Source organism: Solidesulfovibrio sp., assembly GCF_029978005.1.
In the GTDB taxonomy this organism is placed as follows: Bacteria; Desulfobacterota; Desulfovibrionia; order Desulfovibrionales; family Desulfovibrionaceae; genus Solidesulfovibrio.
The window spans coordinates 1-86,465 of the sequence record NZ_JARKOZ010000153.1 but is presented as its reverse complement, the minus strand read 5'-3'; the positions used below and the strand labels follow the sequence as shown (position 1 = coordinate 86,465).

The window sequence follows — 86,465 nt, the reverse complement described above, 5'->3', positions numbered from 1 at the left end:
ATTGCCTGCCGGGATACGATCGATGCCCTGCACGAGCAGGGGTACGACTACAAAAAAATCCATGCCTCCCTGGTCCAGAAGGGCAAAGTCACCATGTCCTATGCGACGTTTTGTTATCACATGACCCGTTTTCTCAAGGCGGTCAGAGAGCGGCATGAACACGAAGACACCCAGCCGACTTCGGTCTATGCCCCGACTTCTTGCAGACAGAACGCTTCCCGGCAGCAGAGCTTTTCCGTCAACAAGACCCCCTCCAGCGGCGAAATGATCTAGGAGGCGCAACCCATGGCCACGATTCACTTCATCCTCCAGGGCAAGGGCGGCGTCGGGAAATCCCTGATCGCTTCGCTGCTTGCGCAATACCTGCAAGGCAGAAACCTTGAGGTGCACTGCTTCGACACCGACCCAATCAATGCCACCCTCGCCGGGTATGAGGCGCTGGACGCCGTAGCGCTGGACATCATGAGCGGCGACGACATCGATCCCCGCCGTTTCGACCAACTTATGGACGCGGTCATCGAGTTGCCTGCCGAAGCCCATGTGGTGGTGGACAACGGGGCGTCCTCCTTCGTGCCCCTTGGGTCCTATCTGCTGGAAAACCAGGCCCTCGAAGTCCTTGAAGAGCACGGCCATTCCGTCATGCTTCATACCGTGGTGACTGGCGGACAAGCCATCCTGGACACTTTGTCTGGCCTCAAATCCCTGGTCGCCCATTTTCCGATCACGGCCATCGTGGTCTGGCTCAACCGTTATTTCGGCGACATCACCCTCGACGGGAAGCGTTTCGAGGAATTCAAGATTTACGCGGAATGCGCCTCCAGCTTCCATGCCGTCATTTCCCTGCCGCACCGTAAGCAGATGACCTTCGGCCGGGATTTGGAAGAGCTTTTCGCCAGACGCCAGACCTTCACCGAGGCCGTGAACTCCGAGCTTTCGATCATGGTCAGGCAGCGCCTCTCCAGCTTCTGGCGGGATGCCGTGGCCGAAATGGACCAGGCCCGGCTTTGCTGAGGATCGGCCATGAGCGAGCAGCACCCGCACGACGCCGACACTCAGCCCGCCATCCCTGACGGCATCGGCCTGGACCTGGAAAGCGTCCGGACGCTGCTCGCCCAAAAGCACGCGACCGTGGTCGATCCGGATGATCCGGTGCTCATGCTGGTCACGCTGCAAAACGCCTTTTTGGCCGAATACGAAAAGCTCCTCGACCGCCACAACAAGGCCCTGACCGCCATGCTGGCCGAGAAGACGGACGGCTACGTGTCCGGCGTTCTTTCGGCCACCAAGGGGCTGGCCAAGGATCTCTCCGCCGCTTCGGTGGAAAACATCCGGACTATCCTCCAGGGGCACATCGCAGCCCTGACGACTTTTCGCCAAAATCTCACTTGGCTTGCGGCCATTGTGGCTGTCTCCGCCCTCGTCAACGTAGCCGTGTTCGTCCTGCGGGCGCGAGGGTAGCCATGGACAGGTTGCAGGCAAGCCTCACACACAATCTCGGGCCGACCATCATGGCGGCGCTTCATGATCCTGACGTGATCGAAATCATGGTCAATCCGGACCAGACGCTGTGGATCGAAAAGCTCGGCCAGGACATGGCCTTGTGCGGGAAGCTGCCCCCGGCCCAAAGCCGGCTCATCATCTCCCTGGTAGCCAGCGCCCTGGAAACCACGGTCACGGCGGATCGCCCCATCGTGGAAGGGGAGCTGCCCCTTGACGGCAGTCGCTTCGAGGGGCTCATGCCGCCCATCGTCTCGGGACCGTCCTTTACCATCCGCAAGCGGGCCAGCCGGGTCTTCACCCTGGATGACTATGTGGCTTCCGGCATCCTGCCGTCGCCAGCCGCGAGCATCCTCGCCCAGACCATCGAAACCCGGCGCAACATCCTGGTGGTCGGCGGCACGGGCTCGGGCAAGACGACCTTCGTCAACGCCCTCATCGACGGAATTTCCCAACTTTGTCCGACGGACCGGCTGATCGTCATCGAGGATACGGCCGAACTCCAGTCGGCCAGCGAGAATACCGTGTTCATGCGCAGCTCGGACGGTGTGCCCATCCAGCGTCTGGTCAAGGTGTCCATGCGCTACCGGCCGACACGCATCCTGGTCGGCGAGGTGCGCGACGGTTCCGCCCTGGATCTCCTCAAGGCCTGGAACACCGGACACCCAGGGGGCGTGGCCACGGTCCATGCCGGCAGCGCCGCCGCCGGGCTCCTTCGCCTGGAGCAGCTCATTGCCGAGGCAACCCCGGTCCCCATGCCGGCGCTCATCGCCGAGGCCGTGGACATGATCTGCTTCATCGAGCGCGCCCCGGGCGGTCGCCGCGTCTCCGACATCGTAACGGTCAAAGGCTTTGATCCCCTAACCCGCAGCTACGATCTGGAGCACCTATGCTGAAACCTGCCTTGCGGTATCTCCTCCTGGTGGCGCTTGTTCTGGTTCTGCCGGAACTGGCCCAGGCCTCGGGCGGCATTTCCGAATTCTCCAGCCCCCTTGAAAAGGTGGTCCAGACCGTCACCGGCCCGGCCGGTCGCTGGGTGTCCATCGTGGCCATGGCCCTTTGCGGCGTCCTCTACATCTTCAACCGCGACGACCTGACCGGCGGCTTCAAGCTGCTTCTCGGCGTGGTCTTCGGCATCTCGTTTATCGCCTTCGCCACCAGCATCGTGGACAGCGTGTTCTCGTTCTCTGGCGCGGTGATCTGAGGACGCGAGCCGCCATGCGCACCCTGACCATCCACCAATCCCTGCACCGGCACAGCCATGTCATGGGGGCCGAGCGGGAACTGGTGCTGACCTGCGGGCTCATTGCCCTGCTAGTCGGCATCGGGGGCTTGAGTCTTCTGTCCGTGGTGACCGGGTTTGCCTTCTGGGTCACGGCCGTCTTTGTCCTGCGGCGCATGGCCAAGGCCGATCCGATCATGAGCAAGGTCTGGCTCAAACACATCAAGCAGCAGCTTTTCTACACGGCCCGGGCCGGCGCCTGGAGAACCTGATGCTGCGGCTGCGGGACTATCGATCCAGGGCCAAGGGGTTGCCCGACCTTTTGCCGTATGCGGCCTTGATCGCCCCCGGGGTGGTGCTGTGCAAGGACGGGAGCCTGCTTGCCGCCTGGGAATTCCGGGGGCAGGACACGGCCTCCAGCACACCGGAAGAACTGGCCTTCGTGTCCGCCCAAGTGAGTGGCGCGGTCAAACTGCTCGGCACCGGTTGGATGTTCCACGTGGACGCTTTGCGAAGCCGGGAGCGCACCTACGCCCGCCCCGAGGACAGCCACTTTCCCGATCCGGTGACCCGGCTCATCGACGAGGAACGCCGCCAGTTTTTCAGCGGCGATGCCTGCTACAGCACCAGGACCGTGCTCACGGTCAGCTACAAGCCGAACCTGCAAGCGGCCAAGTTGGCCGGAGCCGCCGAACACGGGGCCGGGCGACGCAATCTTCTGATGAAAAGCCTGCGGTTTTTCGAGCAGGCCTTGCTGGAGTTGGAAGATGCCCTGTCGGCGGTGTTGCGCCTGGAGCGGCTGGTGGAGTTCGACGACACCGAAGAGGATGGACAGCCCGTCCGGTATTCACCGCTCCTTTCGCATCTCCAGCAATGCCTGACCGGCGAGGAACACCCCATCCGGGTACCGCGAACGCCCATGTACCTGGATGCGCTCCTTGGTGGGGAAGATCTGGTCGGCGGCCTGGCCCCGCGCATCGGGACAAAGCACATCGCCGTTCTCAGTATCGACGGGCTGCCCCAGGAAAGCTGGCCGGCCATGTTGGCCAGCCTCGACGGCCTGCAACTGCCGTATCGCTTTTCCACGCGCTTCATCTGCCTAGACCAGCTCGACGCGGCCAAAGAGATCACGGTCTACCGCAAGACGTGGCAGCAGCAGGTGTTCCGGTTCTTCGACCAGTTCTTCAACAACCCGAGCGCCAGAGCCAACCGTGACGCCCAGCTCATGGCCGAAGACGCCGAGGAAGCCCTGGTGGAGGTGCAATCCGGGTACGTCGGCGCGGGCTACCTCACTTCCTGCATCGTGCTTCTGCACGAATCCCCGGAGCCGCTGCACGACTGGGCACGTGAGCTGCGCCGGGTCATCCAGACCCTGGGCTTTGGCTGTCGCATCGAATCCATCAACGCCTTAGAGGCCTGGCTCGGCACCCACCCCGGCAACGGGTTTGCCAACCTGCGGCGTCCCCTGGTCAACACGCTCAATCTCGCCGATCTGCTTCCCCTGGCCAGCATCTGGTCGGGGCGGGGCTACTGCCCCTGTCCGTTCTACCCGCCGGACTCACCGCCGCTTATGGTCTGCACCACCGACGGATCGACGCCTTTTCGGTTCAATCTTCATGAAGGCGACCTCGGCCATACCCTCATTTTCGGTCCCACGGGTTCGGGCAAATCCACGCTCCTGGCGCTCATTGCCGCCCAGTTTCGCCGCTACCCGGATGCCCGGATTTTCGCCTTTGACAAGGGCATGAGTCTTTTCCCGCTGTGCCAGGCCGCCGGCGGCAGCCATTTCGAGATCGGCCGCGCCGCACTCGCTTTTGCCCCTCTCCAGCGCATCGACATTTCCGAAACGGAACAAAGCTGGGCCGAAGGCTGGGTGGCCGATCTGGCGGAGCTGCAGGGCCTTCGCGTTTTGCCGGTTCATCGTAACGCCATCCACACGGCCATGAACGCCTTGCGGGAAAACCCGCCGACCATGCGTTCGCTGACCGACTTCTGGCTCGTGGTCCAGAATCAGGAGCTGAAAGAGGCGTTGACCCACTACACCAAGGCCGGGGCCATGGGGCATCTGCTGGATGCTTCTTCGGATTCCTTGGACATCGCCTCTTTCATGGTCTTCGAGATCGAGGAGCTGATGCAGCTCGGAGACAAGAACCTCATCCCGGTGCTCCTCTATCTCTTCCACCGCATCGAGACGGCGCTGGCTGGGCAGTCGGCGCTGCTCATTCTCGATGAAGCCTGGATCATGCTCGGACATCCGGTCTTTCGGGAAAAGGTGCGTGAGTGGCTGAAGGTCATGCGCAAGGCCAACTGTGCCGTGGTCCTGGCCACCCAAAGTCTATCCGACGCGGTGCGCTCGGGCATCATGGACGTGCTCGTCGAATCCTGCCCCACCAAGATCCTCCTACCCAATCTCACGGCCAGGCAGGACGGGCAGCGGGAACTCTACACCGGCATGGGCTGCAATGCCCGTCAGATCGAAATCGTGGCCACGGCCACGCCCAAGCGGGACTACTACGTGATGGCCCCTTCGGGGCGTCGGCTCATCCAGCTTGCCTTGCAGAAAAAGGGGCTCGCCTTCGTCGGTGCCTCGGACAGGGACAGCATCTCCCGGATCAAGGAACTTTGCGGTCTCCACGGCCAGGACTGGCCTCGGTTCTGGCTGCAGGAAAAAGGAGCGGCTTGACCATGAAAAGAACTCTCATGTCGTGCGGCCTTGCCCTGTTGCTCGTGTTCGCCACCGTTTCTCCCGGAAATACCCTGGTCGTCTACTGCACCAATTGCAGTGAGATGTTCACCCAGGCCCTGGAGCGGGTCACCAATCTGTCGCAACTGGAAACCCTGGTTTCCCAGTACCAGGAGGCGGTCACCCAGACCATCGAACAAATCGAGATGGTCGCCAATCAGGTCAAACAGTACCAGAACATGGTGCAAAATACCGTCAAGCTTCCGGCCCAGCTCATCAACAAGGTCACCGGCACCTTCAAGCAGCTGGCTAGCCTGACCAAGAGTCTCCAGACCCAGGCCGGCGACATAGCGGCCATGGGCAGCATCTTCACGGAAATCTATGGGGATTCGGATTTTCTCAAAGGCATCGCCAAGGCCGGCACCGGCACGACGCGGACCGTCAACGCCCAGTATCAGTCCAAGCTGGAGGAGTGGTCTTCGGAGACGCAACGGGCGTCCAAGGCCGCGTTTCAGGTCACCGGCGAACAGCTCGATGACCTTATGAACAATGCCGACGACTTCGACAGCCACATTGGCGATCTCCTCAGCACCCCCGACGGCCAGATGCAGGCCCTGGAGTCGGCCAACGAGTTGGCGGCCCTGCAGCTCAAGGAGGCCCGGGAGCTGCGCACCCTGCTTGTCACGTCCACCCAGGCGGACATCCAAGATCGGATGAAGGCGGAAAAGCAGGACGAGCTGCGCTCCACCTGGTGGCAGGAGATGACCAAGACCGACAAGCTCCAAGGGATCAGCGGCAAAAGTCCCAAGGCCGATCCGTTCTGAGGCACCGAGGCACGGTCATGGCCAATACGTCCCATCACCACTTGAGCTTCTTTGCCATGGTCACCCTGGCGTTGCTTGTTCTGGCCCTGCCGGCAAGTGCGCTGGCCGCCGGGCCATCGCCGGACGCCATCTCGCAGATTGCCCAGGAGTTCTACACCAAGACCTCCGCCTGGTCGGGCACGCTCAAGTCTTTCGCCTTCGCCTTGTTCCGCTGGACCGTGATGCTCGAAATCGCGCTCTTCGGCATCCGCATGGCCCTGCAGCGCTCCCAGCTCCCGGACATCCTGAGCCAGTTCGTCATGACGCTTTTATTTGCCGGGTTCATCGCCGCTGTGATCAACAACTATGCGGAATGGTCCTGGAACCTCATCCGGGGGTTGGCCTCCACGGCCGATTCCCTGGGCACGGCCCAAACCTCGTCGGACGCGCCGCTGCGCACGGGCCTCACCCTCGTGCAGGTCATCCTGGACAAGGTTTCCATCACCTCGCCGGCCGAATCCATTGGCTACATCGTGGCCGCACTGGTGGTCCTCATCTGCTTTGCGCTTATGACCGCCCAGATACTGCTGATCAAATGCGAGGCCATGGTGGCCATGAATGCCAGCGTCATCCTGCTTGGCCTTGGTGGCTCCTCACTCTTCAAGGAATACGCCGTCAACGTCATGCGCTACGCCCTGGCCGTCGCCTTCAAGCTCTTTGTCCTGCAACTGCTGCTCGGCCTGGGCATGACGTTTATCACCGACATGGAGCTTTCCGAAGCCACCCTCCAGGACATCTTCGTGGTCATCGGCGTTTCCGTGGTGCTCTTGGCTCTGGTCAAGACCATCCCGGATGTCTGCGCCGGCATCATTAACGGTTCCCACGTCACGGGCGGCCATGCCCTGGCCGCCACGGCCGGGGCGGTGCTCGGCGGCGCGGTCGGCTTTGCCGCCGGCTCGGTGGCGACCGCTGCCGGGGCTTCCATGGGACTCAAAAGCGTTCGGGCGGCCTCGCAACTGGCCACGGAAAGCGGGGCCACGGGCTTGGGCAAGGTCGGCCACATGGCCCAAAGCCTGTACAGCGCCCACCAGCAAACCCGGGCCGAACACCCCCGGGCCAGCCATGCGCTGCGCCTGCGCAGCAAGATGGAATCCCGGCTTCAGGCCAAGAAGATGGAAAACGCCATGCGGGAGGAAGGTGCCGATGCCAAGGGGGAATAACACCCAGGCCGTTACCACCACTCCAGGCCAGAATCCCTACCTGAGCGGGCGGGAAGAATGGCTGGAGCGCTACGGCAACTACATCAAGCGGGCGGCCCAGTGGCGTCTCATGGCCGTCTTCTGCCTGCTACTTGCCGCCGGCTCCGTCGCCGCCAATGTGATCATGGCCGCCCAGTACAAAGTGGTGCCCTACATCGTTGAGGTGGACCGGATCGGCCAGGCCGCTGCCGTCTCTCGGGCCGATCTTGCTTCGCCGGCCCCCAAGCGCCTGATCCAGGCGGAACTGGCCAACGTGATCATGAACTGGCGCACCGTGACCGCTGACCTGGACCTACAAAAAAAGATGGTCGAGCGCCTGTCCTACTTCATGGCCGGTTCGGCCAAGGGCCAGATGCGGCAGTGGTACGCGACCAACAATCCCTTTGATCGGGCCAAGGAAGGCAAGCTGGTCCAGGTTTCCATCAAAGGCTTGCCGCTGCCGGTCAGCCAGGACTCCTGGCGGGTGGAATGGACCGAAACCGTGCGCGGCCACACCGGGGCCGTGCTTGTCGATCCCCAGACCTTCGAGGCCACCTTGACCGTGCAGCTCCAGCCGCCGGCCACAGATGCCCAGGTGATGCAAAACCCCGGCGGCATCGCCATCACCGGTCTGTCGTTTTCCAGGGTGCTCAGTGGCGGTTCGGACAAATAACCGCAGGAGAAGGAGGTAAAACGGATGCGCGGGAAGATATTGCTTTTGGCCCTGTTGCTGTGCCTTCACGGGCAATCGGCCTTGGCCCAGGACGGGAAGGACAAGATCACCTTGGATGCGGCGCGAAAGACCATGGACGCGCCCCTTGAACGCCAGGTGCCGGAAAACGCTGCGGAAGGCGTTGAGACGCCCGGACCGCTACCGCCGATGCCCGATTACATCAGCGACAAGCCGGTCAAGCTCACGGCCAAGGAACGCAAGGCCCTGGAGTTGGCCCAGGATTGTGCGGCCAAATCCGTGACCCCAAGCCGCGACGGCAACGGCCGGGTGCTCTACGTGCACGGCGCGAGCCTGCCGACGGTCATCGCCTCGCCGTTTCAGGTCTGCGATGTGGAATTGCAGCCGGGCGAGACGCTTAACGAGGTCGTGGTCGGCGACTCGGCCCGCTGGCTGGTGGATGTGAGCAAGTCCGGTTCGGGTGAAAGCGAAACCGTGCATCTGCTCATCAAGCCGGTGGATGCTGGCCTGGAAACCTCCGCCGTGGTCACCACCAACCGCCGCGTCTATCACCTGCGTCTGGTTTCCCAGCGCACGGGGCATACCCCGTATGTCGGCTTCACCTACCAAGAAGACCATGTCCGCCACTTCAAGGAACAGGCCGCCAAGGACGCCAGGGAAAAACTGTGGCGCACGGCCTCGGTCGGCGGCCGGGACATGGATTTGAGCAGGCTGAACTTCGGCTACGCCCTCAAGGGCCGGGCATCCTGGAAACCCACCCAAGTCTACGACGACGGCAAGCAAACCTTCATCCGTCTTCCCGAGTCCACGGCTACCGGGGAGATGCCGATCCTGCTCGTGCGCAAAGCCTCGGGCAACGTGCTGGTCAACTACCGGGTGAAGGAGCGGACCATGGTCATGGACGGCCTCTTCGACCGGGTCCTGCTCATTGTCGGCGTGGGCAGCGACCAGGAGAAAATCGAAATCACACGGGAGAAAAGCTGATGCGCTTCTACATCATATCTCTCTGGTTGGGCCTTTTGCTGGCTAGTTGCGCGCCCCGGCATGTCGGGTCGTTTAGCGCCGAGGGGGTCACACCGAAGCAGGAAACGGTCATTGCCGAGGACGCGGCGGGCAAGCTCGCGGATGCATACCCTCCGGGCAGGACAGCCTTGCACCTGGAGCTCTCCAAGAGCGGGCATTTCAATGCGGCTCTGGAAAGTCGGTTGCGGGAACGCGGGTTCCGCTTGGAAGCGGCCGGCGGCTCGGGCGTCCTGGCCGTGGCCTACACCCTCGACGCCATCAAGGACGAGCCCGGCGTCTGGTACCTCAACGTCAAAGCATCCGACGGCTTTTCCTTCTCCAGGGTCTACTTCCTTGGTCCCGAGACCAAACCCGATGGCGGTATGGTGCAGACCACTTCGCCTGAGAAGGGGGAAGCATCGGACTCCGGGAATCCCCCGGAGGGTAAGGCGCTCCCGCAATAGTCTCCCGCAAGGCTCGGAAATATCATGTCCGACAACAGCCCCAACGAATTCACGCCGCCGGGAGCCTCCGGTCTGGCCGTGGCCAGGATGAGCAAGAAGCCGCTCCTCCTGGTCCTCCTTGTCGGCCTCATCCTGGCGGCGGTTCTGATCTATTCGGTCAATTTCTCCGAACGCCGTAAAAAGGACGATGCGAGGTTGACGGCGGATGCGGCCGCCGACAAGCCATTGCTGCCAATAGACGCTGGCCCGGGACTGGCCACCTCGCCTTCCAAGGAAAAAAGCCCGGCGATTCTTGAACCCCAAAAGCCAATTGTGGTCGTCGCCCCGAAGAAAAACGACCAGGCCGAAGCCTGGCGGCGGGAACAGGAGCAACTTCGCCGCTACAAGCTGCAGGCCCAGCTCAGTGCCCTGTCTTCTCCGCTGAGTGCCAAGAAAGGGGAGCAGACACGGCAGACGGTCGCACAAGCGAATCCAAGAACGGGCGTCCCGGAGGGCCGGCAGCAGGAGACAGGGGACGGGGCAAAGGGTTTGGCGGCAAGCCTCGCCGGACTCGCTCCCGGCGACTACAATCCGGCGGCCGACAAGGACAAGGAAGCGTTTTTCTCTCGTGCCAGGCAGCAAGGGGGAGCGGACAAGGAATGGACGCTGCCCGACACGCGCACGCCCGGCCAGCCCTTTGAAGTCAAAACCGGCACGGTCATCCCCGGCGTCATGATCACGGGCATCAATTCCGACCTGCCGGGCTCGATCATCGCCCAGGTCAGCCAGAACGTCTTCGACACGGCCACGGGCCGCTACCTGATCGTCCCCCAGGGATCCAAGTTGTTCGGGGTCTACGACTCCCGGGTCATCTACGGCCAGTCGCGGGTGCTCGTGGCCTGGAACCGCATCATCTTCCCGGACGGCTCGGCGATCACCCTGGGAGCCATGCCCGGCGCGGACATGAGCGGGTATGCCGGGTTCAACGACGAGGTGAACAACCACTATTGGCGCATTTTCGGTTCCGCCGTGCTCATGTCGCTCATTTCCGGCGGCAACGCCTTCGCCATGGACTCCCTCAACGTGAAGGGGAACACCTCAAGTGGCGTGCCCTCGATGCAGGACGAGATGGCCTCGGCCCTGGCCAGCCAGCTCGGCCAGACCACCACCAAGCTCCTGGAGAAAAACCTCAACATCAAGCCGACTCTCGAAATCCGGCCCGGCTATCAGTTCAACATCATCGTGACCAAGGACATGGTCATGAAGGCCCCGTATGTGCCGCTTCGGTAAGCTGCGCAAGCAGTCAGCAGGCGTCGGTGTTCCCGGCCTGTGGAGGCGCTTCAGGCGTTCTGCCCTTCAGGGCGCAGAACTCCAGATAGTCCTCGACGGAATCCGCCAAGGCCGCTTCAAGCTCATCGTGGGAACGTCCCTGGAAGGTGATGACATCCGCCAGATGCATGACCTCGCCGTGAAATATGCCTGCGTCGTGGTCATACTCGCACCGGCCCTGATAGCCCTTATAGGTCAACATTTTCATCGCATTGCTTCCTCGGAAACAAGTATAGAACGGCTCCATGCGGTCGCGTCAAGGAGGAGAATCGGGCCGGCAATAAAGCCCAAAGGGAGTGGCGGTGCCTGTTGACCGACCATACGGCCTCGGGAAGGCCAGACGGCAACGTCGTTCCCGTTGGCCGTATCTTGTCTTCGTGGCCGTCCTGGCCGTGCTCGCCATGTCCATCGCCACCCAGCGCGTGGCCTCCCTGTATGGTTTCCAGCCCGCCCTGGGAACTCCTCTGGCAAAGGCCTTCGGAATTTCTTGGTATGCTCCCTGGAAGATTTTCGACTGGCAGGTGCGGATTGCGGACCGGGAGGGTCACGTCCAGAAGTCACTGGCCATTGCTCAGGCCATTTTCATCCTGCCCCAGCTCCTGGTTCTCGGGTTGTGGCTCGGCCGAATGCGCTTAAGCGATGGCCGCGACGACCTGCACGGTTCGGCCCGCTGGGCCGAGGAGGCCGATATCCAGGCCATGGGACTTCTCGGTGGCCAGGGCGTCTATGTCGGGGGCTGGATCAAGACCTTTCGCGGTCTGCCTGCCCTAGGCCGTTCCCTTCGCGACAAGCCGGTATCCGTGCAGCGTTACCTGCGCCACAGCGGGCCGGAGCACATTCTGTGTTTCGCGCCGACCAGGTCCGGCAAGGGCGTGGGCCTCATCCTGCCCACGCTGCTTTCCTGGCCTGATTCCGCCGTCATCTTCGACATCAAGGGCGAGAACTGGAGCCTCACCGCCGGGTACCGAAAGTCCATCGGCCACACGGTGCTCAAGTTCGATCCTTCCGATGCCACGGGCGCTTCGGCCTGTTTCAATCCCCTGGAGGAAATCCGCTTGGAGACCATCCACGCCATCCCCGACGCCCAAAATCTCGTCGGCATGATCCTGGACCCCCAGGGCAAGGGGCTGGCCGACTACTGGAACAAGGCGGCCTTTGCCTTTCTCGGCGGGACGCTGCTGCACTGCATGGTCATGGTCAGACACAAGGAGCAGCGCACAGCAACGCTTTTTGACCTCTCCCGCACGCTGGCCGACGCCCAACGAGGCGTCCGGGAGCTGTTCCAGGAAATGCTGGACACGGATCATGCCGCCTTGCTGGGTAAGGTCTTCCCCGACGGGCATCAGGGCCAAGACCTGCACGCCTTCATCGCCTCGGCCGCCCGGGAGATTTTAAACAAGGCCGACAACGAGCTGTCCGGCGTGGTCTCCACGGCCGTGGCCAATCTGGCGCTGTACCGGGACCCGGTAGTCGCCCGAAACATCGGCCGCTCGGATTTCCGGCTGGCCGATCTCATGCACCATGAAAAGCCCGTCAGCCTCTATCTGGTCATCAGCCCGGCGGACATCGACCGCCTGCGTCCGCTCATCCGCATCGTCGTGAACCTGCTCTTGAGCCGAGCCACGGCCCGCCTGGAGTTTGGCGGGAAGTCCGAAGGCGCGATCCCGAAGCATCGGCTCTTGTTGCTCCTGGATGAGTTCACCGCCCTGGGCCGCCTCGACAGCATTGAACGGGCCATCGCCTACATGGCCGGCTACGGCATCAAGGGCTATTTCATCGTCCAGGATATCGTGCAGTTAAGCGCCGTGTACGGCAAGGACAATGGCCTTATGGCCAACGGCCACATCCGCGTGGCCTATGCCCCCAACACCATCGCAACCGCCCAGGTGCTTTCCGCCATGACCGGCAAGACCACGGTGGTGGAAAAGAAAACCTCGCTTTCGGGGTCGCGTAGCGGCTCGCTCAAGAACGCCTCGGTGAGCGTCTCGGAAACCGCCCGGCCGCTTTTGACCGAAGACGAGTGCATGCGCCTGCCCGGCCCCCAGAAGGATGCCACGGGCAAGGTGGTCGCCCCGGGCGACATGCTGATTTTTTGCGCCGGCCGGCCGCCCATCTACGGCCGCCAGATTCTCTATTTCCTGGACCCGGTCTTTTCGCGTCGGGCGCGCCTCGAAGCGCCTCTGGTCTCGGACTCACTCTACCGCGAAATCGCCGTTCCCTCGGTTGATGAACCCGAGCACGACCCCGCCGCAGAACAGCTGGACAAGAGCAAGGGGTATGAAAGTTATCTTGAGCGTGTGTAGCCTGACGTTGGCTGCCTTGGGCTTCTTTTGGGTCTTCGGCCTGCGAGTCAACGCCACGGCCTCGATGCCAAGGGGCATCTACCGCCTTGCTCCTGACGCACCGGAGCGCGGCGATCTGGTCAGTGTCTGCCTGGAGCAAGGGTATTTTGCCATCCTGGCTTTGGATCGGGGTTACCTACGGCCCGGTTCCTGCCCCAATGGCCTAGAGCCCCTGCTCAAGCGCGTCGCCGGCATGCCGGGTGACCATATCGAGGTTGGCCAGGACGGCATCGCCATCAATGGCCGGTTGTGGCCCCAAAGCCGGGCTGTGTCCTGGGACAGCCATGGTCGTCCCATGCCCGAGGCCGGAAGCATCGGATCGAGGACGATCCCGGAGAGCCTGGCTCTGGTGCTCTCCGACTGGCATCCCGGCGGCTTCGACAGCCGCTATTTCGGCTTGGTCCCCATGGCCAGCCTGCGCAAGGTCGAGCCCGTCTTCCTTATCACCCCCGAAGGAGAATGACATGAACAAGAACCGTCTCATGGCTGCGGCCACTGTGGTGGACGCCCAGGCTACGGGGCTCCCTGACCTCGGCATCCCGGTCGATCCCGACGTGGCGGACTTCATGGGTGCTTTCGAAGAAACCGCCGTTGGCCTTGATGACCTGGACGATCCCGAGGGGGACGCTGTGGAGGCCGGCCATGGCCGATGACAAAAAAACCCGCAAACCCTTCCATGAGGAGTTTGCCGAGAAGATCATCGAGGACCTGAAGCGCGGCGTAGCCCCCTGGCAAAAGCCCTGGCGGCCCGGCGAAGTGCTTCCGCCCCTGAATCCGGTTTCCGGCACGGTCTACAGCGGCATCAACCGGGTGATGCTCTCTCGCTACGGGTTCGCTGACCCGCGTTGGATGACGCTACGCCAAGCCAACACCCAGGATTGCCGAGTCAGGAAGGGGGAGAAAGCCGAGACCATCGTCTACTGGCAATTCTCCAAGGAGGAACCGACCCGGGACGACGACGGGAAGCCGATTCTGGACGATGAGGGCAACCAGGTCATGCAGAAGGTCGAGTTGACGCGGCCCCTCGTGCGCTTCTCCTCGGTCTTCCATGTCAGCCAGCTTGCCGGCGAGATTCCGCCCCTGGATAAATCGTCTCTGGTACCGCCCTGGGACCCGAACGAAAAAGCCGAGACCATCCTCCAAAACTCTGGCGCTGTCATCAAGCACAACCAGCGAAACCGAGCCTTTTACAGCCTGAGCACGGATGAGATTTGCCTGCCGCCCAAAGACCACTTCCTTGCGCAGGATGCCTACTATGCCACGGCCCTGCACGAGCTCGGTCACTGGACCGGGCATGTCTCACGTTTGGCCCGGGAGTTCGGGCCATTCGGCTCCGAAGTCTATGCCCGGGAGGAACTGCGGGCGGAAATCGCCTCCTGGATGCTCGGCCAGGACCTGGGCATCGGGCACGATCCCGGCCAGCACTTGGCGTATGTGGGGTCCTGGATCAAGGCCCTGGAGAAGGATCCCTTCGAGATCGTCCGGGCCTGTCGGGATGCCGAAAGGATCAAACACTACGTCATCACCATGGAACAGAAGCAGGAACAGCATCAGGAGTTGGTTGGAGGGCGTGAAGAGGAGATTGCCGCAGCCCGCGTGCCGCTGGCTGCCCCTGATTCCAAACAAGAGACCGTTAAGGAGCCCACCGACCAGAAAGTCTTCCTGGCTGTGCCCTATCGGGAGAGGGGGCGGGCCAAGTCTGTCGGGGCCAGATGGGACCCTGAGGCCAAGCTCTGGTACGCCCCCGAGGGTGCGGACATGGCCAAACTCAAAGCCTGGTTGCCGGAGAAGACACCGGAGGCCGCCCCCGCCATGCCGCCACAAGCCGAATTTGCTCTGGCGCTGAAGGCTGCTGGCCTGGACCTTGGCGGCCAAGAACCGGTCATGGATGGGAAGATTCACCGGACGCCGCTCCTAGACGGGGCGGAGGGCAAGCTCGACGGTGCTTATGTGGGCTACCTAGATGGCATTCCGGCCGGCTTCATCCAGAACCACAGGACCGGCGAAAAGACCAACTGGAAAGCGACCGGGCACGTGCTCTCTGACGAGCAGAAGGCGGCCCTCAGGGCTGAGGCGGAAAAACGCCGTGCCCAGCAGGAATTAGAGCGCCGGGCGCAACAGGAAAAGGCCTCCAAACGGGCGTACGCCAAGTTCATCAATGCCAAGGAAGCCAGTCCGGAGCAAGCGTATCTGGCGAAGAAAGGCGTGCCGGGCATCGGCGTGCGGGAGGATGAGAACGGGAATTTGCTGGTGCCGGGATATGACACCGCCGGTTTCATCCATACGCTCCAGACGATTTCTCAGGATGGGAAGCAGTTCGAAGCTGGAAGCCGTAAGAAGGGAACATTCTTTCCCATCGACCCCGAGGGCAGCCTCGGCCAGGACGTGATCCTCATCGCCGAGGGCTACGCCACGGCCGCCAGCGTGCATCTGGCCACGGGCAAGCCGGTGGTGGCCGCTTTCGACGCCGGGAATTTGGAACCGGTGGCCGTGGCGTTACGCGAGAAGTTCCCGAATGCCCCCATTGTCATCCTGGCGGACAACGACCATGGCCTTTCGGTGAACGTCGGGGTGGAGAAGGCCAGCTTGGCGGCCAAGACCGCCAAAGGAGTGATGATCGTGCCCTCCTTTTTCGAAGCGGAGAAGACGCGGGGAATGACGGATTTCAATGACTTGCATGCCGCACGGGGTCTGGAGCACGTGCGGTGCCAATTGGAACGGTCGATCGAAAGATGCTTTCGGGTGATGAGAGAGGAAGGACATTTTCGAAGCCTGAACGGGGAAAGAGCCGAGAAGTATCTGCCCGCTTGAGCGTAGTCTTCCTGATCCGTCGGCAAGCGGATTCCGGTCCAAACTCGGCTAAGGGAACGAAAATTGAAGGAGAACCTTGTCCTTTGATTTAAGTTAACAGGGTGTCACACGGCCCTCCCAAAACGGCAAGAGGGGACTGTCAAGGAGGTAGCGCTTTTCATCGAGAATTATTGGAATGGCTCTGTACACACAACATGGGGCATAGCGAAAAAATGCTCTAAAAACGGATAGCAGGCGTAGTTGCTTCTATGATTCACTATTATTTTTTAAAATTATCATAAAAATCTTTTTGAGACATATTGAAACGATCTTCAACCGGTTTTCTTAGACAACAATAGTCCATATAGGCCTTTGCAATGTCTTTGCTTATTGAGTTTAGGTCGTATCGATAACCCAAAGCTGCCAACAAAATGTACCATAAGGTAACCAAGTCACTCCATATTCTAGCTGTATGAGCACACATCAGAATTAGTAATTCCTGATCATTCCGCAATTTCCTGTCGAGCATAAGATCCAAAGCAAAATCATCAGCATGAATCAAACTGCTGGCCACTCCATACCCATGCAAGAGACTCGAAACATGCTTCATTGGAAAATCAGGCGGATGGCTCAATTCAAGATAGGAAATTATTTCAGAAAACGACCATTTTTGCTCTATCAATTTTCTCTCTTTTTTGTTTAGATCGTCATGGGGGAAAAGGCTTTTGTCTTCAAAAGCAGAAAATACATCTGAAGATTCTTTCTCTTTTACAGATAAAAACAATGATTTTGAGAAGTGTGCCTTTTTTAATCTCTTCCTATTGTGTATTTTGCTATATATGTTCCAATATTCATTAACAACTATCTCTCTATTTGCTGATGTTTGTAGGCATATGAACCATATTTTTGCACATGTTTCAAAGGCTGATCTTAGAACAATTTCGGCATCCCAAGTATATTCAAAGCTAACAAGATGAACTATGGCCTGGCTTCTCTCAGAAAAATAGCTGACAAGCTTCTTCAATGTAGTGTCAACTAAAGAATCAGGCTCTTCATTGTCAGCAAATGTTTTTATTATACCGTCCCTGAATAGGGATGTGGCACTGAGCATGGCCTCCTGCAACTGATTCATGTCGTATTCATAATCCATAAACAGCTGCTCCTTTTTAGCCGACTTTGTTAAATTTCATTATTTTGTTATAAGATGTAACGTTCTCAGCAAGATGGGTTTGCTCGCATGACCCTGCCGAAAAAACCACCTCGGGATATTGTTGACGAGATAGGAAGCAAGCTTAGTTGGGAATGTTTACCAAGTTTCCTTTTGATCCCAGCCAGTTCTGTACAAGAACTGCAATCTCTCCGGGATCGGCAGTCTTACCCTTGAGTGCACACTCCCAGACTACGGCTACCCGCCACCCTATATTTTGAAGGGCGTCAATGTTCCGTCGGTCTCTTGCAATATTATCGTTGAACTTCTTGTGCCAGAAATCTATGTTGGTTCTAGGTGTCGTGGTCGCCTTGCAACCGTGCCTGTGCCAAAAACAACCATGGACGAATAGGACCGCTTTGAACCGAGGGAAAACGATGTCTGGCGAACCTGGTAGTTTTTTGTCGTGGAGCCGATATCGTAAGCCGATCCGGTGTAGCGAGCGTCGAAGCTTCATCTCCGGGCCGGTGTTCTTTTGGCGAACCTTGGACATGATTCTTGAACGAGTCGTTTTGTCCACGGTATCCACTTCCGATCACCCTTGATTGCCGGATACAATGTTACTGTAAGGATTGATGTCATGATGATTCAAAATATTTATATTGCAATTTTTAACTATATTAGTATTTATCGTTCATAATATGGAGTTTTATTTTCTCGTATTTTATTCTTCGTCAACGGTTTTGATGATTTTTGTGGAAATCAGCGCTTCCAGATGCCGATGGAGTTCAAATGGTAGATCACCGCCCCTTACGAGAACGCCGATCTCCATGTTGCGCTCCATCGCGGCGGAGGTCAGATTCGCACTGGTGATGAATGCCAGTTCGCCGTCGGCGACGGCACATTTGGCATGAACGGCTCCTGACAAATGTCCGGGTAGCGACTTCTTTTCCGACGACCAAACGTAAACGTCGATTGAAGGGAGAATGCTTTTCATGGCCTTGATCGAATCGTATGTTACCCGCCCGCCATGCTTGTCGGACGATTCAAGCAACACGTCGATCTGAACTTGGCGTCCAATCGCTCCACGGAGCGCCCGGATTATCGAATCGACCTCGTAGGCGACGAAGCTGACGAGAAACAACCGTCTCTTTGCTGTTTCGATGACTTCACAGAGCACCTGCTCGGTGTGCCTGACCGGCACCTGACCCGTCGAAGGGCCTGTCCAGACTAATTCCACGGCCCCACGGTTCTCTCTCAGAACCGCCGCCGCAGACGCTCCCCGGAGAGCGGATGCCACGTCACGTGGAGAGGTGTCCTTGTTTTCACGCCACGCCCGATCCAGACGTCCCACCAATTCCTTGTCCGCGTTGGGGCCGAAACTCGAACGGGTCAAGGCGAACTGCTCGACGGAGCCCAAAGTCTCGATCTTAGATGCGATGGTGGAAATACGATCGGGATGCAACTCCAAGCCGAGTTCGGCGATCACTGCCAAGAGTTCATCCATTCGAACCTCGGCATCCGGTGAAGAAAGCGGTGTCGGTGGCCTCGAAGGTTCTAACGAGCAGCGCTCTGTCGAGATAGCGGTTTCCTCGCTCACAGGACGTTTCGGCGACGAAGGTGCAGGCATGACAGGCGGCAGAATGCAACGAACGATCGACACCTGGATTGTGTTCGGAGCAAAGGGGATCGGAGGAGCAGACAGTTGCGCGATCCAGCGCCTGCTCAACCAAGCGTCCCAGATTCTCGGGTTTTCCGAGCTCAACGAGTCCACCGAGTGTCCCGTCGGAATCGGCGGCCGCCGTGTAGAGCAACACCCCCGCCATGGGTGATTCGCTGTCACTCTTCGCGTAGATGCGCTCCCGGATGCTCGCCGCGTTGTAGCCACATTCGAGAGCCAGCTCTCGGATGAGAAGATGGGCGAACGTGTGCAGCATGGCATACCTGATTCCAGGGTATCCCTCGTCGGGGTCCAGCCCACGTGCGTTCCTCCAGCCCCGATGACCAGCTTCCAGCTTTTGGCTTCTGGCTTGAACGGCTTTCCCCTTTTCCCACTCGGCCACGGCTTTCTCGTCGAACCTGATGAATATCCCTTCGCCATGTACCTCACTGGCGGGTATCCAATCGGGCTTGTTCCGACAGAGATCGGCCATCGGCGGTCGCTCGTCCGGATCGGTCGTTTCCTCGGGAGCCTCCACCCGGGTGTAGCCGATCAGGGCGTTCACTTCGCGGAGCCGTTCCAGTAGCAACACGCTGGCCAGACGGTCTCGATAACCTTCCGGCGTTTCGGTCTTGCTGCTCAGGAAATGCGGCCAGTCCGTCGGAGGATCGTCCGAGGTCAGGACGTCCCACTCGGGGTCCTTGATGTCGCCCTCGGAGATGACCGTCGTGCCCGATCTACCTTCCTTTCGGTCTTCGACGGCCTTCCAGATGTCCCTATGATCCCATTTGTCGATTCCCGGCAGGCTGCCGCTCTTGACCAGGGTCTTCACGATCACTTTGATCTCGTCGGCCGATTCCGCATCCGAGAAATAATCCCAGCCATCCAGGATCAATTGACCGAGCTGGTCGCGTTCAAGGGGAATCGCGAGAACTGATAGCGTGATCGGGAACCATCCGTTGGTCGCACCGAGAAGGATAGTTCTGGGGGGCTCGGTACACTCCTCGAATTTGTTGAGGTGTGGATGCCGACCTCGACAAGCGGGGAGATTGTCCTGCGCCTCCCGCCCAAAGGCATGAACCAGCGAGCGCGCCGCGCCGCATGCATCACATTTGACCCAGAGATTCTCGGTCTGCAGGGATGCGCCTCGCTCGAAGAAACGCAGCGTACCCTTGCAGTCTGTGGGGCCGCCATGTACGAACCAATGCCATGGAAAATCATCGAGATGGCCGTTTCGACACGCGAGTAGAAAACGGGCAGGGACCGCATCGGCATTCCTACCTTTCTCGCAGTTTGCATGAACGAAATGTGTTTGCTCAGGGCGGTACGGGTTAGCTTTGATGTCGAACAAGCCCGAATCATATTCGGCCAGCAAGCCACATTTGACGCATCTCAGCCAACGCGGGAAAGGTCGAACCGGTACCCCGACTTTTCCTTCGGCGGACAAGGGATCGGCACCGTCCTCTCTCAGAAATGGGGGCATCCGCAAACGTTCCACTTGAGGGCCGAGCACCCGGCGCACGGCGGCGAGAAGGCGAGCCTCCTCAATCGGTGGACATCTGTCCGGATTCCAGCGATCCAATCCCATGGTCAACACCGAAAGATTGGGAAGGTCGATCAAGGCTCCGGGGCCGTAAGTCCAGAGCAATTGACTGGGTCGAACTTCTCCGACGAGATAAGAACTCACGCGTCTCCTCCGTTCGCTTTCTTGACCTTAGCCTTCCAGGAGGGAGGTTCGGAAGAATCCTTCGCGGCATCCATGACCAATTGAACACCGGGTTCCACCTCGCGCATCGACATGGGTACCGTGAATTCGTCCCACGCCAATGCTCCGGGCTTTTTCAAGAGAGCGGCAAGGTCTCCTTGCCCACGCTCCGTTTCGTAACCCAGTCTGCGCCCGCCTTTCACCGCTTCCTTGACCCACCGGTCGATCCGATCGGCGGTCATATTGTCGGCAATTGTCCTCGCAGCTTTGTCTTTGACCTTCCAGGCTCGCTCGGACAGCACCTTTCGAGCTCTCAGGGCTTCCGCCTTACCGGAACTGTCGAGGGATTGCGCCCCGGGATTTGGGGTCATGGAATCGTTTTCGAGCCGGAGTAAGCTCACCATCGCACCGGTCAGTCCACGATCGAGCGCCCTAGCAGCGAACGGCGTCACGGACTGGGCCTCGACATGCTTGTAGAACGTGGCGTGGTAATGCTCGAACGTTTCGTAATGGGACAGATCGCGAGGCCGCGACCAGGTGAGCACGGTGCAGACGAGCCCAGGGAACGAACGACCGACGCGGCTCGTGGCCTGAATGTATTCGGCCGTGTTCTTTGGCTGGCCATTGACGACCATCAATCCGATGCGGTGTACATCGACCCCCACAGACAGCATGTTGGTGGCCAGCACGATGTCGATGGCTCTGGTTTCGCCCTTTTCCCAACTGGGTTTGAACTTGACCTCCAGTTGGTCGAGTTTTTTGGGAATATCCTTGTTCGAAACCCGTGAAGTGAGTTCATCCACGATGCGCACCGAACGCTGACTCAGCCCCGGGCGAGTCACGTCACTCATTTTGACGCGATAGGCACGGGTCTGCACGTCGTCTTCGGCCAGCCGCCGCATCCCTCCCAACTCGCGCAGGGAATTGAAGTACCCGACTACGGTCATATACGGGTCAGCTGCGGCACCGAAGCGCTGGAACAACGATTGAGCGGCGGTCAGCAGGGCGACGTAGACACGGATCAAAACTGCCGGACGGGAACTGCCAGGCGAACAGATCCCCATGTAGAGTCGGCCAGGCTTGTCTTTCACCGAGCGCTGCACCGAGAAAAAATTATCCTCGACATTGAGGCCATGGGGCGGGAACACCGAAACCCTGCGGAGAAAGACGTTGTTCACCTGTTCTTCGGCCTTGCGTACCGTCGCCGTGGAGGCGATGATCTTGGGCCGTATCGTCTTGCCGTCGATCGCCCAGGTCGAAAGCTCGTCCACGGCGGTTTCGTACAGGCCTACCATGGTTCCCAACGGTCCGCTGATGAGATGGAATTCGTCCTGGATGATCAGATCCGGTGGCCGGATGGGGGTGATCTCCCTGACCTTGACCGCTTTCAGAGCCCCTTTCTTGGTGTGATTGCCCTTGCAGTCCGCCTCGGGCCAAAGCAATCCGTGGCGCGGACATTCGCGATTAGCCTTGCCGAAGAGTGTGCGCACCTGCCCGCGCCAAGCCATCATGGCGAATTTGTCCACGGTAGCGATCAGCATCGAAGGCGGGTGGCGATAGATTTCATCGTCCACCACCAGGACCGGGAGTCCTAGCTCCTTCGACTTCGCCTGGCTGAACTCGCAGCGGCCGTACTTGTCGCCGCAGTAAACGAAGGTTCGACCGAGATCCCTGTCGACTCGAATATCACGGCCGGGAGTGATCTCCGAGCCGCACCACGGACAAGCGGTCAACTGGGCCGGGGTCGACCCCGTGCCGTATTTGCCGTCCCGTTCCTTTTCGATCGCCGCATGACTCTCTTCGGTAGTGTTCGGGGTGACCCTCTGGCCCACCCAGAGGCCGATGGTGAACGGTGCGTCGCCCCAGACTGCCGGTTCGGCTCGACGCAGCACTTCCATAGCGCAGATCAGGGCCGTTGCCCGTTGAAACTGTTGTAAGGTCAGCAACCGTAAGGTGTAGCGCATGATCACGGCCAAGCCACGTCCGCCATCGAGACCTCCCATATTGCCCTGGAGGCGACGGATGCCCATGGTGAAAGCCGCGACACCGAGATATGCCTCGGTCTTGCCGCCGCCGGTGGGGAACCAGAGCAAGTCGGCGAATGCCTCCAAAGGCTGGGTGCGATCCCGGTGAGTCGGGTTGGCAAGTGCGGGAATCGAAAGCAGCACGAACGCCAACTGGAAAGGCCGCCAAGAGCGGTTCTTGCGAACGTTCAACGCCTCGACGGTGACGTCATCTCCACGGCGTTTGGCGAGCGCATAAATGCTGTGAATGCGCTGCGAGGCCATGGCCCGGTTGGCGAATCGGAAGGCGGCCAGCGCCCGCTCGTCCGCCGCGAGGACTCCAATGCCTTCCTTCAGCCTTTCCAGTATCAGATTGCAACGCTCCATCGCCTCGGTAGCCGGAATGTCGTAGCCAACAACCTCACTGCCTATGATTTTCCGATTTTCGTCGATCCACTCCGCGTAGTCGTCCGTCAGCACTTTCAGACCGGCGACCATGTCGTCGCGCTTTTCTGCTGTGGCGAGTTCGGCGAGCCGTTCCATGTCGAGCAGGCCGTCCTTGATCATTCGGCGCATGGCCGGGCGGTCTTCCGGTTCGAGACCGGGCGTTTCGGTTACCTGGATCTCGTATTCGGGCAGCACGGCGGTTCTGACCTCCGTGGCTCGCTCGCGATCCTCTTCCGAGACGCTCGCGTGGACCGAAATGCCATGTCCGACGGCGAATTCGACCCGATCCCGATAGATCATTTCGAGTGCTTCACGCTCCTCGTCGAATTCGTCGGCCCGGAGGATCGGGCGACGACGGAATACAGCTCGCCCCTCTTTGTCTCTCACAATCAGTTCGGGCTGGAAGATCCAGGCCTGATCCTGGTTCTGCTTCGGCATGGTCTGGGTGTTGACCAGAAAGAGCGTCACCAGCCTGTCGCCATTTTCCAAAGGGGCGCTGACCGAGCCCTGCACTACAACCGAAGGACAGTCGGCGTCGATCCGGATCGGTTCGATGATGCGTTTATTGAGGGAGACCGCGGTTGAGCCGCCAGAGGGTATGCGCTTCCAGCAACGCGGGGATTTGCCCGTCTCCTCGTTCTCCCGCTCGCTCTGCGTCCGTTCGTAGCGCCCCCAGTTGGCGAACAGTTGGACTTTGTCCAGGTCCCCGTCGACGCAGAAGGTGAACCCCATGGACGAAGGAACGAGAGACTGATTGGTGGAGGCATCGACCTCCTTTTCTTCTTCGTCATCAATTTGGCCGGGAGGTATCTTCTCGCGGGCGATATGGTCAGGGTTTACATAGGGGGTGAGATCGGACGGCACCTCTCCGTCGGGAACATCCTCCTCGGCGGAGGGGGGCTCGGTAGATTGACCGCCACCTGGAGACGTCGGTGCCAGTTTCCCCACCAGGTAGCGATCGCGGACGCTCATGCCCACGATTTCCTCGTACGGACCGTCGGCTGGACCGAGCAAGTCGTCGATGACGGCCATCTGGAGCAGTTCCCGCACATAAGCCTGTTCCTCGGCGGAACCGCTGCCCAATATGGGCAGGGCATCGAATGTTATACCACAAGCCGCCTTCAGTGCCGTTTCGAATACTGGCCACTCCAGTCGCACCATTGCGGCCTTGGATTCGGGCGCGGTCACACCAAGATCGGTCAACGTCTTTGCGCCATCCACGGGAATGACGCCATCGAAGAAGAATGTCGTTTCGTCGAGCTTGGTGCGGATGCGGTATATCCGGGCGAACGAAACGGCGGCCAACGGATCGCCACCGGCGATCAGCACGCCGTCGCCTTCCTCGACACCCCGGAAGAGCGAAGGGCCGTGCTCAAGGGTCACCGAAAAGCTTCGGGTGTGGGCTTCGCTACCGAGACTGATGAACCAGGCGTTTGCGTGGCTTTTCATTGGCGCACCGGGTATGGAATAATCATGTGCATCAAACCTTGTTCTCCGCTTGTGATGGAATTCTCGAAATGGATCCGATGAGAAGGTAGCCCGCCAAGAAAGTCGTGGGTTTCAGTCTGATAAAAATTGCGTAAGATGAATTCTACAAACCAACGCGGAGTAAGTGGAGCGGTGACGGGGATACGACAGCCTTTTGCGTCACCAAGGGTGAGATGGCTTTTGGGATGACTAATGTCGACATGAATGTCGTTACAATCATCGAAATCGAAACGCAGAGGAAAGGGCACTATATGCCTACGAATTATCTCAATAAACAGTGCATCACGCATATACGCTTCGGGATCGTCTTGAAAGGGCAATAAAGTCGCCGAAGGGTAGAACGCAAGCCTGTGCTGAAGCAATCGATTTCCGTCGAGCCGATACATCAACTGCAGCAAGGCTCCGTCGACGAGCTTCATGTTGTAAGAACGTTTTTCTGCCAGTTCGCGGTGGATGTCCGAATATTCAATATTCCCCATCGCGATCGAAACATGCTCTGCGCCTTTGAATGTAATCTCGTACTGGTCCCCACTGGAACGGATCGCTGAAAAATTTGAGTCGTCACAAATTCCAATGCGAATCAACTCTGCGATTGAGTCATCAAGGTCTTTTTTGATGCGTTGTGGCAATCCGATCCTCATGATTTCTCCCCGAGAAATTTTTTAAGTTTCTCACGGGTCTCTGTATCCAGGTCTTCAGGATGAAGTTCGCCTTCTTCCATGTCACGTAAAAGACAGGCAAGCTGACTTTTCTTCTTTTCTAGGCGTTGCTTTTCGTGCGGGGAAAGATCCCTATGCACGATACGCAGCTTGCTAAGGAGGTCATCGTTCGGATAGTCGAAGTCCAAAACGAAATTCTTCGCTTTTAAAAGAATGAATTCGTTGATTATCCCTTGCATCTTAGGACCGTAGCCTATTACACGAACCCATGCCTTGCTCCGCGTAATCGCAGTGAAGAGACGGTTACGCAAGCTTGCGAGACCAGTTCCCGATCCATTGCAGTCTTGGGCGTTGATGATATAGACCATGCCCGCCTCATTTCCTTTAGCACGATAAATTCCAGTGAACGTCACCGAGGGCGTGTCGGTTCGGAAGAAGACGTCTGCATCCGTGTCGACCCCGGCCAGATGAGTTTGAACACCCACCTCGAAGAGCTGTTTTCGGATAGGGCCGATGTTCACTCGAGCCGTCAGAGGGTCGGGATGTATGACTATTATGTCGTCATGACGTAACTCGTCAATTTCGATATTGTGGCGAATCTGCTGCACGAGCCAATCGTTTTGTTCGGCCTCACTGTCGAATTTGATGAACTGGACGAGGTCGTCAATTGGCGAGTGGGATTCCAAAAATTTTGGACTTGTTTCTTCGGTGCGCTCCAACACAACATGTTGAGCTTTCGTCAATTGCCCATCACGAACGCGGTAACCAATTTCATCCCACAAATATGGATAGTCGAACATTTGGACCAATCCTGTAACCGCACCTTGTGGTGTATTTCTATAAATGCCGAATCCTAGTCCATGCGCAGTAACAAGAACAGGTCTTGAGTTACGATAACACTTTTGTAAAATAACATCTCGCCTGCGATCATCGCCAAACGTGACCAGGGGCTGCCCGCGATCGTCATTCCCAAACATCTCTTCGGGCGGAGGTAGGGATGTGCCGGAAAGATTTTGAAGCTCGTCGTAGGCGTAAACCAACCGTTTAGGTGCTCGCAGCATAGCGTAACAAAGCCGCAGGAAGCTCGGGGCGAAGTCTTGTGCCTCGTCAGCAAGTATCACGTCGTATAGTTGTATAGAATCTGAGGCGGTCGCCAACGCAGCCTGGCAGGCACCGTCGAATGCTCGATCATTTCCCCCGAATTTGAAAGATGCACTTTTGAAATCGAAAAACTCGGTCCCAGTGGCGCGACAATACTCGTAATAAATGCCATCCCTTGCGTCTCCTCCGGGAGCGCCCCAAGCATTGACAACCCTGATCTTCGTCCAGTCAGGTTCCTCACCGCTCTGTTCAATGCAAAAATTATTGATCAATCGACGAAACTGTCCTTTAAGCGAACGGGTATGAAAGGTCACTGCAATGCGCCAGTCGGAATGCTGGGTGTGCAGATATGCCGCTTTGAGTGCCAGCACGATAGTCTTACCAGATCCGGCCAGGCCCCGAATACGCTGAACGCCTTCTACAGTCTCAATGACCGCTTTGTTTTGACGATGATCCAATGTCGCGATGGAGTCTTCGAGACGCTTAAGTTTGGCACCACGCGAATTATCCCGGCTGACTACCCGCTTTGAGCGACTCTTTCTGATACTACTTAAGCTCTCGATCGCCGAAAGTGTCATCCGATAAAGGTCGTCGTCACCATCCACCCAGTCAATCAGGTCCAGCGCAGCAGTGAGTCCGTCCTCGCCGATGAGCGGGTACCCCTCCACGGCAAGGTCGTTGGCATTCGTTACTGCAGGTGCGAATGAAATGACCGACAAGGGTACGATCAACTGGCGCCTATTGACAAGCTCACGGTGCAGCTTTAATCGCGATTCAATCTTGTTAGCCAAGTCGTCCTGGCGTTCGGTATAATTTCCAACCTCCGTACCTTCGATCAAATCGAAGAGTACTATACCCTTGGAGGGGCTTACCAAAGTAGCATCTATCGAGTATTTGCCCTCTGGCGTCGCGACTAGCGGATAGCCCGTGAAGATTTCTCCCTGTATACCCTGTATGCCCTCGAAGCATTGTTCAAAAACTCTGGTCGTGACCGGCTTCTTGTTCACGCCGTGTGTAATGGTCAGTCGTTCGGGCATATTTGGTCTCCTTGCTGCATGGCATTGATGATGAGACGATAACGCGTTCCGCGTTTTACTCCCTGCCGTTCCAGCCTGCCACTTGCAATCAGAGCTGTGATAGCGGCGGTCCATTGCCCATCCGTGATGCCAGTGGCAGCGATTATCTCGGCCTTGGAGTGCCAGCTGCTATCTCCGTTCATAAAACCAAGAATGGTCTTGACCGGAGTCTCTCCAGCTTCTTTAATAGTTGGCGTTTCAACGGTAAGCGAGAACTGAGTCTGAGCGGCATTCTTGCTTGGACTGGTGCGTTTGTCTCGCGAAGTAATCCGCTTGCTGCCCTTGCTATGTAGCCCGTGGGAGACCTCGTCCTTATAGCGTTCGTGATTCAGCTTGAGCAGGCGCTGCAAGACTTCACGTCGAGCATTTTCAGAGATAGTGAAGCGTATCCCTTTTGCCGTTTCGTAAAATCCATGTTCCAGATTGATATCACTCCATCCATATGACTTGACAACTTGCAAGTCCATAGCTTCGTGCAGGTTGCGAATTTCATTTATTTCTGTTGTTTGAATTTCTTTGTCGTTAAAAAGGCGGTAGATGCTTGTCAGCCCTTCGTTCAGTATTGACATTATATCGCCACGAATGGTGTGATACTGCGTTCCTATGTCAACTAAGTTCTCTGGCGTGCCCGGAAAGGGAAACGTGTAAAAACAATCTGTAGTTGTATACCGAAAATCTCCCTTTATGGTTGATCCGTAAAATCTCGCCCAGGAGTTATGGATTGAGCTTTGGATTGCGGCAAATTCACCATACCCATTTAAGATCAATACGTTCACTGCATGCGAGATCACAAGAGGTTTTGACTCGCTAATTGGCAATGCAACAAAAGCAACTGTGTCGCTCGTAGCGGCCACACACCAAGCGATCCCATCATTGTCAAGCCTTCTGTAGAGTTCTGCACGTGGACGTTGGAATTGCCACCAAATTTTTCTCATTCTTTCTTCTGGTGATATTTTTCTAGTGGGATAGACTCTTCGTTCGACGATATCCCACGCAGTTTCGTATCGCCTTGCTTCCTCCTCGTTCATGTCTGTAAAATCAATGACATATCGAGACGGTCTACATCTCGGGTCTTCGTTTAGCTCTCGCCCGATCAAAAAAGGCTTGATAACTTTTTTATAAGCAGAGTCTCTTTGAAGGATTTTTTCTGCCTCTTGTGCTGACAGTATAAAGCCATCACCATACACTTTTGTCCCAGTAAAGGACTTGATATTTGAATAATGCAGAGGAAAGGGTTCCGGATTTTCTCCCCCCTCAGTGAGTGAGGACGTTATACCCGTCACAGCCTTCTCTCCAATAGTGAAGCATCCTTGCCACATGCCCTTAAAGTAATGAATACGGCAGATATAAACATTAGCTGCGCCAGGCCATTTCTCTGAATCCTGAGCAGCAAATATCGTCCAGCCCTTGGACAATAGGTAGGCTGAGCCAGATAATCGTGAATCTGTCTGGGCGGCAGTATTTGAGCCAAGATACCCCATGGTAGCCCGTTTGCGCGAAAGAATTGCGCCTCTCAACATAAATACCACACACAAATCACATCTACTCTGAAGGTGTGGCCAGACTAACTTCAAAAATATTTTGTATTTTTTCCCAAAAACCGTGCTAATTGAAGTTCCAGCCATAAATGGAGGATTGCCTAAGACCGAATCGAATCCATCCCTACCATCAAAGAAGACCTCTGGAAATTCTACTGCCCAATGAAATGGCTTTCGTGTTGGTCTATCCGCCGGAATGTCCATGGATAATGATTTTCTTGCTTTGGCAATAATCTTCTTTTTGGCCTCGTTGTCACCTTCGATATAGGTAGTAACCAAAGAGAAGAGGTTATCCATGGCTGCTTCTAACTTTCGTTGATTGCCACCGGAGGCAAGGGCCTCACCGACTATGGCGTCAGCAACGTGCTCTATATGTGCAAGTTTCTGTCTGGCCTGCTGATTTAATAGTTCCATGTATTGAACATCGCTTATATCCCGTATCGTAGTTTGCCGGAGCTGTTTTCGGAGAGTCAGTGCCTCCTTGACCGCCACTTCGATATTGGAGGCGAAAAGCGAAATCGATTTTTTCTTTTCTGGGAACAGTGAAAGTTTGGTCAACTGTTTCAGTTCATGAAGTCCAAGTAGGCTGTCACCTGAGCGCAGGTTGTGATCGAGAAAACCGAACGGCCTACCCTTGGCGAGGGTCACCAACCAGATGGAGAGCTTGGCCAGTTCCACGGCCAGCGGGTTGACGTCCACGCCATACAGGCAGCGCTCGGCCACAAGACGGCGGGCGATGGTCAGTCGTTCGTCGAGCTGGGACGGCAGGGGTTCCTCGGCTCCGAGCTGGTCGAGCGCCTCGCCGTCGACGGTGATGGCCTTTCCGGTTGCCTCTTCGTGGAGCCAGGCCTCGACCAGCTTCTCGCCGAGATAGCGGCAGGCCTGAACGAGGAAGGCCCCCGAACCCATGGCTGGGTCGCAGACCTTGAGGTCGAGAATCTCCCGAGACGACTTGAGTGCCCATTCCTCGCGGGTCTTGCCCTCGGCCGGACCGGCGTACACCACCGGTTCGAGCGTGGTGGTGACGATACTTTCGGTGAGGGATTTCGGTGTGTAGTGGGTGCCCGTCTCGCGCCGGTCGGCCCCGAGCGTGACCATGAACGAATTGTCGCGATAGACGATCGGATCGTCCCAGGCGTCAGTGCGGAGCAGATTCGTGAAGGGCCGGATACGTTCGGCCAATGCGGTGTCGCCACCGCAGCCACCCAACACCCGGCCGAAGACCGTGTCGGCGGCGGGCTTGGAAAGGCCGTTCCTGATGGCCGATTCGCTCCGCCCCGTGACGTCCAGAACCAATTTGACGAGCGCCGCCTCGCCGTCCAGGAGGGCCGATTCCAATTCCGCGAGTGCCACGTTCGGGTTCTTCGCCTTCTGTGCCCCCTGCAGGCCCAGGGTCACGCGGGGAACGCGAGCCACGGTGTGTTCGAGCAGGCCTTCGTAGACATGCCCGATCTGCTCTACATCGAGCGCACGGTAGGACAGCAGCAGTGCACCACCTGACTGCTTCAAGATCTGCAACGAGTTCAAAAGCAGTAGCACGGTGCGGTTGTCGATGGGCAACGGCGCGGCCGAGGTGTCCCGCCAACTGGAGCCTTTGTCCCGGCCCTCCAGGAACGGAAAACGGTCGGGATCGAACAGCGAGCCGCCCAAAGCGGGCATTCGCAGGCTTTCATGCTCGATACCGCCATAGACGGCCCGAAACACGGCGAGCAACCTGGTCCAGGCGTCGTGACGACGATCGAGAACTTCCGGCACGTGATCATATGCCTCTTCTTCCAGATGCCCGCGCAGGGTGGACACGTCGTAACAACGGTCGTAGACTGAAACTCCGAGAAGAAGCAGCCCACGCTCCTCGGCGCAGAGGACGAACACCAGCCGCATCATCACGGTTAAACCTGCCTCGTAGAGCTCGGCGGGTTTGACGTCGCGGAGGAGTTCTCGGTTGCGGTCCTCGTCGGCCTTGTCGAGACACTGCACGAGCACCTCGACCGCACGACGGACCTGCTCGCCGAGGGTGTCCGTGACCTCCTCGTGATGCTTGAGCGATTCGTCCAGAAGCGAGTCCAGGGTGTCTTCCGCCGGGCCGAAACAGCGCCGGACACCGAGCAACGACTGGAAGGCTTTCAGGGTGATCGGCTCCTGGAACCAGAGGCGAGCGTACCACGACGCCTGGCTGGAGGTGGAGCCCATCGGTGCGTTGGCAAGCATCCATCGTTCGCCATTGGTCAGAAGCCCCAAACGCACGCCCTGGGCGCGGCAGAGCAATGTCATGCGCTCCTGGAGGGAAACGGGCCAACCGTCACCTCGCTGGACCGATTCGAGATCGGTGTCTGGCGGCAGAACCGCGATGAACAGGCGCGGCCTTCCGTCTGCGGGAGAGCGGACGATCCAGTCGGGGTTGAACGTCCCGGCGTGTTCATGCGACGAAACGCTCGGGAGTTCGCCCGGCCAATCGATTGCCTGGATGAGGGATTCATGATCGTATTCGAGTAGTTCCGTCAGCACCAAGCGAACCCATTCTTGGTGCAATTCCGGCAACAGCTTGTCTTCCTGGTCCACCGCCTCGCGCCACTCCTCGTAGGCGGCCCGGAGTCTCTGGCGTCGCGGTGTTTCCACCGCTTCCAGCCCTTGCGGGAACGCCTTTTCAAGCATGGAAACGGTCAGGAACGGACCGGATATCTCGATCAGGGAGAGCCACTCGGCGTGCTTTGAGAGCTTACCGACCTTCATCGTTAAATCTCCATAGCGGCCAGGTCGGGAACGCCGGCACTCTTCAAAAGTTCAGATACACGCTCGAACCGGCCTGGATCTCTAGTTGGATCTGTCAGCGAGCCAGACGGAATCCAAATTACCATCCCGGCCCGGGCGCGGGTCAACAGAACACGGTAGCGGTTTCGAATGTAAGCCTGTTCGATTTCGGATCGACAGTTCTGCCACCCCGACCCTCTAAATTTTCGATAGTCCCATCCTTCTCCGTTAGCGTTCGGCGTCAAGTCGCCGCCCCAGCAAATGCCGACCCAGTCCAGTTCCAAACCCTGGCATTCGAACTCTGTGGCAGGCACTTCAAGCATGAAGCTTGAGCGTACATCCCCCGGCGCGGCGAGAAACCAATTTTCAAAGGAAAAAGTCGACCGAAATCCCGTCGAATTTTCCAGCCCATCTGCCCTGAATCGCTGATCTTCCGAGGTGGCGACCAAGCCGCACCGATTGGACGGATCACCGCCGGTCCTGGCCCACAACCATCTCCGAGCCATCGTGAGATCACGCGTCATAGCCAAAGGGAATTCGCGAGCCTCGGGGAAGTATGCCCTGGCCTTTTCACCGTCAGGCTCAAGGAGTTCGTTGACCCACTGTGTGATCTGCTGGGCGCGATGACTTCGAACGCTCACCGATAAATGGGCCAAGACCTCGTGGTGGATGTCGACGTCGCCAGGAGGAATACTTTCGAACAGCCGATGGCCCGCCACGCTTTCCCCGCCTTGGACAACTTCGGGCGATGCGACGACGGTCCATCTCCCCCTGGTCTCCAGAACCGCATTTCCCCAGGCTTCCAATCCCGCTTCCCCGAGAAAAATCTCCTGGCCTCCCCCTACAAGTGCTATAATTACCGCCCAGTCGGGCGGTCGCTCCATCACCTCTAGAAGCTCGGCAGATTCCGAATGGTCAACGCCCTGCTTTCGCCGCATCTGCTCTCGGTTCCAGGCCCGCTGAGCTTCATCGAACACAACGACATGTTCATGCGGTATGGAAGTTGGATTCTCTCGATGGTAGCGTAGGAATTGGTGGACGTTCTGGATGAAAGTCGAAACTTCATGCTCGGCCTCTTTGCGTCGTCGGCCGGCACGTTGTTGGTTGATGACCAGCGCCTCGCGCACGATTTTGACCAATGGGCCATTCCCGGAAAGAAAAATCCCCGAGGGACCTTGCTTCGATCGAATGGCTGGGTCGTGCACGACATTGAGCCCAGTGAGAGTCTTGCCCGCTCCGGGAACGCCGGTCACGAAGCAGATGACGCGCTTTTGATGCTGTTTCGCGTCAAGAATGACCTCGGCGAGCATGTCTGTCGTTTTATCTAGATTCTCCGCATAGTTATGCGATATCTCTCGAACACTGTGGTTTCCATAAAGACGCTCTGCGGCTTCAATGATCGTCAATGTCGGGCGATACGGAGAAGCGAGCCAAGTAGCGGGATCAATTGGGTGCGCGAGGGCTGCGTGAGGCAGGTCGTCCTCACAGGCTTTTTGTAGCACCGTCCAAAGTGTGTTTCCGTTAGCGAGCTGCGCGGGTGCGACCATGCTGCCGTTGGACATCGGAACGGCCGATGTATGGGCGGGCGCGTCGACAGCACACAAAATGGGCACGATATAACGCCCATGACTCGCGGCATGAAAATCTCTGAGGTTGAGGGCATAGTCGTCGACCTGCCATTTCGCCGCGGCCTCGTATTGGTTCATGCCAAATTTGAACTCGACGACCACTATTCGGTCGTTGGCAAGCACGATGGCGTCAGGCCTTTTTTGCCGTCTTGGGAGTTCATACTCCAATGCAACATGCCAATTAGCGAAAGTCTCAACTCTTTCCTCAGATAAACGCCGAAGACTTTCTTTCAGCAAAATGATTTGATCTTTCCAAACCGTGATTTGACGACTGTACTGCGAGGCTATGCCTGCATCTGCAACTCCACGAGTGAGCAGGCCGACAATTCTGTCCCCATCGTCTTTAAGGAACTCTGACGCTGAAGCATGATAACCTGCTATCATGCCTGAAGTTTCCTGTCTTTCGAGATAGATTTGGGAACAAGAAACACGACGGCCACCGGGAATGTACGATCCACCGGTCTGGCATAGTGTTTCTCGATTGTGGCTTGTTCCTCTACCCGCTCTTCCGGAATTCTTGCCAAACGATCCTTCAGGGCATGAACATCCTTTTTTACCTGAGCCAACTCCTCGGGCGACAATCCGGGCAGATAGAGCTGACCACCATGGAGATCCGACTTCAATTCCTTGCGGATGCTGGTCTCGAGTTCGTCCAAAACCGTTCGGACGTCGGCGATTTCGCTTTTCATGCGCCTATCGAGAGTGTTTTCGAGAAACTTCAAGCGATCCCTGGACCGCGCTTCGACGGTGGCCATGAGAGAGTCTTCGTGGCGCTCGAATCTGTCTTTCAGAACGTCGAACAGCACTTGGTCGGGTTCGATAGGCGAACCTTGGGCTACAAGAACTTCCAGTTTGCCGACCTCGGTGATGCGGGCGAACCGTTTGTGTTCGAGTTCGCCACCGGAGAGGGTAAGCTCCTCGTGCAGGCGGTGATGATCTCCACCGGTGATCACCAACCGTGACCAGACAGCCACTGCCGGGACACGCAATTCACTGTCGGGCACTGTGCGGACAGCCACCCGGTGAAGGCGTTTGACGTCGTCGAGCTTCCAGATCTCCTCGCGAAGCAGGCGCAGACACATCTGAACCAGCCGATGGTTGAGATGGGCCAGAACGACATCGTCTCTGCCTTTGGAGACTTCGTGATCGAACGTGATCGGGCGACGAACGCCGGTATGGGGATGATCCAGTCCGACGGTGGCTCTGCCCCAGGAGCCAGGCAGAACGGGTACGTCGAAAACACTCCCCGTCTCGCCTTCGACCGACGCGATGGGTTTGAGCGGTGGCTTATCGGCCAGCTCCAGTGCAACCTCGACCGCACGCGCTATGTGCTCGGGAGCCAGATGGAAGTCGTTCTTCGCTTCCATGAGCCTTTCGTGCAGGCGGGCAATGCGTTCCTGAAGGCGCTTTTCCGCCGTAACGAACTTCCTCGCCTTGGCCGCCTTGGCTTCCGCCGAGGCGGTGTCCAGGCCGCTACGCTTCCCGAGCATGGCTTCTTCGATCTGCCGGGCGATGACCGGCCCGACGCTGCCGAGATCCTCCCGGATCGTGTCGATCTTGAGGACGGCACGCATCAGATATTCGTGATCTCCAGCGATATTGCCGAGCTTGACGGATCTGTCGGTGGCTCTTGCGGAAAAACCTTTCCCTACCGGATGCCATATGAAAACGGCCTCTTCCTTTTGGCCGTGGCGGTCGATACGACCGTTGCGCTGTTCCATGACATTCGGATTCCACGGAATCTCGACATGGATGAGGTAGTTGCAGTGATTCTGTAGGTCGATACCTTCGGAAGCCGCGTCGGTCGCAAGCATGATGCGAACCGGCGAAATGTCCGGATGCGCCTGGAACGCTGCAAGAACTGGTTTTCTTTCCTTGTCTGGGTCCATACTTCCATGCAGGACCATCAATCGATTGCCGCCGTACCCGTTGGCCGTGAGGATCTGGTGGAGCCATGAATGGGTTGCTCGGTATTCGGTGAAGAGGATCACCCGCTTGCCGTTCCAGCGTCCATCCGTCTTCAGATGGTCTTCGATCCAGTCGAGGACGGCCTTCGCTTTCGAGTCGAGCCGGTTGCGCGTTTTCTCCGCCCATGCAGAAAGACGGTCGAGCATGTCTCTCTGGTCACGTGACAACGGAGGCGCGAGTTCGTCTGCCACCTCGACCGCTTCGTGCTGGGCTTCTTCGGCCACCGAGTCGTCCGAATATTCCTCTTCTGTTTTCAGGATCGCCTTGCGCAGAATGCGATCGTCCATGGTGTCGCGGTCGCGTTTTGGCTTGCCGCGTTCGAGTGTTTCCCGGTGCTTTTCCAGGGTGAGCGCGAAAGCCAGTGGAGAAGAAAAGAGTCGCTTCTTGAGAAGCATATGGACGAAATCGGTCCCATACTCGAAACGCGTGCCCTTGACATTCTTCGAACGGTCAGCCGTGTACTCTCCGAGCAAGGCGTGAATTTGCCGCTCTTCCTCGGAGTAGTCGATTTCGAGACCTTCAATCTTGCGTACAGGAAACACTGGCTTCCTGTGCGCGTCGACGATGTCGCTCTTTAGGCGGCGAACCATGACGCGCTGAAGTTGTTTTTCGTTCGGCATCACCGTCCTGGCAAACCGTTGATCATCCAGCAGCTCTAGCAACGAGGTGAAGGACTCCTGATAGCCGTTATGGGGGGTAGCGCTCAGAAACAAACGATGATTGAAGTGAGGGGCGAGCGACCGTATCAGCCGTGTTCTCTGGCTTTCCAGGGCATACTTGGACGCCGCTGCCGGTGCGACATTATGTGCTTCGTCGACGACCAGAATGTCGAATTTTCGCGGATAGGTTATGTGAGGAGGGAGAACGTCCTTTAACAGCCGGTAACCCTCGCCGCTTTTCATCCAGTCCATCGAGGTGACGAGACGTGGGTACGACGTCCAAGGGTTCAAGTGGATGCCGCGCTCGCGACGAAGGTCTTTGACGAATTTCGTATCGACGATACGAAATTCGAGCCCGAACTTTTCCTGCATCTCGGTCTGCCATTTGACCTGTAAGCTTGCGGGGCAAACGACGAACACGGTTCTAGCACGATGGCGAACGAGCAGCTCCTGGATAACCAGTCCGGCCTCAATCGTCTTACCCAACCCGACATCGTCCGCGATGAGGAGATTGACGCGGGCCATTTCTACGGCTCGAACCAACGGATCGAGTTGATAGTCCTCAATGGTTATCCCGCTTCGAAAAGGCGATTGTAGAAAAGACCGATCCGCGTTGGTGACGGCTCCCCATCGAACGGCGTCAAGGAAGGCTTCCAGCCGGTCGTTGCTGTCCCAGCCGGTGATCGATGGCAACCCCGCTTTTTCGAGGACCTGAGCACCAGGTTCCATCTGCCAAACGACCTGTATTTCTTCGCCCATGGAGTCTTCGTCCAGGGATGACAGGCCGACGAGGTGTTGGTTCCCGTTGGGCGCAGAAGACAAGGCTCCGCAGGATACATCGGTGACGACCCATTGACGACGCCGGACTTCGACAAGTTGGCCGGGCTCGGGAACGACATCTAGAAGAACGCCACTGTGCTCGGTACTTGTAGTGGTCGCTATCATTGTGCCCGGCTCCTTTTTATTGTCGAGTACGTTTTCTTGCCACCTTCGAAACGTGTACGCGTAGACTGTATCCGATCACTTCGCCAAGAGTTACAGGCACGGCATTGCCGATCAATCGCCCAATGGATTTCTGACAAACCGGTTCCCCAGGTGCAACAAACTCGTAGTCTGGCGGAAAGCTCTGGAGGATGGCTCCTTCCCTCAAGGATATGGCTCGGTCTTGTTCTGGATGTCCAAAACGACCATTACCAAATCCATAAAATTGTGTTGTTACGGTTGGCGCTGGATCATCCCACGTCATGCGACCGTAAACACTCGGATAGGTTTTGCCCGATGACCTCTTGTGGCAATCAGTAACCAATTCTTTGGGCCAGTCACGCCAAGTTCCTCCAGGCGTTGAAACTTTGATCCGCCGCATGTTGAGTCTCGAAAGGGACGAGCATTGGTGTAGAGGGTCCCCTGGATCACTCGTTCCAGCTTCAATTGGTGGCAGGTCTCCTATAGCCTCCCTGACGGTTTTGGGGCCGTTACCGAATCCAGGCGGGGAAAGTAAAGAAATTGGTCCAAGCCTCGATGCCAGCAACACCACTCGATTCCGCTGTTGAGGAATACCATAATCGGCACAATTGACTATTTTGTAACTGACCGAATATCCTTTGGCTTCAAGATCGCCGACGAAATCAATGAAGACATTTTGATCGATCAAGCGAGGCACGTTCTCCATTGTCACTAATTCTGGAAGAAGTTCTTCAACTAGTCTCGAAAAATGCATTAAAAGCCACCATCGCCTGTCGGATTTTTTTGCTTTTTGGTTGTATGTGGAAAAAGTCTGGCAAGGAGCACAGCCAGCGATGAGCTTGAGTCCTTTGTTTTTATAGTAATTTTCTAGATCTTTTGCCTCCAAGTCTTCTACCGATTTTAATAAAAAATCTGATTTATTATTTGCAGTATACGGGAATTGGCAGGCAGGGTCGATATCAACTCCAAGGACGACATTGATACCAGACTTGACCAGGCCATGTGTCAGCCCGCCAGCTCCACAAAATAAATCAATAGCACTAATATTTTTGTTAGAAATATTTGTTTTCGATCCAAGTTTCATTTGTTTAAGTCCTTATCTACATCTTCATCAACCGATGAGCCAGACGCCCCTCCAGCTTCAACCCATGCATCGACCTGATATTTTTTAAATTTCCAAAGACGTCCCATGCGGTGGGCCGGCATCTCATGCTTGTCGATCCATTTGTATACGGTGTCGTTGCTGACCCCAAGGTGCTGGCATATCTCAGTCATCGACAGCCAACGCTCTTCACTCTCGACCATTTCAGCCTCCAAAGGGTGGTTGGGGGAAGAACCCGCACTCGCCGACGGCAGGCGCGAGGTCAGGCCACGGCCTCCCCAAGCAGGTGGCCGAGAATAGGAAACCCAATCGTGTGATGTCAATCGATCCTTACCGATTTAAGCCGATAAGGCGGGGTTGACCTGGGTCGAGGTCAGGGTGTTGGTGTTCAAGTCCAGGCTGACAGGCAAGGGTGATGTCCCGTTTCAACAGCAGTCCGCGATTCCCCTCACGCACAGCCTCCTTGCCCCATTTCAACCGGGCCAACCTGAAGCTAACCTGCCGCGCGGTGGGATCATGGGCGCTGCAAACGATCTGGTCACCCATGTCACGGATCAAGCCACCACTTGCCAGGGTGAAGAGGACCGTGCCTTTGGAATCGATCGCATAGGTGAAGCCCTGAAAGGGCTTGAAAGCCAAGGCATTGTCCGCGTCCGCTTCCGCTTTCAGCCCTAAAAGATACCGCATGTGGGCCACGGAAAGGAGGGTGCGCTTTTCTTCCGGCTGAAGCTGCGATTCGCCAAGGATCGCGCGCTTGCGCTCCTCCCAGGTGCCACGTGCGAAGCCCCTGCGGCTCGAACACCAGCGGGGTACTTCTCCGTGCTCAGGTTCGACAGCTTGTTTCCGTGATCGCAGAACGGCCAGGGCGGCCTCGTTGCCGTGCTCGGCTTCCCATCGCAGGAAGGTGCTCCAGGAAGAGTAGGGAAAGGCCTCTCGGAGCTTTTCATGTCTCCCGTCCATTTCTCGGCCAAGCTGGCGTCTGAGCTTTGCCCCGTGTTGCCTGGCTTCTTTGAGCAAGTCGTAGAGGTCCCGCTTGGTCAGAGCCATTTTCCCAATCTCCTGGAGCTGACGTTTCCAGGTCCGCTCAATTGTTTCCAGGCGCAACGCCCTTTCTTCGCGAAGGGCTGATAGGGCTTTTCTCCGCTCGGCCATGCAGGCCCGATACTCGGCAAACAGTTTGTCGCGCTCTGGGCTTTGCCGCTGTAACGGCTTGGCCTGGTAGCGGTCCTTGGACTCTATCGCGTGGACAGCTACGCCGGCCGGCTGAAACCGACCGAGGTGTTTTTCCAGATTCCCCTTGGCCAAGCTTCGGGCCAGACTGCTGGCCTTGATTGTGTGTTTGCCGTAACGGTCCTTGATGACCAGTCCGTTGCCGTGGGGCTTGATCTCCAGACCATGCAGGGCCAGGGCTTGGTGTAGGCCCTGCCAGTCCGCAGCTCCTTCCAGGCTGGCCAGGATGCTTTCGCGAAAGTCCTTGGCGTAGCTCTCGAAGGATTGCTGTCCGATATGGGCTTCCACAGTGGCGGCTCCATCGCCGAGGGGCTGTGCCGGACCCTGGTTTCGGCCATGGTCTATGGCCAAGCCGAAGCGTTTCTCCAGCTTACGGCAAAAGCGGTCCCGGGTGTGATAATCCCGGAAGGGGTCGTGCCGGGTCAGCTTCTCCGGGTGGATCATATTGAAGGCCACATGCATGTGCAGATTGGCCGTGTTCTTATGGACCCCACAATGCCGCTGGTGTTCCTCGAAGCCCAGGGCCTTGGCCAGTTCGGCCTCAATCTCCTTTAGCACCTCTGGCGTCAAAGTGTTCTCGTCCTCGGGCCGGAAGCTCACGATGAGGTGATAGGTCTTTTCCTTGGTGGTCCGAGTACTCAGGTCCTGGGTATCGGCGACCTCCTGGATGGCCAGATCGTAGTCGTCCCCGGCCCAGCAACCCGCGCACCAAGTCAACAGGCATTTTTCCCCTTTCCCGCCGGCGTCGGCGATGTAATTGGCCAAACGGCGGTAATTGTCGTTTTCGGGCTTTTTAGCGATCCGTCTGCTGATCATTTTACACTCGAAGGCTGCTCAGATTCTGGTCACGGCGGCTTTTAGTTCTCGCTGTCGCGTCTCAATCTCCCGAAGCACCCGTCGGATTTCCTGGTGAAAAAGGACAAGTGGCCCCTCCTTTTCGGACAAGCACAGCTTGAAAAGGCCCCCCAGCCGACCGAGGTCGGCGTTGACCTTAAGCAGTTCCCGACGGGCTTGCTGGTGTTCCAGACTGGGCACGGGCAGCCCCAGGCAGACGCGCTTGGCGAAACAGGAAAGAGAGAGGCCGGTCCTGTCGGCGCTCTCCAGGATTTTTTCATATTCCTCTGGAGTCAAATAGGTTTTCAGCACGGCTTTTTTCGAGGGCATGACTATCTCCACACCGGTTGTCTTGAGCGTTGAGCCGCAGGCGAATGAGCCGCCCCGCAGGGCTGGACGTGAAGTAGCCCGCCGAAGGTGGGCATACTTCACCTGTCCTGCCTTCCGACACCGTTATTCCGTACCACATCTTTTGAGCGTTTTCCTAGTCCATACAATTTCATTTCACAAATCTGAATACAACTCCATAAGCTAAGGCTAAATCATCATTGATCGCCAACAAGGCGCAATTTAAGCCGATGCCGTGTTGACTTTAACGGAATTCACCTCAACACAAAAACATCTGGCACAATACACCTTAAAAAGAATTCAGCCTGGCTTGCTGCTTGTAAAAAACTACAGCCTAACGATTTTCTTTGGATGACATATTTCAATTTTTGCTTTTGGGATTTATGCCCGACACATGTGAGTCAACCTAGCGACACTTATTTCAAGCACCCATGGCCTGAGCAGATGACAGCTGACCCAAAAAATGCCGAACGGCCCTATTCGGGCCGTTCAAGAGGAAAATGGTTCACGCCAAATGAGGGGATATCGCGTCCAAGAGAAAATAAACAACGCCGTCGCGAGATGGAAGCGCGCGAGGGAACGCTTGGCTACTGCTCTAACCCTGGACTGTAGCTTGGTGGGTAGCCCAGGGTCTCGTTTGTTTGCCGTTGGGCTTCCTGGACGTCCAGACCAACCCGGACATGGCTCGCCCAGGTAGCGTTCCAGAGGGCGATGCGCTGTTCCCTGGGTTTCCCGTCCTGACGATGTTTGAAGATGGGCCGTACGCCGGCCACCACCCGGCGCATGAAATCCGCCAGCTTGCGGTTAGCTTTTTGCGCTTTGTGGCGAAGCGCCTCCGAAGCTCTGGCTCGTTCCCGCCGCAGCATCGGTCCCAATCCCAGCCATTCGAAAAAGGCTGTGGTGATAACGCGGATGGCCCGGCAGCCGAAGTACCGGCCTTCGTCGCTCAGGCCCCTCGGCTGAGTCACCGCCATGAAGCCGGCCTCTCTGAGCTGTCTGATGGCTCGCTCGCACCGACGCTGGCCGAGGCCAGAATCCCGGACAATGACTTTCATGTCGATGTCGATGAACCCATTGGCCAAAGTCGGGACGCCAAGGCACAGGGATGCCAGATCGAGATGGGACAGAAGCGTTTCCAGGACTATGAGGCAGGCCTCGCGACGCTCGCTCCGGGTCTTGCGGTTGCCTTGGGTCAAAAGCGGTGGGCATTTCTTCGGATGGTCGTACCAAGCCTTGGTTCGCTCGGCTGCGAGAGAGAGGATACGGGGCAGGCCGCCCTTGCCCTTGCGGATGGGGGCAGACGGCGTCAGTTTCGGCCGCTTAGGGTCGTGTCCGCACCGGTTGCCGCTCCTCTCGTGGACCGCCACGGAAAGAGTGGAGTGGGGAGCAACATTGCCTCCTGACAATGTCGCCCCCTAGGCGTGTTTCGAGGGATATTTTGTGTCCGGGACTATTCCGGGACTAGAAGGGGCTTTGGGCAAAAACAAAGGGTCACATGGCCCGGGTATTTCCGGCATGTAACCCTTTGTAATTTTTACTGGTGGGCCATCAAGGACTCGAACCTTGAACCAACGGATTAAGAGTCCGCTGCTCTACCAATTGAGCTAATGGCCCGTGCGACGCTCATGCGCGGCGAAGAAGCGGTCTACGCGGATGGCCCGGGGTTGTCAACTCGTTTCCGTGAAAAAATTTTGGAAACCCCGACGCGCCATTTGCCGTCCGGGGACAAATGACGTATCTTTTTTCGCTTCCGGACCAAAACCGCCGCGCCGCGCGGCGTACCCATAGGGCGTGCATGAGCCATATTCTCGGCATCAAGTTCCGTGATCACGGACAAGTCTATTATTTCGACTCCGGACCCTTCGTCGTGGAGCTTGGTGACAGCGTCCTCGTCCAGACCGAGCAGGGGCTCGGCATGGGCAAGGTGACCGTGCTCGCCGACGCGCCCCCGCCGGAGGCGACCGAACAGGAAATCAAACCCATCTTCCGCCTGCCCACGCCGGAAGACCTGGACATCCAGCGCGAAAACGACGCCCTGGCCCGGGAGGCCCACACCTACTGCCGCAAGTGCATCGAATCGCGAAACCTGGAAATGAAGCTCGTGGACGTGGAAGTGCTCCACGACCGGGGCAAGATCGTGTTCTACTTCACCGCCCCGGGGCGCATCGACTTCCGCGAACTGGTCAAGGACCTGGTCAAGGCCTACCACACCCGCATCGAACTGCGCCAGATCGGCGTGCGCCACGAAACACAGATGCTCGGCGCCATCGGCAACTGCGGCCAGATGTGCTGCTGCCGCAGGTTCATGCGCAAGTTCGCGCCCGTGACCATCAAGATGGCCAAGGAACAGAACCTGTTCCTCAACCCCACCAAGATCTCCGGCATCTGCGGCAGGCTTTTGTGCTGCCTGTCCTTCGAGCAGGAGAACTACGAGCAGTTCCAGAAGAAATGTCCCCGGGTCGGCAAGAAGTTCTCCACCTCCCTGGGCCTGGTCAAGGTGCTGCGCACCAACCTCTTCCGCGAAACCGTCACCGTCCTCGACGAGGCCGGCGAGGAGCACGAGCTGACCGTGGAGGAGTGGAGCGCCGCGGCCGAGGCCCGCCCGCCCCTGGCCGAGGGGCAGCCCGGCCCCAAGGCCGAGGAGCGCCCGGCCCAGGACTCCCCGCGGCCGCCCCAGCGGCGTTCCGGTCCCCCGGCCGGCTCCCAGGGCGGCCGGGAGCGCCCGGGCGGCAGGCCCGAGGGCCGCGATCGGCAAAGGCCCCAGTGCCGGCCCGGCGGCCCCGCCCCCGAGCCGGCCGCTCCGGAGCTCGCCGCGGCCGCCCCCTCCGGCCCCGCCGTCGAACAGGCCCAGGAGTCCAGGCCCGAGCGCGAGCCCGGACGCGGCTCGCGGCGCTCCCGGCGGCCGTCCCGCAGGAATTCCAGGCCGTCCCAGCCCGCCGGCGACCAATCCCAGCGCCAGGCCGGCCCGCGTCCCGCCCCGCGCCCCGACGGCCGCCACGGCGGCGGCAAACCCTCTTCCCGTGACCCGGAGACCGGATCGTGAAGCGTTTCTTCATCACCACGCCCATCTACTACGTCAACGCCAAGCCCCATCTGGGCCATGCCTATACCACCACCGTGGCCGACGCCCTGGCCCGCTTCCACGCGCTTTTGGGCGAGGATGTCTACTTCCTGACCGGCACCGACGAGCACGGCGACAAGATCGCCGAGGCGGCCCGAAACGCCGGCCAGACGCCCAAGGAATATGCCGACGCCATAAGCGGCCTTTTCAGCGCGCTGTGGCCCAAGCTCGGCATCACGCCCAAGCGCTTCATCCGCACCACCGAGCCGGACCACCGCAAGGCCGTGCAGCGGGCCTTGCAGCTCGTTTACGACAAGGGCGACATCTACTTCGGCGAGTACGGCGGCCACTACTGCAAGGGCTGCGAGCGCTTCCTGACCGAAAAGGAACTCGTGGACGGCCTGTGCCCGGACCACAAGGTCAAGCCGGAATACATCGCCGAGAAGAACTACTTCTTCCGCATGTCCAAGTACCAGGGCCAGCTTCTGGAACACATCAAGGCCAATCCGGACTTCATCCGTCCCCGGCAATACCGCAACGAGGTGGTGAGCCTGCTCGAATCCGGCGCGCTGGAGGATCTGTGCATCTCCCGGCCCAAGTCGCGCCTGACCTGGGGCATCGAACTGCCCTTCGACGAAAATTTCGTCACTTACGTCTGGTTCGACGCGCTCATCAACTACCTGACCGCCGTGGGCTGGCCCGACGACCCGGACTTCGCCTCCTGGTGGGGCGTGGCCGAGCATCTGGTGGCCAAGGACATCCTCAAGCCCCACGCCGTGTTCTGGCCGACCATGCTCCTTTCCCTGGGCCTGCCGCTCTACCGCCACCTCAATGTCCACGGCTACTGGCTCGTGCGCGACACCAAGATGTCCAAGTCGCTCGGCAACGTGGTCGAGCCGCTGGAGCTCGCGGCCAAGGCCGGGCTCTCGGGCATGCGCTACTTCCTCCTGCGCGAGATGGTCTTCGGCGCGGACGCCAGCTTCACGGAAGAGGCCTTCGCCGGCCGCTTCAACGCCGACCTGGCCAACGACCTCGGCAACCTGGCCAACCGCAGCCTGGCCATGACCGCCAAGTATTTCGGCGGAACCTTGCCCGGGGAAGGGGAGGCCGACCCGGCCGACGACGCCCTGGCCACCCTGGCCACCGAGGCCGTGGACAACTTCGTGCAGCTTTTCGGCGCGGCCCAGTTCTCGCGGGCCCTGGAAGCCTTGTGGGAGCTCGTGCGGGGGCTCAACAAATACATCGACGCCATGGCCCCCTGGACGCTCGCCAAGCAAGGGCGCACGGCGCGCCTGGCCACGGTCATGGCCCACGCCCTGGGCGGGCTGCGCCTGGCCGCCGTCTGCCTGCTGCCGGTCATGCCCGAGGCCTCCTCCACCTTGCTGCGCCAGCTCGGCGCGGATCCGGAAAAGGTTTGCCTGTGCGGCCCGGACCGCGATTTCGCGCCGCTTCCCGCCGGGACCACGGTGGCCGCCACGTCCAATCTCTTCCCCCGCCTGGAAGCCCCGGCCAGGGAGGCGGCCCCGGCCGCGCCCAAGGCCGCCAAGGCGGCCAAGGTCGAGAAGAAGCCGGCCGTCAGGCCCGAACCGGCGGCGGAAGTGGAGTACGACGATTTCGCCAAGCTCGACCTGCGGGTGGGCGTGGTGGTCTCGGCCGCGCCCGTGCCCGGGGCGGACAGGCTCTACGCCGTGTCCGTGGACATCGGCGAGGCGGCTCCCCGCCCGGTGGTGGCCGGCCTGGCCGAGCACTTCAAGCCCGAGGACCTCGTCGGGCGGCAGGTGGTGCTTGTGGCCAACCTCAAGCCTCGCAAGCTGCGCGGGGCCGACTCCCACGGCATGATCCTGGCGGTCAAGCACGAGGGCGGCATGGCCCTGCTCGGGCCGTCGAGCGTTGTGGCCCCGGGCGGCCGCGTGTCCTGACGCGGTCGGGAGGATTGCCAAAATTGGTAATTCGGCACTGGTCGGAGGGATTTCCGTTGCAGGGTTGACATGCCCTTTTCTTGTGCTACGAGCCTGTCAAACCTGCGCGGCATTCTCGTGACGCAGCTCATCGGCGCAAGCCGCCGGTGCGGGATAATTTTGTGCGCATGGTTTCAAGAGGTACCCCCATGCGTATGTCCCTGCAGATGCGTCTGACCCTTACGACGGTCGTCGGTTTTTTCCTCACCGTGTGCATCGCCAACGGCGCGGCCTCCTGGCGGCTGTCCGGTCTGGCCGAGTCGGCCAAGGCCGAGCTCGCCCGGGTCGAGGCGGACCGCGGGACCGGAGACCAGGGGAAGCTTCGCGCCGACCTGGCCGCCTTGGCCGGGGAAATCTCCACTCTGCCCGAAAAGGCGGCCACGGCCTCGTGGCTGGCCGGACTGGCCGCCGCCGCCGTCCTGGCCGGGCTGTTTCTGACCATCCTCAATCGCTACCTCATGCGTCCCCTGGAAATGCTGGCCGGCTACGCCAACCGGGTGGGGCAGGGCGACGCCACGGCCCTGCCCGGAGACGGCCGCTTCCATGGCCGGCTCGGCGTGCTCAAGGAAAGCCTCGAGGCCATGGTGCTGGTGCTGGAAAACCAGTTGGCCCTGGCCCGGGAGCGGGCCGAGGAAGTGGCCGCCCACGCCGCCGCCGCCGAGGAGGCCTCCGGCGAGGCCAGCCGGGCCGGCCGCAAGGACGCGGCCAGGCGCCTGGGCATGCTCGCCGCCGGAGAAACCCTGGAAGGGGTGGCGGACTCCATCAAGAAGGCCACAGCCGACCTGCGCGACGAGGCCCGGGAAGTCAGCCAGGGGGCCGAGGAGCAAAAGACCCTCATCGACGACACGGCCGCGTCCGTGGGAGTGATGGTCGAATCCACCGTGGCCGTGGCCCAAAGCGCCGAAAAGGCGGCCACCGCCGCCGAGGAGGCCAGAAAGCGCGCCGCCGGCGGGGCAGAGGTGGTGGACGCGTCCGTGGCCGCCATCGGTCGGGTGAGCCGGCTTGCCGGCGAACTCAAGGCCAACATGGGCGAGCTCGGCAAGCAGGCCGAATCCATCGGCCAGGTCATGACCGTCATTTCCGACATCGCCGACCAGACGAACCTTTTGGCCCTCAATGCCGCCATCGAGGCGGCCCGGGCCGGCGAGGCCGGGCGCGGCTTCGCCGTGGTGGCCGACGAGGTGCGAAAGCTGGCCGAGAAGACCATGACCGCCACGGCCGAGGTGGCCCGCGTCATCCAGGCCATCCAGCAGGGCACTTTCGACAATGTCCGGCACATGGACCAGGCGGCCGGGGCCGTGGCCGACGCCACGGAACTGGCCGGGCAGTCGCGCGAGGCCCTAAGCCAGATCGTGGAGCTTTCCGGCGACGCCGCCGCCCAGGTCGGGGCCATCGCCGCGGCTTCGGACGAACAGGTCCAGGCCAGCGAGCGCATCCAGAGCGCCATGGACCGGGTCCACGACCTGTCGGCCCGCACCACCGAGGGCATGGTGCGCTCGGCCGGCACCATCGAGAACCTCGGCGGCGAGATCGAGGAGCTCATCAAGCTCAACGGCGTGTTCAAGCTCATCGGCCAGGGCACGGCCCAGGACGTGGTCGAGGCCATGGCCGCCGCGCCGGACATGGCCGGCATGGAGCCCGGGCGCATGGAATCCCTCATGCGCCGCGCCCTGGCCGAGAACGCCTTCCTGGAACTGCTCTACGCCACCGACGCCGCCGGGGTGCAGGTGACCGAGAACATCGCGCCGGCCGGCTTCGGCGGCAACCGGGGCGGCTCGGTGCGCGGCAAGAACTGGTCGCGCCGCCCCTGGTTCACCTCGGTCATGGAGAAGCAGGACACCTGCATCTCCCCCATCTACGTCTCCGAAGCCTCGGGCGAGTACTGCCTGACCATCTCCGTCCCCATCCTGGCCGACGGGCGCGTGGTGGGAGTCCTTGGCGCGGACATCAAGGTCTTCGGCTGAGAAGCGCCGGGCCGCCGGCCCGCCCCCGTGACGATCGCGCGACTTTTTTGGCCGCCCGCCGCCCGCTCGCGTTCGCGAGCGGGGCGGCGGGCGGCTGCGTCGACGAGGTCACTGCACAAGCTCGGAATGTGTTTTGCTTGAATGCGGGTCAAGGCAGGCCGCGACGAATACGAAAAGGACTGGATATGCCATCCTTTTTCAAAAAGTTCACGACGATTTGGATACTGTGCCGATGTTGTTGCGTGATCCGCTTCTGTTGTCTCCTTGTTTTGAGTATTGCTTGTATTTTTTTCCGCGTTGGCATGTTCATATATTCGGGGGGCAGGGGACAATGTGCTTTTCAACGAAGACGCCATCAATGTTGATGGATTTGGTTGGTCATGTTTCTTATGCTTTCCTTGGCCGAAATTCGTCGCGATTTACTCGGGAACCCTTGTTTCGGTAGTGTGGACAACTCGCGCCTGGCCCCCCGTCACAAGGTCATTTGTGTTACTTCATCCGTTTTTTAGCCGTTGAAGGGCCAGGATGGATTGACATCAGCGGGTCGGGCGGCTATCCATGTGCAACCTTGAGGGGCACGCGTGCAATGGGTCTGGGGAATCGACAAAAACCGGAATCCGTCGGCGCGTGTGCGAGGGGGCGTTTTCCGGTTGAAAAGCCGGACTATGACTTTTAACGGGAGGGCAACATGGCGACATTATCCGGCAGCGGTGGGCTTTTCGATTTCACGTCGCTTTTTCAGAACCTGGGGACCGGCACTACGGGCCTTTTCAGCTTCGGGACCACGAGTACGGGCGGCCTGGACCTGACCGGCAGCCTGGGGACCTCGGGCTTCGGCCTGGACTTCACGTCCATCTTCGGCGGCAGCACGGGCGGGTTCTCCCTGGACCTCACCAGCCTGTTCGGCGGCACCACCACCAACCTGTTCTCCAGCTTCGGAACCACCGGCACGACGCTCGATTTCTCGTCGTTGTTCGGCAGCGGTGGTACGACCTTCAATTTCTTCTCGTAAGCGTCGATCCGCATCGAGCTCAAAGGCCCGGGAGAAAACTTTTTTCTCCCGGGCCTTTGATGTTCGGCGAGGTGGGCCGGTTCAGGCGGGCGGCGGACAGGCCCTGGCGTGGGCAGCGAAGCGCTGGTCCTCGTTGCGGATGTGCCCGATGAACCAGCTGCCCAGAAATTCCAGCGTTTCCAGGGAAAGCAGCCCAGGTCCCTCGCCCAGGCGGCCCTCCAGGTCGCGCACCATGTCGGTGAAGGTGGCGTGCAGGCGCTGGTGCGCCGCAAGGGCCGGATAGGCGTAGCGCGCCATGAGCGCCTCCTCGTCCGCGAAATGCCCCTCGGCGTAGGCGCGCATGCCCTGGAAGGCGTCCAGCAGGCCCTGGCGGTGCTGGCCCGCCGCGATGCGTTCGGCCAGTTCGCCGAGCATGTCCAGGAACAGGCGGTGCTGGTCGTCGATATCTTCAAAGCCCGTGCGCAGGCTGTCGTCGAAAACCGGTTGCGTCATGGCGCGCCTCCTGGTCAGCGGGGCAGGTAGCCGCTGTCCTGCCCGGCCTTGGCCTGGGGCGTCTTGGCCTTGGCCGGGGCGTGCCGCTCCTGCCAGCAGGCGCGTTCGGCCTCGAGCAGGCCCCAGTTGGTCAGCTTGACGGTGTTGCCCGCGCCGGATTCCGGGTCCTCGCCCTCCACGCGTTGCAGGATGAGGCTCACCGGGCGCAGCCAGGGATCGGAAAACCCCCATTTGTTGCCCATGACCCGGCCGTCGAGCTCGCCCTTGTACTCGGTGGGGTCGCCGTAGCGCGAGAGCATCTCGCCGCTGATCTTGCGGAAAAAGTCCAGGCTGCCGTCGCGGTAGCGCATCTTGATCCGGGCCACCCGTCCCGGGGCGGCGCAGGTGCCGACCAGGACGTAGCCCGAGGCGAAATGGGCGTCGGGGCGCACGGGGACGCGCCGCAGCCAGGGCGCGTCGCCGAGGGGCCGGGCCTTGGACAAGGTCAGGCGGGCCTTGTGCTGGTCGGCCGCGTCGCCGAGGGCGACGCCGGCCAGGCTCGACGGGACCTGACCCTGGGCTGCGGCGCTGACGGCAGCGAGCAGGAGGACGATGGCGACGAGGCAGGGGCGGATAAACGACATGGGCACTCCTCGAAGGCCGCGGCCGGCCGCGGCGCGACGTTCGCGCCGATGCGGCCGGCCGGGCGGTGATTGCGGCTAACGCTTCTTGCCGTACCGGGTGGTGTCGTGCACGCCGCGCCGGGCGATCTCCCGGGACTTGAAGGCGTCGAAATCGAACTTGCCCCGGGCGATGGCGTCATGGCGCTTGCGAGCCGTCTTGCCGATGAAAAACCACAGGCAGACGCTGACCGCCAGGAAGAAGATGGCGACGATTGCGACCGTTTCCCACATACAATCAGTGTAGCGTCAAACGCGCGGCCTGTCACGGGGCCGGGCGCAGCGCTCCGACATCGGTGAAAAGCGCTTCCAGGTCGGCCGCCACCCGGGCCAGGGCGGCCACGGCCGCGGCCGATTCGTCCATGGCCCGGCTCGTGTCCGAGGCCGCGCCGGCGATGTCGCCGCCGGCCCGGCTCGCCTCCTCGCCGGCGACGCGCTGGGCCGTGGCCGCCTCGGCGATGGCCCCGATGTGGGACGAGGTCCGGCCGGCCAGCTCCAGGATGGCGTCCAGGCCTTGTCCGGCCTCCCGGGTGATGGCCGCGGTCTCGCCCACCAGGGACACGGCCTCGGCCGTGGCCCGGCTGTTGGTTTCGGCGCTGTCGCGGATGGCCGTGACCGTGTGCTCCACCTCCTTGGTGGCGGCCATGGTCTTCTCGGCCAGCTTTCGCACCTCGTCGGCCACCACGGCGAAGCCGCGTCCGGATTCGCCGGCCCGGGCCGCCTCGATGGCGGCGTTTAAGGCCAGCAGGTTGGTCTGGTCCGCGATGTCGGAAATCACGCCGAGGATGCCGCCCACTTCCCGGGCCTGGTCCGACAGGGTGCGCATGTGCTCGCCCAGGTCCCCGGCCTTGCGGGAGAGCTGGTCCATGCCGGCCAGCACCCGTTCCATGGTTCTGGAGGCGTCGGCGGCCCGCTGCCGGGCGGCTCCGGCCGCCGCGTCGGTCTCCCGGGCCTGGTCGGCGATGTGGCTGGCCGAGCGGCCCAGCCGCTCCATGGCGTCGCCCACCTTTTCCAGGCGCGCGCGCTGTCCCCGCGCCGCCTGGCTCGCCTGGCCCACCCGGTCGGACAGGGTCTTGGCCGTGTCGGCCAGATCCCCGGCCAGCCGGCCGGCCTTGTCCGCCCGGGCGGCGGTATCCTCGTTCTGGCGGCAAAGGGCCGCCTCCTTGGCCCGCAGTTCGGTGACGTCGAGATAGAGGCAAAGCCCGCCGATGATGCTCCCGGCCGGGTCCTTGAGGGGAAAGACGTTGTAGAAGACGTCGCGCCGGCCGCCCTTGTGCCCGGTGATGGTCACCTCCTTGTTGGAGAAGACCAGGTCCTGGCGCATGGCCTTGCCGACCACGGTCTCGCGGCCGGGGTCGTTGTAGAAGACCTCGGCCAGGGTGCGGCCGAGCTGGGAGGACGGCGGCGTATCGAGTTCGAGCATGCGCATGGTGGCTTGGTTGGTGTGGAGCGTGCGCTCCTTGAGGTCCACCAGCAGGTAGGGGATGGGCAGCCCGTCCAGGATGCCCGAGAGGAAACCCCGGGTGGTGCGGGTGGTTTCGGCCAGGTCGGCCAGGGGCTTGGCCAGTTCGGGGGGAAGGCCGTCCGGCAGGGTCCCCCGGCCGGTGGCCAGGACCTCGACGGCCCGGGCCATGACCTCGGTTTCGGTCTGCCGTCGGTTCGCAGCGCAAAGCACCGCGGCCGCGGCCACCGCCGCCGGCGCAATGGCCCCGGCCAGGGCCATGCCCGCGCCGTCGCCGGCCAGCCAGCCGATCCCCGCCGCTACGGCGAGCGACGCCGCCACGCCGCCCAGCCAGATCCAGATCCGTGCGTTCATGTCCGCCTCCAGTGGTGTCGCGTCTGGAACATGCCCCGTCCTCGCCGCGCCGGTCCACGCCCCCTTGGGGCAGGGGCGTCAGGGCATGCGCAGCATGCGGTGGGGGCCGCCTGTGGTGGTCGTCTGCCAGACCTCGCCGTCCTTGACGAAGTACCGGGAAGCGTCATAGTTGGCCGTTAAACTGTCGCCGTCCACGACCGCCCCGGTCCAGTCCTTGAACGTGGCCAGGGTCTTGCCGTCCATGACGTAATAGAACAGGGCGTACCGGTCGCCGTCGCGCACAAGGCAGAACTCGTACTTGTTGGGATGATAGTATTCGCTGGGGCTGCTTCGCATGTAGCAGCCGAGCAGGAGCGGATCAGGCGCCTTGCGCACCGTGGCGTAAACCGTGGGTTTGCCGGACATGTCCTTGGGAGAGACGGCGTACATGCCTTTGCAGGCGCAAAGGCCGAGGCAGGCACAGGCGAGGCAGACGCAAGTCAGCAGGCCGCGCATGAAGGTGCTCCTTTTTACAGGATACAAGGGTGCTTGAAATTATTCCTTTTGCCTCCAGCTGTAAAGCGGATGCGGTGAAATCCCTCGGAACGCCGCGCCGCAGCATCGTCGTCCTGGGCTGCTGCCTGTTCCTCGTCGCGCTCCTCGCCGGCTGCGCCCGCATCGGGGTCAAGCCCGTGTCCATGGACACGCGCACCAGGGAGTTCGACCGCACGGCGCTCAATTCGGCCAGCCCCTCGGAGCGCTCCCTGGTCTTCGTACGCCAGCGCGACCTGGAGGCGTCCTGGAAGGCCGACGCCGAATCCATGCTCCTGGGTCTGGACCGGGAGGCCCGGGCGCAAAACGACCGCGAAGCCTTCTTCGTTCTGTCGGAACTGTGCTACTTCGAGGGAAAGAAGCAGCGGGCCGACACGGAACGGGCCGCCTCCTACTACCTGTCGAGCGCCCTGTACGCCTACGCCTACCTGTTCGACGACGCGCTTTCGCCGGCGCTCGACATCTATCACCCGTATTCCCGCCAGGCCATGGAGTTCTACAACCGCTCCCTGGCCAACTACTCCCTCTACGCCCGCGAGGCCGGCCTGACCTACGCCGACGGCCGGGAGCTGCCCTGGCTGCGGGGCAAGGTGCGCCTGACCGGCCGCACCTCCCAATTGGCCTTCGCCCCGGACGAACTCGAAAGCTATCACCTGGCCTACGAGTTCGAGGTGATCGGACTCACCCCCCAGCAGGTGCGCCTGGGGCTCGGCGTGCCCATGGCCGTGGTGCGTCGCCCGCCGCCGGCGCAAAAGCGCAGCGCCGCCGACCGCTTCACCCCCAACGTGCGCCAGGCCTACGCCGCCACGCTCTTTTTGCGTTTTTCCCCCAGGCCCGAGGCGAAGACCTCCGGGGCTCTGGTCTACGACGCGGCGCTCGAGGTCCACGACCCCATGCGGGGCACGTCGCTCGAAATCGAGGGCCGGCGCGTGGCCATGGAATACGACCTGACCACGCCCCTGGCCCTCATGATGCAGCAGGCCCCGGAGCCGAGCGGCCTGGAGGGCATGATCAACCCGGCCGCCTGGGAGAAGCTTTCGGGCCTGTACATGCTGCAGCCCTACGACCCGGGCAAGATCCCGGTGGTCTTCGTCCACGGCCTGATGTCGAGCCCGAGCACCTGGGCCAACGTGTTCAACGGCCTCATGGGCGACCCGGAGCTTCGCGCGCGCTACCAGTTCTGGTTTTTCCGCTACCCCACGGGCAATCCCGTGCTCTATTCCGCCGCCGGCCTGCGCCGGTCCCTGGACGAGGTGCGCCGCGCCGTGGACCCGGCCGGAACCAACCCCAACTTCGCCCGCATGGTGGTCGTCGGCCACAGCATGGGCGGGCTGCTCGCCAAGACCCTGGCCGAGGAGGGCGGCGAGGCCCTCTGGGCGCATGTGTCCAAGACGCCGCTGGACGCCCTGCACGTGCCGCCGGCGGACAAGGCGTCCGTGCGCGAGGCCTTCTTCTTTTCCCCCAGACCCTACGTCTCCCGCATCATCTTCGTGGCCGTGCCCCACCGGGGCTCGGACCTGGCCCTGGGGAACTTGGGCCGCATCGGCCGGGCGCTCATCACCCTGCCGGCCACGGTGCTGGGGCCCTTCGCCAGCGTGGGCGGGGCGTTGCTGCGGGCCATGGGTCCGGGCGGCAAGGAACTGCCGTCCATCACGGGCATCGACAGCCTCTCCCCGAAGAATTCGGTGCTGCTGGGCCTGGCCGACGCGCCCATCGTCGTGCCCTACCACTCCATCATCGGCGACGAGAAGGAGGGAGGTCGCACGGGCGGCTCCGACGGCGTGGTGCCCTACGCCAGTTCCCACCTGGACGGCGCGCAATCGGAGCTCGTGGTCCACTCCGGCCACAGCGCCCACGAACACCCCCTGGCCATCCGCGAGATGCGCCGCATCCTCCTGCTTCACCTGGAAAACGCCCCCCAGGCTTCCCCGGCTTCCTGACGGCCGGGGCGGGCCGCCGGGACATGCCCTCTTGCCCCCGGAGCCCAGGCCGCCTATACCTCTGTGCGCCACGGAACCGTCACGCAATCGAAACGGTTTCGTCACGCAGGGAGCGGGTATGCCCAAGCGCTCGATCACGTTGCAGTTTCTGCTCTGGACCTGGGGATTTTTCCTGCTGGTCCTCATCTGTGTCTTCGTCTTCGCCACCGGCCGGGCCGAAAAGGCCGTGCTGGCCGAGGCCGAGGAACGGGCCAGGACCTCCCTGGACCTGGCCGGCTACCTGCTCTCCAAGGAGCCGGGCCTGGACGGCCGGTCCGCCCTGGCCGCCTACGCCGACGCCCTGGGCCCGCACCTGGGCTTTCGCCTGACCTACATCGTGGACGGCAAGGTGGTGGCCGATTCCGCGGTCCATGCCGCCGGGGTGCCGGAGATGGAGGACCACGCCGGCCGGCCGGAAGTCCGCCAGGCGCTCGCCGGCGGCTTCGGCCAGGACGTGCGCAAGAGCCAGACGCTCGGGCGCGACATGCTCTACGTGGCCCGGGCCTGGCCGGGCGGGGAGGGCGTGCCGGCCGGAGTGCTGCGCCTGGCCATGCCCATGTCCGCCCTGGGCGGGGAGCTTTCGCGCCTTCGCGACGCCATCCTGGCCGTGCTGGCCCTGGTCTTCGTGGCCGGGGGCGTGGCCGCCTACGGTCTGGCCCGGAGCACGTCCCGGTCGCTCAAGGAAATCGCGGGCGTGGTCGCCGCCGTCGGCCGGGGCCACTACGACCGGCGCATCCACATCGTGCCGGCCCGGGATTTCGCGCCCCTGGCCGCCTCCATCAACATCCTGGCCGAGCGCATCGGCGGGCAGGTCCGGGAGATCGAGGAGCGCCGGGCCCGCCAGGAGGCGGTCCTGGAAAGCATGGCCGAGGGCGTGGCCATCCTGGACGGAGTCGGCCGCATCGTGGCCGCCAACCGGGCCCTGCGCGAGATGTTCCCCAAGCTGCCCGAGCCGGTCGGGCGCACGCCCATCGAGGCCGGCATGCCCCTTTGCGTGGAGCGCGCCCTGACCGCCTTCGACCCCGAGGCCGGGCCGTGGGAGCGCATCGGCCGCTTCGAGCTGGCCAACGGCCGGGTGGTGGAGGTGACGGCGGCGCGGCTGGCCGACGAGGCCGACCCGGCCGCGAGGGTGGCGACCTTTCACGACGTCACCGAGGCAGCCTCCATGGACCGCATCTTCCGCGACTTCGTCATCGACGTCTCCCACAACCTGCGCACGCCCCTGACCAAGGTGCGCGGGTTCGCCGAGACGGCCCTGGACCTGCTGCCGCCGGGCGGGGACGAGGCCGGCCGTGGGACGAACGCGGCCATGGCCCTGGGCGCGGTCATCCGGGCCGCCGACGACATGAAGACGCTCATCGAGGAACTGCTCGCCGCCGCCCGCGAGCGCTTCGCCGCGGCCCGGGCCGCCACCCCCGGCGGCGACGCCGTCTCCGCCCTCAAGCAGGCGCTCATGCTCTCCGCCCCGCTGTTGCGGGCCAAGGGCGTGGTGGCCCGGCTCGTGGCCGCCCCGGACGGGCCGCTGCCCGTACGCGCCGCCTACGACGACATGGTGCGGGCCTTTTGCGCCATCCTCTCCCAGACCCCGGACGCCGTGTCCGTGGGCGTGACCGCCAGCCGGGAGGACGGCCACGCCGTGCTGCGCTTCGAGGGACCGGCCAATCTGGACATCGCCCTGCCCACGGCCGACCTGGCCGACGGCGGCGGCGAGGCCTGCCTCGACGGCGCGTCCCGCGTGGTGCGGCTGCCTCTGGCCGGGGGGGCGGCCTAGGGCCGCGCCCTTTCCTTTCGGGGATGCGGACTTTGCAGGCAACATACTGGAATCGTTTTTTTCTTTGAAACGCGACGGCGTCAAAGGGACGCCGCGCGCGCATTCGGATGCCGGATACCCCGGAAAGGGATCGCGCAAGCCCCGGACGCGGCGGCTCGCCGGCCCGCACGCAACGACAGCGGAGAAGCCATGGGTTTCAGCCTGTTCCCCAGGTCGGTGAAATTCTACGACCTTTTTGGCGAGCAACACCGCAAGCTGGTCAAGGCGGCCATCATCCTCGACGAGCTGTTCACCTCCTTCGACGACGTGGAGGAGCGCTGCAAACGCATCACCATCATCGAATCCGAAGGCAACGCCATCAGCCGGCGCATCGCCAAGGAGCTCTCGCTCACCTTCATCACGCCCATCGACCGTGAGGACATCCACGAGATCAACCTCACCCAGGAAGACATCCTGAACCTCATCAAGGCCATCGCCTCGCGGGTGGGGCTTTTCGGCTTCGACCGCATCCGCTACCCGGCCCGGCGCATCATCAGCAACCTGCGGGCGATGATCGAGGAGGTCGGCATGGTGCTCTCGCGCATGCGGGCCAACAAGCAGGCCGAGGAGCACTTCGCCAGGATCGAGGCCCTCAAGCACGAGTGCGAGACCCTGCTCATGGTCGGCATCGGCGAGCTCTACGACGGCGGCGAGGAGCAGGGCGACTACGCCGCCATCCTGGACATCGTCAAATGGAAGCACCTATTCGACCGCATCGAGGCGGCCGTGGAGCGCACCGAGGCGCTTTCCGACGTGCTGGAAGGCGTGGTGCTCAAAAATGCCTGACATCCCGCTCATGCTCGTCGCCGTGGTGGCCGTGGCCCTGCTTTTCGACTTCACCAACGGCGCCCACGACAGCGCCAACGCCATCGCCACCATCGTCTCGACCAAGGTGCTCTCGCCGCTGACGGCCGTGTGCATGGCCGGGGCGCTCAACCTCCTCGGCGCGTTTCTGGGCACGGCCGTGGCCCACACCATCGGCAGCGGCATCGTGCGGCCGGAGGTGGTGGCCGGCAGCCAGGGGGTGGTGCTGGCCGCCCTGCTCGGGGCCATCGTCTGGAACCTGCTCACCTGGTACTGGGGCCTGCCTTCGTCCTCGTCCCACGCCCTGGTCGGCGGACTCATCGGCGCGGCCATCGCCTACGGCGGCTGGGACGCGCCGAGCTACGGCTCCATCGCCACCAAGATCCTGCTGCCGCTGGTGCTCTCTCCCCTGGCCGGCTTCCTGTCCGGCTACCTGCTCATGGTGCTGCTGTCGTGGCTGGTGTGCCGCAGCACGCCCAGGCGGGTGAACTTCCTGTTCAAGAAGCTCCAGATCGTGTCCTCGGCCTTCATGGCCACGAGCCACGGCCTAAACGACGCCCAGAAGACCATGGGCATCATCACCCTGGCCCTGGTCCTTTTCGGCGAGATTCCGGAAATGACCGTGCCGTTTTGGGTCAAGCTCTCCTGCGCCCTGGCCATGGGCCTCGGCACGGCCTCGGGGGGCTGGAAGATCGTCAAGACCATGGGGCACAAGATCTTCAAGCTGGAGCCCATCCACGGCTTCGCCGCCGAGACGGCGGCCGCGGCCGTCATCTGCGGCGCGTCGGCCCTTGGCGCGCCCATCTCCACCACCCACACCATCTCCACCACGGTCATCGGCGTGGGCGCGTCCAAGCGGCTTTCGGCCGTGCGCTGGGGCGTGGCCGGCCGGCTGGTGGTGGCCTGGATCATGACCATTCCGGCCGCGGCCGTGGTGGCGGCCTTGTGCTACTTCGCCCTGCGGGTTACAGGCGTGGCCGTCTAGACCCGCGCCCCCCGGCCTCGCCGGCGGCCGGGACGGGGAGGCCATGAGCAAGCTGCACCTCACCTTCACGGACCGCATCGGCATCGTGGCCGACATCTCCTCCCGCCTGGCCGGTCAGGGCTGCAACATCGTCGCCATGGAGGTCGTGCAGAAGGACGGCTGCGCCCACATCTTCATGGAGATCGATCCCGGCCGGCCGGTCTGCCCCCGGGAGGAGATCCTGGCCATGCTGGCCGCCTTCTCCGACCTGCTCGAAATCCGGTTCATCGAGGCGCTGCCCCACGAAAAGCAGGCCAACCTGCTGCGCATCGTGCTCGACAACATCGACGAATCCATCCTGGCCGTGGACGCCGAGGGTCGCGTCACCCTCATGAACAGCGTGGCCAAGGCCAATTTTCGCTGCGACGCCGCCGACGTCGTCGGCCGGGACGTCCGCGACCTGCCCCTGCCCGACTACGCCATCCTCGATTGCCTGCGCGGCAGCCGCTACAACAACGTCAAGAAGAACGTGGTGCAGAAACGCAAGCGGCTGCGCTACTTCGCCACCGGCCGGCCCATCCTGGACGCCTCGGGCGCGGTGCTCGGCGCGGTGGAGATCGCCCGGGACGCCCAGGACATCCAGGACCTGGCCAGGACCATGACCGAGCCCGGGGAAGTGAGCTTCAACGACATCGTGGGCGCGAGCCCCTCCCTGCGCGAGGCCCTGGCCATGGCCGAGAAGATCGCCCCCAGCGACGCCATCGTCACCATCCGGGGCGAATCCGGCACGGGCAAGGAGCTCTTCGCCCAGGCCATCCACGCGGCCAGCGGCCGGGAGGGGACGTTCGTGGCCGTCAACTGCGCCGCCGTACCCGAGTCGCTGCTGGAAAGCGAACTGTTCGGCTACGTGGGCGGCGCGTTTTCCGGGGCCCGCCGGGAAGGGCGGCCGGGCCTGTTCGAGCTGGCCGGGGAGGGCACGGTCTTCCTGGACGAGATCGGCGAGATGCCGCTCGGGGCGCAGGCCAAGATTCTGCGCGTCATCCAGAGCCGCCGGGTGCGCCGCCTGGGCGACGGCCGGGAATCGCCGGTGGCCGCCCGCATCGTCACGGCCACCAACCGCAACCTGGAAGAGCTCGTGGAAAAGCGCCTGTTCCGCGAGGACCTCTACTACCGCATAAACGTCCTGCCCCTGACCATCCCCCCCCTGCGCGAGCGCGTCGACGACATCCTGCCCCTGGCCGAGCATTTCCTGTTCCTGCTCACCTCGCGGCTGGGCACGTCGCCGCGCGCCTTCGGCGAGGGGGCCCGGCGCAAGCTTTTGCGCCACCCCTGGCCGGGCAACGTGCGGGAGCTCAAGAACGTGGTGGAGCGCTCGGCCATCCTGTCCGACGAAAATCCCATCGACGCGGACGCCATCCTGCTGTTCCAGGAGCGCGTGCGCGACGCGGTCCCGCCTGCCGCGCCGGACCCGGTCCGGCCGCGCCCCCTGCGCGAGGCGCTCGGCCAGTACGAACGGGGCCTCCTGGAAGAGGCCCTGGCGGGTCGCAAAAGCCTGCGCCGGATCGCCAGGGAGATCGGCATCTCGCATACGGCCCTGCGCAACAAGCTCCGCAAGCATCAGTTGGAAACTTAACGATCCATCCGGAACGTTTTATTTCCATCGCAACTTCTCTTCTTATTGAAATAAGTTAGATGCCTTTCTGTAGAGGCATGGAACGATATCGTTCCATGCTCCCTTTCTCCTGGACGCTTCCTCCGTTTTCCAGGCCGCCACGCGGCCGGCGCGCCTCGGCGGGAATTCTTCCCGCCGGTTTTGTTTTTCAGGCTAATCTCCCGGCAGAAAAGGGTTTATTTTCGGGAATCTTTCCCGGTCTCCCGGGAGGCGGCCGGGCCACGCTCCCGGGAGTCGGCTTGGCAAGGGATTTGCTTTGAAAGGGAAACGCCCACGGCGGCGCGACCGAACAACCTCAAATCCCACCGGAGCAAGAACATGATCGTTGGCATCCTCAAGGAGATCAAGTCCGAAGAGAATCGCGTCTGCATGACCCCCGCGGGCGTGGAAGTCATGTGCCAGCACGGCCACACGCTTCTCGTCGAGAAAAACGCCGGCGCGGGCAGCGGCTTCGAGGACGCGGCCTACAAGGCGGCCGGGGCCGAGATCGTGGACGGGCCCAAGGACATCTACGCGCGTGCCGACATGGTCATGCACGTCAAGGAGCCCATGCCCGCCGAGTACGACCTGATCCGCGAGGGCCAGATCGTCTTCACCTACCTGCACCTGGCCGCCGACGAGCGCCAGACCAAGGCGCTGATCAAGAGCAAGTGCGTGGGCATCGCCTACGAGACCATGCAGAAGGCCGACGGCTCCCTGCCGCTTCTGACCCCCATGAGCGAGGTGGCCGGCCGCATGGCCATCCAGCAGGGCGCGAAATATCTGGAGATGGAGCACGGGGGCCTGGGCGTGCTGCTCGGCGGCGTGCCGGGCGTGGACCCGGGCACGGTGGTGGTCATCGGCGGCGGCGAGGTCGGGGCCAACGCGGCCAAGATGGCCTGCGGCCTGGGGGCCAAGGTCTACATCCTGGACCTCGACCTGGACCGCCTGCGCTACCTGAGCGACATCATGCCCAAAAACTGCATCCCGCTCATGTCCAGCCCGGCCGTCATCCGCGACCTCGTGTCCCGGGCCGACGTGGTGGTCGGCGCGGTGCTCATCCCGGGGGCCAAGGCGCCCAAGCTCGTCACCCGCGAGATGCTGAAGCTCATGAAGAAGGGCTCCGTGCTCGTGGACGTGGCCATCGACCAGGGCGGCTGCTTCGAGACCTCCAAGCCCACCACCCACGGCGACCCCATCTACTCCGTGGACGGCGTGGTCCACTACTGCGTGGCCAACATGCCCGGCGCGGTGGCCAAGACCTCGACCCTGGCCCTGACCAACGCCACGCTGCCCTACGCCCAGGAGATCGCCTCCAAGGGCTGGAAGCAGGCCATGCGCGACACCCTGGAAATCAAGAACGGGGCCAACGTCGTGGGCGGCAAGGTCACCTTCAAGGGCGTCTCCGACGCCTTCGGCCTCGACTACACCCCGGTGGAATCCCTGCTGTAGGACCCACGGCATGTTCGGCCGCGATCCCTGCCCGGATCGCGGCCGGGGGAACTCCGCGCGCGCCTCGCCAACGGACGCGGCCGTCGCGGCCCCGGGAATTCCCCGGGGCCGCCTCGGCCGTCTCCGGGCGCGCCCTCGCGCCCCGGGACCGGGGCCGCCCCGGACAGGCCCGAAAGCCATGTCCCTCCCATCGCGGCATATCACCTAAAAGCCCCGAGGGAGCGCCATGGACGGCAGATGCAACGATCCGCAACCCCAACCTGCCCCGCCAGGCGCAAAGGAGGTTTTTCCAGGCAGCGTTGTTTTCCATGCGATATCCAATTCAGGCATATCCTCAAAAAGCCCGAAGGAAATCCGATGGACACTCTGTGGAGAAGAAAAAGCATCACCGCTTTGCAACATGAGGCAAAGGCCCACAGCGGCTTCAAGAAAACCCTCGGCCCCGTGAACCTGACCGCCATCGGCATCGGCGCGGTCATCGGCGCGGGCATCTTCGTGCTCACGGGCAAGGCGGCGGCGGAATACGCCGGCCCGAGCGTCGTGCTCTCCTTCGCCCTGGCCGCCGTGTGCTGCGGCTTCGCCGGGCTGTGCTACGCGGAATTCGCTTCCATGATTCCCATCGCCGGAAGCGCCTACACCTACGCCTACGCCACCCTCGGCGAACTCCTGGCCTGGTTCATCGGCTGGGACCTCATCCTCGAATACTCCGTCTGCGCCGCCACGGTCGCCGTGGGCTGGTCCGGGTACATGGTCAGCTTCCTCAAGAGCCTGGGCATCCACATACCGCCCCAGCTCATGGACGCGCCCGGCGCCCATCTGGTCTACCTGTCCCAGTCCGTGTTCGCCAAGCTGCACGCGGCCACGCCCGAGGGCTGGTATCAGCTGTCGGCCTACGCCAAGGACCTGCAGCTGGCCGGCATCGACGCGGCCGGCCTGCCCCAGGCCGTCTCCCTGTTCAACCTGCCGGCCTGCCTGATCGTGCTGCTGCTCACCGGCGTGCTGATCCGGGGCATCAAGGAGTCGGCCACGGTCAACGCCTGCATCGTGGCGCTCAAGATCGTGGTCGTGCTGCTGGTGATCGGCGTCGGCGTCTTCTTCGTCACGCCGGCCAACTGGCTGCCGTTCATTCCGCAAAACACCGGCGACTTCGGCCACTTCGGCCTGTCCGGCATCGTCCGGGCGGCGGGCGTGGTGTTTTTCGCCTACATCGGCTTCGACGCCGTTTCCACCACCGCCCAGGAGGCGAAAAATCCCCAGCGGGACATGCCCATCGGCATTCTCGGCTCCCTGGTCATCTGCACCGTCCTGTACGTGCTGGTGTCCCTCGTGCTCACGGGCGTGGCTCCCTACACCAAACTCAACGTGTCCGACCCCGTGGCCGTGGCCATCGACGTCATGGGCATGCCCTGGCTGTCCATCCTGGTGAAGCTCGGGGCCATCGCCGGCCTGACCTCCGTGATCCTGGTCTTCTTGCTGGGTCAGCCCAGGATCTTCTTCAGCATGTCCAAGGACGGCCTGCTGCCGCCCGGTTTCTCCAAGATCCATCCCAAGTTCGGCACGCCGTTCATGACCACCCTCGTGACGGGGCTGGCCGTGGCGCTCGTGTCGGGCTTTTTCCCCATCGGCATCCTGGGCGAGCTGGTGTCCATCGGCACGCTGTTCGCCTTCGCCATCGTCTGCGCCGGCGTGCTGGTGCTGCGCTACAAGCAGCCGGACCTGGCGCGTCCCTTCAGGACGCCGCTCATGCCCCTGACGCCCATCCTGGGCTGTCTCAGCTGCCTCTACCTGGCCGCCGGCCTGCCGCTGGACACCTGGCTGCGGCTGGTCATCTGGATGGCCATCGGCCTGGTCGTCTACTTCCTGTACGGCATCAAGCACAGCAAGCTGCGCACGGCCGAAGCCGCCGAAACCGTGGCCTTCGAGGTCGAGTCCTAGGCCCGGCCTGTCCTTGAAAAAACGGGGGCGCGCCAACCGGCGCGCCCCCCGCACGATCTCTCCACGATGCCATGCCGCGATGGAGGACCATCCTCTTCACAGCCCCCATTGGGGAGGTCCAGGAGGGGGTCACCCCCTCCTGGCCGCCGGAGGCATCTTCCTCTTCTTTCTTCTCTCTTCCTCTCCCTTGGCTCACGCCGCCGTGGCGGCCGCGCGTTCCTCCTGGGTCATATCCGCAAGCCTCGCGACCTCGGCCGCGTCGAGCCCGAGGCCCGCGGCCACGCGCTCGCCCCATTGCCTGTCCGCCTTGTAAAACAGCGCGCACTGGCGCTTCTGGATGCGCGCCAGGGCGTTTTTCAGGTGGGCCACGATGTTGCCGACCAGATGCTCCCGGTCCATGTCGTTCATGACCTTGCGGTAGAGCTCGCCGGGCTGGGAGAAGTCGTCGTTGGGGTGGGTGTAGACGTGGCGTCCGGCCTCGCCCTCGACGGGGAAATGCGGTTCCAGGGCGTCGGGATCCGGGCTCGGGCCGTCGAAGCTGTTGGGCCAGTAGTTGGGACCCGCGCCGCCGCCGTCGTCGGTGCGCATGAAGCCGTCGCGCTGGTAGTTGGCCACCTTGGCCGCCTTGGGCGCGTTGATTGGGATGAGCTGGTAATTGGGTCCCAGGCGGTGCAGGTGGGTGTCGTGGTAGGAGAAGAGCCGGCCCTGCAGCATCTTGTCCGGGGAGACGGAAATGCCGGGCACGAGGTTGCTGGGATTGAACGCCGCCTGCTCCACCTCGGCGAAGTAGTTGACCGGGTTGCGGTCGAGCACCATCTTGCCGATGACCATGGGCGGCACGTCGCCGTGGGGCCAGACCTTGGTCACGTCGAAGATGTCGAAGCGATAGTCCTTGGCCTGCTCCGGGGTCATGATCTGCATTTCCAGGGTCCAGGAGGGCGGGTTGCCCGAGGCGATGGCGTTGAAGAGGTCCTCCGTGGCGTGGTCGGGATTGCCGCCGGCCAGGACCTCGGACTCCTGTCGGGTCAGGTTCCTGATCTTCTGGTCGGTCTTGAAATGATACTTCACCCAGTAATATTCGCCGGCGGCGTTGTACCACTTGTAGGTATGGCTGCTGTAGCCGTTCATGTGGCGGTAGCCGTCGGGGGTGCCCCGGTCGGAGAAGAGCACGGTCACCTGGTGCAGGGACTCGGGCGTGAGCGACAGGAAGTCCCAGAACATGTTGGCGTCTTTCAGGTTGGTCTGGGGATTGCGCTTCTGGGTGTGGATGAAATCCGGGAACTTGAGCGGATCGCGGATAAAAAAGACCGGCGTGTTGTTGCCGACCATGTCGTAGTTGCCGTCCTCGGTGTAGAACTTGAGCGCGAAGCCCCGCGGGTCGCGGGCGCTGTCGGCCGAGCCGCGCTCGCCGCCGACCGTGGAGAAGCGGGCGAAGACTTCCGTGCGCTTGCCCACGGCCGAGAGGAACTTGGCCTTGGTGTAGCGGGTCACGTCGGCCGTGACCTCGAAATAGCCGTGCGCGCCGGCGCCCTTGGCGTGGACCACGCGCTCGGGGATGCGTTCGCGGTCGAAGTGGGCCATCTTCTCCAGCAGGTGCACGTCCTGCATGAGCGCCGGACCGCGCGGGCCGGCCGTGACGGTGTTGAGGTCGTTGCCGACAGGCGCGCCGAATCCCGTGGTCATGGTCTTTTTTTCGGGCATGTTACGTCTCCCTGGCCGCTGGGGCCTGTTGCCGCTCTGGCGGGCGGTTTTTGCGGATATTCATTCTCTATAAGAGCCGGCGGAACATGGCAATGGGAAAATGAAAAAAACGCGCCGACCACGGGACGCGGGCGCGGCGGGGGCGGGTCGGGTTGGCGAGGCGGGTCGGCTTGGGCCGGCCCGGCGTGGCTCGGACGGCGCGGGGCGCGGCGGGAAAACGGAGGCGGTCGCGAAGGGCGGCGGCGCAGGCTGGCGGCGCGGCCGGCGGCGGGAGGCTACTTGTTCCGCTTGGCCTGGCAGACCGGGCACAGGCCGTAGAAATCCAGCCGGTGGGCGCTGATGGCGTAGCCGCTGGCCCGGGCCAGGGACCGGGTCAGCTCGTCGAGGCCGACGGCCGGCGGGTCGGCGATGGCCCCGCAGGCCAGGCAGATGCAGTGGGGGTGCGGGGTCGGGCTTTTGGCGTCGTAGCGGTTGTCCTGGCCGCTGAACTGGAGTTCCAGGATCTCGCCGCATTCCTTGAGGGCGACGATGGTCTTGTAGACCGTGGCCAGGCTCATGTCCGGGTGTTCGGGCAGCAGGCGTCGATGGACGGCTTCGGCCGTGGGATGGTCCGGGCTCTCCACCAGCACGCGCACGATGGCCAGGCGCTGGGGCGAGATGCGCCGCCCGGCGCGCCGCAGATGGCCGAGCACGGCGTCGAGCCGGGAGGGGGGCGCGTTCATGGCGTTTTCCCTGGGCTGTTCAGCGCGCCATCATGGCCCGCAGGATGTCGGCGCAGCCTTCGGCGTTGTGGCTGGCCCGGTAGACGTACTCGACGAACCGGATGATCTGGTAGACGCGGCCGAATTCCATGCCCGAGGCGTAGGCCGCGGCGATGAGGCCGCGCTTGGCCTTGACCACCTTGAGGTGCTGGGCGCGGATGTCCTGCATGCGCCCCTTGACCGTGCCGCGGTCCCCCCGGCCGTGAAGGATGAACTCCACCGCGCCGGCCAGGGCCGTCTGGAGCAGGGCGACCGTTCCGACCGCCTCCTCGACGCTGACGAGCATGGCCTGGGCCAGGGGAGCCGGAGCGTCGAAGGGGGCCAGGTGCAGCCAGGTCACGGCCTCCTGCACGGCGTCGAGGATGTTGTCCTGGCGGCGTGTGTAGTCGAGGAACAGCGTCCGGTCCACCACCATGAGAAAGGCCGGCGGCAGATGGTTGCGGATGCGGCGTTTGACCTTGTCGGCCTCGGCCTCCAGGATGTCGGTTTCGCTGACGAGCACCCGGAAGCCCTTGTCCGGCCGCTTTTCCAGGGCGTGCTTGAGGGCCTCGTGCAACAGGGCCATGCCCCGGGCCACGGGGCGGTAGTGGTCGAGCAGGCCCGGCAGGTAGTCCTGTCGCCTGGGGCCGAGAAAGCGCAGCGAGGGGGGCAGCATGCGAAACTCCTTGCGTCGGGCGTCGCGAAGTCCGGCGAAAAAGCCGGACAACAGGCATGCTGCAAACACGCCCTTCGTGTCAACCGGACCCGGGCGGCGGATCAGGACTGCCGCCCGGGCGCCACGGCCCGGGGCACGTCGCATTCGGCTTCGTGCCCGCCCCGCAGGCATTCGATGAGGGACTCGAGCTGGCCCGTGCGCTGGGTGAGGTCGGTGACGGCGTCCGCCGCCTGGCGCATGCCCGAGACGGTCTCGTCGGAGATGTCGCGGATGCTCGTGAGGTTTTGGCTTATGCCGAGGCCCCGCTGCGCCACCTCGTCGGCCAGGGAGGCCATGGAGGCCACGCGCTCGGCCGTGCGGGAGACGATAGCCACGATGGCGGACAGCGACTGGCCGGAATGGCCGGCGAGGTCGGTGAGGCCCTCCACGGCCTGGCCGGAGTCCTGGGTGGAGGCGATGCTGCGGCTGATGCCGTTCTGGATGGCCGTGACGGCCGAGGCCACGTCCCGGGTGGCGTTCATGGTCTTTTCGGCGAGCTTGCGCACCTCGTCGGCGACCACGGCGAAGCCGCGCCCGGCCTCGCCGGCCCGGGCCGCCTCGATGGCGGCGTTGAGCGCCAGCAGGTTCGTCTGGTCGGCGATGTCGGAAATGACCGTGGTGATGGCCCCGATCTCCCGGGCCTGGCCGCCGAGCTCCTCCATGCCCCGGCGCAGCTCCCGGGACAGGGAGTTGATGCGGGTGATGGACGTGGACACCTCCGAGACGGCGGCGTCGCCCTGGCGGGCCTTTTCCATGGCCGAGGCCGCGTCCTCGGCCACCTCCCGGGCCTTGCCGGACATCTCCCTGGCCCGGGCGTCCATGTCGGCCATGGCGTCGCCCGAGGCGGCGAGCTTGCCGGTCTGGAACTGGGCTCCGCGCGAGGCCTTGGTGACCGCTCCGGACAGCTCGCTCGTGGCGGAGGCCACGGCCTTGGCCACTTCCTCGGCCTGGCGGCCCAGGGCCAGGAGGTTGTGCCGCTGCCGGTCGATCTCCTCGCGCATCCGCCGGTCGCTCGTCAGGTCGGTGTAGAAGCCGAACAGGCCAAGGGGCCGGCCGTCTTCGGCGGCGAGGGGCGTGGCCGACACGCGGATGGTCTTGGCGGCGCCGGTCGGCAGCGCGACTTCGATGTCGCCTTGGAATGCCTGCCGCGTCCTGGCCGCCCGCTGGGTGCGGGTCTCGTGGGCGGGGTCGCCGTAGATGACCTCCCCCGGGGTCATGCCGACGTAGTCCTCGGGCCGGCCGGGGCGTTCCATCAGGTCCAGGAAGAGCCTGTTGACGTGGGTTATCCGGCCCGTCGCGTCCAGGATGGCAAAGGGGGCGGTGTCGGCGATGGCCGCGACGACGCCCTCGCCGAAGCTGAACTTGTCCCTGATGCCGGCGAGCATGCGTTCCAGGGATTCCTTGAGCCGGCCGAGCTCGCCCCCGATGTCGCCGTGGAAACGCGCCCGGAAGTCGCCCGCCGCCACTTCCTCGGCGAAGGCGATGCAGCGGGACAGCGGCGAAAGGACCGTGCGGCGCAGGGCCAGGAAGGCGGCCAGACCCAGCAGGACGGCCAGGCCCAGGAACACGCCCTGGACGACGACCAGGGCGTGCGCCCGAGCCTCCGATTCCTTCTGCAGCATGCCCACGGCCTTGTCCATGGCCGCGTTGACCCCCTCGCTGGCCGCCAGCAGCGCCATGCCGTCCTGCTCGGCCTTGCGCGCGGCCGCGGCCCGGATCTGCGCCTCGTAGGGCCGCCAGAGGTCGTAGACGGCGTTGAGCTGGGCAGCGACGTCCTTGGTGGGGAAGGGCAGGCTGTCCCGGGGCCCCTGGGGATCGAGGGTCGTGGGGGCCTGACCGCCGGCGCGCAGGGCTTCGAGGGTGGTGGCGAAGACCGCGATGGAGGCGTCGAGCTTGCGCGTCAGGGCGGGATCGCTCTTGTCGGCGGCTGCCAACTGGCCGGCGAGCAGGGCCTCCTTGGCCATTTTCTGGGACAGCATGCGTTGCCGTCCGGCGATGTTGACGACGAGGCCGTCATGGCGCTGCTCGCGCTCGATGTACCAGGTGGCGATGAACAGGGCGGCCATGAGCAGGACGAGAGCGACTGTGGGGGCGAGAACCTTGATGCGAAGCGACATGGGGGCTCCGTTGGTCAATGGTGTTGCGTCCCGTTCGTACGGCAAAGGACAGGGGGTCTCGATCCCGTAACACAGTCGGCGGGAGAAATGAACAGGAGAACGAATATATTTTATGAAAGAACATGTATAGTTTTCGGGCGGTTGCGTGGGGCTATCCACATTTTATGGATTTTCTTCCCTCCTCGGCGTCGGGAATTCCACGGCCGCGCCGAAAAAAGTCCATGCCCGGGCGTTTGCTTTTGGGGTCGCCTGGCCGGTCGGACGGGGTAAAGGGCCGCATGGCCGCGCGCCAGGCCGGCCCCGGCCCCCGGCCGGCGAGCAGCCAGCCCAGGCAGGGGACGAGCAAAAGCGGCGGCACGACGAGGATATAGGTCAAAAGGTCGGTGTCGAGCGTCCCGTAAAGGAGCCGGGACAGAGGCTCCTCGCGCGGCAGGGCCAGGACCCAGCGCACGGCGGGCGCGGGGACCAGGCCGTAGAGGGCGGTTTCGGGCCAGGCGTCGAAGAGGAGCCAGTAGACGGCCTTGTAGGCCGCCGCGCCGCAACCGCCGCCGATCCAGGCCACAAGCAGGAGCCCCGAGGCGAAGGCGGCGGCTTTGTCCAGTCTGGGGCTGCGCATGGCGGTCTCCCGCCCCCCGGCGGCGGGGAGCGGAAAAGGGAATGCAAGAAGCGTGCGGCGGGAAGTCGCCCGCGGTCAGGCCGGCGGACCCCCGTGGGCGGGGAAGGCCTCGGGCAGGGCCCGCCTGGCCGCGGCGGCCAGGACGCGGTCCAGCTCGGCCTGGGCCACGGGCTTGGACAGGTAGTCGTCGAGGCCGGCGGCCAGGAAGCGTTCGCGGTCCCCGGGCATGGCGTGGGCGGTGACCGCGGCGATATAGACCGAGGCCCGGCGCGGGTCGGGCAGGGCCCGCACGGCCCGCGCCGCCTCCAGGCCGCTTAAGCCCGGCATCCGGATGTCCATGAGCACGAGGTCGAAGGGAGTCGCCGTCACGGCCTCCAGGGCTTGGCGGCCGTCGCTTGCCGCCACGGCCTCGTGCCCGCGACGCCACAGCCACTTCTCGAGAATCTCCCGGTTGACCCGGTGGTCGTCGGCCACGAGCACGCGCAGGGGCGGCAGCGTGGGCGGCGGCGAGCGCTCCTCCCCGGCGGCCGGCTCCGGCGGATAGGCTTCCAGGTCGAAGACGGCCGTGAAGGTGAAGACCGATCCCTGGCTGGGCACGCTTTCCACGTCGATTTCGCCCCCCATGAGGGTGACCAGGCGTCTGGTGATGGCCAGGCCCAGGCCCGTGCCGCCGAAGCGGCGGGTGTAGGAGCCGTCGGCCTGGGTGAAGGGCGCGAAGATGCGGCCGGCGTCCTCGGGCCGGATGCCGATGCCCGTGTCGCTGACCGTGAAGAGCAGCTCCTGGCGGGCGAGGTCCGCGGCGGCCTCGGGCGGCAGGCAGGTCTCCACGCACTGCACGCCCACGACCACGCCGCCGCGTTCGGTGAACTTGATGGCGTTGCCGACGAGGTTGACCAGCACCTGGCGCAGCCGGTCGGCGTCGCCGAGCAGCAGGTCCGGCACGTCCCCGGCCACCTCGCTGGAAAGCCCCAGCCCCTTTTCGGCGGCCAGCACGCCGAGCGACGCCTCCACCGAGCCGAGGACCCCCCGCAGGCTCATGGGTTCCCGGGCGAGTTCAAGGCGGTCGGCCTCGATCTTGGAGAAATCGAGGATGTCGTTGATGATTTTGAGCAGCGAGGAGGCGCTGTCCTCGATGTCCTTGAGAAAGCCCTGCTGGGTCTCGTCGAGTTCGGTGGCGGCCAGCACTTGCGCCATGCCGAGGATGCCGTTTAAGGGCGTGCGGATCTCGTGGCTCATGTTGGCCAGGAAGACGGACTTGGCCTGGCTGGCCGCCTCGGCCGCCTCCTTGGCCCCGGCCATGGCCTCCTCGGCCTCGCGCCGCTCGGCCACCTCGCGGATGAGCTCCTGGTTCATCCGGTTGAGCGTGCGGGTGCGCTCCCGGACCATCTCCTCGAGCCGTTCGTTGACGCGTTCCAGGTCCTGGCGTTCGGTGACGTCCTCGACGATGCCGGCGACGCGGACGACCACGCCGGTTTCGTCGGGCACGGGGAAATAGCGGGCCTGGACCCAGCGCGTGTCCCCGTCCGGGCGCACCACCCGGTATTGCGGGAACACGCCGGCCACGCGGGGCCGGCCGGCCAGGCCGGTGAGGTGGTCGAGGACCTTGGCCCGGTCCTCGTGGTGGACGCCGTCGAGCCAGGACAGGGGGGCCTGGTAGAGGCTCTTGGTGGTGCGACCCCAGAGGCGCTCGTAGGCCGGGCTGATGTAGAAGAGCCGCTTCCAGTCCGGGGAGCCGAGCCAGAACACCTCGCCGATGGCCTCGGCCAGCTGGCGGAACTTCTTTTCGCTGTCGCGCAGGGTGCGTTCGGCGGTCTTGCGTTCGGTGACGTCGCGCACCACGCCGATGATGCGGTCCTGGCCGTTCAGGGCGGAGCGGCGCAGGTTGATCTCGACCCAGAAGAGCCTTCCGGCCTTGTCCCTGGCCAGCCATTCGAAGAGCTGGGGCTGGCCGTCCCGGGCGCGCCGGAGCTTTTCCGCGACCTCCGCGCCGGAGTAGGGCGGATAGCCGGCGCTCATGTCGGCCGGGGTCAGGGCGCGCAGCTCGTCGAGGCCGTAGCCGAAGAGGGTGGCCGCGCGCTCGTTGGCCGCCAGGAATCTGCCCGTGTCCGCGTCGTGGAGGAAGATGGCGTCGTTGGCCGCGTCGAAGATGCGGCGGTAGGTGGCCTCGTTCTCCCGGGCGGCCAGGGCCGCCTCGAGGCAGTCCGTGACGTCGCGGCCGCAGGCCGCGAGCCTCGCGGGGGACGTGCCCTCGCCCGGGACCAGGGCGGTCTTCCAGCGCATGCGCCGCACGCCCCGGGGCGTGACGAGCCCGCATTCGGGCCAGTCGGCGGCAAGGCCCCCGGCCAGCGCCTCCAGGGAGGCGCGCAGGCGGGGGGCGTCCTTTGGCGCGACGGCGAGCTCGACCCAGTCCCGCCCGAGGGCCGCCTCCCTGGTCAGGCCGAGCAGGGCCAGGCCGCCGTCGTTTATGGCCGCGACCCGGCCGTCGGCCGTAACAAGCACCGCCACGTCGCCGGCCGCCTCCCACAGGGCGCGGAGCAGGGGCGCGGCGTCGGCGGCGGGGCAGGAGCAGGCGTCGGGAAGAGTGGTCATGTCTTGGCATCGCGGGGTTGGAAGTGGCCGGGCACATTGTATATGACCCTTTTCATCCCGGCCAGCAAGGGTCGGTTTCCTGCCGGTGCCTCTCTTGCCCGGGGCGGCCGGCCCCAGTATGAGGGGGCCGCGAACGCATGGCGTTCCAGGAGGTTTCACCTATGGACCGAAGGCATTTTCTGGTGGCCGCCGGCGTGCTGGCGGCGGGTCTGGCCACGCCGCGAAGCGGCCTGACGGCGAGCGGGGCGGCCCTTCCCCCGCCGGCCCTGCCCGGGGCCAAGACCCTGGAGGAGGCGCTCAAGAACCGGCAGACGCGGCGCGACTTCGACGCCCGGCCGCTGCCGGACGAGGTGCTGTCCGGGCTCTTGTGGGCGGCCAACGGCGTCAACCGGCCCGAGGCCGGCAAGCACACCGCGCCGACCGCCATGAACCGCCAGGAGATCGACGTCTACGTGACCAAGGCCGACGGGCTTTTCCGCTACGAGCCCAAGGGCCATCTGCTCGAGCGGCTGTCCGAGGCCGACCTGCGCGCGGCCACGGGCAAGCAGGCCTTCGCGGCCACGGCCCCGGTCAACCTGGTCTACGTGGCCGACATGACCAAGGCGGCGGGCTCCACGCCGGAGGAAAAGGCCTTCTATGCCGGCGCGGACACGGGCTTCATCGGCCAAAACGTCTACCTCTACTGCGCGGCCATGGGCCTGGCCACGGTGGTGCGGGCCAACTTCGACGGCGCGGCCCTGGCCAAGGCCATGGGCCTGCCGGCCGGGCGGCGGGTCACGCTCGCCCAGACCGTGGGCTATCCCAAGGCCTGACGTCACGGTTTATAAGAAAATGGTGTTTGCATATGTCGGATGGGCGTAGTCTCGCTCCGATATCCGGAGCTTGAAGATTCGATTCCCGCAGCAGGCTTGTTCGAAAAAGAACAAGCCTGCTGCTCTCGGAAGGCCGTCCGGCCGCCCCTCACGTGATAAATAAGGCAATGCCGCTTTTTTGTTGACATTGCCTTGTCCTCGTCGCTACCTCACCTACCATCACACTGCCGTAACGATTGCCCGATGCCGCGAGGCCGTCGCGCAATGCCGGAATCCCGGGCGGTCTTTCATCGTTTCCCCAGACAAAAGGAGTCGTCATGGAAAAGCTGTCGTACCCGGAAATGCAGCGCGTCCTCATGGACGAGCTTCGCCTCATGCACTATCCCGTGGCCGTCAAATACTTCTTCGACCAGGCCGAACTCGACGCCCTCAAGGCCAAGGGCGGCTACTACCTGCCGGCCAAGGCCCTGACCTTCTGCCAGGCCGAACTCGGCGCGCGCATGGAGGGCATTCCCGTCCTTATGGGCAAGGAGCAGCTCGGCTGCGGCAACGCCAAGTGCGTGTTCGGCTGGAAGGACATCGACGAGGCCGAGATCAAGGGCCACCTCAAGTACGTGCGCGACATGGAGCAGGCCGAGCGGTTCGTGCGCACCAAGCCGCGCCTGCAAAAGGAGCTGCTGGCCGTTCTGGTCTCGCCCCTGGCCGACGCGCCCTTCGCCCCGGACGTGGTGCACTTCTACTGCGACAACATGCAGGCCTACCACCTGGTGGTGGACTGGATGGCGGCCCGGGACATCCATCCCCTGCGTCCCAACATGACCATGAACTCGGCGGCCTGCGGCGGCAACGTCCACGCCTTCAACAGTGGCGAGGCCAACGTGTTTCTGGCCTGCAGCGGCAGCTACAACGCCGGCAAGACCGAGCGCGGCGAGATCAACGTGGCCATCCCCGGCGCGGACATGCCGCTCGTGCTCGAGCGGCTGCTGGCCCGCAAGCAGGCCACGGGCGGCGCGTCCGTGACCCGCCTCGGCCACCCCTTCCCGGGCGCGGACATCTGCAAGAACTGTCCGCTGATCGTGTTCAAGAAAGTCGAGGCCCCGGCGGCGGACTGAGCCGGCCGGCGGCGCGAAACGCGAAAGCGGCCCCTTGGGGCCGCTTTTTTTGTCCGGGAAGCGAAAGGTCAGATGCGCTGGCGCACGATGGCCCCGAGTCCCGTGTCGAGCATGCGTGTGGTGATGGCCCGGGGCGTGTCGTCGGGCACGTTGCTGCCCATGCTCGGCCCCAGCCGCTCCATGGCGAAGTGGCTCGCGGCCAGGGAGGCCAGCATGTCGGCGGTGGAGGATCTGTCGTAGCGGACGAGCGACTCCGCGCGCTCCCACTGGCGATCCGAGAAGATCATGACGCAACCTCCATGCCTCCCCAATAACGCCGCCCGGACCGCCCGGCAAGGACTTTGCCGACATGTCGTCGCTGTGGGCAACGGGCGTAACCGGGGTGGTCAAAAAGCGTAACCACCGGGATCCGGGCCGGGGGCACGTCATGGGGCGAGGTGAAGATTTGTCTACAAAACAACGGTGTTGCCGTATCGATGGGACGGGGAGGTCAGGTGGCATGGTTCTGGCATCGCCTGCGGCGTTGGCCTGAGTCGCCAACGGGAGGTGCGCCATGAGACGTCTTTGCGCCATCACTGTCCTGAGTCTGGCCTTGCTCGCCGCGGCCGACGCGGCCCGGGCCCTGACCGTGGCCGGACCGGGATTCGCCGTGAGCGTGCCCGTCTACGCCACGGTGGGGCCGCCCCCGCCGGTCTACGTGGAGCCGGTGTACGTGCCGCCGCCGGTGTACGTTGGTCCGGCCTACGTGCCGCCGCCGGTCTACGTCGGCCCGGCCTACGTGCCGCCGCCGGTGTGGGTCGCCCCGCGCGCCTACGGGCCGCCGCGCCCCGTGGCCGTGGCCGCCCCGGTGCCGGGCCCCCGCCCGGGCTTCGTCCCCGCGCCCGTGGGGCCCATGCCCATGGGGCCGCGTCCCCGGTAGGCCGCTTCGCGGCCGCCAGGCTGCACAACGGAAAGGCCGCGATCGGGAACGCTCCCGGTCGCGGCCTTTTGCGTCGGCGCGGGGAGACGTCTACGGCCGCAGCCAGGTTCCGATAAACTCCCGGGCCTTGTCCGCGTCCACGGGCTTGCCGCAAAGCGCCAGTCGCGAGGCGTTGGCCGCGAGCAGGTCGAGGTAGGGGCCGGGGTCGGTCACGTCCGCGGCCAGTCCCGCGCCGCGCAGGAGTTCCCGGACCAGGAACGCCTCGCCCCAGACGTTGGGATGGATGCCCTCGGGCGTCAGGGCGGGCAGGTCGAAGGCCTCCTTGAGGGCGGCCCGGAACTCGTCCATGCGCCGGCGCATGTCGATGAAGACGAGCCTGCCCCGCTGCGCCGGCTCCCGGGAGAGGACGGCCACGGCGTCGCGCAGGGCCTGGTTGTGGCTGCGCCTGCCGCCGGTTTTGGGGCTCGGGAAGGGGGCCTCGTAGCGGAAGCCGTCCGGCGGGATGCCCATGACCGTCTCTTCGGGGATGTCGTCGAACATGTCGTAAAAGACCAGGGTCACGTCGACCTTGCCCCACACGGCGCGGCCGAGGGTCAGCCAGTCGTTTTCGTAGGCGTCGGGGTCCTGGCCGTTGTATCCCGCGTCCTCCATGATCACCACGTCGCCGTCGCGGATCAGCCCGGAGGCGACGTAGCCGGCGATGGCCTCGGCCCTGGGCGCCACGTCCACGGGCAGGGGCATGCCCAGGCCTCCGGCGTAGGCCGCCACGAGCCTGCCCGAAGCAATGCTCAGGCCGTGGTCCGAGGCCGTGAGAAGCCCCGAATCCGCGAACAGCGTGTTCATGACCGAGGCCACGGAGTGCATGCACCACAGCGGGTCGCGCACCTTGTCCCCCGGATCGTTGACCTCCCGCATCTTCTCGGCCATGGCCGACACCATGTACTGGATGTCGTTGGCCTTGGCCCGCAGGGCCGAGAAATCCACGGTTTCCAGGGAGCACATCATGGAGACGGAATCGCCGAAGACGAAGACCACCCGGCCATAGGCGTCGCGGTTGGCCCGGATCTGCTCGAAGACATGGTCGGACTGGAATTCCGGCGGCAGCGCCCCGGCCAAGGCGGCCGGTGGGAACAACAGCAGGCAGACGAGCACGGACAGCAAGCGAAGCGACATCGGACGGCCTCCCGACGCGGTTGCGGATGGACGTCCCATGGCTAGCGCAGCCGCTTCTTGAAGAAGTTGTGCAACGTCATGTCCAGCCTGCCGAAGAGGTAGCCGAACATGACCACCGCGAACAGTCCGGCCATGGCCGTGACGTTGTTCAGCGGCCAGCCGAAGGTGTACACGGCCATGGAGAAGAAGGCCGACAGGACGACGGCGTGGATGAGGTAGTAGGCGTAGGCGTAGTCGCCGTAGTCGGAGATGGCTTCGAGCAGCGGATGCCGCCACTTGTCCTCGAGCTTGACCACGGCGAAAAGGCTCGCCGCCGTGCACAGGCTCCAGGGGAAGATCTCGTGCATGGCCTTGATGAGCCCGGCCGGGCGGTCCCAGGACGAAATCACGCAGTAGGCGGCGCCGGCGCACAGGATGGCCAGGTTGACGCTCCAGTGCCATGTCGGGAGCTTTTTTTGCAGGTAATAGACCAAAGCGCCGGTGATGAAATACAGGTTGAAGCCGGAAAAGAGCACCGTGCGCCAGGTGGTGAACACGTAGGCGTCCTGCATGCCGAGGACGTAGTAGGCGAAAAATATCGCCGCCGCCCAGGTGCACAGAAACGGCACGAACCAGCGCCGATATCGCGGCAGGGCGAAGGGCGAGATGATGATGTAGTAGGCGATTTCGTAGATGAGCGTCCACTCGACGTGCAGGGGCAGGTCCACCGGCCCCAGGGGGAGCAGGGAGGCGGCGGCCAGCAGGTTCGAGGGCGGCGGCTTGTCCCACACGAGGTAGCCGACGAGCAGGGCGATGGCCACGCCGCAGAAATAGGTGGGGTAGATGCGCAGCAGCCGGCGCGGCAGGAAGTTGCGGTAGCCGATGTCGATGAGAAAGGCCATGATGAAGCCGGAAATGCTGAAGAAAGGCAGTGCGGCGGCCAGGAAGGCGGCGGGAATGGCGTGGAAGATCGTTCCTCCCGGCTGGCCGTAGATGGTCAGATAGGCCATGACGTGAATGTACAGGACCATGGCCATGAAAACCAGACGCAGGAACTGGATGGAGTAATATCGCACAGTGTCGGCTACGTTCCTTGGAGGGTTGCGTTGTTGGAAGATACGCCGGGAAAGCGAAGACCGACGTGACGCTATGTTCTACCTAAAAAACTTCTCCGTGCAGGTCTACCGATTTTGCACGCGGCCGCGCGTCGATCATACGCCCTCGGCCCTGGCCAGGGCTTCGCGGGCCTCGCCGTCCCGGCCCTGGGCGACCAGGGCCCGGGACAGTTCCCGCCAGAATTCCGGCCGGTCCGGCCGCAGGGCGGCGGCCTGGCGGGCCATGGCCTCGGCGATGGCCGGGTCCTGGCCTTCCTCCAGGTAGAGCCTGGCCATGAGGTGCAGGGAAAAGGCGTCCTTGGGGTCGTGGAGCAGCGCCTGGTGCAGGTGTTCCCGGGCCTCCTCCAGCCGGCCGCGGACGAAGGCCAGCCGGGCCAGGTGGCGCAGGGTCAGGGCCGGGCCGTTGCGGGCTCCCATGGCGCGGCGGTAGTACTTGCGCGCCGTCTCGTAGCGCCGGTCCTCCTCGGCCATGCGCCCCAGGCGCAGCAGGCTGAACACGTGGCCCGGGTCGGCGCGCAGGCATTTCTGGAAGGCCGTGCGGGCGGCCTTGGTCTCGGACAGCCGGCGGCAGACGCAGCCCAGGTTGTAAAGGGCCATGGTGTTTTTCGGGTCGCGGCCGATGACCCGCGTGAATTCCGCCCGGGCCGCCTCGGCCCGGCCCAGCCGGGCCAGGCAGATGCCGAGGGAATTGCGGGCCAGGATGTTGTCTTCGTCGGAGAGCAGCGCCTGCTTGAACTCCTCCATGGCCGCGTACACGTCGCCCATGGCGAAGAGGCGGTCGCCGCTGACCGTGAGCGACAGGGAGTCGAACACGGCCACTTTCGGGCCTTCGGGCAAAAGCAGGGCGTGGTCCAGGGCCTTGCGGCAGTTTTCCGCCACGTCGGCCCGGGAGTAGTCCAGGCAGGGGTAGCCGGCGATGCCCACGGCCGCCTGGCCCAGGCGCTCGGCCAGGGCGGCCTGGGCGGCCTCGGCCGCGCCGCGCAGGCTTTCCGGGTCGCGGTCCGGCAGGTAGAAGACGATCTTGGAGGAGCTGAAGCGGCCGCACAGGACGTCCTGGCCGAAGTGCGTCCGGCAGATGGCGGCCGCCTCGGCCGCCTCGGCCTCGGCCGGGCGTTCCGGGCTGCTCTCCCGAGGCGTTTCCGGCACTTGCGCCAGCACCATGGAAAAGGCCTGCCGCTTCTCGCGGTCGGCCGCGGCCAGGCGCAGGAAATCGCGCCGTCCGTAGAGGCCGGAGGCCTTGTCGCGCCTTGGCGGCGCGTCCGGCGCGGCGGGGGAGGCCTCGTCGCCGGATTCCTCCTGGGCGAGCAGGAGCCGGTCGCCGGGCGCGATGGAAAGATGGGGGTCGGTGAGCTGGAGCACCTCGGCGAAGGCCATGTCCTCGCCCACCTCCAGGAGCACGATCTCGCCCTTGAACACCGTGGGCGAGCGGCCGAAGACGCGCTCGCCGTCGGATTTCCTGACGTCGCGTCGGCGTTCGTCGCGCGGCGACCAGACCAGGAAGCGCTGGCCGGCCTCGGCCTCGGCGAAGCGCCCGAGGCTCACGGCCAGGCGCGACAGGGGCAGCGTCTCCAGCACCACGCCGCCCTCGGCCAGGATGCGGTGGCAGGCCATGACCTGGTCGCGGCCCAGGTCCTTGGCCACGGCCAGGGCCTTCTGGGCCTTGCGCAAAAGCACCCTGGCCTGCTCGGCCGGGGGCGCGGCGAACTGGCCGCCGCGCAGGTCCTGCGGATAGGCGGCCGCGCCGGCGCTGGCCGTAAGCCCGAAGGATTCGCCCGTGGCCGGGACGGGAAAGGACAGGCGGGAGAGTTCCCGCACGAAGCTTTCGGCCGCTTCCCGGCAGCGCGTGGCCGAGGCCCCGGGCAGGAAGAAGCCGAACAGGTCGTCGTGCAGCCGCGCCGCCACCCCCTCCTGGGGGCATAGGCGGGAAAAAAGCCCTCCGACCCGCGCCAGCACGGCCTCGGCCGCCAGAAAGCCGTGCCGTCCGGCCACCCGGCTGAAGAAATCCAGGTCGAGCATCACCAGGCCGAAGCCGCCGCGCGGCCCGGACAGGCCCGGGTCGGCCAGGGCCGCCGCGCCGGGCAGGATGCGGTCCTGCACCCGCTCGATCTCGCGCTCCATGTTGGCCAGAAGCGTCCCGCCCGTGGCCAGGCCCGTCAGCGCGTCCGTGGCCAGGGCCTTGGCCAGACGCGCCTGCTCCAGGGCCATGGCGGCCACGCGCGGCAAAAGGGGCAGCAGGGTGCGCGGCGCGCCGAGGCTCGCCCCCCGGGCGATGAACACCCCGAGCAGCCGGCCCTCGGCGCAAAGGGGCACCAGCACCTTGCGCTCGGCGGGCAGGTGGACGGCCTGGGAAAAATCCGGGCCGAAGCCTTCCAGGGCGGGATCGTCGCCGGCGCGCGGGAAATACAGGCTGTGGGTCTTGAAGGTGAGGAAGCGGGAAAGGACCTCCCGCAGGAACTGCTCGCAGGCGATGAGGTCGCCCTGGCCGAGCGGGGCGCTCAGGGCGGCGTTTGGCGCGGAAGTTGGCTGCATGGGGCTTTGCTCTACCGTCGTCGGCACGGGAAAACAAGCCGGCCGGGAAGGGGCCTTGGCCGGGGCTTGACAGCGGGGGGAGGGACACGGCACCCCTTTTGCCGCATGGCCCTGTCGCCGCGTCGCCCCTTCGCCGTCGTCCGGGCCGGGGAAGACGCCGTCGCCGTGCCCTCCGGGGCGCGGCCGCGACAGGTCCCGCACGGACCGCAGCGAAGGAAAAGGGAGGCGAGGCATGAACATAAAGACGTTTCCGCTGGGACCCCTGGAGACGAATTGCTACGTGGCCACGGAAGGTTCCTCGGCCATTGCCGTGGATGTCGGCGGAACGCCCGGAGCGGTTGCGGATTATTTGAAGGAAAAAGGCTGTTCCCTGGAAGCGGTGCTCGTCACCCACCTGCACTGCGACCATCTCTACGGCGTGGGCGAGCTGGCCCGGGCTTTCGGCGCGACGGTCTTCGCCGGGGCCGAGGACGCGCCGCTTTTGCAGACGGAGCTCGGCGCGGGCGGGCTCATGGGCCTGCCCATGGTGCCGCCCTTCGACTGGGAGCCGCTGGGCCCCGGCGAACTGCTCCTTTTGAACCAGCCCTGCAAGGTCCTGGCTACCCCGGGCCATTCCCCGGGCAGCCTGTCCTATTATTTCCCCAAGGCCGGCGTGATCTTCGTCGGCGACCTGCTCTTCTACCGCTCCATCGGCCGCACGGACTTCGAGGGCGGCGACTACGACGCGCTCATGCGTTCGGTGCGCGAGGCCGTCTTCACCCTGCCGCCGGACACGGTGGTCTACAGCGGCCACGGCCCGGCCACCACGGTGGGCGGCGAGATGCGCCACAACCCGTTTTTCTCGGAGTTCGCCCGGTGACGGGACTGGGGGAGGCCGCCGTCTTCCTGTGCGGCCCCCGGGCCGGCGGCAACTCGGACACGGCCGGCCTGACCTTCGCCGCCGCCCTGGCGCAGGCCGGGCTGCCGGCCCGCGTGGTGCGATTACGTGACGAGCGCATCGCGCCCTGCCGGGGCTGCGGCGTTTGCGCCGGGCCGGGCGAGCGCTGTCCCCTGGACCGGGACGGCGACGCGGCCGAGGCCCTCTTCGACCTGATCGAGGCCGCGCCCGTGGCGGCCTTTGCCGCACCCATCTACTTCTACCACCTGCCGGCGGTCTTCAAGGGCTTCATCGACCGGGCCCAGCGCCGCTACGCCGCCCGCCTGGCCGTGGCCGCCCGGGCTCCGTCGTCGCCCGCCCGCCCGGCCCACGCCCTGCTCGTGGCCGGGCGCAGGCGCGGGGAGCGGCTGTTCGACGGCTCGCTGCTCACGCTCAAGTACTTCCTGTGGCCCCTTTCCCGGGAGTTGGCCGAGCCGTGCCTGCTGCGGGGCATGGACGCGCCGGGGGATCTGGCCGCCGACGGGGCCGCCCTGGCGGCGGTCGCCGCCGCGGCCCGGGAGGCCGCCGCTTCCGCCCTGTCCGCCGGGCCGCGATGAGGCTTGGGGACGTTTTCGCCGTCCTGGGGCGGGGCCTTGGCCGCAGCCTCACGGCGCTTTGCGGCCGCTGCCAGGCCTGCGCCGGCCTGCTGCCGGCCGCCGCGGCCGGGGAACTGCCCCTGTGCCCGGCCTGCGCGGCGCGCTTGGCCCCGCGCCTGGGCGGCCATTGCCCGCGCTGCGGCGAGCTGGCCGAGGACCCGGGCGGCGCGCCCACGACCTGCCTCGAATGCCGCCGCCAGGGCCGGTCCTGGGACGGCTTCGCCTTCCACGGCCCCTACGACGACCTGCTTCGCGAACTGATCCTGGGGTTCAAGTTCCACGGCCGCCTGGCCCAGGGCAGGCTCCTGGCCGGGCTGGCCCTGGCCGCCTATCGCCGCGCCGCCGGCCGTGAAGGGGAGGGGGCCATGGACCCGGACGGGCCGGGGCGCATCGTGCCCGTGCCTCTGCACCCCCGGCGGCTGGCCTGGCGGGGCTTCAACCAAAGCCTGGAACTCTCCCGGCTCCTGGCCGTCCGCCTGGGCCGGCCCGTGGCCATGCGGGCCCTTTGCCGCATCCGCGACACCACGCCCCAGAGCCAACTGCCCGGAGCCCGGCGGCGGGCCAACATCGCCGGGGCCTTCGCCGCCGACCCCGGGCAGGTCGAAGGGCGAAGCGTCCTGCTCGTGGACGACGTCATGACCACCGGGGCCACCATCGACGCCGCGGCCGACGCCCTGCGCCGGGCCGGCGCGGTCCGGGTGGACGTGCTGGTGGTCGCGCGCTAGGCGGCTGGAAAAAAGCGTCGAAGTCCGTATAAGGGAGGTGACGACAAGGAGCGTATATGCCCCCCATGCGGTTTCCCGGCGGCGACGATCCCCTGTGGTACAAGGACGCCGTCATCTACGAAGTGCACGTCAAGGCCTTCATGGACGGCAACGGCGACGGCATCGGCGATTTCGCCGGCCTGGCCAGCCGGCTGGACTATCTGGCGAGCCTCGGCGTCGACACCCTGTGGCTTTTGCCCTTTTATCCCTCGCCCCTTCGCGACGACGGCTACGACATCGCGGACTACTACGGCATCCACCCCGACTACGGCACCCTCAAGGACTTCAAGGAATTCCTGCGCCAGGCCCACGACCGGGGGCTCCGGGTCATCACCGAGCTCGTGGTCAACCACACCTCGAACGCGCACCCCTGGTTCCAGCGCTCCCGGGCGGCCGGCCCGGGCTCGCCCTGGCGCGACTACTACGTCTGGAGCGGCACCCCGGAAAAATACCGCCAGGCCCGCATCATCTTCAAGGACTTCGAGCACTCCAACTGGACCTACGACCATGTTGCCGGAGCCTACTACTGGCACCGTTTCTACTCCCACCAGCCGGACCTCAACTACGACAACCCCCGCGTGCGCCGCGAGATCACGCGGGTCATGGACTTCTGGCTGTCGCTCGGCGTGGACGGCCTGCGCCTGGACGCCGTGCCCTACCTCTACGAACGCCGGGGCACCAACTGCGAGAACCTGCCCGAGACCCACGCCTTCCTCAAGAAGCTGCGCGCCCACGTGGACGGCAAGTTCAGGAACCGGCTGTTCCTGGCCGAGGCCAACCAGTGGCCCGAGGACGCCGTGGCCTATTTCGGCGACGGCGACGAATGCCAGATGGCCTACCACTTCCCCATCATGCCCCGCATATTCATGGCCCTCATGATGGAGGACCGCTTCCCCGTCATCGACATCATGGAGCAGACGCCGGCCATCCCGCCGGCCTGCCAGTGGGCCATGTTCCTGCGCAACCACGACGAGCTGACGCTCGAAATGGTCTCCGACGAGGAACGCGACTACATGTACCGGGTCTACGCCAAGGACCGCAAAGCCCGCATCAACCTGGGCATCCGCCGCCGCCTGGCCCCGCTCATGCAGGGCAGCCGCCGGCGTATGGAGCTCATCAACTTCATTCTGTTCTCCTTTCCCGGCACGCCCATCATCTACTACGGCGACGAGATCGGCATGGGCGACAACTTCCACCTCGGCGACCGCGACGGCGTGCGCACGCCCATGCAGTGGAGCCCGGACCGCAACGCCGGCTTTTCCCGGGCCAACCCGCAAAACCTTTACCTGCCCGTGGTCATCGACCCCCAATACCACTTCGAGGCCGTCAACGTGGAGAACCAGGAGGCCAACCTGTCCTCCTTCCTGTGGTGGATGCGCCGGGTCATCGCCCTGCGCCGGCGGCTGCCGGCCCTGGGGCGCGGGGAGATGGCCTTCGTGTCCCAGGACAACCCCAAGGTCCTGGCCTTCACCCGCGCCTACGAAGGCGAGGTCATCCTGGTGGTGGTCAACCTGTCGCGCTTTTCCCAGGTGGCCCGCATGGACCTGGCCGAGCACGCCGGCGCGGCGCCGGTCGACGTGGCCTCGGGCACGCGCTTTCCGGCCGTGACCGACGCGCCCTACGTGCTTCCCCTGGGCCAGCACGACTACTACTGGTTTCGCCTGGCCCGCGAAGACGAGGCCCGCCCGGCCGCCTTGCAGGACGTGCCGCGCCTGGTCTTGGCCCAGGAGCTGCGAAGCCGCCTGGCCCACGAGGCGCGCCGGCGCATAGCCGGGGAGCTGCTGCCCGTCCATGCCCGCCGCTTCGGGTTCGCCGGCGCGCCGCTGCCCGGGGCGTTGCGCACGGACATCCTCGACGCCGCGCCCGTCGGCCCCCGGGGCGTGACGGCCTGGCTGCTGCTGGTGGAGTGTTATTTTTCCAGCGGCGAGGCCAGGCTCTATCCCTTCCTGCTGGCCCTCGTTTCGGGCGAGGCGGCCGGCGAGGGTCTCGCCTGCGAAGCCGACGCCCTGATCGGCCGCGTGACCCACGGCGGCCGCGAGGGCGTGCTCGTGGACGGCTTTTGCCTGGCCGCCCTGCGCGACTGGTGGCCCCGGGCCATGGCCCGGGACACCCGGGTGCGGGGCGAGGACGGGACCCTGGCCCTGAAGGCCCTGCCGGGATTCCCCCGCGAGGCCTGCGCCGAGGCGACGCCCCACGAGTCGGCCATGTTCAAGGACGGCCAGAGCAACGTGATCATGACCTACGACGGGAGGCTCTTCTTCAAGTTCTACGCCGGCCTCGACGCCGGGCCCCATCCCGAGGCCGAGCTTTTGGCCCATCTGCGCGGTCCGGCGGGCTTTCCCAACGTGCCGCGCCTCGACGGCCTGGTGGAATACCGGCCCAAGGGCGGCGGCGAGACCGTGGTCGTGGCCACGGCCCAGGAGTACGTGGCCGGCGGCCGGGACGCGTACGCCTACACCCTGGAGCATCTGGAGCGGTACTTCGAGCAGCGCCAGGCCTTGCCCGAGGAGGCCGGGGAGGGGGGCGAGGGGGCGACGAGGCGCGGGATGGCCCAGTCCCTGGCCGGCATGGCCGACGAGTTCTACCGGGAGATGGCCCGGCTCCTGGGGCGGCGCACGGCGCAAATGCACCTGGCCCTGGCCCGGGGCGGCGGGGGCTTCGTCCCGGAACCCTTCACCCGGCTCTACCAGCGCTCGGTCTACCAGGCCATCCGCAACGGCGTGCGCCGGGCCACGGCCCTGCTGGCCAGGCGCCTGCACGGCCTGGCCGACGAGGCCCTGCGCGCCGAGGCGGCGGACGTCGTGGCCGGGGAGAAGCGCTCCCTGGACGCCCTGGCCGGCCTGCTCGGCGACCCGGTCCGGGTCGTGCGCATACGCGTCCACGGCGACTACCGCCTGGAGCAGCTCCTTTTCACGGGCAAGGACTTCGTGATCGTGGATTTCGAGGGCGACCCCAGGCGGCCGCTGGGCGAGCGGCGGCTTTTGCGCTGCGCCCTGCGCGACGTGGCCGGCATGTTCTATTCGTTCTACGCCGCCGGGGAGGAGGGGGTGCGCCGCCACGCCGCCGCCCATCCCGAGGAGGCCCGCCGGCTGGACGGCTGGGCCTGGGCCTGGGCCGAGGCCGCCTCGCGGGCCTTTTTCGGGGCCTACGCCGCGGCCATGGGGGATTCGCCCGTGCTGCCGCCGCGACGCGACCGGCTGCTCCTGCTCAAGTGCTTCCTGCTGGAGCGGGCCTACGACGCCCTGGCCACGACCCTGGAGGCCGGGCCGGACCGCATCGGCGCGCCGATGTCTTGCATCCGGCTGGTGCTGGCCCTCAAATAGCCGGCTGCTCCGGATCCAGGGGCAGGCGCACCCGGAAGGTCGTGCCTTCCCCAGGGGCGGAGGTGAAGTCGACCGTGCCGCCGAGGTAGCGTTCGGTCAAAAGCTTGATGCTGTAGGTGCCGAGCCCCCGGCCCACGCCCTTGGTGGAAAACGAGCGGTTGAAGATGCGCATGCGCACGCTGCGGGGAATGACGGCGTCGTTGCGCACGGAAAAGCCCACGTGCCCCTCGTCCGCGTCGCAGGCGAGCGTCACCGTCCCGCCCGGGGCGGTGGCCTCCAGGGCGTTTTTGACCATGTTGCCGAGCACACGGCGCAGGAGCACCGGGTCGGACTGGAATTCCACCGCGGCGCAGGCGTTTGTCACCTCGATGCGCTTGCCCTTGGCCTGTTCGCCGCTTTGGAAGGTGGCTTCCACCAGTTCCAGCACGTCGCTGGGGGAAAGGGGAGTGAAGTTCGTTTCCAGTTCGTTGGTTTCGGCGGCCAGCAACTGCTTCTGGTAGGTGATCTCGTCGGCGAGCTGGGCCATGGCCCGGTGGATGAGCTGGGCGTCGGGCCGCAGGTCGTCGTGGACCTCCTCGGCCAGGAATTCCATGAGGCCCTGGAGCCCGCCCACGGTGTTGAGCATGTCGTGGAAGAAGATGCGCTCCAGGGCGCGCCGGCGCTTCTCGTGGCTGACGTCGGTGATGGAGAAGATGAGGAAGCGCTCGTCCTCCAGGTGAAAGGGCGACGAGGACACCCGCAGGTCCAGCGCCTCGACCCGGCCGCCGTCCTCCCGGTTGATGTTGCACTCCTGGATGTTCTGCTTGCCGGCCAGGCCCAGCAGGATGGAGCGCACCGCCCCGCAGTGGGCGCAGAACTCCCCGGTGCCGCAGCCGCCCGGAGCCTTCTCCGCGTGCACGCAGCGGAAGGCCTCGCCCGGGCGCTTGCCCAGCGCCTCGCGGATGTCGGCAACGCCCACGACGTCGGCGAACTTGCGGTTGCCGAAGACCACCTGGCGGCAGTGGTTGAGGATCATGGCGATGACCGGAATGGCGTCGAGGACCACCGGGATTTCGTGGCCCGAAAGGATGGCGTGCTGGCGTTCGATCTCGGCGGTCTCGGCCCTCTCGGCCGGGGCGAAGCAGGTCTGGTCGGAGGCTGGCGGCATCGGGCGCTCCTGTGCGTTGTCCATATGCCCTCTTACTTAAGGAGAAGGCGCGGAAAGTAAAGCGCCGCAAGCCGGCCGCCGCCCGGGGACGGGCCTTGAAATCTCGGCCCGCTTCTGGTCTCATCAAGGCGTGGCGATCACCCGTTTGATTCTCGTCGACTTCATGGCCCATGCCCGGACCGTCTTCGACCTGGCCCCGGGCCTCAACGTCCTGACCGGCCCCAACAACTCCGGCAAGTCCGCCGTGGTCGAGGCCCTGCGCTGCCTGGCCGAAAACCCGGCCCCGCGCCACGTCGTCCGCCACGGCGCGGCCGAGGCCCGGGTCACGGCCGAGCTCGACGACGGCACGACCGTGGCCTGGGTGCGCCGGCCCAAGTACGCCCTCTACGAGCTGACCCGGCCGGGCGCGGCCGAGCCCGAGGTCTTCGCCAAGTTCGGCCGCACGCCGCCCGAGGAGATCGTCAAGGTGCTCGGGCTCCCGCCCGTGCCCATCGAGGGCGGCGACGCCGTGGACGTGCACATCGGCAACCAGCGTGAGCCGGTCTTTCTGCTCAACCGGCCCGGCTCGGTCCTGTCCGGCTTTTTCGCCGCCTCGACCGAAGCGGCCCACCTGGTGGCCATGCAGAACCTGCTCACGGACAGGATCCGGCGGGCCAAGGCCGAGAAGAAACGCCAGGAAAAGCGCCTGGCCGGGCTCGCCGCCGAGCTCGACCGCCTGGCCCCGCTGCCGGGGCTGGAGATGCGCCTGGAGACGGGCGCGGCCCTGGAGGCGGCCCTGGAGGCGGCCGAGCGCCGGGCCGGGGAGCTCGCTGCCCTGACCGCGGCGCGCGAGCGCCTCTCGCGCCGCGCTGCCGCCCTTTCCGGCGCGGGCCGGGTCCTCGGCGCGCTGGCCGCGCCGCCCCGACTTTCCCCCACCGCCCCCCTGGCCGCCGTGGTGGCCCAGGCCGGGTCCCGTTCGCGGCGAAAGGCCGTGGCCGCCGGGCGCGGGACGGCGCTTTCGCCCCTGGCCCCGCCGCCGGCCCTTGCCGACGCGGCGCTCCTCGACGCCAGGCGCGCGGAACTGACGCGCCTGGGCAGCGCCCTGGAGGCCATGCGGCGAAAAAGCGCCGCCCTGTCGCGCCTGGCCGGACCGCCGGCCCTGGCCGACGCCGCCGCCCTGGCCGCGACCGC

Annotated in this window: 68 protein-coding genes and 1 tRNA gene; 36 read left to right on the top strand and 33 right to left on the bottom strand. The window is 63.6% G+C overall.

The genetic code is table 11. The features are described from left to right. From Q1K70_RS17550 to Q1K70_RS17490, 13 genes are all read left to right on the top strand, one after another. Positions 1-273, top strand: a 273-nt coding sequence (locus Q1K70_RS17550; protein WP_300162346.1) for a TraK family protein, incomplete at its 5' end; no start/stop codon positions are given. A gap of 12 nt (positions 274-285) precedes the next feature. Continuing rightward, a complete protein-coding gene (locus tag Q1K70_RS17545; RefSeq protein WP_300162343.1) occupies positions 286-1,011 on the top strand; it encodes a conjugal transfer protein TraL in 726 nt (241 codons plus the stop codon). 9 nt (positions 1,012-1,020) lie between these two features. Then, entirely contained in the window at positions 1,021-1,458 is a 438-nt protein-coding gene (locus Q1K70_RS17540; RefSeq protein ID WP_300162340.1) for a hypothetical protein, read from the top strand. 2 nt (positions 1,459-1,460) lie between these two features. Next, on the top strand, positions 1,461-2,393 hold the full coding sequence (trbB, locus tag Q1K70_RS17535; protein ID WP_300162337.1) for a P-type conjugative transfer ATPase TrbB: 933 nt from the start codon (positions 1,461-1,463) through the stop codon (positions 2,391-2,393). Continuing rightward, positions 2,387-2,701 carry a TrbC/VirB2 family protein gene (locus tag Q1K70_RS17530; protein WP_300162334.1) on the top strand — a complete coding sequence of 105 codons (315 nt, stop codon included), beginning with the start codon at positions 2,387-2,389 and terminating at the stop codon, positions 2,699-2,701. Before trbB ends, Q1K70_RS17530 begins: the two co-directional genes overlap by 7 nt. 14 nt (positions 2,702-2,715) lie before the next feature. Beyond that, entirely contained in the window at positions 2,716-2,991 is a 276-nt protein-coding gene (trbD, locus tag Q1K70_RS17525) for a conjugal transfer protein TrbD (RefSeq protein WP_300162331.1), read from the top strand. After that, a complete protein-coding gene (locus Q1K70_RS17520) occupies positions 2,991-5,402 on the top strand; it encodes a conjugal transfer protein TrbE (RefSeq protein WP_300162328.1) in 2,412 nt (803 codons plus the stop codon). Before trbD ends, Q1K70_RS17520 begins: the two co-directional genes overlap by 1 nt. 2 nt (positions 5,403-5,404) lie before the next feature. Continuing rightward, the gene (gene trbJ, locus Q1K70_RS17515; protein WP_300162322.1) at positions 5,405-6,226 is read left to right on the top strand and encodes a P-type conjugative transfer protein TrbJ; all 822 of its coding nucleotides are present in this window, start codon (positions 5,405-5,407) and stop codon (positions 6,224-6,226) included. A gap of 17 nt (positions 6,227-6,243) precedes the next feature. After that, entirely contained in the window at positions 6,244-7,425 is a 1,182-nt protein-coding gene (trbL, locus tag Q1K70_RS17510) for a P-type conjugative transfer protein TrbL (RefSeq protein WP_300162320.1), read from the top strand. Next, positions 7,409-8,116: a type IV secretion system protein gene (locus Q1K70_RS17505; protein ID WP_300162317.1), complete on the top strand. Its 708-nt coding sequence runs from the start codon at positions 7,409-7,411 to the stop codon at positions 8,114-8,116. The genes trbL and Q1K70_RS17505 overlap by 17 nt, the downstream gene beginning before the upstream one ends. 24 nt (positions 8,117-8,140) lie before the next feature. Then, positions 8,141-9,118, top strand: a complete 978-nt coding sequence (trbG, locus tag Q1K70_RS17500; protein WP_300162313.1) for a P-type conjugative transfer protein TrbG — start codon at positions 8,141-8,143, stop codon at positions 9,116-9,118. Continuing rightward, the gene (locus tag Q1K70_RS17495; protein WP_300162311.1) at positions 9,118-9,600 is read left to right on the top strand and encodes a hypothetical protein; all 483 of its coding nucleotides are present in this window, start codon (positions 9,118-9,120) and stop codon (positions 9,598-9,600) included. Before trbG ends, Q1K70_RS17495 begins: the two co-directional genes overlap by 1 nt. A 24-nt stretch (positions 9,601-9,624) precedes the next feature. After that, entirely contained in the window at positions 9,625-10,869 is a 1,245-nt protein-coding gene (locus tag Q1K70_RS17490; RefSeq protein ID WP_300162308.1) for a TrbI/VirB10 family protein, read from the top strand. Between the two features lie 13 nt (positions 10,870-10,882). On the opposite strand, the gene Q1K70_RS17485 is transcribed toward Q1K70_RS17490, so the two are convergent. Then, a complete protein-coding gene (locus tag Q1K70_RS17485; protein ID WP_300162305.1) occupies positions 10,883-11,116 on the bottom strand; it encodes a type II toxin-antitoxin system HicB family antitoxin in 234 nt (77 codons plus the stop codon). Positions 11,117-11,210: 94 nt separating this feature from the next. Here Q1K70_RS17485 and Q1K70_RS17480 point away from each other — a divergent pair, with 94 nt between their 5' ends. The 4 genes from Q1K70_RS17480 to Q1K70_RS17465 are packed head-to-tail and all read left to right on the top strand — an operon-like array spanning position 11,211 to position 16,061. Then, complete coding sequence (locus tag Q1K70_RS17480) at positions 11,211-13,211, top strand: type IV secretory system conjugative DNA transfer family protein (RefSeq protein WP_300162302.1); 2,001 nt, start codon at positions 11,211-11,213, stop codon at positions 13,209-13,211. After that, positions 13,186-13,713 carry a conjugative transfer signal peptidase TraF gene (traF, locus tag Q1K70_RS17475; RefSeq protein ID WP_300162300.1) on the top strand — a complete coding sequence of 176 codons (528 nt, stop codon included), beginning with the start codon at positions 13,186-13,188 and terminating at the stop codon, positions 13,711-13,713. Before Q1K70_RS17480 ends, traF begins: the two co-directional genes overlap by 26 nt. Before the next feature lies 1 nt (position 13,714). Further along, on the top strand, positions 13,715-13,903 hold the full coding sequence (locus Q1K70_RS17470; RefSeq protein ID WP_300162297.1) for a hypothetical protein: 189 nt from the start codon (positions 13,715-13,717) through the stop codon (positions 13,901-13,903). Further along, a complete protein-coding gene (locus Q1K70_RS17465; RefSeq protein ID WP_300162294.1) occupies positions 13,893-16,061 on the top strand; it encodes a zincin-like metallopeptidase domain-containing protein in 2,169 nt (722 codons plus the stop codon). Before Q1K70_RS17470 ends, Q1K70_RS17465 begins: the two co-directional genes overlap by 11 nt. Positions 16,062-16,320: 259 nt before the next feature. On the opposite strand, the gene Q1K70_RS17460 is transcribed toward Q1K70_RS17465, so the two are convergent. From Q1K70_RS17460 to Q1K70_RS17385, 16 genes are all read right to left on the bottom strand, one after another. Then, entirely contained in the window at positions 16,321-17,190 is an 870-nt protein-coding gene (locus tag Q1K70_RS17460) for a DUF5677 domain-containing protein (RefSeq protein WP_300162291.1), read from the bottom strand. Between the two features lie 142 nt (positions 17,191-17,332). Continuing rightward, positions 17,333-17,767, bottom strand: coding sequence for a DNA mismatch endonuclease Vsr (gene vsr / locus Q1K70_RS17455; RefSeq protein ID WP_300162352.1), 435 nt, complete (start codon positions 17,765-17,767; stop codon positions 17,333-17,335). 144 nt (positions 17,768-17,911) lie between these two features. Next, positions 17,912-18,694, bottom strand: coding sequence for a DISARM system phospholipase D-like protein DrmC (gene drmC, locus Q1K70_RS17450; RefSeq protein WP_300162288.1), 783 nt, complete (start codon positions 18,692-18,694; stop codon positions 17,912-17,914). Beyond that, complete coding sequence (locus tag Q1K70_RS17445) at positions 18,687-20,534, bottom strand: DUF1998 domain-containing protein (RefSeq protein WP_300162286.1); 1,848 nt, start codon at positions 20,532-20,534, stop codon at positions 18,687-18,689. Before Q1K70_RS17445 ends, drmC begins: the two co-directional genes overlap by 8 nt. After that, a complete protein-coding gene (drmA, locus tag Q1K70_RS17440) occupies positions 20,531-24,451 on the bottom strand; it encodes a DISARM system helicase DrmA (RefSeq protein WP_300162283.1) in 3,921 nt (1,306 codons plus the stop codon). Before drmA ends, Q1K70_RS17445 begins: the two co-directional genes overlap by 4 nt. Next, the gene (locus Q1K70_RS17435) at positions 24,448-25,131 is read right to left on the bottom strand and encodes a DUF2290 domain-containing protein (protein WP_300162280.1); all 684 of its coding nucleotides are present in this window, start codon (positions 25,129-25,131) and stop codon (positions 24,448-24,450) included. The genes drmA and Q1K70_RS17435 overlap by 4 nt, the downstream gene beginning before the upstream one ends. Then, complete coding sequence (locus tag Q1K70_RS17430; protein ID WP_300162277.1) at positions 25,128-27,287, bottom strand: ATP-binding domain-containing protein; 2,160 nt, start codon at positions 27,285-27,287, stop codon at positions 25,128-25,130. Before Q1K70_RS17430 ends, Q1K70_RS17435 begins: the two co-directional genes overlap by 4 nt. Then, entirely contained in the window at positions 27,272-31,594 is a 4,323-nt protein-coding gene (locus Q1K70_RS17425; protein WP_300162274.1) for a type IIL restriction-modification enzyme MmeI, read from the bottom strand. Before Q1K70_RS17425 ends, Q1K70_RS17430 begins: the two co-directional genes overlap by 16 nt. Positions 31,595-31,596: 2 nt before the next feature. After that, positions 31,597-33,624 carry a DNA/RNA helicase domain-containing protein gene (locus Q1K70_RS17420; RefSeq protein ID WP_300162271.1) on the bottom strand — a complete coding sequence of 676 codons (2,028 nt, stop codon included), beginning with the start codon at positions 33,622-33,624 and terminating at the stop codon, positions 31,597-31,599. After that, positions 33,621-36,812, bottom strand: coding sequence for a DISARM system SNF2-like helicase DrmD (drmD, locus tag Q1K70_RS17415; protein ID WP_300162268.1), 3,192 nt, complete (start codon positions 36,810-36,812; stop codon positions 33,621-33,623). The genes Q1K70_RS17420 and drmD overlap by 4 nt, the downstream gene beginning before the upstream one ends. Before the next feature lie 16 nt (positions 36,813-36,828). Next, positions 36,829-37,914 (bottom strand): DNA cytosine methyltransferase, encoded by a 1,086-nt coding sequence (locus tag Q1K70_RS17410; RefSeq protein ID WP_300162265.1) that lies wholly within the window; start codon positions 37,912-37,914, stop codon positions 36,829-36,831. After that, positions 37,911-38,135 (bottom strand): helix-turn-helix domain-containing protein, encoded by a 225-nt coding sequence (locus tag Q1K70_RS17405; RefSeq protein WP_300162262.1) that lies wholly within the window; start codon positions 38,133-38,135, stop codon positions 37,911-37,913. The genes Q1K70_RS17410 and Q1K70_RS17405 overlap by 4 nt, the downstream gene beginning before the upstream one ends. Positions 38,136-38,262: 127 nt before the next feature. Beyond that, a complete protein-coding gene (traI, locus tag Q1K70_RS17400) occupies positions 38,263-39,978 on the bottom strand; it encodes a TraI/MobA(P) family conjugative relaxase (RefSeq protein WP_300162259.1) in 1,716 nt (571 codons plus the stop codon). Positions 39,979-39,996: 18 nt separating this feature from the next. Continuing rightward, positions 39,997-40,326, bottom strand: coding sequence for a pirin (locus Q1K70_RS17395; protein WP_300162256.1), 330 nt, complete (start codon positions 40,324-40,326; stop codon positions 39,997-39,999). 605 nt (positions 40,327-40,931) lie between these two features. Then, positions 40,932-41,540: a hypothetical protein gene (locus Q1K70_RS17390; RefSeq protein WP_300162253.1), complete on the bottom strand. Its 609-nt coding sequence runs from the start codon at positions 41,538-41,540 to the stop codon at positions 40,932-40,934. A gap of 342 nt (positions 41,541-41,882) precedes the next feature. Beyond that, positions 41,883-41,958, bottom strand: a tRNA-Lys gene (locus Q1K70_RS17385). Positions 41,959-42,139: 181 nt separating this feature from the next. Here Q1K70_RS17385 and ricT point away from each other — a divergent pair. The 4 genes from ricT to Q1K70_RS17365 all read left to right on the top strand — a co-directional run bounded on the left by ricT (position 42,140) and on the right by Q1K70_RS17365 (position 48,339). Further along, the gene (ricT, locus tag Q1K70_RS17380) at positions 42,140-43,387 is read left to right on the top strand and encodes a regulatory iron-sulfur-containing complex subunit RicT (RefSeq protein WP_300162250.1); all 1,248 of its coding nucleotides are present in this window, start codon (positions 42,140-42,142) and stop codon (positions 43,385-43,387) included. Continuing rightward, positions 43,384-45,324 (top strand): methionine--tRNA ligase, encoded by a 1,941-nt coding sequence (gene metG / locus Q1K70_RS17375; RefSeq protein WP_300162247.1) that lies wholly within the window; start codon positions 43,384-43,386, stop codon positions 45,322-45,324. Before ricT ends, metG begins: the two co-directional genes overlap by 4 nt. 188 nt (positions 45,325-45,512) lie before the next feature. Continuing rightward, positions 45,513-47,327: a methyl-accepting chemotaxis protein gene (locus Q1K70_RS17370; protein WP_300162244.1), complete on the top strand. Its 1,815-nt coding sequence runs from the start codon at positions 45,513-45,515 to the stop codon at positions 47,325-47,327. A 688-nt stretch (positions 47,328-48,015) separates the two neighbouring features. Then, on the top strand, positions 48,016-48,339 hold the full coding sequence (locus Q1K70_RS17365) for a hypothetical protein (RefSeq protein WP_300162241.1): 324 nt from the start codon (positions 48,016-48,018) through the stop codon (positions 48,337-48,339). An 81-nt stretch (positions 48,340-48,420) separates the two neighbouring features. Here Q1K70_RS17365 and Q1K70_RS17360 read toward each other — a convergent pair whose 3' ends face one another. The 5 genes from Q1K70_RS17360 to Q1K70_RS17340 form a co-directional block, all read right to left on the bottom strand. Further along, positions 48,421-48,831: a bacteriohemerythrin gene (locus tag Q1K70_RS17360; protein WP_300162238.1), complete on the bottom strand. Its 411-nt coding sequence runs from the start codon at positions 48,829-48,831 to the stop codon at positions 48,421-48,423. A 14-nt stretch (positions 48,832-48,845) separates the two neighbouring features. Further along, positions 48,846-49,454, bottom strand: coding sequence for a hypothetical protein (locus Q1K70_RS17355; RefSeq protein WP_300162235.1), 609 nt, complete (start codon positions 49,452-49,454; stop codon positions 48,846-48,848). 75 nt (positions 49,455-49,529) lie between these two features. Further along, a complete protein-coding gene (locus tag Q1K70_RS17350) occupies positions 49,530-49,724 on the bottom strand; it encodes a hypothetical protein (RefSeq protein ID WP_300162229.1) in 195 nt (64 codons plus the stop codon). Between the two features lie 31 nt (positions 49,725-49,755). Next, positions 49,756-51,306, bottom strand: coding sequence for a methyl-accepting chemotaxis protein (locus tag Q1K70_RS17345; RefSeq protein ID WP_300162226.1), 1,551 nt, complete (start codon positions 51,304-51,306; stop codon positions 49,756-49,758). Between the two features lie 78 nt (positions 51,307-51,384). Further along, positions 51,385-51,801 carry a hypothetical protein gene (locus tag Q1K70_RS17340; RefSeq protein WP_300162223.1) on the bottom strand — a complete coding sequence of 139 codons (417 nt, stop codon included), beginning with the start codon at positions 51,799-51,801 and terminating at the stop codon, positions 51,385-51,387. 74 nt (positions 51,802-51,875) lie between these two features. Between Q1K70_RS17340 and Q1K70_RS17335 the strand changes: the two genes are divergently transcribed. The 7 genes from Q1K70_RS17335 (at position 51,876) to Q1K70_RS17305 (ending at position 62,432) form a co-directional block, all read left to right on the top strand. Beyond that, the gene (locus Q1K70_RS17335; protein ID WP_300162221.1) at positions 51,876-53,777 is read left to right on the top strand and encodes an alpha/beta fold hydrolase; all 1,902 of its coding nucleotides are present in this window, start codon (positions 51,876-51,878) and stop codon (positions 53,775-53,777) included. Between the two features lie 118 nt (positions 53,778-53,895). Beyond that, positions 53,896-55,587 (top strand): histidine kinase dimerization/phospho-acceptor domain-containing protein, encoded by a 1,692-nt coding sequence (locus tag Q1K70_RS17330; protein ID WP_300162218.1) that lies wholly within the window; start codon positions 53,896-53,898, stop codon positions 55,585-55,587. A 189-nt stretch (positions 55,588-55,776) separates the two neighbouring features. Continuing rightward, on the top strand, positions 55,777-56,412 hold the full coding sequence (locus Q1K70_RS17325) for a DUF47 family protein (protein ID WP_300162215.1): 636 nt from the start codon (positions 55,777-55,779) through the stop codon (positions 56,410-56,412). Further along, complete coding sequence (locus tag Q1K70_RS17320; RefSeq protein ID WP_300162213.1) at positions 56,405-57,415, top strand: inorganic phosphate transporter; 1,011 nt, start codon at positions 56,405-56,407, stop codon at positions 57,413-57,415. Before Q1K70_RS17325 ends, Q1K70_RS17320 begins: the two co-directional genes overlap by 8 nt. A 43-nt stretch (positions 57,416-57,458) precedes the next feature. Further along, positions 57,459-59,027, top strand: coding sequence for a sigma 54-interacting transcriptional regulator (locus tag Q1K70_RS17315; protein WP_300162209.1), 1,569 nt, complete (start codon positions 57,459-57,461; stop codon positions 59,025-59,027). 357 nt (positions 59,028-59,384) lie between these two features. Beyond that, positions 59,385-60,497 carry an alanine dehydrogenase gene (ald, locus tag Q1K70_RS17310; RefSeq protein WP_300162206.1) on the top strand — a complete coding sequence of 371 codons (1,113 nt, stop codon included), beginning with the start codon at positions 59,385-59,387 and terminating at the stop codon, positions 60,495-60,497. 357 nt (positions 60,498-60,854) lie between these two features. Then, positions 60,855-62,432, top strand: coding sequence for an amino acid permease (locus tag Q1K70_RS17305; protein ID WP_300162204.1), 1,578 nt, complete (start codon positions 60,855-60,857; stop codon positions 62,430-62,432). Positions 62,433-62,624: 192 nt separating this feature from the next. Here the strand turns inward: Q1K70_RS17305 and Q1K70_RS17300 are convergent, their stop codons facing one another. From Q1K70_RS17300 to Q1K70_RS17275, 6 genes are all read right to left on the bottom strand, one after another. Beyond that, the gene (locus Q1K70_RS17300; protein ID WP_300162201.1) at positions 62,625-64,133 is read right to left on the bottom strand and encodes a catalase; all 1,509 of its coding nucleotides are present in this window, start codon (positions 64,131-64,133) and stop codon (positions 62,625-62,627) included. Between the two features lie 275 nt (positions 64,134-64,408). Then, a complete protein-coding gene (locus Q1K70_RS17295) occupies positions 64,409-64,855 on the bottom strand; it encodes a transcriptional repressor (protein ID WP_300162198.1) in 447 nt (148 codons plus the stop codon). Positions 64,856-64,874: 19 nt separating this feature from the next. Then, positions 64,875-65,549, bottom strand: coding sequence for a DUF47 family protein (locus tag Q1K70_RS17290; RefSeq protein ID WP_300162195.1), 675 nt, complete (start codon positions 65,547-65,549; stop codon positions 64,875-64,877). Positions 65,550-65,650: 101 nt separating this feature from the next. Beyond that, a complete protein-coding gene (locus Q1K70_RS17285; RefSeq protein WP_300162192.1) occupies positions 65,651-67,705 on the bottom strand; it encodes a methyl-accepting chemotaxis protein in 2,055 nt (684 codons plus the stop codon). Positions 67,706-67,856: 151 nt separating this feature from the next. Beyond that, positions 67,857-68,321 carry a hypothetical protein gene (locus tag Q1K70_RS17280; RefSeq protein ID WP_300162190.1) on the bottom strand — a complete coding sequence of 155 codons (465 nt, stop codon included), beginning with the start codon at positions 68,319-68,321 and terminating at the stop codon, positions 67,857-67,859. 75 nt (positions 68,322-68,396) lie between these two features. Further along, positions 68,397-70,910 carry a PAS domain S-box protein gene (locus Q1K70_RS17275; RefSeq protein ID WP_300162188.1) on the bottom strand — a complete coding sequence of 838 codons (2,514 nt, stop codon included), beginning with the start codon at positions 70,908-70,910 and terminating at the stop codon, positions 68,397-68,399. 161 nt (positions 70,911-71,071) lie between these two features. Between Q1K70_RS17275 and Q1K70_RS17270 the strand changes: the two genes are divergently transcribed. Further along, complete coding sequence (locus tag Q1K70_RS17270) at positions 71,072-71,722, top strand: SagB/ThcOx family dehydrogenase (protein WP_300162185.1); 651 nt, start codon at positions 71,072-71,074, stop codon at positions 71,720-71,722. Between the two features lie 317 nt (positions 71,723-72,039). Then, positions 72,040-72,834 (top strand): DUF169 domain-containing protein, encoded by a 795-nt coding sequence (locus tag Q1K70_RS17265; RefSeq protein ID WP_300162183.1) that lies wholly within the window; start codon positions 72,040-72,042, stop codon positions 72,832-72,834. A gap of 68 nt (positions 72,835-72,902) precedes the next feature. Here the strand turns inward: Q1K70_RS17265 and Q1K70_RS17260 are convergent, their stop codons facing one another. Further along, positions 72,903-73,121 (bottom strand): hypothetical protein, encoded by a 219-nt coding sequence (locus Q1K70_RS17260; RefSeq protein ID WP_300162180.1) that lies wholly within the window; start codon positions 73,119-73,121, stop codon positions 72,903-72,905. Between the two features lie 266 nt (positions 73,122-73,387). Here Q1K70_RS17260 and Q1K70_RS17255 point away from each other — a divergent pair, with 266 nt between their 5' ends. Continuing rightward, the gene (locus Q1K70_RS17255) at positions 73,388-73,753 is read left to right on the top strand and encodes a hypothetical protein (protein ID WP_300162177.1); all 366 of its coding nucleotides are present in this window, start codon (positions 73,388-73,390) and stop codon (positions 73,751-73,753) included. A gap of 90 nt (positions 73,754-73,843) precedes the next feature. Here the strand turns inward: Q1K70_RS17255 and Q1K70_RS17250 are convergent, their stop codons facing one another. The 3 genes from Q1K70_RS17250 to Q1K70_RS17240 form a co-directional block, all read right to left on the bottom strand. Then, positions 73,844-74,926 carry a hypothetical protein gene (locus Q1K70_RS17250; RefSeq protein ID WP_300162174.1) on the bottom strand — a complete coding sequence of 361 codons (1,083 nt, stop codon included), beginning with the start codon at positions 74,924-74,926 and terminating at the stop codon, positions 73,844-73,846. Positions 74,927-74,967: 41 nt separating this feature from the next. Next, positions 74,968-75,981: an acyltransferase family protein gene (locus tag Q1K70_RS17245; RefSeq protein ID WP_300162171.1), complete on the bottom strand. Its 1,014-nt coding sequence runs from the start codon at positions 75,979-75,981 to the stop codon at positions 74,968-74,970. Positions 75,982-76,116: 135 nt separating this feature from the next. Next, the gene (locus Q1K70_RS17240) at positions 76,117-78,549 is read right to left on the bottom strand and encodes a diguanylate cyclase (RefSeq protein WP_300162169.1); all 2,433 of its coding nucleotides are present in this window, start codon (positions 78,547-78,549) and stop codon (positions 76,117-76,119) included. A gap of 232 nt (positions 78,550-78,781) precedes the next feature. On the opposite strand from Q1K70_RS17240, the gene Q1K70_RS17235 reads away from it, so the two are divergent. From Q1K70_RS17235 to treS, 4 genes are read left to right on the top strand one after another with little or no spacing between them, the layout of a single operon-like run. Then, on the top strand, positions 78,782-79,408 hold the full coding sequence (locus tag Q1K70_RS17235; protein ID WP_300162166.1) for an MBL fold metallo-hydrolase: 627 nt from the start codon (positions 78,782-78,784) through the stop codon (positions 79,406-79,408). After that, positions 79,405-80,022 carry an NAD(P)H-dependent oxidoreductase gene (locus Q1K70_RS17230; RefSeq protein ID WP_366521721.1) on the top strand — a complete coding sequence of 206 codons (618 nt, stop codon included), beginning with the start codon at positions 79,405-79,407 and terminating at the stop codon, positions 80,020-80,022. The genes Q1K70_RS17235 and Q1K70_RS17230 overlap by 4 nt, the downstream gene beginning before the upstream one ends. Next, positions 80,019-80,786, top strand: a complete 768-nt coding sequence (locus Q1K70_RS17225; RefSeq protein WP_300162163.1) for a ComF family protein — start codon at positions 80,019-80,021, stop codon at positions 80,784-80,786. The genes Q1K70_RS17230 and Q1K70_RS17225 overlap by 4 nt, the downstream gene beginning before the upstream one ends. 56 nt (positions 80,787-80,842) lie before the next feature. Further along, the gene (gene treS, locus Q1K70_RS17220; protein ID WP_300162160.1) at positions 80,843-84,148 is read left to right on the top strand and encodes a maltose alpha-D-glucosyltransferase; all 3,306 of its coding nucleotides are present in this window, start codon (positions 80,843-80,845) and stop codon (positions 84,146-84,148) included. On the opposite strand, the gene Q1K70_RS17215 is transcribed toward treS, so the two are convergent. After that, positions 84,141-85,295, bottom strand: a complete 1,155-nt coding sequence (locus tag Q1K70_RS17215; RefSeq protein ID WP_300162157.1) for a HAMP domain-containing sensor histidine kinase — start codon at positions 85,293-85,295, stop codon at positions 84,141-84,143. The genes treS and Q1K70_RS17215 overlap by 8 nt on opposite strands. A gap of 145 nt (positions 85,296-85,440) precedes the next feature. Here Q1K70_RS17215 and Q1K70_RS17210 point away from each other — a divergent pair. After that, a partial coding sequence (locus Q1K70_RS17210; RefSeq protein WP_300162154.1) for an AAA family ATPase occupies positions 85,441-86,465 on the top strand: 1,025 nt, incomplete at its 3' end.

What these genes read in the sequence shown, in the direction of transcription:
- Q1K70_RS17545 (WP_300162343.1), top strand. Translation starts at nt 286, where the DNA reads ATGGCCACGATTCACTTCATCCTCCAGGGCAAGGGCGGCGTCGGGAAA.
- Q1K70_RS17540 (WP_300162340.1), top strand. Translation starts at nt 1,021, where the DNA reads ATGAGCGAGCAGCACCCGCACGACGCCGACACTCAGCCCGCCATCCCT.
- trbB (WP_300162337.1), top strand. Translation starts at nt 1,461, where the DNA reads ATGGACAGGTTGCAGGCAAGCCTCACACACAATCTCGGGCCGACCATC.
- Q1K70_RS17530 (WP_300162334.1), top strand. Translation starts at nt 2,387, where the DNA reads ATGCTGAAACCTGCCTTGCGGTATCTCCTCCTGGTGGCGCTTGTTCTG.
- trbD (WP_300162331.1), top strand. Translation starts at nt 2,716, where the DNA reads ATGCGCACCCTGACCATCCACCAATCCCTGCACCGGCACAGCCATGTC.
- Q1K70_RS17520 (WP_300162328.1), top strand. Translation starts at nt 2,991, where the DNA reads ATGCTGCGGCTGCGGGACTATCGATCCAGGGCCAAGGGGTTGCCCGAC.
- trbJ (WP_300162322.1), top strand. Translation starts at nt 5,405, where the DNA reads ATGAAAAGAACTCTCATGTCGTGCGGCCTTGCCCTGTTGCTCGTGTTC.
- trbL (WP_300162320.1), top strand. Translation starts at nt 6,244, where the DNA reads ATGGCCAATACGTCCCATCACCACTTGAGCTTCTTTGCCATGGTCACC.
- Q1K70_RS17505 (WP_300162317.1), top strand. Translation starts at nt 7,409, where the DNA reads ATGCCAAGGGGGAATAACACCCAGGCCGTTACCACCACTCCAGGCCAG.
- trbG (WP_300162313.1), top strand. Translation starts at nt 8,141, where the DNA reads ATGCGCGGGAAGATATTGCTTTTGGCCCTGTTGCTGTGCCTTCACGGG.
- Q1K70_RS17495 (WP_300162311.1), top strand. Translation starts at nt 9,118, where the DNA reads ATGCGCTTCTACATCATATCTCTCTGGTTGGGCCTTTTGCTGGCTAGT.
- Q1K70_RS17490 (WP_300162308.1), top strand. Translation starts at nt 9,625, where the DNA reads ATGTCCGACAACAGCCCCAACGAATTCACGCCGCCGGGAGCCTCCGGT.
- Q1K70_RS17485 (WP_300162305.1), bottom strand. Translation starts at nt 11,116, where the DNA reads ATGAAAATGTTGACCTATAAGGGCTATCAGGGCCGGTGCGAGTATGAC.
- traF (WP_300162300.1), top strand. Translation starts at nt 13,186, where the DNA reads ATGAAAGTTATCTTGAGCGTGTGTAGCCTGACGTTGGCTGCCTTGGGC.
- Q1K70_RS17470 (WP_300162297.1), top strand. Translation starts at nt 13,715, where the DNA reads ATGAACAAGAACCGTCTCATGGCTGCGGCCACTGTGGTGGACGCCCAG.
- Q1K70_RS17465 (WP_300162294.1), top strand. Translation starts at nt 13,893, where the DNA reads ATGGCCGATGACAAAAAAACCCGCAAACCCTTCCATGAGGAGTTTGCC.
- Q1K70_RS17460 (WP_300162291.1), bottom strand. Translation starts at nt 17,190, where the DNA reads ATGGATTATGAATACGACATGAATCAGTTGCAGGAGGCCATGCTCAGT.
- drmC (WP_300162288.1), bottom strand. Translation starts at nt 18,694, where the DNA reads ATGGATGAACTCTTGGCAGTGATCGCCGAACTCGGCTTGGAGTTGCAT.
- drmA (WP_300162283.1), bottom strand. Translation starts at nt 24,451, where the DNA reads ATGAAAAGCCACGCAAACGCCTGGTTCATCAGTCTCGGTAGCGAAGCC.
- Q1K70_RS17435 (WP_300162280.1), bottom strand. Translation starts at nt 25,131, where the DNA reads ATGAGGATCGGATTGCCACAACGCATCAAAAAAGACCTTGATGACTCA.
- Q1K70_RS17430 (WP_300162277.1), bottom strand. Translation starts at nt 27,287, where the DNA reads ATGCCCGAACGACTGACCATTACACACGGCGTGAACAAGAAGCCGGTC.
- Q1K70_RS17425 (WP_300162274.1), bottom strand. Translation starts at nt 31,594, where the DNA reads ATGAAGGTCGGTAAGCTCTCAAAGCACGCCGAGTGGCTCTCCCTGATC.
- Q1K70_RS17420 (WP_300162271.1), bottom strand. Translation starts at nt 33,624, where the DNA reads ATGATAGCAGGTTATCATGCTTCAGCGTCAGAGTTCCTTAAAGACGAT.
- drmD (WP_300162268.1), bottom strand. Translation starts at nt 36,812, where the DNA reads ATGATAGCGACCACTACAAGTACCGAGCACAGTGGCGTTCTTCTAGAT.
- Q1K70_RS17410 (WP_300162265.1), bottom strand. Translation starts at nt 37,914, where the DNA reads ATGAAACTTGGATCGAAAACAAATATTTCTAACAAAAATATTAGTGCT.
- Q1K70_RS17405 (WP_300162262.1), bottom strand. Translation starts at nt 38,135, where the DNA reads ATGGTCGAGAGTGAAGAGCGTTGGCTGTCGATGACTGAGATATGCCAG.
- traI (WP_300162259.1), bottom strand. Translation starts at nt 39,978, where the DNA reads ATGATCAGCAGACGGATCGCTAAAAAGCCCGAAAACGACAATTACCGC.
- Q1K70_RS17395 (WP_300162256.1), bottom strand. Translation starts at nt 40,326, where the DNA reads ATGCCCTCGAAAAAAGCCGTGCTGAAAACCTATTTGACTCCAGAGGAA.
- ricT (WP_300162250.1), top strand. Translation starts at nt 42,140, where the DNA reads ATGAGCCATATTCTCGGCATCAAGTTCCGTGATCACGGACAAGTCTAT.
- Q1K70_RS17370 (WP_300162244.1), top strand. Translation starts at nt 45,513, where the DNA reads ATGCGTATGTCCCTGCAGATGCGTCTGACCCTTACGACGGTCGTCGGT.
- Q1K70_RS17365 (WP_300162241.1), top strand. Translation starts at nt 48,016, where the DNA reads ATGGCGACATTATCCGGCAGCGGTGGGCTTTTCGATTTCACGTCGCTT.
- Q1K70_RS17360 (WP_300162238.1), bottom strand. Translation starts at nt 48,831, where the DNA reads ATGACGCAACCGGTTTTCGACGACAGCCTGCGCACGGGCTTTGAAGAT.
- Q1K70_RS17355 (WP_300162235.1), bottom strand. Translation starts at nt 49,454, where the DNA reads ATGTCGTTTATCCGCCCCTGCCTCGTCGCCATCGTCCTCCTGCTCGCT.
- Q1K70_RS17350 (WP_300162229.1), bottom strand. Translation starts at nt 49,724, where the DNA reads ATGTGGGAAACGGTCGCAATCGTCGCCATCTTCTTCCTGGCGGTCAGC.
- Q1K70_RS17345 (WP_300162226.1), bottom strand. Translation starts at nt 51,306, where the DNA reads ATGAACGCACGGATCTGGATCTGGCTGGGCGGCGTGGCGGCGTCGCTC.
- Q1K70_RS17340 (WP_300162223.1), bottom strand. Translation starts at nt 51,801, where the DNA reads ATGCGCGGCCTGCTGACTTGCGTCTGCCTCGCCTGTGCCTGCCTCGGC.
- Q1K70_RS17330 (WP_300162218.1), top strand. Translation starts at nt 53,896, where the DNA reads ATGCCCAAGCGCTCGATCACGTTGCAGTTTCTGCTCTGGACCTGGGGA.
- Q1K70_RS17325 (WP_300162215.1), top strand. Translation starts at nt 55,777, where the DNA reads ATGGGTTTCAGCCTGTTCCCCAGGTCGGTGAAATTCTACGACCTTTTT.
- Q1K70_RS17320 (WP_300162213.1), top strand. Translation starts at nt 56,405, where the DNA reads ATGCCTGACATCCCGCTCATGCTCGTCGCCGTGGTGGCCGTGGCCCTG.
- Q1K70_RS17315 (WP_300162209.1), top strand. Translation starts at nt 57,459, where the DNA reads ATGAGCAAGCTGCACCTCACCTTCACGGACCGCATCGGCATCGTGGCC.
- ald (WP_300162206.1), top strand. Translation starts at nt 59,385, where the DNA reads ATGATCGTTGGCATCCTCAAGGAGATCAAGTCCGAAGAGAATCGCGTC.
- Q1K70_RS17305 (WP_300162204.1), top strand. Translation starts at nt 60,855, where the DNA reads ATGGACACTCTGTGGAGAAGAAAAAGCATCACCGCTTTGCAACATGAG.
- Q1K70_RS17300 (WP_300162201.1), bottom strand. Translation starts at nt 64,133, where the DNA reads ATGCCCGAAAAAAAGACCATGACCACGGGATTCGGCGCGCCTGTCGGC.
- Q1K70_RS17295 (WP_300162198.1), bottom strand. Translation starts at nt 64,855, where the DNA reads ATGAACGCGCCCCCCTCCCGGCTCGACGCCGTGCTCGGCCATCTGCGG.
- Q1K70_RS17290 (WP_300162195.1), bottom strand. Translation starts at nt 65,549, where the DNA reads ATGCTGCCCCCCTCGCTGCGCTTTCTCGGCCCCAGGCGACAGGACTAC.
- Q1K70_RS17285 (WP_300162192.1), bottom strand. Translation starts at nt 67,705, where the DNA reads ATGTCGCTTCGCATCAAGGTTCTCGCCCCCACAGTCGCTCTCGTCCTG.
- Q1K70_RS17280 (WP_300162190.1), bottom strand. Translation starts at nt 68,321, where the DNA reads ATGCGCAGCCCCAGACTGGACAAAGCCGCCGCCTTCGCCTCGGGGCTC.
- Q1K70_RS17275 (WP_300162188.1), bottom strand. Translation starts at nt 70,910, where the DNA reads ATGACCACTCTTCCCGACGCCTGCTCCTGCCCCGCCGCCGACGCCGCG.
- Q1K70_RS17270 (WP_300162185.1), top strand. Translation starts at nt 71,072, where the DNA reads ATGGACCGAAGGCATTTTCTGGTGGCCGCCGGCGTGCTGGCGGCGGGT.
- Q1K70_RS17265 (WP_300162183.1), top strand. Translation starts at nt 72,040, where the DNA reads ATGGAAAAGCTGTCGTACCCGGAAATGCAGCGCGTCCTCATGGACGAG.
- Q1K70_RS17260 (WP_300162180.1), bottom strand. Translation starts at nt 73,121, where the DNA reads ATGATCTTCTCGGATCGCCAGTGGGAGCGCGCGGAGTCGCTCGTCCGC.
- Q1K70_RS17255 (WP_300162177.1), top strand. Translation starts at nt 73,388, where the DNA reads ATGAGACGTCTTTGCGCCATCACTGTCCTGAGTCTGGCCTTGCTCGCC.
- Q1K70_RS17250 (WP_300162174.1), bottom strand. Translation starts at nt 74,926, where the DNA reads ATGTCGCTTCGCTTGCTGTCCGTGCTCGTCTGCCTGCTGTTGTTCCCA.
- Q1K70_RS17240 (WP_300162169.1), bottom strand. Translation starts at nt 78,549, where the DNA reads ATGCAGCCAACTTCCGCGCCAAACGCCGCCCTGAGCGCCCCGCTCGGC.
- Q1K70_RS17235 (WP_300162166.1), top strand. Translation starts at nt 78,782, where the DNA reads ATGAACATAAAGACGTTTCCGCTGGGACCCCTGGAGACGAATTGCTAC.
- Q1K70_RS17225 (WP_300162163.1), top strand. Translation starts at nt 80,019, where the DNA reads ATGAGGCTTGGGGACGTTTTCGCCGTCCTGGGGCGGGGCCTTGGCCGC.
- treS (WP_300162160.1), top strand. Translation starts at nt 80,843, where the DNA reads ATGCCCCCCATGCGGTTTCCCGGCGGCGACGATCCCCTGTGGTACAAG.
- Q1K70_RS17215 (WP_300162157.1), bottom strand. Translation starts at nt 85,295, where the DNA reads ATGCCGCCAGCCTCCGACCAGACCTGCTTCGCCCCGGCCGAGAGGGCC.